Here is an 86280-nt window from a genome sequence, read left to right as displayed (position 1 = left end):
ACGTGTCAAGGTGGCGTTTCCTATCTTTATGGAAATTTTTATCATGGAATTCATCATAGAGATCATCCGGGAAGCTGGCGTCAAGCTGCCCAGGCCGGTCGGACAGGCGGTCAGCATCGTCGGCGGTATTGTGATTGGGCAGGCGGCTGTGAACGCCAACCTGGTCAGTCCCGTGACGCTTGTCATCGTCGCACTGACCGCGATCTCCTCCTTTACGTCGCCTGTGTATTATCTCGGCATCACACACCGGATTCTGCGTTTCTTTCTGCTGGTCTGCAGCAGTCTGCTGGGGACGTACGGATTCATCCTGGGCCTGCTCTTCATCCATGCCCATGTGGCCAGGCTGGTTTCGTTCGGGGTTCCCTATCTGTCGCCGTTTTCTCCGTTGCGTTTGCGCGACTGGACGGATATGCTGATTCGCATTCCGATGAAAAAGCTGCGTACGCGTCCAGCGTTTCTGAAAACGCGCAAGCCCAAGAAGGGAGAGGACACCCCGATGGTGCAGCGCGACCGGCGAAACACGTGAAGGCATCGTTGGCGACAAGGGAGTTGACAGGTGCGAAATCAAGCGCGTATCGTGATAAGATAAACGAAAAAAAGTCACGATCGTCGAGCAGAGCAACTGCGTATGCCGGGCAGTTGGTTCCATCGTGTAAAAACGGGAGAGGAGATACACTGTGGAGCACTACGCCAATCAGCCAAGTGGAGTTTTTCCGTCTGTCTGCTCACTGGATTGTCCGGATCAATGCGGTCTCCTTGTACACAAAAAAGATGGAAAGATTGTGAAAATCGAGGGCGATCCCAACCATCCCGTCACCCGGGGAGCTATCTGCAACAAGGTACGAAACATGACAGCGCGAATCTACGACCCCAAACGGCTCTCCTATCCGTTAAAGCGTGTGGGCGTAAAAGGGGAAGGCAAATTTGAACGAATCAGCTGGGACGAAGCGATTGAAACGATTGCTGCCCGCTGGAAGGAATTGATTCGCAGCGAGGGGCCGGAAAGCATCCTGCCGTACAGTTTCTACGGCAACATGGGCAGGCTCAGTGCGGAATCGATGGACCGCCGGTTTTTTCACCGCCTGGGCGCAAGCAGGCTGGAGCAAACGATTTGCAATGCAGCCGGAACAAAAGGGTACGAGTATACCATGGGCGGCAGCTTTGGGACGGACCCCGAGGATACGGTCCATGCCAAGCTGATCATCATGTGGGGGATTAATGCGGTCAGCACAAACATGCACCAGGTGGCGCTTGCCGAGAAAGCGCGCAAAAACGGAGCCCAGGTCGTCGTGATCGATGTGCACAAAAACCAGACCGGACGTTGGGCAGACTGGTTTATTCCGATCATGCCCGGGACGGACAGCGCACTTGCCCTTTGCATAATGCATGTGCTGTTTGCCGAAAACATGGTGGACGAAGATTTTCTCCGCCAGTATACCGTAGGGCATGAGGAGCTTCGGGAGCATGTAAAGCGGTACGAGCCCGCTGCCGTTTCCGCCATTACGGGTGTTCCCGTGGAGGATATTGTCCGGCTGGCCCGCATGTACGGTCAAGTGTCCCCATCTTTTATCCGCATCGGAAACGGGCTGCAGCATCATGACAATGGCGGCATGTGCGTGCGGACGATTGCCTGTCTACCCGCGCTTACCGGCCAATGGCTGAAAAAAGGGGGCGGAGCGATCAAGGGGAACGGAGAGTACCTGCGGTTCAACAAGCAGGCGCTGCAGCGTCCTGATTTGCGCGCCGATAATCAGGCGCGCCTGATCAACATGAATCAGCTGGGGGATGCCCTGCTTGAGCTAGACCCGCCGGTGCGTTCGCTGTTTGTGTACAGCAGCAACCCGGCTGTTGTGGCCCCGGAAGCCAACAAGGTGCGCCGCGGGCTGGCCCGCGACGATCTGTTTACCGTCGTGCACGACATGTTTTTGACGGAGACGGCCATGTATGCCGATCTCGTGCTTCCGGCGACATCTTCTTTTGAAAACACGGACTTTTACACCTCGTACTGGCATCACTACATTCAATTGCAGCGGCCAGTGATTCCGCCGTATGGAGAAAGCAGGTCCAATGTGGAAGTGTTCCGCCTGCTGGCGAAAGCGATGGGATTTGATGAACAGGCATTTCAGGACACGGAGGAGGAGCTGATCCGGCAGGCGCTTTCCAACCACCGGAACCCGTATCTGGAAGGCATCGACTATGAAACACTGGTGGAGAAGCAGTATGTCAAGGCAAATGTAAAACCCCTGTTTCCGGGACGCCTTCCTACACCCAGCGGGAAAATCGAGCTGTATTCGGAAAGGATGGAGCGGGAAGGATATCCGCCGCTGCCGACGTATGTGCCGCTTGCCGAAGCCGAAGACGGCGATTACCCGTATTGGTTTATTCCGGCGCCCAATCATAATTTCCTCAATTCGACTTTCTCCCATCAAGACAAGCACGTGCAGCTGGAAAAAATGCCTCGACTGCACATGAATGCTGCCGATGCGGCACGGGCCGGAATCAACAACGGGGATAAGGTGCGGGTCTGGAACGAACGTGGCGAGTGTGAACTGGTCGCCGCCATAGGCGAGAATGTGCTGCCCGGCGTAGTGGTAAGCCAGGGGCTCTGGGCGGATATGACAGGCACGAAACGGTTGGTGAATGCGCTCACGCCGGACCGTCTTGCGGACATGGGCGGCGGAGCCACCTTCTTTTCTGGACGCGTCAACGTGGCAAAAGCCTAGCTTGCGGCACAGTGAGAGCCACACCCACTTTGGCGGGATGTGGCTCATTCGTGTATGCTGCTTGCTGTCGGAACCATTACCTGATCACGGCAGCAGCAGCGAGGGCTGCATGCAGCTGGGGCACTTAATAACCCCTTCTCCAGGGACGTCGGCAGCATTCCGGGGGACAGCGTCTGCAAAAGTCCGGACAGAATCGCCGGCGCGGCGGACGATATTGCGATGGAGATTGGGCGGGCCAATACGATTGGTCCCACGATTCTGTCGACCAATAAGGCGATTGTGTGGACCATTGTTCGGACGATTGGTCATGCCATTGTCCAGGATAATTGTACATACACATCACCCTCTTTTCTATATTCTGGCATTACCATACCTGTATATTCGCGTGCCGACACGCTTGCATAGGCAAGCAACATTCACAGATGAAAATAGGGTTGCCACCCATCGGAAGATTTGATAGGTAAAAATGGAAAAAGAGAGGGCGGAATCACAGATATGGAAGCGAGTTTGTTGTCGGTGCTGGCAGTTGCGTTTGTATTGGGGATCAAACATGCGATTGAACCGGACCATGTGATCGCGGTATCCACGGTCGCCACGCAGACGAAGCGATTGGGGAATGCGTCGTTGGCCGGTTTGTTCTGGGGAATCGGACATACCGCCACGCTGTTTGTCGTCGGCATGGTATTTCTTCTGGTAAAGAACGGCATTCCCGAAAAAGTGGCCATGTCGTTGGAGTTCCTCGTCGGGATCATGCTTGTATACCTGGGCGTTACGAGTCTTCGTTCCCGTAAGAAACGGCACATCCAGGTGCATGAGCATGAACATGACGGGGAACTGCACAAAAATGCCTTCTCGCACGTACAGAGCGAGTCCCGCAAACACCTGCAACGGGTGTCGTACGGAAAATCCCTGCTGATCGGACTGGTGCATGGGTTGGCGGGCAGCGCTGCGCTCGTCCTGTGGACAATGGCTGCGGTGAAGAGTGTATGGGAAGGCGGCCTGTATATCCTGGTATTTGGGGCCGGCACGATTATCGGTATGCTCCTGACCACGACGATCATCGGGATTCCCTTCGTCATCAGCGCGAAAAACGCCGGAATAAGCCGCGTGCTGACACAATTGACCGGAGGGATCAGTGCCGTGTTTGGCCTGTATTACATGTACAACCTCGGCGTTGTAGAGGGGTTGTTCAGGATGTGGCTGCAATAGGGGCATTCGTATCGTGATGCAAAAGAAATTTTTGTCACCATGGGTACGCGTATAAGCATTTCCTACCTTTTGTACATAGAGTATGACGACTACATGTGCGAAAGGAGGAATTGCATATGGGTATCTTCCATCGTGATGGGTTTGCGCTGGCATTGGTATTGTTCATACTGCTGGTCATCGTCGGGTGTGATTGCGACTGTTAAAGACGGCGATGATTGCGCTGAGGTGCAAAGGGGCTCCCCCTTTGCTTTTTTTCACTTCTCGCAGTGTACGTGCCCATAGACGCTGAGTACACCGTCACGAAAAAGAGGTGATTGCATGCGCAAAATCAAACCAGACGGCGAATACCCTCAGGAATTTCACGATTGGCTCAGAGCCAACAAGGTGCCCAAGCGGGAGCGAAGGAACCCGGAAGCGCTGCAGAAGCACTTTCAGGAATGGAAGAAGATCAATGCGCCTCGCAGGCGATCCTTGTTTGCCTTTCCCAAACTCAACCTCGATTTGGGAACCATTGTCGATCAGGTGAGGACAGTCAGCGAACTGCTGCAGACGCTGCAACAGGCAGGCGAGTTGATTCGTCCTCAGAAAAAACATCACGATGATATGATGTAAAGGGGGCATACGTCCCTCTTTTTTGTTGACGAGAGGGTTTTCGAAGTCCCCCTGCATGCACACGGACATGAATTCACCCCGCAGGTTGTCTATACTGCGTCACAGCGGAATCGGCGGCGCATGTCCGCTTTTTCGTTGGAACATACTACGAAAAAAGCCGGAAAGGTAGAGGGAGAATGAAGCGAACATGCGTCGTGTTCACGGCGTTTCTGCTCCTGTATCCTGGGCATGCCATTGCTTTCAGTCAGGCAATTTCTCCCATCCATGTGATCATTGATGCGGGACACGGGGGGATTGACGGGGGAACCTCTTACGGAGGCCTGTACGAAAAGGACATCAATTTGGAAATTGCGCGACGAGTGTATCATCAATTGTCCGCCGAAGGGTATCAGGTGATCCTCAATCGCACCGGGGATTATGCGCTGAGTGATGAAAATCGGTGGTCCAAAACGTCATCCCGTCACAAGCGCGACTTGGCGCAGCGGCGGGGCCTGGCTGCCGCATTGGACCCGCAAATCATGGTCAGCCTGCATGTGAACTGGTCTACAAACCCAAACACGCGCGGGGGACTTGTGCTGTATCAGCAAAACCATCAAAGTTTCCTGCTTGCGGACATCTTGCAGCATCACTTAAACGAACTGTATGGCAAAAAGGATGAACCAAAAGCGGGAAAGACGTATTATTTGCTGCGCCACTCCATATGTCCGACTGTGATTGTGGAAATGGGATACATCAGCAATGCGCGGGATCGGGAGCAGATGACGCGTCCGGAAAAGCAGGCCGAACTGTCGAGAGCGATTTGTTCCGGCATTCGCGAATACTTCCTGCTGGTGGGCAGCATGCAGAAGGACGACCTCGAGAAAGCGTCGTGGACTCAATTTTGGAAAGATGTGTGGCAGAAGGGAAAGCAGTTGTGGGAAAAAATTCAGGCGATGTAGCGGCGGATCGCACAGCACCGCGGAACGTCAATCAGCAGAGGGAGAGCAGTTGCTCTCCCTTTCAGCGTGTAGACAAAGTCCGTGGCGCATGGGTGATCGGGCCCGCTCGCTCTCTTGACGACCAGCAAAGTAGTGGATATTGTTCGCTGCAAAACGCGACGCGGGCAGGGGACAAACATCTGGGCATTTCGACGAAGTGAGACTTGTGTCCCCTGTATTCCCCGCGTCTAGCGTTTTTCCGCTGTGCAGGTCGTCAAAGGAGCTCGCTTGGCCCATCACTCCATGCCGTGTACTTTTTCTCCACCTTCGGTTTGATTAATCTGCAGGCCTTTCGGCCTGACAACGATGAAAGATGGTTTTACATTCGGAACTTCGATCAAAAAAATACAGTTTGTCATCAGTCTGAAAAGGAGAGCAGCTGCTCTCCCTTTGTTCGTTCCCCAGGACGTCGCGTCAACCAATGGCTGGCAGAAGTGAATGCGGACTGCCCATCAGCGAATCGTGGAGGAATATGTACGGATGTGATCTGGATTTTGTCCATGCTGTTTTCTGTATATTGTCCATGTTCATCAACGTCTTTCGTCCTTAGAATTAGCAATGAGAATCATCCTCAATTACTAGAGGGGTTGCTGAAAGGAGATTTACTGTACATGAAAAAGGGATTAAAGCGTGCAGGGACGGGGTTCGTCGCCCTGCTCATGCTGTTGTTGGCGGCTTGCGGTTCTGCTGACAAGACTGCCACGACGAAAGTGAACAACAGCGCGGGTAATGTGGTGCCCGCCGGAAATACGGCTGAACAAACGACGAGAACAGTCCGCTATCTGGACAAGGATTACAGCGTCCCGGCCAAAGTGGAACGGATCGTCATCACCGGAAGCCTGGAAGCGATGGAGGACGCCGTCGTGCTTGGCGTGCAACCGGTCGGCGGTATTACCATCGGGGGAAAATTCCCGGACATATTCAAGGAGATTACCGGGTCGACGGTGTCGATCGGCGAGAAGACGCAGCCGAATTTTGAGACGATTCTCCAATTGAAGCCGGATGTCATCCTGGGCACCTCCAAGTTCAAGCCGGAAGTCATGGAAAAGCTGGTCAAAATTGCGCCGACGTTTCCGTACTCCCACATTTCCACCAACTGGGAGAACAATCTCCGCCTTCTCGCGGAGCTGACGGGCAAACAGGACCTGGCCGAACAGGCGCTTGAGAAATACAAGGCGGATGCGGAAGCGGCCAAGGCACAGCTGGGCGAGAAGCTGAAAGGCAAAAAGGTTGTAGTCATCCGCTACAGACAGGGCAACATCAACATCTACCCGGAGAATGTATACTTCAACGACACGCTGTACAAGGATTTGGGCCTGGAAGTGCCGGAACCGATCAAAGCGGCCAAGGCGCAGGAGACCATTTCCCTGGAAAGGTTCAGCGAAATGAACCCGGATTACGTGTTCGTACAGTTCTCCCTGGATGAAAACGCGCAGCATCCGAAAGCGCTGGAAGAGGTGCAGGCCAATCCGATCTGGCAGAGCATCAATGCAGTCAAAAACAACAGGGTGTACGTGAACGTCGTCGATCCGCTTGCCCAAGGCGGCACAGCGTGGAGCAAAATCAACTTTCTGAAAGCTGCCGTGGAGAAACTGTCCCAGTAATCTTGAACAAGGCGTGTAAACGGACATGAGACGAAACTTTCCACTGCCGGCCCTGATTTTGGGGCTGTCACCGATTGCGATTGCAATCGTCATCCTGACATCCATTCTCTACGGCGCACGGAATATAGAGGCACACGTGGTGTGGGAGGCGTTCGTTCATTTTGACGCCGGCAACGTGAATCATCAGATTGTCATGCACTCGCGGCTGCCGAGAGCAATCGGCGCCATCCTGATCGGCGCATTCCTCGCCATGTCAGGCGCACTCATGCAGGGGATGACAAGGAATTACCTGGCGTCCCCTTCCATTATGGGCGTGACGGACGGTTCGGCGTTCGTCATCACTCTTTGCATGATCCTGCTGCCGGACGCTACGTCCCTGGACATGATCGCGTTTTCGCTGATCGGCTCGGCACTGGGGACGGGGATGGTATTCGGCATGGCCTCCCTGGTGCCAAACGGGATGTCACCGGTGCGCATGGCGATTATCGGCACTGTCATCGGAACGTTTCTGAGCAGCACATCGGCGGCACTTGCGAGTTATTTTCAAGTCTCGCAAAACGTCAGCTTCTGGTACAACGCCCGGCTGCACCAGATCGACCCCGGCATGATCAAGGTGGCCGTGCCCTTTGCCATCGTCGGAATCGTGACGGCCCTGCTCATCTCCCGCTCGATTACCGTGCTTAGTCTGGGCGACGAAACGGCCATCGGCCTGGGACAGCGGACCACCTTGATCAAGGCGGTCGCTACCGCCGCCGTCGTCATCCTGACCGGCATTTCCGTCGCGTTGGCCGGAAAAATCGGATTTGTGGGACTCATCATTCCACACGTGGCCCGATTTCTGGTCGGATTGGACTATCGCTGGATCGTCCCGTGCTCCGGCGTGCTTGGCGCTGTCTTTTTGGGACTTGCCGATGTCCTGAGCCGATTCCTGAATGACCCGTTTGAGACGCCGGTCGGCGTTGTCTGTGCGCTCTTCGGCGTTCCTTTCTTCCTCTACCTGATCCGCACGAGAGGGGGGAAGAAACATGCGTAGGAGCATGGAACGGCGCTATTGGATGACGCTCGTCGCCGGCGCAGTCCTTTTGCTTGCCGTCGTCTATGTCAGCCTGACAAACGGCGTATTCAATCTGACCGTCACCGATGTGATCAAAACGTTGCTGCGCATCGATCCGGTGCACGAGCACGACATGGTCGTCTTCGAGTTTCGTCTGCCGCGCATTGTCATCGCCGCGTTTGTCGGCTTTGGTCTCGGGATCGCCGGAACCGTCGTTCAAGGGATTACGAAGAACGGGCTGGCCGATCCTGGCATTCTCGGCATCAATGCGGGAGCGGGATTTGCCGGCGTCCTGTTCATGCTTCTGTTTGAAGGAAAAATGATTGGAGCAAGCCTGCTTTCCATCATGGCGATGCCCATGTTTGGCCTGGCGGGCGGGTTGATGGCTGCCGGTTTCATCTACCTGTTCGCGTGGAGAAACGGCAGACTGGAACCGGGAACGCTGATCCTCGTCGGCATTGCCGTCGGTTCAGGGCTGTCCGCGGCGACGATTTATCTGTCGCTCAAGATGAATCCGCAGGATTACGAGATGGCGGCGGTGTGGTTGACAGGAAGCATCTGGAACGCCAACTGGAACTACGTGCTGTCCATGATTCCGTGGTTTCTTTTGCTCGTTCCGGTCGTTTTCCGCAAAGCGCCGATCCTGGACGTGCTTCAATTGGGAGAAGAGAGCGTGAAAGGTCTGGGCGTGCGAACGGAAAAAGAGAAAAGCGTGCTGTTGATCGCAAGCATCGGACTTGTCAGCGCGTGCGTTTCCGTATCCGGCAGTATCGGGTTTGTCGGACTGCTGTCTCCGCATATCGCCAAACGGCTGGTCGGCTTGCATCATCGGCGCGTGATGCCGATTAGCGGACTGGTCGGCATGCTGCTGGTCGTCATTTCCGATTTTATTGCCAAAACCGTCTTTTCCCCAGCCGAACTGCCGGTGGGAATCGTCATATCCATCGTGGGCGTGCCGTATTTCGTCTATTTGCTGTTCCGGGCAAAAATGTAGGAGGTAACCGCCGTGAAGGGCACAATCATCACTGATCATATCGGAGAGAGGGAACTTGCGATCTATCTGCCGCCCTCGTATCCGGACGGTGCTGCCTCGTTCCCGGTCGTCTACGTGCACGATGGCGGCGATTTGTTTGCAGAACAGGCGGATTCTTCTTTGCGTCCCGCTGCTTCTCTGCAGGAAATCGAGCGGAAGTTTGCCAGCGGAGAACTGGCCGAACTCATCATGGTCGGCATCGCACCGGTCGACCGGATTCATGAGTACACCCCCTGGTTTGCCAAGGCCTTGTCGGAGCGATTCGCTGACTTCGGCGGCAGAGGGGCGGAATACCTCGCGTTTATCGTCGAGCAGGTGAAACCGCATATCGACAGCAGGTACAAAACCAATCGCCGTCCCGATCAAACGGGAATCATCGGCAAATCGCTCGGGGGTCTCATCTCACTGTACGCCGCGTACCTGTACCCCGGTGTGTTCGGCAAAATTGGCTCCATTTCCGGTTCGTTCTGGTACGAAGGGTTTGCAGACTACATGCGCGAGCAAAAAATGGCGCAGACCGGGCTGAGACTCTATCTGGACGTAGGAAGTTTGGAAGGAGAAGGGAAGCAGACCGTGCAGCGGGAAATGGTCGCGCGCACAAAAGAAGCGTATGCCATACTGGCGGCCAGCGGGTTAAACGGGAAACAACTGCGGCTGCATGTGGAGGAGGGCGGACGGCACGAGCTTTCCTGCTTCCGCAGCCGATTCCCCCAAGCGCTGTCATGGCTGTTTCAGAAATAGAAGGGAGTGAGTGCTGTGTTCGTGGAAACCAAGAACCTGATCGTGAAAGAAGGCACCTCTGATCTGGTGGTCGAGCGGTTCAAAAGAGAAGGGGCCGTTGAAAAATCGGAAGGATTTATTGATCTGAGCGTGCTCGTCAAACGCAGCAAAAAAGGGGAAGAAGAAGTTATCATCATGATCCGCTGGGAATCCAGAGAGGCATGGAAAAAATGGGAGCTGAGCGAAGCCCATCTGGAAGGCCACAGGCAGGCGAGAGGCAAGCCGAAGCCGGATTATATCATCAGCTCCAGCCATCATCTTTACGATGTGAAAGCATTCAAGAGCGGCAGGAAACAGTCGGATCAACAGTGATAGGAAATATTTACCATACAGGATGCAGATGTTATCATAACATCATCTGCATCCTATTTTTTACAGATGAGGAGGGGAAAAATGAGACGCGTTCCGCTCGCAGTCATGCTGACCCTTGCCGCGATACTGCTTTCATCATGTGCGGATAACTCCCCATCGCCAGATACAGAAAATACAGCACATGAAGCGGCAAGCTGGCCGTACCCATTTGTGGTTGTCGAAAACCGTGTGTATGTCATTAAAAATGATGAAAACAACGACGAGCTGGTAGCAAAAGAAAAGATCGGGGAACAAATTGGAATCGTGCAGGAGAAATACGAATATCCACGGGATGTAGAACCATCTTCACTTATCATTCACTCAAATTATCTGGAGGAAGGGACAAAGCTGTTCACGATCAAGGACGTTGATCCGAGTGTTCAGATTGCCTTTGAAAAAAGTGAGGGGGTATTCGTCAAGGCCACGGAGAAAAGTGCTGTTCCAAAAACGAACGAATAGCTGGCATGGGCGCTGCTCGCTCTCTTTACGACCGGCAGAGCAGTGGATCGGGTCCGCTCCAAAACGCGGCCCGGGCAGGGGGCAAACATCAGGTTATCCAAGATGTGAGACGTGTGCCCCCTGTTTCCCCCGCGTCTGCGTCCTACGCTTTTTTCCGGAAGAGGCTGATCACCGAGATCAGCAGCGCCAACCCGGAGAGCACCAGCGGCAGCGTGCTGCCGGTCGAAGAAGAACTGTTCTGTGCCGCCGGAGCCGCAGCCTGACCAGCTTCGTTGTTCCCTGAGTTCCCTGCTGCTTTATGCTCATCGGCATGGTCATCGGCGGTTTGGGCCGCTTCCTTAACCGCGACGGTAGGGGCCGGCGTGTCAGACCCTGCGGCACCTGTCCACTCGACGACCGTGCCATCGGCGTACGTCTGAGTTGCATTCCATATCAGCGTGCCCGGTTCGGCGGGGTTTTTGGCGGAGAGGCCGAACTCCATGAATTCATGCGGCTTGATCCCGTCGGCGGTGGCTGTCCAGGTGATCGCCTTGAACCGGCCGTCCGCGTCTTTTTCCCATTCGTAGGTCCAGCCGGGGGCCGGCAGAACCGTACCCACTTTTACACCCGCCGGGAATTCCAGCCGCACCTTGATAGTATTGCTGTCCTTTTCCACCGGGACGCGAACGGTATAGCGTTCATACGAGTTCGCGTTCGTTTCCTTCGGCCAGACCGTGACGTGGGCGCTAGCCGTTCCCGCGAAGGTCAGAAGCGCTCCGGCGACAGCGAGCGAGCTTGCCCATTTGTTCCAGTTCATCTTCATCGTGTTTCTCCTCCTCCTGGTATAAACAGCGTGTCGGTGAATGCTGCATGTGTCCCATCGTGGAAGGCGGCGTCAATCCGATAGGTCCACGTTCCGTACATGGAAAACGGAATGTCCGCCTGATAACGCCCCGTACCTGTCCGCTCAGCAGGGATGGGCTGCCTGTTTATCTCCGCATCCGGCTTGGATACCTGCACCTGGACTTGCCGCGGCTCGGTCATCGGTGCGGGGAACTCGATGGTCATGATCTGCGTGCCGGGTGCCACTCGCGGGATCTTGACCACCACTTGCGCGTCAGCGGCAGGAAAGGTTTTGGCGTAGGACGTCACCGGCAGGGGATAGGCCGACTGGCTCATCCAGACGCCGGCCAGCAGGGCCAGTGCACCCGCCCGCCACTCCCAGCGCAGCAGCGCGGGCGACGTCAGGCGGCCGTGCTTTCGCCACCGCAGGGTCTGCGCGATCGCAAGCGCCAGCATCACGCCGGTCAGCGCCAGCTTGAGGCCAAGCAGCACGCTCCACGTCTGCCCCTTCCACAAGACTGCCCAATCCGTTTGCTGGACGGTCAAGGCAGCGCCGGAGAGCAGGGCAGTGGCGGACGCGAGCAGCGCCAGCCGAACAAAGAACCGGCGGAGCGCCCCCCACTCGATCGCGTCACCGCTTTTCCTCGCCCGGCGCATCGCCAGGACCAGGCCGGTCAGCGCCCCCAGCCAGAGCGCCAGGCCGAACAGATGCAGGATTCGGAACGAGGCGGCCAGCCACACCGGCTGAATGCCCCACGCGTGCCCGCCAAAGGCCAGCGCTCCCACGGCCAGTGCCCACATGACCAGGTACCAGCCTTCCACCATGCCCGGGACGGCGGCGAGCAGCATGCACACAAGCTGCGCCCCGACCATCACGAGGAAGGGGGATTGTCCGAGGAGCGCCCACTGTCCTTTTGCAAACACCGATGTCAGAGCGTTCCCCGGCAGGGACGCCAGGTAGAGAAGCCCTTCGGCAATCAATCCGACGACGATGACGATCCACACCGCCAGCCGCCTGCCTCCGGTTGCGCGCATGTCTGCTGGCCAGCCGCGTCGTCGGCCGAGCCAGGAGATCCAGTGAAGGCCGGCTGCGATCAACAGCGTTCCTTCCACGACGTAGCGGATCACCGCCAGAATGCGGTCGAGCAGGGCGGAAGTTCCATCCGATACGGGGGCGATGGTTCCGGACGCGGAACGCCCGACGGAGAACGTGAAAGACCCGTTGACCGGATGACCGTCTTCGGAGACGACGGACCAGACTGCGGTGTATGTGCCATCGGGCAGTTTCGGCGGTTCAGCCCGCATCCGGGCGGCGTTGCCCGCTGTCAGATGGGGGCCTGTCAGCGCAATCGAACGGCCGTGTTCATCGTACAGCTTGAGATCGATCAGCCCTTCTTCCAACGGCTCGCTGAACTCCAGCGCAATCTCCCCGGGGCTGGCTTGCACGACTTGTCCGTCTTGGGGGATGGTAGCCAAGAGACTGGCATGGGCAAACACAGGGGGAGAGCCCGCGCAAAGCAGCATCAACAGGATAAACCAGCACACAACCATTCGTTTCATGAGATTCACCTGACTTGAAAGTGTGGTCACACCTTTTTTACCCTACCAAGAAAACAGACAGAGGAGAATGGCTCACTCGGGCTATTATGCAGGCATGGAAAATGGCTTTTTCATGAACAAAACGTACAGGGACTGCATATGATTGACGCTGCCATGAGAGAGGGTGAGTTTCCCCAAAGCCGGCTTTGAATTCGCGCTGGTCCAGACTCGCTTTGTGCCAGCTACGACGCGGAAAATCAGTTGGAAGCCATAACGCTTGCGTCCGCCCTTGCAGCCGTCACGCAAAAAATCAAACTCATTGCCGCTGTGCTGCCCGGATTATGGCATCCGGGATGGTGGCTAAGATGATTTCCACGCTGGATCAGATCAGCCATGGTGGGCAGCGGTCAATGTGGTCAGCGGGTGGTTCAAAGGCGAATTCCACGCGTTCGGCGAACCGTGGCTGGATCACGATGAACGGTACAGGCGTTCGGAAGAATTCATCCGCGTTCTCAAACAGATGTGGTCCGAAGAAGAGACCGTGTTTTCGCGGCGATTTCTACCGGATTAACGGCGGTGCGCTTTGCCGGTCAGGCGTCGCCGGAACGGCAGGGGATGTGGGCGAATTTCGATTTTGTGAATCTTGTGCAGTACAATGATGGGTTCAAGACAGGACTCATCGGAACGGCGGAACAGGTGGCCGATCGGATCAGATGGGCGTCGATCTTTACAAAACCTCCTTTCTTTCGTCAAAGGATTCGATAGACGGGCTGTCGAAATGTTGATGCAGGAAACGCGGCGCAGCAAATGCAGCCCGGATTTTTATCACGACGGAGAAAGGGAGGAATCGGGGATGGGCTATGATCCTGTTTTTCTGGGAGAACGGCACGAAGTTCCTCTGCCTGTGCTGCTGGGAAAAACGGTGGAAGACGCGTTGGAAAACGGGAGGGTGTACGACTTTACCCACTTCTCCATTGTGATGAACAAACGGCGAAAGTTTGCGGTTTATTCTGCTGCATGCGTGGATAAAAGCCGATTCGTCAACATACCGCGCACCAACCGGTTGTGGCATCTGGATGACCGCATCGGGGCAATGAATCAGGTCGGGCCGGAATACTATGCGCAAAATGACTATGACAAGGGGCATCTGACGCGCAGAAGAGACGTATGCTGGGGAGAGCGGCACGAAGCGGAAAAAGCCAACCGGGACTCGTTCTGCTATGCCAATATCGTCCTGCAGCACCACAACTTCAACACGGGGGTGTGGAACTGTCTGGAGGATTGGATTCTGAACCGTATGGAAAGCGAGAAAAAATTAATCGTGTATACCGGGCCGATTTTCAGGGAGGACGACGAAGAGTACTGCGGCGTGCGGGGCCAACCGGGCTGCCAGGTGAAAATTCCCTTTGGCTTCTGGAAAAGCGTGTTTTTCGTGGATGGGCAGCACCGGTTGAAAAGTTTGTCGTTTCTCATTCGCCAAAGTCCGGAGCGGTTCAACGACGCCTGTGAGTATCGGCGACTGCAGACGTATCAGGTGCCGCTGACCACCATTACCAGAGAAACGGAGCTGCTGTTCAAACACACGCTCTATGAGGCAAATCCCCTGTACTTCTGGCCGTACCGTCTGGCTGCCGCCGGCTGCTTGGTCACACCGGAGAGACATCTGATTACCCAACCAGCCGACATCATTATGGATCGGAAGAAATCAGTGACGGATTGAATAAAACCGGTCGTTTGTGGACTGTCCCCTGCTCTCGCAGGGGACGGTTTTTTGTCTTCCCGCCAAGGTTATCATCGACACGGTACAGGACGTCAAGATGTCATCCGCTACAATTCCTCAAGGATGTCCGTTGCAATCAGCGAATACCCCGACGGCCGCTTGGCTGCTGCGCGGTCACCGGCGGACCCGTGGAGCCAGACGGCGAGACATGCTGCGTGGTCGGCGGGAAGTCCTTGGGCGAGCAATCCGCCAATCATTCCGGCCAGGACATCGCCGGCGCCGCCTGTCGCCATTCCGGGGTTGCCGGTCGGGTTTATGTACACGCTGCCGTCCGGTGCAGCGACTACCGTACCGGCTCCTTTCAGCACCAGCGTCAGTCGGTGGCGACGGGCATAGGAGCGGGCCAGCTCGATCCGGTTCTGCTGTACCTCGCTTGTCGTCACGTTGGCAAGTCGGGCCATCTCGCCGGGGTGAGGGGTCAGGATGGTGGGGGTTTCGCGCTTCGGCCAGGATGAGAGGTCAGCGTCAGCCAGAATGTTCAAGGCGTCGGCATCCAGGACCAGCGGACTGTTCGTCTCCTCCCACAGCATGCGCAGCCAGTCCGCATCGCCGGGAAAGCGTCCCAGCCCCGGGCCAATGACAGTGACGCAGCGGCTGCGGACCAGTGCGATCAGCTTTGCCCGGGCTTCCGGCAGATTCCACTTCCCGGGAAGCCCGGCCAGCATCACTTCGGGTACATGTCCGATCAGCGCGGGGAGGAGTGCGTCGGGCATTACCCAGGTCACCAGCCCGCTGCCTGCACGAAGCGCTGCTTTGCTGCAGAGCAGCCCGGCCCCGCTCATCTCTCGGCTGCCTGCCACGACAAGCACGTGTCCGTAGGTTCCCTTGTGGGTGTCGGCTTGACGCGGCAATCGCGGATCCAGCCGGAACCGTTCGCGAAACAATTGTTCGCCGAGCAGGAAGGTTTGGATGCCGAATGTGTCGGCAAGTGACGGCCAGATACCGATGGGGCGTACGACGACCTCTCCCGCCTTGTCCAGGCCGCCTGTCTGAACCAGCCCCCGTTTGAGAAAAGCGAGGGCCACCGTGCGCACTGCCCGAATGCAGGGATCGTGGGGCACGCCGGTATCCGCGTCCAGACCGCTGGGAATGTCGGCGGAAATGATCGGCAGCCCGCTCGCGTTCGCTTCCCGGATCAGATCCGCGTAGGGGCCGCGCGGCGCGCCTTTGCTGCCCGTCCCCAACAGCGCGTCGACGATTCCGTCAAATGAGCGCCAATCAACAGGGGAAGTGCCGTACACGATGGAGGGTATCCCCAATCGCCGCGCGATTTCCTGCTGCCGCGCGGCTTCCCCTGTCAACTGTTCCGGCGATTGTGCAAAAAGGAGGGTGACGTCTACGCCGTTTTCCATCAGATGCCGCGCCGCCACCAGTCCGTCACCGCCGTTGTTCCCTTTTCCGACGAGGATCGCCCAGCGGGGGGGTCGTTTCCCTTTGTCAATCCCGTGAGTGCGGGAATACTCCTGAACGTCGCGGGCGATGGCGCTGCCCGCGTTTTCCATCAGTACGGCGGCAGGAATGCCGATAACGTCGATTACATGCCGGTCCATCTTTTGCATCTCTTCGGCGGTTACCACATACATGGATCGCGGACTCCTTTCCCAAAACGACTTCGTGTGACCTCATCATACCACAGGGAAGGGGATTTGATGGTCGATTTTGCCTGTGCGGCGGGTTCTCCTGCAATCGGACGTCAAGGCAAGATTAAATCAAAGGAGTGTGGATCATCCCCGGCGGAAATAGCTGAAGAAAAGGAAAAAAATTCATTGACAGCACCGTGCGAGGCCGATAGTATAAGTATTAACAGAAAATAAAGAATAGACTGAACTGAGAACATGGTTTTATATGATAAAACATGACTGATTCCGCCGCCTGTGCATGGCAAATTTTTTTCTTTGAAAGAATGACAGCGCTTTCCATCGTGCACTGACGGGTGTTTGTGGACATGATGCTGTGCCTGTGTTGTGCCGTTATTGTAAAACATAGTTTTATATTATAAAACAATAAATCCATTCCTGAGGAGGTTGTCCTATGCCATTCCTGTCGCCAAAAGCAGAACACTCCCTACAGGCCAGGCACAATGTTCGCTGGACGGTCGTGGTGTGGTTGTTGATCGGCGGAATCATCAATTACCTGGACAGGGCCAACTTGTCCATCGCCGCGCCGGAAATGATGAAGGAACTGGGGCTGAGCAAAACCGATATCGGGCTTCTGGGAACGGTGTTTTCCTGGTCGTACGCGCTGATGCAGCTTCCTTCGGGATGGCTGGTTGACCGCTTTGGAGCCAAAAAGGTGTATTCCATCGCCGTGATCTGGTGGAGTCTCGCAACGATGATGACAGGTGCCGTGAGCAAACTGTCTTCCCTGATCGGTACCCGCCTGCTGCTCGGCATCGGAGAAGCTCCCTGTTTCCCGACGGCGGCCAAGATCACGTCGTACTGGTTTCCGAAAAAAGAACGCGGCCTGGCTACAGGGATTTGGGACTCCTCGTCCAAATGGGGTCCGGCGATTGCGCCGCCAATCCTCGTGTTCCTGCTGATCAGCTTCGGCTGGAGGGCGCTGTTTTACATCACAGGCTTGCTCGGCATCGTGTTTGTGATCTTCTTCCTCATCTTCTACAAAAATCCGGAGAACAGCCGCAAACTGTCCCCCGAAGAACGTGCCTATATTCAGTCCGACGGAGCCGGAACCGAGCAGGGCATTCAGCAGTCCGGCATCAAATGGCGCACCCTGTTTACATACCGAAGCGTATGGGGGATGATTCTCGGCTTTTTCTGCACCATCTGGATCTGGAACATCTTTCTCATTTTCCTCCCTCTCTATCTGGTAGAAGTTCACCACATCTCACTGACGGAGCTGGGGATATACGCCAGCATTCCATGGATCGGCGGAATCTTCGGCAATATCTTCGGCGGGTATCTGACGAAAAAACTGGCTGACAAGGGAATCGCCGAGCCGATGCACGCCAAACGGATGCTGATCGGCATTTGCGCCCTGGCTGCCGCCGCCGTCGTCGTGATCATTCCATTCGTGCACGGCATTGGGACAACGATTACGCTGATGACATTGGCTGTCTGCTTTATCTCGGCGATTACCGGCAGTGCGTGGGCGCTTGCCGGAGATATCGCTCCCCCGTCAATGGTGGCGTCGGTCGGTTCGATTCAAAACTTTGGCGGTTATTTTGGCGGCGCGTTCTCCCCGGTTGTTGCCGGAATGATCGTTGATACGACCGGTTCATATGCGCTCGCCTTTATATCGGGAGGCGTGATCGCCGGATGCGCAGCATTGTGTTACTGGTTGCTTGTCAAAAAACCGATTGGGGAAAAGCAGGCCTGATCGATCGTTTGCATACATCTGCATACATCGCGTGAGGAGGATGGATATGAAGCCGCATGTGTATGTAACTGTGCCGATTCCGGCGCAAGTGGAAGCGTATCTGGCGGAGCACTGCGAATACCGCAAGTGGGAGGGAGAGGCCCCGATTTCCCGCGAGGAGCTGCTGCGGGAGATTGCCGATGCGGAAGGGTTGCTGACAGTCGGCGGGCGGATCGACAGCGAACTGTTGGACCATGCGCCCAGGCTGAAAGTCGTCAGCAATATCTCCGTCGGCTACAACAATTTTGACCTGGCAGCGATGAAACGGCGCGGCGTGATGGGGACAAATACGCCGCATGTACTGGACGAGACGGTGGCAGATCTGGCGTTTGCGCTGATCCTGTCCGCTGCCCGCCGCATCCCCGAGCTGGACCGGCTCGTCAAGGACGGCAAATGGGAGAGGAAGCACGACGAGTGGCTCTTTGGGCTGGATGTGCACGGCAAAACGCTGGGCATCATCGGCCTGGGCCGGATCGGCGAAGCGATCGCCAGGCGGGCTGTACACGGCTTTCGCATGAATGTGCTGTACCACAATCGCCGCCGTAAACCGGAAGCGGAGCAAACGCTGGGGATCACCTACTGTTCCTTGGAAGACCTACTGCGGCAGTCCGATTTCGTCCTGCTGATGGTCCCGCTGACCGAGCAGACGAGGCGCATGATGGGCCGCGAACAGTTTGCGCTGATGAAACCGACCGCGATTTTCATCAACACGTCGCGCGGTGGGACGGTAGACGAGGCCGCCCTGATCGAAGCATTGCAGGAGAAACGGATCTGGGGTGCAGGACTCGACGTCTTTGAAGAAGAGCCGACGCCGCCTGACAATCCGCTGCTGCGCATGCCCAATGTCGTAACGCTGCCGCATATTGGCTCGGCTACACGCGAGACGCGGTTGGCCATGGCAAAGCTGGCGGCGCAAAATCTCGTTGCCGCACTGCTCGGGAAACGGCCGCCCAATCTCGTCACCGAATGAAGGTGTGGCTGCGAGCATGAAATAAAACTTGGTTTTGTCATATCAAACAAGCGATGCTAGGTGGGATGTCAAGTGAAAAAACGTCTGTTGACCCTGTCCATCGCGGCGGCGGTGCTGCTCTCCGGCTGCGGAGCGCAGCAAACGACAGGCAGCGGTTCGCCGGGGGCAGGGAGCGGTGCCAAGACGCACACGTTGAAAGTGGCCAACTACTTCGCGACCGACCATCCGCAGAACGTGGCCCTGCGCGAAAAGTTCAAACCGATGGTGGAAGAAATGTCGGGCGGCACGCTGAAGGTGCAAATCTTCGACAACAGCCAGCTGGGGGCGGAGAAGGAATTTTACGACGGGGTGCGCAACGGCACCATCGAAATGGGAATCCCGGGCTTGATCATGCAGGCGGACATTCCCAAGCTGGCTGTGGGTGAGTGGCCGTTTTTGTTCAAGGATTTTGCCCATGCCAAAGCCGTCTTTACCGGCCCGATCGGCGAAGAGCTGACAGAAGAACTGGAGAGCAAACACGGCGTGCATCCGCTGGCGTGGAGCGCCAACGGTTTTCGGATGTTCTCCAGCAACCGGCCGATCAGCAAGCTGGATGATTTCAAAGGACTGCGTCTGCGCATGCCCAACATCCCCAACTACATTCGGCTGGGCCAACTGCTGGGGGCCAATGTGACGCCGATGCCCATCTCCGAAGTGTTTACGGCGCTGGAACAACGTGTAGTAGACGGACAGGACAACCCGATCGCCACCCTGAGAGCCTCAGGCTGGTACGAAGTTCAGTCGGATGTGCTGGAGTCCCGCCACATGTTCAGCCCCAACCTGTACATCATCAACGCGAAATTGTGGAACGAGCTGACGCCCGAGCAGCGGCAGATCATCGAGCAGGCCGCAAAAGCGTCGGCCGACTACGAGTGGGAGCTGATGGAAAAGAGCTACGAAGCGGACAAAGCCTTTCTCCAGGAACACGGCATCCGCTTCACGACGCCCGACGATTCGTTCCGGCAGGCGATGGAAGCCGCGGCTCAGCCGCTCTATGACGAAATCTATCAGACGTATCCGTGGGCAAAGGAAATGGTAGAAAAAATCAAGGCTGCGGCCAAGTAGGGCGGGCAGGCTGACAAGAAAGGGGGAGATTTTGTGGAAAACGTCCTGCACTTCTTGAATCGGGTGCTGAATGGCGTCACTGCGGTTTCGCTGGCAGTGATGGCCATTCTCGTATTCGGCAACGTCGTGCTGCGGTATGTCTTTAATTCGGGCATTACCTGGTCCGAAGAAATGTCGCGCTTCCTGTTTGTCTGGATGACGTTTTTGGGGGCCATCAGTGCGTTGAAAGACAATGAACACTTAGGAGTAGACATATTCGTCAAGAAGCTGTCGCCCCGGATGAAAAAAGCGGTGTTTGTGCTGACCAACGGGATCCTGCTCTACGTGCTGTGGCTGGTATTGGACGGCAGTTGGAAAATGACGCTGATCAACATGGACAGTATGGCACCGGCGACGGGATTGCCGCTCGCGTGTGTGTACGGCATCGGGATTGTCACGAGCATCTCAATGGCGGCCATCATCGTGTGCAATCTGTACCGGGTGCTGTTTGGCAAGCGTTCCGTCGAAGAATTTATCCGCGCGCGGGAATCGGAAGAGGAGCTGTTGGTGTCGGGTCAACAGCAGGTGATGTCGGAGGTGTCTGGTAAATGACGCTGGGCGTGTTTCTCGGGTCACTGCTGGGAGTGATGGCACTGGGGATGCCGATTGCGTTTGCCCTGCTGTTCAGCGGCGTCGCCCTGATGATTTACCTCGACATCTTCGACAGCCAAATCATCGCGCAAAACCTGATCAACGGTGCGGACAACTTTCCGCTGATGGCGATTCCGTTTTTCATCCTCGCCGGAGAACTGATGAACGCCGGGGGCATCTCCAAGCGCATCATCCAGTTTGCGCTGGCGCTCGTCGGGCACATCCGCGGCGGATTGGGCTATGTGGCGATCCTGGCAAGCATCATGTTTGCCGGGCTGTCCGGGTCCGCCGTGGCTGACACGGCCGCACTCGGCGCGATCCTGATCCCGATGATGGTGCAGGCGGGGTACGACCGCAACCGCTCCACCGGGTTGATCGCCGCCGGCGGGATTATCGCCCCTGTCATCCCGCCCAGCATTCCGATGATCATCTTTGGCGTGACCAGCGGCCTCTCCATTACAAAACTGTTCATGGCGGGCATTGTGCCGGGACTGCTCATCGGGGTCGGCTTGATGATCACCTGGTGGGTGATCGCCAGAAATGGCCGGTTTGAGACATACCCGCGCCGGTCGCTAAGAGAAATCCTGGCCGCGGCCAAAGGGGCAATCTGGGCACTCCTGCTGCCGGTGATCATCGTCGGGGGGCTTCGCGGTGGTGTGTTTACACCGACGGAAGCCGCGGTTGTCGCCGCTTTTTACGCCCTGCTCGTCGGCTTGGTCTTTTACCGGGAGTTGAAGCTGTCCCAACTGTACGACATTCTGGTATCCGCCGCCAAGACGACCAGCGTCGTGATGTTTCTCGCCGCAGCGGCGATGGTGTCCGCCTGGTTGATCACGGTCGCCAATATCCCGGCAGCGCTGACCGACTTCCTGGGACCGCTGGTTGACAATCCGCTGCTCCTGCTGATTGTGATCAACGCGGTGGTTCTGCTGGTCGGCACAGCCATGGATCTGACCCCGACCATTTTGATTTTGACGCCGGTGCTGATGCCTGTGATCGAACAGGCCGGGATTGATCCGATCTACTTTGGCGTCCTGTTTATCCTGAACAGTTGCATCGGCCTGCTGACCCCTCCCGTCGGCACCGTGCTCAATGTCGCCTGCGGCGTCGGGAAGATCGGCATCGAAGACATCATGAAAGGCGTCTGGCCGTTTTTGCTGGTCGAGGTCATGATTCTCGTCCTGTTGATTCTGTTCCCTGCACTGGTGACGGTTCCATTAGAGTGGTTGACGTAAGGAGGAGCGAACATGCAAAAGTGGAAAGTCGTCGTGACCGATTGGGAGTACAGCGATTTGCGGTATGAAGAAAGCGTGCTGGACAGCGAGCGGTTCGAGCTGGTGCCGGCGCAATGCCGCACGGAGGAAGAGGTGATCGCGGCATGCCGCGATGCCGACGCGCTGATCAACCAGTACGCGCCGATTACGAGCAAGGTGATCGACAGCCTGCAGAAATGCCGGGTGATCACCCGGTACGGCGTAGGGGTCAATACGATTGATCTCGAGGCGGCGACAGACAGCGGGATTTGTGTCGCCAACGTGCCCGATTACTGCATGGACGAAGTGTCCGATCACGCCCTTGCCTTGCTGCTCGCCTGGACGCGCAAGGTGGTTGTCGCCAATTCGCATGTAAAAAGCGGCGTCTGGGATTACAAAGTGACGCAGCCGATCAACCGCCTGCGCGGCAAAGTGCTCGGCTTGATCGGGTTCGGAAAGATTCCGCAGGCGCTGGCGGAGAAAGTGAAGCCGCTCGGGCTGCGCGTGATCGCCCACGATCCGTATGTGCCGCAAACGCTGGCGCAGGCAAAGGGGGTGCAGCTCGTCTCCCTTGATGAGCTGTGCCGGCTGGCCGACTTCATCTCCGTCCATGCTCCGCTGACCAAAGAGACGAAAGGCATGGTGGGCAGCGAGCAGTTTGCCGCGATGAAACCGCACGCGGTCGTGATCAACACGTCGCGCGGGCCGGTCATTGACGAACGCGCGCTAATCGACGCCCTGCGCACAGGCCGGATTGCCGGAGCGGCACTTGACGTGGTCGAGCGGGAGCCGATCTCCCCGGACAATCCCCTGCTGACGATGGAACAGGTGATTCTCACCCCGCATGTCGCCTGGTATTCTGAGGAATCTGCCGCGGAAATGAGGACGAAGGCGGCGATGGGGGTCGTCGATGTTCTGCTGTATGGAAAATATCCGCAATACCTGGTCAACACGCAGGTAAAAGAGAAGGTCCGCTTGAACGAACACGGTCTGGCGAACCGCGATGCGGTTGAAGCGTAAGCGATGGATCAAATGGAAAGGGGAGAAATGGGCATGAAATCATGGATGAAACACGGGATTATCAGCTGTGTCGTGCCGGCGCTGCTGCTGTTGGCCGGGTGCGGCGGCGGCAGCACCGCCTCTTCTGGATCACCGGCGGCCGGCGGGATTCAGGAGCGGACGATCAAGGCGGGAATTGGATTGAACCAGGAACATCCCGAAGGAAAAGGATTGAAAAAATTCGCCGAGCTTGTCAGCCAGAAAAGCGGCGGAAAGCTGAAGGTGCAGCCCTTTTACGATGCCCAGCTCGGCGACGACAAAAAAATGACCGAGGCGCTGCAGGGCGGACTGCAGGAGATTACGATTCCATCCACGTCGCCGCTGGTAGGCATGATCAAGGAATTCGGGATTTTTGACTTTCCGTTTGTGTTTCAAGACGAAAAGGAAGCGGACGCGGTGCTGGACGGTCCGCTCGGCCAAAAACTGCTGGAGAAACTGCCGGAACACAACCTGATCGGCTTGGGCTATTGGGAAAACGGGTTTCGCCACCTGACCAACAGCAAGCATCCGGTAAGGATAGCAGAAGACTTCAAGGGTCTGAAGATTCGCACGATGCAAAACCAGGTTCACCTCGAAGCGTTCCAGGCGCTGGGCGCCAACCCCACCCCGATGGCGTTCTCGGAAGTATTCAGCGCACTGGAGAGCAAAACCGTGGACGGTCAGGAAAATCCGCTGGCGACCATCAAGACGAGCAAATACGACGAAGTGCAGCGGTACCTGAGCCTGACGAAGCACGTCTATACGCCGTTTGTTTTCCTGGTGAGCAAGAAGTTCTGGGATAAGCTGTCCCCGGAAGAGCAGCAGATTTTGAGGGAAGCGGCCGTCGAAGCCGGCACCTACCAGCGCGAGGTGAACCGGGAGGAAAACCGAAAAGCGTTGGAAGAGCTAAAGAATCTCGGGATGGAGGTCAATGAGGTGTCCGATGAAGAACGGGCCAACATGCAGGCGATCATCAAGCCGGTGATCGACAAGTTCGCCAAGGAATTTGGCGAGGATCTCGTCAAGGAGATGTACGACCAGGTGGAAAAGGCGAGACAGTAAAGGAGGAACGGCCATGGGCATCTTGGAAGAACTGCTCCGCGACATCCCCCTTCCCCGGATGGTCAAGGTTCGGCAGCACTTTCACGCGCCGGAGATTGACGATGTGGCGTCTGCGGTTCGCCGGGCGATCACGGAAGCGGGTGTGCTGCGGCGAATCGCGCCGGGGGATCGGGTGGCCATTGCCGTGGGCAGCAGAGGCGTGGCAGACATCCCCACGATCGTCAGGGAGGTGGTGAGGGCGATCGCGTCAGTCGGCGGGCAGCCGTTTCTCGTCCCGGCGATGGGCAGCCACGGGGGAGCGACGGCGGCAGGACAGCGGGAGGTATTGGAATCCCTCGGCGTCACGGAAGCATTTGTCGGGGCTCCGATCATCTCCAGCATGGATGTGGTGGAAGTAGGCAGACTGCCCAACGGCCTGCCGGTCTACACCGACAAGCATGCGTATCACGCGGACAAGATTGTGGTGATCAACCGGATCAAGCCGCACACGGCGTTTCGCGGTCCAGTGGAGAGCGGTTTGCTGAAAATGATCACGATTGGTCTTGGCAAGCAAAAGGGAGCGGAGGCCGCGCACGCCTACAGCTTCAAGTACATGGCCGAGCACGTGCTGGAGATGGCCAAAATGGTGATCGCCAAAGCGCCGATCGTCTTCGGCGTCGGCACGATTGAGAATGCCTATGACCGTCCGGCGAAAATCGTGGCCATCCCGGCGGAAAAGCTGGTGGATGAGGAACCAAAGCTGCTGCTGGAGGCAAAGGCGCTGATGCCGAAAATTGCCTTCTCGCCGCTGGATGTGCTGGTGGTAGACGAGATCGGCAAAGACATTTCCGGGGACGGAATGGACCCGAACATCACCGGCCGGTATGCCACGCCATATGCCAGCGGCGGCGTGGAGGCGGCACGCACGGTCGTGCTCCGTCTGACCGAAAAAACGCACGGCAACGCCAACGGAATCGGATTGGCCGACATCACCACGCGGGCCGTGTTTGAGGCGATCGATTGGGAAAAAGGGTACGCCAACGCCTTGACCAGCACCGTCGTCGGGACGGTCAAACTGCCGATGTTTCTCGATACCGGCGAGCTGGCAGTCAAAGCGGCGATCAAAACGTGCAACGCTTTTGACCTGACCCGTGTCCGGCTCGTCCGCATCAAAAACACGCTGCATTTACAGGACATCTGGATTTCCGAAAGTCTGATGCACGAGGCGGAGCAGCGGGACGATATCGAGGTCGTAAGCGAGCCGCTGCCGATGGACTTTTCGGCCGATTATCCGTGAAAGCAGGTGAACAGATTGAAGATCACGGCCTTCAAGCTGTATCGGGTGGAACCCCGATGGCTGTTTCTAAAGGTGGAAACCGACGAAGGCATCGTTGGCTGGGGAGAGCCAATTGTCGAAGGCAGGGCGGGTACGGTGGAAGCGTGCGTCCGCGAGCTGAGCGACTACCTGATCGGCCAATCGCCGCTGCGGATCGAAGACCATTGGCAGACGCTGTACCGGGGCGGCTTTTATCGCGGCGGTCCGATCCTGACCAGCGCCATCTCCGGGATCGAGCAGGCGCTGTGGGACATCGCCGGCAAGTACTACAACATGCCCGTCTATCAAATGCTCGGTGGAGCCGCGCGTGACAAGGTACGCGTCTACTCGTGGATCGGCGGAGACCGCCCCCGCGACGTGGCAGCGGCGGCAAAGGAAAAAGTGGAGGCGGGTTATACCGCAGTCAAGATGAACGCCACCGAGGAAATGAACTACATCGACTCGCATGCCAAGGTGGAGGCGGTGGTTGACCGCATCGCCGCTGTGCGGGAAGCAGTCGGTAAGGACGTGGGCATCGGCATTGACTTTCACGGCCGCGTCCACAAGGCGATGGCGAAAGTGCTGGCCAAGGAACTGGAGCCGTACCGTCCGATGTTTTTGGAGGAACCGGTGCTGCCCGAAAACAATGAAGCACTTCGCGAAATCGCCCGCCACACCACCATTCCGATCGCCACAGGCGAACGCCAATACACCCGCTGGGGATTCAAGCAGCTTCTCATGGACGGCTGCGTGGACATCATTCAACCCGATCTGTCCCACGCCGGCGGCATTCTTGAGGTGAAAAAGATCGCCGCGATGGCGGAAGCGTTTGACGTAGCCGTCGCGCCGCACTGCCCGCTCGGTCCCATCGCGCTGGCCTCTTCGCTGCAGGTGGACGCGTGTACCCCAAATGCCGTCATTCAGGAGCAAAGCCTGGGCATCCACTACAACCAAGGCAGCGATCTGCTCGATTATCTGCTCGATCCGAGCGTGTTTACGTACAAGGACGGCTATGTAGAAATTCCGCGCGGCCCCGGTTTGGGGATCGACATCAACGAAGAAAAGGTGGAAGAGGCGGCGCGCAGGGGGCACAACTGGAAAAACCCGGTGTGGCGTCATGAGGACGGCAGTGTGGCCGAATGGTAGAACGATTGGAAGGAGGATATTCCATGTCGCGTCGATTTCCGCCGATCAATAATCAAACCAACCCGTATCGGGACAATGTGCAAGGCAAAGCGAACGAGCCGATTTGCGTTGCGGGACTGCTCGACAGTTCAAAACAGATACTCGGTTCCGCCTACGACGGTCCGGCGCCGGACTGGACGTTGGAAGAAATCTACAACCGGCTGGAGGAAAACGCCCCCCGCATCGCGATTATCGGCGGTTCGCCCGATCACCCGGCTCATATCCTGGATCGGGTGACGATCGCCCGTGCCGCCATCCGCATCTGGCAGAATGGCGGCGTGCCGTTTGCCTTTTCCACGCCGGTGATGTGCGACGGCACCGCGCAGAGCAATCAAGGCATGAGCTATTCGCTGCAAAGCCGCAACGCGGTTGCCCAGATGGTGGTCAACCAGATCGAGGCGCACAGTTACCACGGGGCGTTCGTCATCCAGGGCTGTGATAAACAGCCGCTTGGCGTGGTCAGTGCGCTGGCCCATCTCGACCGGATTCGCCGGTACCGCGGCGAGGCGCCGTTCTTTGCCACTTTTGCTCCTGCCCACGTCCTGAAAGGGGGGACGATCCCGGCCGAGCTGTATGCCGAATTGGAGCAGGTGGCCGCGGCGGCGGAAGAGCGGGGAGCGTCCGACATCGCGCACGATTTGCGCGATGCGATGGCCTACATTTTGCAGTGTTCCTCCAACACCGCGTTTCAGGGCGTGCTGGAACGCGCGGTGGACAGGGGGATCATCAGCAAGGCGGCGCACAAGGAGTACGAAAAGCGGCTGGCTGTGGCCACGTGTGACGCAAACGGCGGGGTCTGCGCCTTCAACGGCACGGGCAACAGTTCCCGCCATCTTGTCGCCGGCCTGGGATTGGTTCATCCGGCCGTGGAGCTGTTGACTGCTCCGCCCAGTCAGGAGCAGGTGAACCAGGCCGTGGACAGCCTTGCCCTGATGATCAACGATCCGGTGTTTGGCGTGGCCAATGTGATGGCAGCCAACATCAAAAACGCGATCCGCATACACAGCGCGTCGGGCGGATCAACCAACCTGATGATGCACCTGGTAGCGGCCATGTTGTATGGCGGCTACAGGTTCAGCCTGTGGGATCTGGACCGGATTCACCACGAATACCCTGTTCCCGACCTGTTTGATTACAGTCTGACGCAGGGACGCGACATTTACGCGCTGGCGGTGCAGTGCTGCAGCGGCAGTATCCGCGGGATGGAGACGCTGTTTTACGAGCTGATGCAAAACGGCGTGCCGATGGATGTGGATGCGCCTACGGTGACGGGAACGACGTGGCGTGAACGGTTGGCTGACCAGGCGCGCCTGCCTGCAGACCGCGTCAAGGACAATCCGATCATTCTCTCCCGGCCGCGCCGGCCGTTCAGCGGGGTGGATGTGCTCACCGGCAACTTTTTTGAATCAGCCGTCGTGAAAATCAGCGGCATGACGACGGCCCAACTTGACGAGTTTGACAAGAAAGTGGCCTTTGTCCTCTATTACGAAAACGAGGATGACGCCAACCGCAATTTGCTGGATTCACATTTGCTGGATACGGTGAAGCGAATGAAATGCTTCGCGGAGGAAAACCTGCGGGCCGTGCTCCGCCACAATGCGCCTCACCGTCTGGAAGATTGGCAGACGCTCGACTACGATGCGCTGTTTGACCGAATGGTGGAGGATGGGGTGCTGAAAATCGCCGTCGTCATCTCCGGGCAGGGGCCGGTCGCGTTCGGGATGCCCGAGATGTTTACGCCGATGCAGCACATCAACGCCAACCGCAACCTGAAACGTCTGGCCACGCTGATCAGCGACGGACGCTATTCCGGCGTCACCTACGGAGCGGCGATCGGGCACATGACCCCGGAAGCCAGCCTGGGCGGAGGCATCCTGTACCTGGAGACGGGAGATCTCCTGTACCTGAATCTGCGTGAGCGGCAGATCCAGTTTGTCAATCAAGCCGCTTTTCGCAGCGGCAGACTCCAGTTTTCCTTTGAGCAGGTCAAAGCGGAGCGGGCGGCCCTGGCGGACAGGCGGCTTGCCACCATCCGGACGCGGCAAAGACAGGTGGCGGCCAGCAACCGCATGACGGGACACACCGATGCGGCACACGGCGTGGTTCCGCTCAGCGTATTCGAGGAAGCCGTGCTCGACTACACTACAGACGTCGTCTATGGATTGCAGAAGAGATCGTAGGGAAAGGGTGGAGACAGAGGTGAAACAAACTCGTGCGGTGTTTGAGAGATTGGGGTTTCCGGCAGGCGATTGTCACGATTTGCCCAGCTCAAAAAAAACATTTCCGGACGGAGCCCAGTATCGCGTGGAAATTCCCAGCGTGGAAGGGCTAGCCTCGTTTGAAGCGGTGCTGGAAGCGTGTGAAACGTACGGCGTGACGATTCACCGAATCTCACAGGGCAGCGGGATCATGCTCCTGACCGATCGCGAGCTTGAGCAGATGGCGGCGATTGGCCGTCGGGAGAAGCTGGAGGTGAGCCTGTTCGTCGGCCCGCGCGGCACCTGGGACATTACGCCGATGACCTGGGCCAGTGCAGGAAAAATTGCCGGACTGCGGGTGCAGGGTATGGATCAGCTGGCGTATGCGATCGAAGACATCAAGCGGGCCTGCCAGGCGGGCATCCGCAGCATTTTGGTGGCGGACGAGGGGCTCTTGTGGCTGGTCAACGAGTTCAAGAAACTGGGCGAGCTGCCCCCCGACCTGCTCGTAAAGATTTCCGTTCAGATGGGCCAGGCAAATCCCGTATCGATCCGGCTGATGGAACAAATCGGCGCCGGCACGTACAACGTGCCGACGGACCTTTCGCTGCCGCGCCTGGCGGCGATCCGGCAAGCAGTCGACATCCCGATTGACATTTACGTGGAAGCGCCGGACGACATGGGCGGGTTTATCCGCCACTACGACATCCCGGAAATCATCCGGGTGGCGGCTCCCGTCTACATCAAATTCGGCCTGCGCAACTCGCCAAACATCTACCCCTCCGGCAGCCATTTGGAACAGACGTCGATCAGTTTGTGCAGAGAGCGGGTACGCCGCGCCCGGATCGGTCTCGACATCATTCAACGGTACGCGCCCGATCTGAAGATTTCGGAAAAAGGTGCCGCCGGATTGGCCGTTCCTGCCCTGCCGATGAAAGGTGAACACGCATGGACGTAGTCACCTTTGGCGAGACGATGGTTCTGTTTACTCCGGTCTCGGCGGGACCGCTCCGCTCCGCAACCCACTTTGAAAAAACCATCGGCGGTGCCGAGTCCAACGTGGCAATCGCCCTCGCGCGGTTGGGCCATCACGTAAGCTGGGTGAGCCGACTCGGTGACGACGAGTTCGGCTTGTACATCCGCAATGTGATTCGCGGCGAGGGGGTCGATACGTCGCACGTCGTGTTTGACGCCGATCATCCCACGGCCGTCTTTTTCAAAGAGCGGCAAATTGCCCGCGAGTCCAACGTGTACTATTACCGCCGGGGATCGGCAGCCAGCTGCCTCCAGCCGGAGGACGTCCGCGAGGAGTTGATTGCCCGGGCGAAGTTTCTGCACGTCACCGGGATTACGCCGGCGCTCAGTCCATCGTGCCGGGATACCGTGTACATGGCGATTGAAAAAGCGAAACGGCATCGGGTAACCGTCGTATTCGACCCCAACATCCGGCTGAAGCTGTGGCCCGCTGACGAAGCGCGCAACGTGCTGATGGACATCGCCGGCCAATGCGACATCGTCCTGCCCGGATGGGAGGAAGGCCGGCTGCTGACGGGAGAAGACGCTCCCGAGCAAATCGCCGAACGATTGCGGAAAAACGGGGCAGCGGCCGTGGTGGTCAAGCTGGGCGAGCGCGGCGCTTACTATGCGACCGCAGACGAACGCGCGTACGTCGACGGATTTCCCGTCCCGCAGATCGTGGACCCGATTGGGGCCGGAGACGGTTTTGCCGCCGGTTTCCTGTCGGGATTGATCAGAGGCTGGTCGTACCGGGACGCCGTCAGGCTGGGTAACCGCGTCGGAGCTTATGCGCTGACGGTTGTCGGAGACGTCGAAGGATATCCGTACTGGTCGCAGATTGCGGATGAGAAGCCGCACATTCATCGCTGACCAGTAAACATACAAGGAGGGGAGAGAGCCAACCGTGCTGCCGAAAGTCAAGTTGCTGGAACGATTGGTGGAAAGCGGTGTGATCGCCGTGATCCGCCGGATTCCCGAAGACAGGATCGAACAAGTGGCGGACAGTTTGGTGCGGGGAGGCGTTACGGCCCTTGAGATTACGGTGGATTCAGAGAGTGCGTACGCTTCCATTGCCACGCTTAGCCGCCGTTATCAGGGACGTGCGATCATCGGAGCGGGAACAGTGATCGACAGCGAATCCGCCGTGATGGCGATCAAAAGCGGAGCCGATTTCATCTTCAGCCCCAGCCTGCATCAAGGCGTGATTCGTGCCGCCTTGCGTTACGGGAAGATCGCCGTACCGGGCGTGATGACGCCGACCGAAATGATTACGGCGGTGGAGTGGGGGGCCGATTTGGTCAAGCTATTCCCCGCGGCCGCGCTCGGGGTGCAGTATCTACAAGATGTCAAAGCGCCGTTTCCACACATTCCGATCATTCCTACCGGAGGCATTGACGAGCACAATGTCGCCGCGTTTATCGAGGCGGGAGCGGCAGCAGTCGGTATTGGCGGAAAACTGCTGGATCGCCGGGCGATTGCCGCCGGTGACTTTGCCGCCGTGGAACAAACGGCCCGAACAATTGTGGACGCCGTTCGCCGTGCCCGTGTTGATTGCGGAAAATCAGCGTAAAGAGTCTCGTTCATAGGTCCCGATTCTATGGTAATATATCTCCAACATCATTTCCGCAATCACATGGGTAAAGGGAGGATACAATGCCGATCATTCAAGCTGTGGAACGTGCTCTGAAAATACTCGACCTTTTTGATGAACAGGTAACCGAACTGAAAATCACCGAAATCAGCGAACGTATGCAGTTGCACAAGAGTACGGTTCATTCCCTGTTAAAGACGCTACAGGTACACGGCTACATTGACCAAAACCCGGAAAACGGCAAATATCGGTTGGGGATGAAGCTGTTTGAACGAGGGCATTATGTCATCCATGGTCTGGATATTCGGAAAATAGCGAAAAGATACCTCGTCGACTTGTCCATGAAGACCGGGCAAACAACGCATCTTGTCATCCTGGACGACAAAGAGGGCGTGTATATCGATAAGGTGGAAGGTCCGATGGCGACGATTTTGTACTCGCGCATCGGCAGGAGAATTCCCGTACATTCCAGCGCGGTGGGCAAGGTGCTGGTCGCCTTCTTGCCGGAGGAAGAACTTCGATACATCTTGGATGGATATCAGTACGTGCCGCAGACGCCAAACACGATCACCAATGAACAGGCGTTTCGGCAGGAACTGGAGAAGGTGCGGCAGGCTGGTTATGCAGTAGACAATCAGGAGAACGAGCCGGGCGTTCGCTGCATCGCTGTTCCCATCCGCAATCACAAGGGGCAGGTGGTGGCTGCTGTCAGCATCTCCACGCTGGTCTCCCGCGTAGATGACCACATGTTGATGGAGTTCCTCGGCATGTTGAAGCCGGCAGCAGAGGAAATGTCGCAGCAGATGGGGTACGGTATCGCCTCACAGCATTCGTAACAAATCGTCTCGCAACTTTCGTGACAAGGAAGTGCACCCGTGGGTGTCAGCATAATTTAAAACATAGTTTTACAATACAAAACAAATGGGAGGGTACCATATGCGGATTATTCGATTCTTGATGGGGGACTCTGTTCCGGTGCTTGCAGCTGTCCTCGATGATTCCCGGGTATATGTGCTGCCGCAGCGCGATTTTCTCGAGCTGGTGAGGGAGGCGGATGAGCGCGGGATCAGCCCGCTTGCCGTGGTGCAGGAAGCCATCGCCGATGCGCAGCCGATTCCGCAGCGAATGGAAGAACTGCCGCTCTTGGTGCCGGTGGAAGCGCCGGAGGTCTGGGCCTGCGGCGTGACGTACGAGCGAAGCCGGGATGCGAGAAACTACGAGGCTACCGGCGGAAAGCTGGACGTCACGACGTTTTACGACAAAGTATATGAGGCGAAACGGCCGGAGATCTTCTTTAAATCGACCGCAGCCCGAACGGTCGGCCCCAATCGGGAATTGTACCTGCGCAGTGACTCCAATTGGCAGATCCCGGAGCCGGAACTTGGCCTGGTTCTCGCCAGTGACGGCAGAATACTCGGATATACGGTCGGCAACGACATGAGCTGCCGTGACATCGAGGGAGAAAACCCGCTTTATCTGCCACAGGCGAAAGTGTGGCGGGGCTCCTGCTCAATTGGCCCGGCGATACGTCTGGCGGAAACGGTGGATGATCCGTACGCCTTCCAGATCACCTGCCGCATCAGCCGGAACGGAACCAAAGTGGTGGAAGGTACAGCAAGCACCGGACAGTTGAAACGGCGGTACGATGATCTGGTCGCGTATCTGCTGCGGGACAACCAGATTTTTGACGGCACCGTGTTGTTGACCGGCACGTGCATCGTCCCGCCGGATGAGTTCACGCTGGCCGACGGTGATCGGATCGAGATTGAGATATCCGGCATCGGCGTGCTGGTCAATCCCGTCAAGAGCCAGGCAGTGAAAAGTGTTACCGTGTAAAACCAGATTCAACCGACAAAAACGGAGCCGGTCATCCGGCTCCGTTCCAGACTGAAGACAAACTGTACTTTTTCATTGAGGTTCCGCAAGGAAACAATCTTTCCATCGTTGTCAGGCCGAAAGGCCTGCACATTGATCAACCGAAGGTGGAGATAAAGTACGGGCATGGAGTGATGGGCCAAGCGAGCTCCTTTGACGACCGACTTAGCGGAAAAACGAAGACGCGGGAATCAACAGGGGACACAAGTCTCACTTCATCGAAATACCCAGATGTTTGTCCCCTGCCCGCGTCTCGTTTTGGAGCGGACATCATTCGCTTCTGTGCTGGGCGTCAAGCGAGCGAGCGGGCCCGATCTCCCATGCGCCGCAGACTTTGTCTACACGCTGAAACGGAGCCGGTCATCCGGCTCCGTTCGTGACGCATCCCTACACTTTTCTGCTGTCGGCTACCCTCGCGTCTTTGTCTTGCTGTAACGTTTTCTTGTATTCGACGAGGCCAATCTCGCAGCCGGGGCCGATCGTTACGTTGTTTCCGCGCACGACGCTGGCCTTCGTGTACTCCAGATAGATGTCGTCGCCCTCGATCGTGCCGGCTGTAAGTGAACCGGCGGACGGAGAGAACAATGACTGAAACATTGCGCCAAGGCCCGACCCGAACCCTCTGCGGACACAGATCTGGTCGCCGCCGATTTCCTTGGCTGTGGAATCACCGTACAGGCGGACGTCGACCCTGCCCGCATTCAACAGCCCGCCGACGGTAAAGCTGCCGGTGGCCAAAAACCTCTCAGCCTGGCAGTCGCCTTTTGCCTTGAGCATCCCTTTGATTTCCAGTTCCTCTCCGCTGATATGGCCGTCTACTCGTAACTCTCCGCGAAGCAGGACTTCCTGCAGTTCGGCATTGCCGTGAATGTCCAGATTGCCGGTGATCTTTGCCTTTGCCGCCTGCATGTTTTGTGAAACGATGGCATCCCCGGTGATCTTCGCCGTTTCTGCTTTCAAGCTGCCATAAAACTCGCATCTCCCCATGCAGGTAAATGTGCGGCAGTCCACATCGCCGTCCACTCGGCCTTCTCCGCGCACTTTTACGTCATGGTAGACCCCGCCGGACGCGCTCACTGTACCGGTGATGGTCAAGTCTGATCTGATATTGCCTGGTTCCATTTGTATCCCTCCTTGACACAGCTTGCTTGACACAGCTTGGGCCGTGCGGTCATGGATGCCAGTGGTCAACGGACATGTCTCAGGTCTCCTTCGACGATTACACCTGTTGATGACGGGTCACCTTGGCCTCGGGAGACTGCTCGTATTTGTTGCGGTACTCGACCAGTTCGATGTCGCAGCCCGGACCGATCCGCACGTTGTTTCCGCGAACCACGCCGGCTTGCGTGTATTCCAGATAGATGTCATCACCCTCGATGCTGTCTGCGCTCAGTTTGGACGCAAACGGGGGAAAGAGAAACGCCAGAAATCTGGAAAGGTCGTTTGTCTCTCTGCGAACCGATATCGTTTTGCCGCCCATTTCCCGGATGCGGCTGTGTCCGTACAGCCTGACATCAATCGTTTCCGCGTTGACCAGTCCGTCGATGCGGATACCGCCCTTGATGGTGAGGGTTTCCACCTCGCAGTTTCCGGTGATGTTCGGCATTCCGCTCAGCTCCGCCCGCTCACCGACAATGTCGCCGCGGACGGTCGCCTTGCCGTTTATGACGACGTGCTCCGCCTTGAGAAAGCCGGCGATGGTGGCCAGCCCGTTTACTTCGATGCTGTCGTCAGCTGTTACGCTGCCGTTAATGTCTGCCTTGCCGTTGCAGAGAAACCTGACGCATGACAGATCGCCGTTTACCTTGCTCATTCCGTCGATTCTGACGTTGTTGAAAACCCCGCCCGACGCGCTTCCCATCCCGCTGATCAGCAGGTTGTGCCGCTTTTCCCTGTCCATAGGCGATTCCTCCCTTACGATAGTTTCAATTTCAGTGTTTCAATAACGTCGGCGATATTGAGCCGTTCCACGATGTTGACGCTCTGCTCGAAGTAGACGTCGCTCGGGCTTGAGACGAGCAGAAAAGCGGACACGCCCATTTTGCGAACGAAGATCAGTTCGCAATTTTTTCCTGCGAATTTGCCGTAGTGTCGGAGCAGCGTGCCGAGCAGGTTTTTGCCTTCGTCGAGGCTGATGACGCCCTGCTGGAGCAGCTTTTCCAGGATGAAGACAGCCAGGATGTAATCGAACGGAAACACCGGTGCATCCCCGAACTGTTCCGTAAACAAGTCCAGTGCCACTTTTGAAACAATGTTACGTTTCAGTAAGTCCTGTTTGCTCAAGGATATGTCCGCAGGCGCGGGCGAGAACATATCGGCCAGTTCGTCGAGCGACAAGTCGTCCTTCATGTTTTTGATCTTGTCAATGCGAGCGAGGATCATTTCGCGTGGAAAAAACGTCTCCTGACCGGTGAAGGTGGATTTGCGGATGAACCACTCTTCGGGAATGAGCTTTTTTCGCTTCCAGCGGTACAGTTGGCCGTATGAGATGCCTGTCAGTTCCAGCAGTTCCTTCTTGGAGATGAGATCCTGTTCCACAACGGGCCCCCCTTTCGCACAATTAGTGTAACATAACAATGTTACGTTGCAAAGACGGCAGCCGCCTGTTCGGGAAACAAGCAGGCGGAAATAAGCATATCACCTAACTGCGCTGCTGTGTCCCGATTTCATGATCGTGCTGTTATGAAATAAATATTGCAATAACTAAAATATGGTGCAATAATTATTTCATAAACGACGTGGGGGGAGTCACCATGAATCTTTCTTCCTTTCAGCAGCACTACCGTGAAAAACGTCCGAAATCAGCGGCGTTTTTTGAGCAGGCACAAATGTTGATTGCCGGTGGAGTGAACGGCAATCTGCGATACTATCAACCCTTTCCCATTACCTTTGCGCAGGCGCGTGATGCCTGGCTGTATGACCTGGACGGCCATGCGTACGTCGACTACTTGCTGTCTTATGGCGCTTTGCTTTTGGGGCATGGTCATCCGGTTGTGCAGAAGGCGATTCAACAAGTATGGGAACAGCAGGGGACCAGCAGTTTTGGTGCAACTCATCCGCTGGAGCTGGAAATGGCACAAGAACTGGCCGGTCTGTATCCCAGCTTTGAGGAAGTGCGGTTTACCAATTCCGGTTTGGAAGCGACGCTGTTTGCTCTGCGTCTGGCAATGGCTTACACGGGGAAAACGCATATCGCCAAATTTGAGGGCCATTATCACGGGGCGCACGATCATGTGCTGGTCAGCGTAAATCCGACCTTTGACCGCTTCGGGGATCAAACATCGCCGGCGTCCGTTCCGGAATCCCTGGGGACACCGGATTACTATCTGCAGCATACCGTCGTGCTTCCGTTCAACGATTGGGATGCTTGCGAAAAAATTATGACAGAGAAAAAGGATCAGCTCGCCGCTGTCATCGTGGAACCGATGCAATCCGGATATATCCCGGCCGACCGCCAGTTTATGAAAAATCTGCGGCAGCTGACTGACAACCTCGGAATTATCCTCATTTTTGATGAAGTCAAGACGGGATTTCGCGTTTCCTTGGGGGGCGCCCAGGATTACTATGGCGTAACGCCCGATTTAAGCGCATTGGGGAAAGTGGTGGGAGGAGGGTTCCCGATCGGCGTCGTCGGGGGAAAACGCCGCCTTCTCGAGATGTGTTCGCCTCTGCGCTCCCGCAATCGTCAGGAAGTCGTCTTTCACAGCGGCACCTTCAACGGAAATCCCATCTCCCTTGCGGCAGGCCTGGCTACGATTCGGTATTTGCAGGAGCCTGGCCGTTTTGCATCGCTGGTGCAGCGCACACATCAGCTGCGCGACGGAATTCACGAGCTTGCCCGGCGGTATGGCGTCCCCGTAAAAACAATGGGCGTCGGGACCATTTTCAACGTCCTGACTACGGAGGCTGAAGTACGGAATTATCGCGATCTGGGGGCGAACCGCCACGAGCTTCGCCTTGCGCTCGACTATCTGCTGATGGATCACGGTGTCTATTCAAAACCGCTCAATCGCTTTTCGCTCTCAGACGCGCACGGCCCGGCGGAGATTCAGGCGACGCTGGACGCGTTTGAAAAAAGTTTTGCCGCGCTGGGCCAACATGTGACCGCATAGTCGTATTCCGCTGCGTTGTCGCCGCTTCTATCCTTTCGTATACTTAACGGTATTGGATGTACGGGACAACGTATTGAGGTGATCACGATGGAATACGGACCTTCCATTCTCCAGAAGGTGTCACAGTTGTACGCACAGATGAGTCCCTCACAGCAGCGGATTGCCGACGTAATACTGCGGGACCCTGAATCGGCCGCCTTTTACAACGTCGCCGAAATGTCCCGCAAGGCCGGTGTCAGCGAATCGACCGTTACCCGCTTTGCCTCGTTTATCGGCTGTTCGGGCTATCCGGCCCTCTCGCGGGAACTGCAGGAACTGGTCCGATCAAAGTTGACCACCGGCGAGCGCTTCCAGCTCTCGCGCGTGGTGGAAAGCGCCGAGCAGCGAACAGTCCTGCAGTATTTCGAAGAGGATGTGCAAAACCTGACGCTGATGATGGAACGAATCGATTTGGAGGCGTTTGGAAGGATCGTCAAACGTCTCGTCGCGGCTCCGCGCATCGGAATCGTTTGTGCGCGAAGCACGCTGTCCATCGGGCTTTTCTTCGAGTTTTACCTGCGTTTTCTGAGCAAGGAGACCGTCTTGCTTACCGGAGAGCCGCGCACGGTTGATCAGCTGCAACGCTTTGGCGCAGACGATGTGATTGTGGGCATCGGCTTTGCGCGATACTCCCGTTTTACGGTCGACTGTCTGGCCTACGGGAAGAAAAAAGGGGTTCATGTCGCAGCCATTACTGACTATCCCTCTTCGCCGCTGGTTCGCCATGCCGACGAGGTGCTCTATACGCCGACAGGAATTGCTTCACACATGGATTCCCTGGTAGCGCCGCTTTCGGTCGTCACTGCCCTGCTGCGAGCGATGACCCAGGCGTCTGCCGAACAGGCCAAGGATGTCCTGCTGGAATTGGAAGAGGTTTGGAGGCACTTTGACAGTTACGTGGAACCCAGGAAATAGACATGTGCGTGACCCTATCAAACTGCACGTGCAAAACACCCTGCCGGCATCGGTAGGGTGTTTTTGCATAATGCAGGATTTTCTACACATACAAACGTTGTTCATGGGAAATGTATGGATATGAAACTGGGGGTTTATGGCGAACACGATGTCTGAGCGCTTACGAACAAGGAGGGATTCATTTGAATCACAGAGAGCATCAAGAAGAGAATCCGTTTTTCAATCTGGTCGAGAACAAGCTCGAGGAGCCCGGGAATGACCAACAGAAGAAGCAGCAGAACGACGAACGACAGCATGGGCAGCAGGACGTACAGCAGGCAATTGAGCAGAAGCGGCAGCAGATAGCGCCGCCAGCCGCGCCTTGTCAGCGGGAGGAGCAGCAGAATCAGGTGAACCATCAAAAAATCAATCAATTTATCCAGGAATCCAAACAAGAACTGCAAGAAGGAGCACTTGGCGATATCTGGCAACAGGAGCAACAGGAGCAACCGCAGCAACAACAAGAACAGCAACAACAGCAACCGCAACATCAACTGCAAGAATCGAAACCTGCATCCGGTATGCAGCAGGGGAGTGCCAGCCAAGGTGCTGTCGGCACGGTGTGAAAAAACGTTTGCAACCGAACAGCTGCCCCAACCGTAATAATAGTAGGAATACGAACTTGATTCATGGGGAGGCAATCACATGCTCATCTCAACCACCAACACCTTGCAGGGCAAAGAAGTTGTGGAGTATCTGGGCATTGTCAGCGGTGAAGTGATTATGGGGGCCAACGTGGTTCGCGATTTTCTGGCAGGGATCACTGACATCATCGGCGGCCGCAGCGGTGCCTATGAGAACAAGCTCGCCGAAGGCAGGGAACTGGCGATCCAGGAAATGAAGGAGAAAGCGAGAGCCCTGGGGGCAAATGCCGTCATCGGCGTGGATTTGGACTTCGAGACGCTGCGCGAAGGCATGATGATGGTAATCGCTACGGGAACAGCGGTACGGGTGAAGTGACAGTCGGGCATCTGCCCGGCTTTCTCTTTGATGCGATCGGGTAGGACAAAACAAGCGGAGCAAAAAATGCTTTACTCCGAATGGGAAGCAATACTATTCTAACAAGTGAACAAGTATTTTCTAAATTGTCAGCAAATAACATACGCTGCCGGCATCCCATTAGGGAGAACGGACTTCCGTAGACGCAGCAGCTCACCCTGCCAAAGAACCAGTAAAAAATAACTACTATAATACATGGCGGCGGCGAGGCCGTTCCCCCAAAACGCCGAAAGCGCGAGATACAAACCTTCATCTGCGGGCATTGCGACAATAATTCCCGCTCTGTCGACCATGGTAGAAAAAACTGGTCAAGACTTGGAGTCCTGCGATAAAATAAGACCTGCGAACTACTGTCTCCATAATGAGGGACCGCTCGTGTACCTTTTTGGCTGTTATCAAAAAGCTGGAAGACCACACCGTGCACGTTGACTTCTACCACCTGTCGAAGCAGCCTCAGCCGTGCGCCTGATGCTGAAGGCAAACGCCAGATTCGTGAAAAAAGACGGGATAATTTCGTCGCGGCCGCCTTCGACGAGGCGGGCGCAGAACCAGTTTGCGGATTGGACAAGCGCGGTGACAAATGCGTCGCGATCCGCACTGTCGATTGGGGCAGTTGCAGGGATGTCTGACAAGCCAGCGATCACGATGGGAGGATACCTGCATGAAAAGGACCTTGCGTGCGTATGTGTTTCCGGTACTGATGGCCGGTCTGTTGCTGGCCGGCTGCTCCGAGGGCGTCAAAGATGCGGAGTCCGACATGAAAAAGCAGTTGGACGCCGATCTGAGAGCCGTGGAAAAGGTAACCGTGCTCTCCACGGACGGTCAGGAAGTTCCTCTTGCTCTCGACGAATTTCTCAAGGAACTTCCCGAGCAGGGAAAAGACCTGCAGGTTTCCCCGCAGCCGCTGAAGCGGGACGAGATTCGCTATACGCTGGTGCTCTACCGGCAGAAGCTGGCCCCGTTGGTGGTGGAAGTGGGCAAGCAAGCAAGCCAGTACGGAGAGAATACATATCGCGGACCGGGTGCCGACCGCTTTTACCAGTGGATCCATCGGAAGGCGGGAAAAGGGCTGCTGCCGACAGCAGTCCAGACGGCGGTGGTCACTGCTGAAGACTTGGGTCAAACGGTTACGCTTGGCACAACCCAGGCGAAATTTCTCCAGGGGGTGCTTGCGGCTGCCACCCCGCTGAGCGACGAGAAGATCGATCAGTACCCGCTGTATCCCAATTACCTGCTGCGCATCGATGCAGGGGATCGTTCCCTGCACGTTTCCATGCTAACGCCGACGCTGGTGTCCATTCCGTTCGGCCGGGAAACGCATTACTACAGCATCCAGGGTTCGCTGTTTTCGCAGCTCACCCAATGGCTGCCGCCGCGGCGGACGGAGGGTGATGCGTTGGACAGGCTGTTTCAAGCGTCGAAAATCCGCATCGAGCCGTCCGGGGATGTAAGCGTGGCGTCTGTCGAGCAAAGCGCGACGGAAACGACGGTGGAGCAGGGGAAAGCACATCAGTGTGTCCGGCTGCTGAAAGGCGGCGTGGCGATTGCCGGTCAGCCAAAGTCGCCGGGCAATGAGCGCTATCGCCTGATCTTTTCCGTCGAACAGGGCGACGTGACCGTGCACGTCTACGATCGCCACATTCGCGTGAACGACACCTGGTATGTCCACGAGCATCTGGACGACAAGCTGCTGACCCTGTTTGGGGGAAAAAAGTAAGCGGAATTCTCATGAAATGTTCGACTTCTGGTCACGATAGTAGAGAACATGTCAATTCCACTACCACTTTTGCGATTTTTGTCGTAGAATAGTTACGTTGCACTGATAAAGGCAGTTTTGTGTCTGGCGGAACAAACTTTGGGCCGGTGCGAACCTGCCGATCTTTATTTGCCATTAGGAGGATGGAGAATGAACATTCACGAGTATCAAGGCAAAGAGATACTGAAGCAGTACGGTGTAAAGGTTCCCGAAGGACGCGTGGCGTTCACCGTGGATGAAGCGGTGGAAGCGGCCAAGGAACTGGGCACCCAGGTAGTCGTCGTGAAGGCGCAAATCCATGCCGGCGGACGCGGTAAGGCAGGCGGGGTAAAAGTGGCGAAAAGCCTCGACGAAGTCCGTACATATGCGCAAGAGCTGCTTGGCAAGGTTCTGGTTACTCACCAAACCGGTCCGGAAGGCAAAGAAGTAAAACGCCTCCTGATTGAGCAGGGCTGCGACATCAAGAAGGAATACTACGTCGGTCTTGTGGTTGACCGTTCGACTGGCCGTGTCGTTATGATGGCCTCCGAAGAGGGCGGTACTGAAATCGAAGAAGTGGCAGCACGCACCCCGGAAAAAATCTTCAAGGAAGTCATCGATCCGGTTACCGGCCTGACTCCATTCCAAGCGCGCAAGCTGGCGTTTGCGATCAATATTCCGAACGAATTGGTAAACAAAGCCGTCAAGTTCATGATGGGCCTGTACCAAGCATTTGTCGACAAAGATTGCTCCATCTGCGAAATCAACCCGCTCGTGGTTACCGGTGACGGCGAAGTCATGGCGCTTGACGCCAAGCTGAACTTCGACAGCAACGCCCTGTTCCGCCACCCTGAGATCGTGGAACTGCGCGACCTGGATGAAGAGGACGAAAAAGAGATCGAAGCATCCAAATTTGACCTCTCCTACATCGCCCTGGATGGCAACATCGGCTGCATGGTAAACGGTGCCGGCCTGGCCATGGCGACCATGGACATCATCAAATTCTACGGCGGCGAACCTGCCAACTTCCTCGATGTAGGCGGCGGCGCTACCGAAGAAAAAGTAACCGAAGCGTTCAAGATCATCCTGAAAGACCCGAAAGTAAAAGGGATCTTTGTCAACATATTCGGCGGCATCATGAGATGCGACGTTATCGCAAACGGCGTTGTTGCTGCTGCGAAACAAGTGAAACTGGATCGTCCGCTGGTTGTCCGTCTGGAAGGCACCAACGTGGACCTCGGCAAGAAAATCCTCAGCGAATCCGGGCTCAACATCGTTGCGGCTGACTCCATGGCGGATGGCGCTGAGAAGATCGTAGCGCTGGTTCAATAAGGCAGAGTCTCGGACGCACCGGAGAAAAGGCTTTTCGAGAAGTATCTATACGCGATGAAAAAGGTGGGACAATTACGCGATGAGTATTCTCGTGAACAAACATACAAAGGTAATCACCCAGAACATGACTGGTAAAACCGGTATGTTCCATACCAAAGGCGGTCTGGAGTACGGCACGCAAATGGTTGCAGGTGCAGTACCCGGCAAAGGCGGCACCGTAGTCGATTTCACGCTGGACAACGGCAGCACTGTATCGGTTCCGGTATTCAACACGGTAGCAGAAGCAAAAGAAGCGACCGGTGCCAACACATCGGTTATCTACGTTCCGCCGGCGTTTGCGGCTGACGCCATCATGGAAGCGGTTGATGCCGAACTGGATCTGGTCATCTGCATCACCGAAGGCATCCCGGTTCTCGACATGGTGAAAGTAAAACGCTACATGGAAGGCAAAAAGACCAAATTGATCGGCCCCAACTGCCCTGGTATCATCACGCCGGGTGAGTGCAAAATCGGCATCATGCCGGGCTACATTCACACCCCGGGTAAAGTGGGCATCGTATCCCGCTCCGGCACCCTGACCTACGAGGCGGTTCATCAAACCACGACCCGCGGTATCGGTCAGTCCACCGCAGTCGGTATCGGTGGTGACCCGGTAAAAGGCATGGAATTCATCGACGTGCTGAAACTGTTCAACGAAGACCCGGATACCGAAGCGGTTATCATGATCGGGGAAATCGGCGGTACGGCTGAGGAAGAAGCGGCTGAATGGATCGCTGCCAACATGAAGAAGCCGGTCGTAGGCTTTATCGGCGGTCAAACTGCTCCTCCGGGAAAACGTATGGGCCACGCTGGTGCAATCATCTCCGGCGGCAAAGGTACGGCAGCCGAGAAGATCGCCAAGCTGGAAGCGTGCGGCGTGCGCGTGGCAAAAACGCCGGCAGTCATCGGCGAAACGCTGGTGGAAGTGCTCAAAGAGCGCGGTCTGCTGGAAAAAGTAATGAACAAGTAATTCAATCTGGTCGCAGTTTGCGTGCCGAAAGAGGACAAGCATGGACGCTTGCCCTCTTTCTTTTTTTGTGCCCGCCGCTGTCTCCGTGTACAATAGCAGGCGAAACGTCGCGGCAGATGCCGCCGGACAACCACGCACAGATCGGAGGCGGTCGGGTGAAGGTCGGAAGTGATCGATTGGAAGAGCGGGATTGGCTGTATGCGATGATCAAGATGAACGGTCTGGGACGAAAAAAACTTTGGGAGCTGTACGGGCGCTGGGGATCATTCGCGCAAGCTGCCGTCAACTGGAAGAGCGTTTTGGAAGAGGGGAACGTACGGGTGAGAACTGTGCAGACCTGGACGGACGCGCTTGCGCCATCCGCTGTGCTGGCAGTGAAGCAGGAACGAATCCGCGCCGGCATCTCGTTCGTATGTTTCTGGGAAGAGGCATTTCCCCCGCTGCTCAGGAACATTCCAGACCCGCCATTAGCCTTGTTTTACAGAGGGGATGTGTCGCTGCTGAAGCAGCCTGCGATCGGTGTCGTGGGCGCCCGCAAGCCGACTGCATATGGACGGGCGGCGTGCCGCCACCTGGTCAAACAGTTGGCCCAAACAGGCATGGTAATCGTCTCCGGGCTGGCGTACGGAATTGACGCTGAAGCGCACAGGGCGGCACTTGACGCCGGAGCGCCTACTGTCGGGGTGATGGGCTGCGGAATCGACCAGGTGTATCCCGTGTTTCATCGGCGTCTCTACGCGGAGATTGGGTCAAGCGGCCTGCTTCTTTCGGAATATCCGCCGGGGACGCCCGCAAAGCCGGGCCTGTTTCCCGAGCGCAACCGGATCATCAGCGGGCTGAGTCTCGGCGTGCTGGTCGTCGAAGCGGCGGAACGCAGCGGATCGCTGATTACGGCCGATTGTGCGCTGGAGCAGGGGCGGGAAGTGTTTGCCGTCCCCGGGCCGATATTTTCCGAGGTGAGCGCGGGTCCGCATAACTTGCTGAAACAAGGTGCAAAGCTAGTAACGAATGCGGCCGACGTGCTGGATGAATTGGGGATATGGCCTAAGACGCCTGTTGCGGACGATCAGCCAGCCTGTGGAGATGGGGGCAGGCTGGGCGAAGCGGAGAGCAAAGTATACGCGCTGATCGGCTGCGAGCCCGTCCACGCTGACCAGCTGGCCGAAGCGCTCCCGCCGCGGGAACGGCAGCGGCTGCACCAGACCCTGCTTATGCTGGAAACAGGAGGATTCATTGTCAGCTTGCCCGGAGGCTATTTTGCCAGAAAGTGACCTCGTCCGATTTCCTCTAAGCAATATCAAGCCTTGCAGGTGTTTGACAAATCGGATGAGCATATTTAATAATAGGGGAGATTCCTTACAGAAAGGGGAGGAAATAAGTGGCTGACACGCTTGTGATTGTCGAATCCCCAGCAAAAGCAAAAACGATTGGAAAATATCTGGGAAGCAAATATATGGTGAAAGCGTCCATGGGCCATGTGCGCGACCTCCCAAAAAGCCAAATGGGTGTTGACGTATCGAAAGGATTTGAACCGAAATACATAACCATTCGCGGCAAGGGGGATGTGCTGAAAACCCTTAAGGACGCCGCCAAGAAAGTAAAAAAGGTATACCTGGCGGCGGACCCGGACCGCGAAGGGGAGGCGATTGCCTGGCACTTGGCGCAGTATCTCGGGTTGGACATGAGCCAGCCGCTGCGCGTGGTGTTCAACGAGATTACCAAAGACGCCATCAAGGAGGCGTTCAAACACCCCCGTCACATCAACATGGACCTGGTGAACGCCCAGCAGGCGCGGCGAATCCTGGACCGCCTGGTCGGTTACAACATCAGCCCGATCTTGTGGAAAAAGGTGCGCAAAGGGCTGAGTGCCGGGCGCGTTCAGACGGTGACGGTCAAGCTGATCATTGACCGCGAGCGGGAAATCCAGCGGTTTGTGCCGGAGGAGTACTGGACGATCAGCAGTACGCTCTTGAGCAACGGCAAGCCGTTTGAGGCCAAATTCTACGGATACGGCGACGAAAAAAGGGAGCTGAAGTCAGAGGCGGACGTCAATGCGGTGCTGGACCGCATTCAGGGACAGCCGTACGTGGTGCAGAAGGTGACCAAACGGGAGCGCAAGCGCAATCCCGCACCACCGTTTATCACCAGCTCGCTGCAGCAGGAAGCGGCACGCAAGCTGAACTTCCGGGCGGCCAAGACGATGCGGATTGCGCAGGAGCTCTATGAAGGGATTGATCTGGGCGGCAAGGAAGGAACGGTCGGTCTGATCACCTACATGCGTACCGACTCCACGCGCGTTTCCGTGACGGCCCAAGAGGAAGCCAAAGCCTACATCGTGGAACACTTCGGGGCTGATTACGTCCCGGCCGAGCCGCGTGCCCAGGTGAAAAAGGAAAATGCCCAGGATGCCCACGAAGCGATTCGCCCGACGTCGGTCATGCGCACGCCGGACCAGCTCAAGGATGTGCTGAGCCGCGACCAGCTTCGCCTGTACCGGCTGATCTGGGAGCGCTTCCTTGCCAGTCAGATGGCGTCTGCTGTGCTGGACACGATGAGCGTGGACATCGCGGCAGGTGAAGTGACGTTCCGGGCGACCGGTTCCAAGGTAAAGTTCCCCGGCTTCATGAAGGTATATATTGAAGGAAGCGACGACGGCAAGGAAGAGGAAACATTCCTGCCGCCGATTGAAGAGGGACAGACGCTGGAATTGAAGGAAATCGAACCGACCCAGCACTTTACGCAGCCGCCGCCCCGCTACACTGAGGCGCGGCTGGTCAAGACGCTGGAGGAACTGGGGATTGGACGCCCCTCCACTTATGCGCCGACATTGGACACGATCCAGAAACGGGGCTACGTGGCTCTGGAGGAGAAGCGGTTCGTCCCGACCGAACTGGGGGAGATCGTCATTTCCCTGATCGAAGAGTTCTTCCCCGAAATCCTGGATGTGGAGTTTACCGCCCACATGGAATCCGACCTGGACAACATCGAGGAAGGGATTGTCGATTGGGTGAAGGTGCTCGACGCCTTCTACCAGGATTTTTCCAAGCGGCTCGCCGTTGCCGAGGAGCAGATGGAACAAGTAGAGCTGAAGGACGAAGAATCCGACGAGACATGCGAACTGTGCGGTCGGGTGATGGTGTACAAACTGGGGCGTTTCGGGAAGTTTCTCGCCTGCTCCGGATTTCCCGAATGCCGCAACACCAAACCGATCGTCAAGGAACTCGGCATCCCCTGCCCGCAGTGTGAAACCGGATCGATCATTGAACGTAAATCTAAGAGGAACCGTATTTTTTACGGATGCAACCGTTATCCGGAATGCGATTTTGTTTCCTGGGACAAACCAATTGCGCGTCCTTGTCCGAAGTGCGGCGGGATGCTCGTCGAAAAGAAACGGAAAAAGCAGGGCGTCAGCATTGTCTGCACCAAATGCGATTACCAGGAAGAAGCCGATTCCTGAGGACGTGTGGAGGATACCAGCATGAATGAACAACCGTACGTAACCGTGGTGGGGGCCGGGTTGGCAGGCAGTGAAGCGGCCTGGCAGATCGCCCAATCCGGCGTCCGCGTCAAACTGTATGAAATGCGGCCGAAGACACAGACGCCCGCTCACCATACCGACAAATTTGCGGAGCTGGTCTGCAGCAATTCACTGCGGGCCAATTCGCTGACCAACGCGGTAGGGGTATTAAAGGAAGAAATGCGCCGCTTTGACTCGGTCATCATCGGCGCAGCGGACAAGTGCGCTGTTCCGGCCGGCGGTGCGCTGGCCGTGGATCGGCACGAGTTTGCCCAATATGTGACCGATGCCGTGCGCAACCACCCGCTGATCGAAGTGATCAACGAGGAAGTGACGGAGATTCCCGAGGGCATCGTGGTGATCGCCACCGGCCCGCTCACTTCGCCGGCGCTGTCGGAGAAGCTGAAGGAGTTGACTGGTGAAGAGTACCTGTACTTCTATGACGCGGCGGCGCCCATCATCGAAAAGGACTCCATCGACATGGACAAGGTGTTTGTCGCGTCGCGCTACGACAAGGGAGAAGCAGCCTACCTCAACTGCCCGATGACGGAAGAGGAGTTCAACCGCTTTTACGACGCGCTGATCACGGCGGAGGAAGCCCCGCTCAAGGAGTTTGAGAAGGAGATCTATTTCGAAGGCTGCATGCCGATTGAAGTGATGGCCAAACGGGGACGGCAGACGATGCTGTTCGGTCCGCTGAAACCGGTGGGCTTGATTGATCCGCGCACCGGCAAGCAGCCGTTTGCCGTCGTGCAGCTTCGCCAGGACAACGGAGCGGCCACCCTGTACAACATGGTCGGCTTCCAGACACATCTCAAGTGGCCGGAACAAAAACGGGTCTTTTCGCTCATCCCTGGCTTGGAAAACTGCGAAATCGTCCGCTACGGCGTGATGCATCGCAATACGTTCATCAATTCGCCCAGGCTGCTTCGTCCCACCTATCAGTACAAGGGGCGGGACACGCTGTTTTTCGCCGGACAGATGACCGGCGTGGAAGGATACGTGGAGTCGGCCGCATCGGGATTGCTGGCGGGCATAAACGCGGCCCGGCTGGCCAAGGGAGAGGAACTGCTTGTCCTTCCACCGGAGACGGTGATAGGCAGCATGGCGCGGTACATTACGACCGCAGACCCAAACAACTTTCAACCGATGAATGCCAACTTCGGGCTTGTTCCCGAGCTGCCGAAACGCATTCGCAACAAGCGGGAGAAGAACGAAAAACTCGCTGAGCGGGCGCTAGACACAATTCAGAATTTTACACAAAAAAGACACAAATTAAGTTGATATACGATTTTCGGCTGTGTTACTATATAGGTGCCTTTGAGGAGGGTGCATGCCAGATGGACAAATCGCAGCAGATATCCATAGACATTGAGCTGTTCACCCGTTACTTGCGCGTCGAAAAAAATGCCTCTCCTCATACGGTGAAGCAGTACGTGGCTGATATTAACGAATTCGTCGCCTTTATGGAACAGCACCAAATCCCCGTATTTGCTGCTGTTTCTTATTTACACGGCCGCTCTTTTCTCGCTCATTTGGCGAAAAGGGGGCTGTCACGGCGCAGTATCGCCCGCAAGCTGTCCAGTTTGCGCAGTCTGTACCGTTTTTTGCTGAGGGAAGGCCGGTTGGAGCAAAATCCGTTTCAACTGGTGTCCACGCCCAAGGTGGAAAAAAAGCTCCCTTCGTTCCTATATCCGCATGAACTGCAACCATTTTTTGACCTGCCTGACACACAGACCCCGCTCGGCATGCGCGATCGGCTCATTTTCGAGCTGCTGTATGCGAGCGGGATTCGCGTGTCCGAGCTGGTGACGCTGACGCTGGATGCGGTCCATGTCTCCAGGGGAATCGCCTTGGTGTACGGAAAAGGGGCCAAGGAGCGATATGTGCCGATCGGCAGTTATGCTTGTGACATTCTCCGGCAATACCTAGAATATGGAAGACCAAAACTGCTATCCGGTAACAGCGACCACGGCTATCTGCTGCTCAACTACAGGGGGGAACCGCTGTCCGACCGGAGCGTCCGCCGCATCGTCGACAAATACGTGGAGCAGCACGCCCTGAACCTGCGCGTGTCGCCGCATACGTTCCGCCACACCTTTGCCACCCATCTGCTGAACGCGGGAGCCGATCTGCGGACCGTTCAGGAGCTGTTGGGCCACGTCAACGTTTCGACGACGCAGGTGTATACGCATGTGACCAAGGAACGGCTGCGCCATGTCTATGACGCGGCCCATCCGCGTGCGACCGCGCGTCATTCCGGGTCCGCCGGAAGTACATAAGCGGGAGGAATCTGCAATGGAACAGTTTCATGCAACGACGATTTTTGCCATACATCACAACGGCGAAGCGGCCATGGCCGGCGACGGACAGGTCACGTTCGGCAACAGCATGGTGATGAAGCACGGGGCAAAAAAAGTGCGCCGACTGTACCGCGGTGAGGTGCTGGCGGGTTTTGCTGGGTCTGTCGCGGATGCGATCACCCTTTTTGAAAAGTTTGAAGGCAAACTGGAAGAGTTCCACGGCAACCTGCAGCGGGCGGCTGTGGAGTTGGCGAAAGAATGGCGCATGGATAAGATCCTGCGCCGCTTGGAAGCGATGATGATCGTGATGAACAAGGAGCATCTGCTGCTCATTTCCGGCAACGGCGAAATCATCGAACCGGATGACGGCATTCTCGCGATCGGCTCGGGAGGCAGTTTCGCATTGGCGGCTGGCAGGGCGCTGAAACGGTACGCGCCTCATCTGAGCGCCAAGGAGATTGCCGAAGCCGCGCTGCGGACGGCTGCTGAGATTTGCGTGTTCACCAACGACAATCTGGTCGTGGATGAGATGAAATGAAAGGAAGGGAGGACTCCCTGTGCTGAACCTTGAGCAGTTAACCCCGCGCAAGATTGTAGAACATCTGGACGTGTACATCGTCGGGCAGGCCCAGGCGAAAAAAGCCATCGCAGTGGCGCTTCGCAACCGGTACCGGCGCAGCCGGCTGCCGGAACATCTGAGGGATGAAGTGGTGCCGAAAAACATCCTGATGATCGGGCCGACCGGCGTGGGGAAAACGGAGATCGCCCGCCGGATCGCCAAATTGACGGGGGCTCCGTTTGTCAAAGTGGAGGCCACCAAATTTACAGAAGTGGGGTATGTGGGCCGCGACGTGGAGTCGATGGTTCGCGACCTCGTCGAGGCGGCCATCCGTACCGTCAAGCAGGAAAAAATGGAGGAAGTCCGGGAGAAGGCGGAGAAGCTGGCAAACGACGCCATCGTCAACATCCTCGTCCCTTCACGCAAACAGCAGCATTCGTTCAAAAACCCGCTGGAGATGCTGTTCGGCGGTCAGCAGCAGCAGACTCAAACGTCCGATGCGGAAGATGCGTCGCTGGAACAGCAGCGCCGGCAGGTGGCCTGGCAGCTCGCGAATGGTCATCTGGAGGACCAGATGATTGAAATCGACGTGGAAGATCAATCCCCGTCCATGTTTGACCTGTTTCAGGTTCCGGGTACGGAGCAAATGGGGATGCAGATGCAGGACATGTTGGGCAACCTGCTCCCCAAGAGGACGAAGAAGCGAAAATTGCGAATAAAAGATGCGCGAAAGGTATTAATTCAACAAGAAGCGCAAAAACTGGTGGATATGGACGAAGTCACGCAGGAGTCGATTTACCGCGCCGAAAACCACGGCATCATCTTTATTGACGAGATCGACAAAATCGCCGGAAAGGACGGTCGGGGTCCCGACGTCTCGCGGGAAGGCGTTCAGCGCGACATCCTGCCAATCGTGGAAGGTTCGACAGTGATGACCAAGTACGGGCCGGTCAAGACCGACCACATCCTGTTCATTGCTGCCGGCGCATTTCACATGGCCAAACCGTCCGATCTGATTCCGGAACTGCAGGGGCGTTTCCCCATCCGTGTGGAGCTGACCAGCTTGCGGGCGGAGGACTTTGTCCGGATTTTGACAGAGCCAAAAAATGCGCTCTTGAAGCAGTACAGCGCGCTGCTGGAGACGGAAGGGGTCCGGGTGGAATTTACCCCGGAGGCAATCCAGGAAATCGCCCGTCTGGCAGCCGAGGTGAACCAGTCTACCGACAACATCGGTGCGCGTCGTCTGCACACGATGCTGGAAAAACTGCTGGAAGACCTCTCCTTTGAGGCGCCTGACATTCATTTGGATGTGGTGCAAATCACGCCGGAGTACGTCCGTGACAAACTCGGATCGATTGCCGGCAACAAGGATTTAAGCCAGTACATTCTCTAAATCCGAACGATCACTATTATTGGGAGGAACGTAACAATGGATTTGTTATCAAAAACCAGAAGAATTAACCGCCTGCTGCAAAAATCGGCGGGTCATGCCGTCAACTTCAACGAGATGGCGCAAGTGCTGAGTGATGTCATTGAGGCCAACATTTTCGTCGTCAGCCGCAAAGGCAAACTGCTCGGCTTTTCGATTCACCAGGAAGTGGACAACGATCGCATCCGCAAAATGCTGGAAGAGCGCCGTTTCCCCGAAGAGTACAGCACCGGTCTTCTGAAAGTGGAAGAGACGTCTGCCAACCTGGACGTAGACAGCCCGTACACCATTTTCCCGGTTGAGATGAAAGAAGTATTCCGCTCCGGGTGGACCACCATCGTGCCAATCATCGGCGGTGGCGACCGGCTGGGTACGCTGATTCTCGGCCGCGTCAACAACCAGTTTGTCGACGATGACCTGATCCTGGCCGAAGTGGGCGCGACCGTGGTCGGCATGGAAATCCTGCGGGAACGCTCCGAAGCGATCGAGGAGGAAGCGCGCAGCAAAGCGGTTGTGCAGATGGCCATCGGCTCCCTTTCCTACAGCGAACTGGAAGCCGTGGAGCACATCTTTGAAGAGCTGGAAGGCAAGGAAGGCCTGCTGGTCGCATCCAAAATCGCTGACCGCGTGGGTATTACCCGTTCCGTCATTGTGAACGCCCTGCGCAAACTGGAAAGTGCAGGTGTGATTGAATCTCGTTCACTCGGGATGAAAGGTACCTTCATCAAGGTGCTGAACGAAAAACTGCTGCCGGAACTGGAAAAACTGAAAACTTCATGACTTTTGAAGCCCCTGGAGTCAGGAGATAATGTCTCCAGATGGTGACAATTCTGTGAAGGAAAGGTGTAGCGACAGTGAAAAGCTACACCTTTTTTCATGGGCAAATAGTCCTGATTATTGAGTGGGACTAACTGGTCTCACGAGCCTAAAATTGGCGAATCTCTGTAAAATTATTGAATTCTAGCAAGGATCGTACCAAAAACTTAGTAATATCAGGAAGGATAAGGGATTTAGTCCCATTGAATCATTTTGAGAAAAGTTGCCACAATAGGGCTTTTTTCGTTATACCAGTTTTGCTATGATGGAGTCGTATTCTTGTGTCGAATAAGCGAGAAATTCCGACATTTATGCGGAAAAAGAGCGGAATGAGGGGGTGGAAAGATGCTGGAAAGCGTTCATTTGCATGTCCTAGAGCGGTCGTTGGACACCGCCATGCTTCGACAACGAACCATCGCGAACAATATCGCGAATGTAGATACCCCTCAGTTCAAAAGCAAGCGTGTCGTCTTTGAGGAGTTATTGCAGCAGGAACTTGCGGGGACTGCGGGTCTACAGAAGTTGGAGGCGTACCGTACCAATGAGCGGCACATCCCATTTAACCGAACGGGGACACTGCCGATGCCGCAAATCTTTTCGAATGTCGGGAACATGATGCAACACAACGGCAACGATGTAGATCTGGAGTTTGAGATGAATGAGTTGGCCAAGAACCAGATCTGGTACAATGGTCTGACGCAGCTCACGGCAGGATACTTCCAGAAGCTGCGCAGCGTGCTCGAAGGTGGAGGGAGATAGTAGATGAGCCTGTTTCAGGGAATGGATACAAGCGCCTCTGCGCTGACAGCCAACCGCCTGCGGTTGGATACGATTGCGGCAAACATCGCCAACGCCAATACGACCCGCGCCACATTCGTGAACGGGGCCTGGCAGCCGTACAAACGCAAAATGGTGGAACTGTCGCCGGTAAACGGGCAGTCGTTTGACAACCTGCTTCAGGCGGCGATTGGTACGGTGACCGGCCAGACTGAACAAGGCGTACGTGTGACGGCAATCCGCGAAGACAATACGCCGTTCAAACGAATGTACGATCCGACGCATCCGGATGCTGACGCAGAAGGATACGTACTGCTGCCAAACGTCGACGTGATGAAGGAAATGGTGGACATGATCTCTGCTTCGCGTTCCTACGAAGCCAACGTCACTGTCCTGAACGCAGCCAAAAGCATGATGATGAAAGCACTGGAGATCAAGTAAGAGGGGGCGTAAGGAATGGACATTAGCGTGCTTTCCCGAGTGGACGCGATACAGCCAAAATCCGTGACGAAGTCGTATACGCCTGCCGAGGTCACGAAGTCCTTTTCAGCCTATCTCGCGGATGCGCTGGATCAGGTCAATCAGGCACAGGTGGAATCAGCCGTGCTGGCGGACCGGTTTGCAGCCGGACAAGTCCAGGACGTGCATCAGGTCATGATCGCCGGTCAGAAATCCACGATCATGCTGCAAATGGCCTTGCAGGTGCGCAACAAGGTGATTGAGTCCTACCAGGAAATCATGCGCATGCCTATTTAACGTCGTCGGTATTCTTGGTGAGGTGAACCATGAACGAACGTCTTTTACAGTATAAAGAGCAAGTCTTGACGAAATGGAATCAGCTTTCGCCCAAGCGAAGGTGGATGATTTCCGGGATCGTGCTGTTTTTGCTCATCTCGCTCGGCCTATACATATACATTGCCTCACAGCCGGTCTACACGCCCCTCTACAACCAGAGGCTGAGTGAACAGGAAATCGGATTGATCAAGCAGGAACTGGAAAGCAAGAATATTCCATACCGCATCACGAATAACGGGACGAACATCGAGGTTCCGCAAAAGCTGGCTCAAGATGTCATCGTCGATCTGGCCGCTCAAGGAATTCCCAGCCAGGCAGGCATCAACACGGAGATCTTCTCCAACACGCTGGGTGTTACGGACCGTCAGTTTGACGTGATGAAAAAAGAGGCGCTGCAGCAAGAACTGCGCAAGATGCTGGAACGGGTAAACGGTGTCCGAAGCGCTCAGGTGATGATCAACCTGCCGGAGGAAAGCATCTGGATCACGGAAAAGCCTGAATCAGCAACCGCCTCCGTCATCGTAGACGTGGAACCGGGTACCCGGTTGGACCAAAAGCAAATCAACGCGCTGTACCTGTTGGTATCCCGCAGCGTACCCAAACTGCCGCCGGATAACATCACGATTTCCGACCAGTACTCCAATCTGCTGGAGTGGAAGGAAGGCACCGAAACGGAAGGCTCGCTGACCAGCTTCGAGCAGCAGGAGAAAATCAGAGCCAACGTCGAGCGCGAGATTCAGCAAAACCTGTACCAACTCCTGGGCACGATGATGGGCAGGGATAAGGTCATCGTCCATACGTTTATCAAGATGAATTTCGACAAGGAAAACCGCGTGGAAAACCTGGTCGAAGCGCCGGATAAGGAAAACAACGAAGGACTTATCATCTCATCCCAAAAATCATCCAAAACGTTCTCCGGGCAGGGTGCTCCTCCTGGCGGAATAGCAGGAACTGGCGAAAATGCCGTCCCCGGTTATCCGGGAAGCTCGCCGCAGGGAAGCAACAGCCAGTACGAAGAACTGAGCGATACGATCAACCGCGAAGTAAACCGAATCACCCGCAACATCACGATGAGCCCGTACAAGATCGAGGACATCACGATCAACGTCGGCGTAGAGCCTCCGGAAGGCGGGCAGTTGGATGATCAGACCATCGAAAGCATCAAGCAGGTACTCCGCAACGTGGTGCGAGTCACGTTAAGCGACAGTGGCGTGCAGTTGACCCAGGAGGAACTGGACCAGCACATCTCTGTCTTGCCGCGTCAGTTCTCCGGCAAGGTGGCAGTTGACAGCTCCACCGACTTGACACCGTATTTGTACGGAGCAGGTGCAATCGCCCTGTTGGCTCTTGGTGCGGTCGCATTCCTTATCTATCGCCGCCGCCAAGCGAAGCTGCAAGAAGAAGAGGTTCCGGACCTGATGCCGCCGCAACCGATGGAGATTCCGGATTTGACCTACCAGGAAGACACGGATCAAGTGGTGGTGCGCAAGCAACTGGAAAAACTAGCGCGCAGCAAGCCGGACGAATTCGTTGTCTTGCTTCGCACGTGGTTAGCTGAAGACTAAGGAGTGAAAACAGTATGGCTCGCGGCGCCAAAGAGTTGACCGGACGACAGAAGGCAGCAATCCTCCTCATCTCGCTCGGGCCGGAAATCTCCGCCCAGGTGTTCAAGCACTTGCGCGAAGATGAGATTGAACAGCTTACGCTGGAAATTGCCAACGTCCGGAAGGTTGATTCCGATGAAAAAGACAAGATTCTTGCTGAGTTTCACCAGATAGCGGTCGCCAAGGAAGTCATTGCCCAAGGCGGAATCACATACGCAAAGGAAATTTTGCAAAAAGCGTTGGGCGAATCGAAAGCGATGGATATTATCAACCGTCTGACCGCCAATCTGCAGGTACGCCCGTTCGACTTTGCCCGCAAAGCGGACCCGGGCCAAATCCTGAACTTTATCCAGAACGAACATCCGCAAACAATTGCCCTGGTGCTCTCCTATCTGGAGCCGCCGCAGGCAGCGATGATTCTCTCCGCGCTGCCGCAGGACCGGCAGGCTGACGTGGCCAAGCGGATCGCGCTGATGGACAGCACGTCACCGGAGGTCATCGCCCAGGTGGAGCAGGTTCTGGAGCAAAAACTGTCCGCAACCGTCACCCAGGATTACACCCAGGCTGGCGGTATCGAAGCGATCGTCGCCGTTCTCAACGGCGTGGACCGCGCAACCGAGCGGACCATTTTGGACTCGCTGGAGATCCAGGACCCCGAACTGGCAGAAGAGATCAAGAAGCGCATGTTTGTCTTCGAAGACATCGCCACGTTGGACAACCGTTCCATCCAACGGGTTATCCGCGACGTGGAAAATACCGATCTTCAGCTCGCGCTCAAGGTGGCCAGCGAGGAAGTCCGCGAAGTCATCTTCCGGAACATGTCCAAACGGATGGCAGACACCTTCAAGGAAGAAATGGAGTTTATGGGTCCTGTTCGTCTGCGCGACGTCGAAGAAGCTCAATCCCGCATCGTCGCAATCATTCGCCGCTTAGAAGAGGCGGGTGAGATCATCATCGCCCGCGGTGGAGGGGATGATATCATTGTCTAGAATCATCAAGCTGTCCCACTACCAGGCTTCAGACGAATCGGTATTCCTTGAATTAAGGACTTCACCATTACAGACGGAGCAAACTTCCGAAAGGTTGCAAGAAAATCATCAATTGGTAAAAAATGCTGAGGAAGAAGCGAAAATTATCCTCCAGGATGCGGAAGAAACCGCGCAGGGCGTGCTTCGCGAGGCCATGGAGCAGGCCGAGGAAATCAAGCGGCAGGCGCTCGCGGAAGTGGAACGCTGGTGGGAGGAAAAACGGCGCGAAGCCGAAGCTCTGTTTCAGGAAACGCGGGAACAGGCGAGCCGGGAAGGATATGACGCCGGTTACGCAGATGGAAAGCGGCAGGCGTTGGAAGAAGAGACCGCTTGTGTGGAACAAGCCCGTTCCCTTCTGGAGCAGGCGTACGCCGAAAAGGAACGGATCATCGCCGAAGCGGAACCGTTCCTGGTAGAGCTAAGTGTGGACGTAGCACAAAAAGTGATTGGGACGGAGCTGCACAGCTCGCCGGAAATGGTTTTGGAGATGGTGAAAAAATTGTTGCGCCGCTCTCGGGTGCACGGCCACGTGGCCGTCTGCGTCAATCACCGCCACTACGCATTTGTCCAGGAGCAGCGCGCCCAACTGCTTGCCCTCCTGGACGGACAGGCGGAGCTCTCCATTTACCCGGATCACACCGTCCAGGACGACGGCTGCGTGATTCGGACGCCGCTGGGAAGTATCGATGCCCGAATTGATACGCAATTGCATGAAATCAAACAGTGTTTGCTGGACATCGCCAGGGGGAGTGAAGTGACATGACGATCCTCGACCTGGGGAAATACAGGCAGGCGCTGGAGGGTATCGACCCGGTGCGGGTCAACGGAAAGGTTACACAGGTGGTGGGTCTTACCATCGAGTCGCAGGGCCCGGAAGTGAAGCTGGGAGAAATCTGCCAGATCTTCCCGCAAAGCGGCGAGCCCATCATCGCGGAGGTAGTCGGCTTCCGGGACAACAAGGTGCTGCTGATGCCGCTTGGGGAGCTGACGTCCATCGGGCCGGGCAGTGACGTCGTAGCCACCGGCAGCGCGCTGTCCGTCAAGGTGGGGCCGGAAATCCTCGGCAAGGTGCTGGACGGATTGGGGCGCCCGCTGCAGGGAAGCATCCCGCCTGGCCTTGCCTCCTATCCGACCAACAATGCACCGCCCAATCCGCTGCTTAGGCCGCGCATCAGAGAACCGCTGAGCGTGGGCGTGCGGGCCATCGACGGGCTCTTGACGGTCGGAAAAGGACAGCGTGTGGGGATTTTCGCCGGTTCCGGCGTCGGAAAGAGCACGCTCCTGGGAATGATCGCCCGCAACACGACGGCGGACATCAACGTCATCGCCCTGATCGGGGAACGCGGCCGCGAGGTGATGGAGTTTATCGAGCGGGATCTCGGGGAAGAAGGACTAAAACGGTCGGTCGTCGTTGTCGCCACTTCCGACCAGCCCGCCATGATCCGGATCAAAGGGGCGATGATCGCCACCTCGATCGCCGAGTACTTTCGGGACCGCGGCCTGAACGTCATGTTGATGATGGATTCGGTTACCCGATTTGCCATGGCGCAGCGGGAAATCGGCCTGGCGATCGGCGAACCGCCGGCGACACGCGGTTACACCCCGTCCGTGTTTGCGCTGTTGCCCAAGCTGTTGGAGCGGGCCGGCACGGCGGACAAAGGAAGCATCACCGGTTTTTACACCGTTTTGGTTGATTCTGACGACATGAATGATCCGATCGCGGACGCGGTGCGCGGGATTTTGGACGGGCATATCGTCCTCGACCGAAAAATCGCGCAAAAGGGACACTTTCCGGCGATTGACGTGCTTGCCAGCGTCAGCCGGGTAATGAACGAGATCTGCACCGAACGTCATCTTGAAGCGGCCCGCCAGGTGAAGCGTCATCTCGCCACATTCCGGGAAGCGGAGGACCTGATCAACATCGGCGCCTACAAGCCGGGGACCAACCGGGAGATCGATGCGGCGATTCGCTACAAGGACATTATCCGCGATTTTACGGCGCAGGGAACGCACGAACCGTCCGATCTGGACACCACGATTCAGGCGTTAACCGCCCATTTCGGAGGGGTGAACTAGCGTGAACGTGTTCCGGTTTCAACTGCAAAAAGTGCTGGATGTAAAAGAAAAGGAAAAAGAGCAGGCCGAGTGGGCGTTTGGCAAGTCCGTGCAGCGAAAGAACGAAGAGGAGCTCAAGCTGTTTCGACTGACGGAGCGGCATGAGGCAGTGACGAACATGCTGCACGAGGCGCAAAGCCAAACCTGCAGCGCAGCCCAGTTGATCGAACTCAGCCAGTACCGTCAGGCCGTCGAACAGTCCATTGTCAACCAGCGCCGGACGCTGTACGGGTGTGAACAGGAAGTGGAGCGCTGCCAGCGCAGACTGGCGGAACGGATGCAGGAGACGCAACTGTGGCAGCGGCTGCGGGAAAAGGCGCTCGGGCAGTTTCTCTACGCGGAAAGACTCAAAGAGCAGAAAGAATTGGACGAGATTGGCACGCAGCTCTATCTTCGCAGGAGCAACTGAGGGAGGTTCACGATGGAAGAGATCCAAGAAGAACGGGAGTACAGCAGGTGGGAATGGTTTTTCTACATGATTGCAATCCCCGCTCTGTTTGCCACTCTCCTCGGAGGCGTGCTTCTCAGCCTGTTGGGATACAACGTGTTGGGCAGCGTGCTCAGTTGGGCCAACACGATTCCGATCGTGGAAAAAATCGTGCCTGACCAGTACGCGATGTCCGATGCAGAAGAGAAGTCAGTCGACATTGGCAAACAGGTGAGCAGCTTGCAGGAGGAGCAGGCGAAAAACAAGCAGACAATCGCCAACCTGCAGAGTGAAACGGCGAAAAAGGACGCCACCATTCAGGCGTTGGAAAAACAGGTGCTGGATCTGCAAAAGCTGCTTGAGGACAAGCGCACCAGCGAGGAAGAGCGGCAAAAGCAGTATCAGGACCTGGCCAAATTGTACGCGACGATGTCGCCGAAAAACGCAGCAGCCATCGTCGAAAACCTCAGCATGAGTGAAGCGGTTTCGGTCATGAGCAAGATGAAAGCGGAGCAGCAGGCGAACATACTGGCCAAGATGGACCCGAAAAAAGCGGCCGACATCTCGATTCAATTAAAGGATACGGTGGTAAACAAGGACGATGACATCGCCGCGCTGCAGGAACGGGTGCAAATCTTGACCAAGGCGCTGAGCGAGACGCGAAAGGATACGACCAGCATCGATTCGCTGATCCAGACCTTCTCGCAAATGCCGGCTGCGGATGCCGCTACCGTCATTCGTACGCTGATGGGTACCGACCGCAACCGGGCCATCTCGATTATGGCCGGCCTGTCTCATGACAAACGGGCGCAAATCCTGGCGGCAATCGCCCAGCAGGACAGCCAGCGGAAAGAAAACGTGGCTGCGCGCATCACGAGCGAGTTGCTTCGATAGGCGACGGGCCATACAAGCACCGCGTCTGTCGTTTTCATAAGCAACAATACAATCCGAGGAGGTGAATGAGATGAATGTAGCCAATGTGAAGGGAGCTCCGGCGGCGTCCGCCATCACAGTCGGCGTCTCTGCACAGCCGAATCCGGAGGGTGGAGATCTGTTTGCTGCACAGATTGGCAGCGTGCTGCAAAATGTGCAGGCGGGGGAACCGTCTCAGTCCCTGCCAGGCGAAGCAGGCGCCGAAGACATGGCGCTGCTGGCTGATCTGCTGGCACTGATCCAACAGCTTTTCCCGACGCTTCACATGCAGGATCCCGAAGAGGTTGCCGCTACGTTCACTCAGCGGGGCATCCCGCAGGCGACGGCAGAAAAACTGGCCGAAGCCATCGTATCGTTCGCACGTGCCGAAGGAGGCGCGAAGGTGATCGAATGGCAGCAGGTGGACAAGCAGGTGGAGGCTCTGCTGAAGCAGTTCGGCGAGGAGCTGCGGGCAGCAGCCGGCAAACAGGAAAGTGACACCAGAAAGCAGCCGCTTGTCCTGATCCATGGAAAAGGCGGCATCCGGAGCGCGGAACCATCTGTCGTTCCCATCCGGCACGCGGAAAAGGAACTCACCATGCAGTCCCTTCGCGTCACCCAGGCCCTGTCCAGCTACCAGGCGGAAGCCGCCGTGCAGGTGCGCAGCAGCAGCACACCCGTTCAGCAGACGCTGAATGTGCAGGCTTCGCCGCTGGCGGAATCGGAATCAGTCATCTTGCCTGAGCACGCGGTTGCTCTTCCGTTCCACCAAGTGGTGAATCACGGCAGAATTCCGCAGCAAACGGTGACAGCTCATCCCGTACACGCCCAGCAGTTTGCGCAGCAAGTCACGCAGCTGTTTGTCCAACAGATGAAAATCACCCAGGGGAACGGCGTGCACGAGGCCAAACTGATTCTCCACCCGCAGTCGCTGGGCCAAGTGGACGTGATCATCACCGCTCGTGACGGGGTGATTACGGCTCAGTTTTCCGCGGAAACGGCAGCCGGCAAGGAATTGCTGGACAACCAGCTTCCGCAGCTTCGCGCAGCGTTGACCCAACAAGGTCTGCAGGTGGATCGCCTGGAAGTCAATCAGCATCAGGCAAGTTCGTTTGCCTTCCAGCAGCAGCGGGAGCAGGCACGTCAGCAAGGCGATGGGCGCCAGCGACAGGAACAGCAGGAAGATCAGGTGGAATTTTCGCTGGAAGGACTGCTGGAGGATAGTGATTTTGCCGCGGTTGGGCGGGAATTGGGCCGTGCTGCCTTTACTGGCATTCGCTAGCCGGGCTAGCTGTTCGTGAAAGGGGGGACCGCCATGCACACGTTTTACGTGGGGCAGACCTACTTTCCCAACAAGCCAAAGCGACCAGCTGCTGTTAGCACGACCGGTGCGGAACCGGCAGGCAAATCGTTTCGCCACTACCTCGCCGAGTCTGTTGACAAAGCGAAAGGCCCCAAGCCCCTCACGTTCAGTCAGCACGCACTGATGCGTCTGCGCGAACGGGGGATTTCGCTCAACGAAGCCGAGCTGAACCGACTGCAGTCGGCTGTGCAAAAAGCGGCTGACAAAGGGGCGAAAGAATCGCTGATCTTGATGGACAACGTCGCCTACGTCGTCAGCATCATCAACCGAAAAGTGATTACCGCCGTCGACGACGTCAGCATGAAGGAAAACGTGTTTACCAACATCGACAGCGCGGTCTTTGCATGAATGGATCAGAGGGCTGGACCTCTCGGAGGAAGCCCGTCGGCTGCCGAATGACCGAGGCAGTCGCCAATAGACCCGATACCTGTTTGTGAAGGAGGAATTGTTAATGCTTCGTTCCATGTACTCCGGCATTTCCGGTCTGCGCGGTTTTCAAACCAAACTGGACGTAATCGGCAACAACATTGCCAACGTGAACACGGTAGGATTCAAGAAAGGCCGCGCGATGTTTCAGGACATTCTCAGCCAAAACATTGCCGGTGCGACTGCACCAACCGATGACGGCAAGGGCGGTTCCAACCCGATGCAAGTCGGACTGGGGACGCAGATCGGTTCCATTGACACGGTGTTTACGGCCGGCAGCCCGATGACCACCAACGTGATCACGGATTTGGCGATCGAAGGGGAAGCGTTTTTCATGGTTACGCCGGATGGCGGCGAGACGTACTACTACACCCGTGCCGGCAACTTTACCCGTGACGCGCTTGGTTATTTGGTAAACCCGCAAGGTTTGAAACTGGTAGACGTGAATGGCGAACCGATTCAAATCTCGCGGAACGATGGTATCGTTTCTTACTCCATCGGTAAAGACGGGGTCATCACCACGGTGGATGAGGCTGGAGAGCTGGATTCTTCCATCCAGATCGGGTTGATGACGTTTGACAACCCGGGCGGCCTGAAGAAAATTGGCAACTCCCTGTACGAATATACCGTCAACGCAGGGGCATACGGAGAAGATCCGACCACACCGATTGATGCGGCAACTGCCAAGGTGAACATCATCTCCGGTCAGTTGGAGATGTCCAATGTGGACCTGTCTGAAGAGTTTACCGAGATGATTGTCGCTCAGCGCGGGTTCCAGGCCAACTCCCGCATCATCACCACGTCCGACACCGTGCTGGAAGAACTGGTCAACCTGAAACGATAACGCCTAGCGGATGAATGAGGGGGAGGCGGTCATCCCGCCGCCCCCCATCCCGAAAGGAGCAGCCGATGATCAGACTGACGCGATTTAACGGCGAGGAGTTTTACCTCAACGCTACCCATGTCGAAATGGTGGAATCCACTCCCGACACGGTCATCACGCTGTTTAACGGCAAGAAATACATCGTCAGGGAAAGCGCTGAGGCAGTGGCTTCGCGGATAGTGGACTTTTACAGGCAGACGTTCCCGGCAAGCGCGGCGCCGCGCGTTCCGGACGATTTCATTGAATAGCGGGAGGCACGTGTGATGTTTCAAAACCGGTTGTTTAACATGGCACTTATCATCATCATCGCGATTTCGCTTCTGGGTGTCGTATCCTTCGTTCTCTGGCAGACGTACCTGTCCCCAGCAGCACAAACCGCAAGCCATGGTGAAGAAAAGGGGGTACGGGCTCTCACGGCTAAAGAACTGGAGGCATACTCCGTGGATACCGGAGAAATCACGACCAATCTGCTCTCCGACAACTACATTATTGTTCGCTTTACGATAACAGCGGACAGTTCAGATGCCAAGGAAGAACTGCAGCAGCGCCTGCCCCAGGTCAACCAGATCATCATCAAGACACTGGCCGGCCTGTCCCCCGAAGACATCAAAGGAACAGAAGGCGTCAACAAACTGGAAGCCAAGATCATGAACGAAATCAGTGCGCTCATGCAGGAAGGAAAAATCGTACAGGTGCTGACGACGAAGCGCGTCTTGTCGTAAGCCACGATGGATGTATACATAGCTGGGAGGTGACGACACATGGCCGAGGTTCTCTCACAAAGTGAGATTGACGCGTTGTTGGCCGCGCTCTCGTCGGGAGAGATGGATGCCAACGAGCTGAAAAAAGAAGAGTCTGAGCGAAAGGTAAAAGTATACGACTTTAAACGGGCCTTGCGTTTTTCCAAAGATCAGATCCGCGGCCTGACGCGCATTCACGAAAACTACGCGCGGCTGTTGACGACGTATTTTTCCGCTCAGCTTCGTACCTTCGTGCAAATTACGGTTGCCTCCGTCGACCAATTGCCGTATGACGAGTTTATTCGCTCCATTCCCAAAATGACCATCCTCAACATTTTTGAGGCGCCGCCATTGGAAGGGCGCATGGTATTGGAAGTGAATCCGAACATCGCATACACCATGCTGGATCGGCTTCTCGGCGGACAGGGAACGATTCCGGACAAGATGGGGGCGTTGACGGAAATTGAGACAACTGTCATGGAACGGGTGTTCAGCAAGGCGCTGGATACGTTTCATGAGGCATGGAAGCAGATCATCGAGCTTGATCCGTACATGGAAGGGCTGGAAATGAATCCGCAGTTCATGCAGATCGTTTCCCCCAATGAAATTGTTGCGGTCATCTCGTTCAGCACGAAGATCGGAGACACCACGGGCATGATCAACCTCTGCCTGCCCCATGTCGTGCTGGAGCCGATCATGCCGAAACTGTCCGGGCAGTATTGGTTTTCCAAGCAGAAGAAGAACAGGGACGAAGAAGAGCGGCTGCGCGTGGAGGAGCGGGTGAAGACGGCCAAGCTGCCGGTGATCGCCGAGCTGGGCACGGCCACCATCACGGTGGGCGAGTTCTTGCAGTTGCAGCCGGGTGATGTAATTCAGCTCGACCAGCTCATCGAGAACAAGCTGAAAATCCGGGTGGGCAATCGCCTGAAGTTCCTTGGACAACCCGGTACACATAAAGGGCGTGTAGCCGTGCAGATCGAAGAAGTCCTCGAGGAAGGGGAGGAGAACAATGACTAGAGACATGCTTTCGCAGGAAGAGATTGACGCGCTGCTCCGCGCGAACAATCTGGTTGAGGAGGAAGAGGAAGTAGAAGAAGTTTCGAGCGCTCCCAACGTCGCTGAATTCCTGTCCGAGTTTGAGCAGGACGCGCTCGGTGAAATCGGCAACATCTCCTTCGGAAGCGCTGCAACGGCTCTTTCCACGTTGTTGAACCAAAAAGTGGACATCACCACGCCGACGGTTTCGATGGTTCATGTCCACGACCTGGAGAAGGAATTTCCCATCCCGCACGTCGCCGTTCACGTCGAGTACACAGACGGCTTCAAGGGAATCAATCTGCTGGTGGTGCGGATGGAAGACGCTGCGGTGATCGCCGACCTGATGATGGGCGGTTCCGGCCGGCCAGAGTCGACTGAGTTGACAGAAATGCACATCAGCGCGGTGCAGGAAGCGATGAACCAGATGATGGGGTCAGCCGCCACGTCGATGTCCACCATCTTCAACCAGATGGTGAACATCTCGCCGCCCGGGATTGACATCATGGATTTGGCCAAGGGCAAGGACGGGCATAAATTCACCGAAGATGACACGCCGCTTGTCAAGGTGTCTTTCCGGCTGAAAGTAGGGGAACAAGGTGAGCTGATCGACTCCAACATCATGCAGCTGCTGCCGCTCTCCTTCGCTCGTGAAATGATCAACAGGCTGACCGGCGGTTCTGAAAGCGAGCTGGAAGCGGCCGCGGCTGCGACGGAAATGCCCGCACTGAGCTTGTCGGCTCCACAGCAGGAGGTACAACAGGACGCTCCCGCTGCAGAGCAGATGCCGCCGCAGCAACCGGTGCAACCCCCGCAAGCTCCTCCGGCCGGTTATGCGCCGATGGGATATCCGGGACAGCCCATGTACCCGAACGCTTACCCACAGGGAATGCCCGCAGGCTATCCGCCCTATCCGCCTCAGTATGCAGGGCAGCAAGTGTCGTCCGCCCCGCAGCATCTGGGTGGACAACCGAGCAACCAGGCCAATGTGAAACCGGCCCAATTTGCGCCGTTTGGAGGTGACCCGATGATTTCCGCTGACGGACAAAATCTGAATCTGTTGATGGACATTCCTCTGCAAGTGACCGTTGAACTGGGACGGACGAAAAAACTGATCAAGGAAATTCTCGACCTGTCCGCCGGCTCGATCATCCAACTGGACAAGCTGGCAGGCGAACACGTCGACATCCTGGTCAACAACAAGCTGATTGCCAAAGGGGAAGTCGTCGTGATTGACGAAAATTTTGGCGTGCGCGTAACAGACATCATCAGCCAGTGGGACCGCGTACAAAAATTACAATGAATCATCAAATCACCGGATAAAAAAGGAGGAGCTTACTTATGTCCAACAAAGTACTCGTTGTCGATGACGCAGCGTTCATGCGCATGATGATCAAGGAAATCCTGTCCAAAAACGGATACACCGTGGTAGGCGAAGCGAGCGACGGTGCGCAGGCGGTGGAGAAGTACAAAGAGCTGGGACCGGATCTGGTGACGATGGACATTACCATGCCGGAGATGGACGGCATCACTGCACTGAAGGAGATCAAGAAAATCGATCCGAACGCCCGTGTCATCATGTGCTCGGCAATGGGGCAGCAGGCGATGGTCATTGATGCGATTCAGGCGGGCGCCAAGGATTTTATCGTCAAGCCGTTCCAGGCTGATCGCGTGCTGGAAGCGATCAAGAAAACGCTGGGCTAATGATGAAGTTTTTCCGGAAACCAGGGGCGCGTCTCATCTGGGTGTATTGCATCATCGCTGCGATTGTCGCTTCCCTTCCGGCTTCCGCACTGGCGGAGGAAGACTCCGTAGCAGACGCCCTGCGCAAAGGAACACTCTCTCCCGGTGCGCCCGCCGGCGGCCCAGAGCCGGCGGCCATACCCGGCAGTGAGACAGGCAGCATGTGGGGCTATCTGTTTCAGGTGATCTTTTCACTCGGGGTGATCGTCGTCCTGATCTATCTGCTGCTTCGTTTTCTCGGCCGGCGGCAGATGGGACAGGCGCATGGTCCGATCAAAGTGATCAGTGCGGCTCCGCTGGGCAACGGCAAGACGATCCAACTGGTGATGATCGGGGAGTCGCTGTACCTGCTCGGCGTGGGAGAGAACGTTCAGCTGCTCAAGCAGATTCCACCAGGGGAAGAGGCAGACCTCATCCTGGCAGAAGCGGAGATCAAGCCGCCGCTTGCCGGTTTTTCGCTCGATTGGCTGCCGTTTGGCCGAAAGCGGCAGACAGAAGACGAAGAAATACACCTGTCGGATGCGGACGGGCGTACGTTTGCAGAACTGCTGCGCAAGCAGTGGAACGATCTCGACAAGCGGTCCGATCAGACGGGGACCTGGGTGGAGAAGCAAGGTCATGACAGAGGGGATCGAGGATGAAACAACTATTCCAGCTCCTGGTGATCGCTGCGGTGCTGCTGGCGATACCGGAATGGGCGGCGGCAGCGCCTGCCAATGTGCCGCTCGTACCTACCATCGATCTGAAGATTGGCGGAGGCAGCGGAACGCCGCAAGAAACCTCCTCGGCGGTACAGATTCTGCTGATATTGACGGTCTTGTCCGTAGCGCCTGCCATCCTGCTGTTGATGACCAGCTTCACGCGGATCGTGGTCGTGCTGTCCTTCGTCCGCAACGCGCTGGCTACGCAGCAGATGCCGCCCAATCAGGTGCTGATTTCGCTGGCGCTGTTCATGACGTTTTTCATCATGGCGCCCACGCTGGCAAAGGTAAACGAGACGGCGGTACAACCGTACATGCAGGGCAAAATGACCCAACAGCAAGCGCTGGAAGCGGCGGTCGTTCCGTTCAAGGAATTTATGGCCAAGCAGACGCGGGAAAAAGATTTGGCGCTCTTTTTGTCGTACACGAAAGCAGAAAGGCCCAAGACAATTCAGGACATTCCGCTGAGCGCGCTCGTGCCGGCGTATGCCATCAGCGAATTGAAGACCGCATTTCAAATCGGCTTCATGATTTTCATTCCGTTTCTCGTCATCGACATGATCATTTCCAGCATCCTGATGGGCATGGGGATGATGATGCTGCCCCCTGTGATGATTTCGCTGCCGTTCAAGATATTGCTGTTCATCATGGTGGACGGATGGTATTTGGTCGTGAAATCACTATTGGCCAGTTTCTGACATCCGGCCGACAAGCCAGCCTAGGAGGGAGAGCATGACACAAGAATTTTTGATGCAAATCGCCCAAAGCTCCGTATACACCATCCTGCTGGTGACGGCACCGGCGCTGGGCGTCGGCATGCTGGTCGGCTTGCTCGTCAGCATTTTTCAGGCAACCACACAAATTCAAGAACAGACGCTGGCATTCATCCCGAAAATTGTCGCCATCTTCGTCACGATTTTGGCCGTCGGGCCGTGGATGCTGCGGGTGATGCTGGAGTTCACGATGGGGATCTTCGGCAATCTGCACCGCTTTGTGGGATAGATAAAAATGATAGCTGCAATCATGCTTCATCTACCTGTTTTGCTGCTGGTGTTTGTCAGGATGACCGCGTTTTTCGTCTCGGCTCCGTTTTTCTCGGTGCGCGGCGTGCCCAATCCGTACAAGATCGGCCTGGCTTTTGTCCTGGCGCTGATCAGTTTCAGCTACGTGCCGGTCCAGGGGCAGATTCCGCTGGATCTCACCTTTGTGCTCTACGCGGTCAAGGAAGCGCTGGTCGGCCTGATTCTCGGCGTGATATGCGAGCTGATGTACGTCACCGTCCAGGTTGCCGGCGGATTGATGGACATGCAAATGGGGCTGGCGATGGCCAACGTGATCGACCCGCGCACCGGCGCCTACGTGCCGCTGACGGGCAACTTCAAGAACATCCTGGCGATGCTTTATTTGTTGAGCATCAACGGCCATCACGTGTTGATCCAAGGGATTCTTGCCAGCTATCAGGCGATTCCGCTTGACAAGATGTGGGCTGCGTTTGGCAGTGAGCAAGTGATGTGGATGGCCGTCAAGGTGTTTCGCGACATGTTTCTCAGTGCCTTTCTGATTGCAGCGCCGATCGTGGTCGCCATTTTTCTGGTCGATCTCTCTCTTGGAATTATCGCCAAATCGGTCCCGCAATTTAATATCTTTGTGGTGGGATTGCCCATCAAATTGCTCGCCAGCTTTCTGATGCTGATCGTGGTCATGCCCGCATTTTTGCTGACGTTGAACGGCTTGTTTGAAAAAATGTTTCGGGCGCTTGCGGAAATGATGAAGTGGCTCGGAGGCGCAGCATGAAACGACTTGCCTTTTTGTATCCGGTCGATCTGCAGTATTTCAACGGCGAAAAGACGGAAAAGGCGACACCGAAAAAGCGGCAGGACGCGAGAAAGAAAGGGCAGGTCGCCAAAAGCGCGGACTTGTCCCCGTCCGTCAGCCTGACCGCGACGTTTCTCATGCTGATTGTGCTGGGGTCGTCCATGTTTCACACGTTCCAGAATCTGCTGCGGGAGTCGCTCGTCACCTACACGAGCTGGCAGGTGAACGAGGAAAATCTGCGGGTCATTTTCTACCAGCTTGCCTTTGAAGCCGTGAAAATCGTCGGACCGGTTCTGGGCGTGGTGTTTACCGTCGCCGTTCTCGTCAATTACATGCAGGTGGGCTGGCTGTTTACCACCGAACCGCTGCGGATCAAGCTGGACAAGCTGAATCCCGTACAGGGGCTGAAACGGCTGTTCAGCCTGCGCTCCGTGGTGGAACTGTTCAAATCGCTGTTAAAAATCAGCGCGGGCATTCTCGTTGCGTTCATGATCTTGTGGGAGACCAAGGACGAGCTGGTTCAGCTCTCACTGAAGCCGCTGGGAGCGGCGCTCTCACTGACAGCTTCGGAAGCGACCAAACTTGGGCTGTACATCGGAATGACGCTGGTGGTCCTGGCTGTTCTGGACTACGCGTACCAGCGCTACGAACATGAAAAGAGCCTGCGCATGTCCAAACAGGACATCAAGGATGAATTCAAACAGGCGGAAGGGGACCCCTTGATCAAAGGGAAAATCCGCGAGCGTCAGCGCAGCATGGCCATTCGTCGGATGATGCAGGAGCTGCCGAAAGCGGACGTGGTCATCACCAACCCGACGCACTTCGCTGTTGCCATCCGGTACGACGCAAGCGAGATGAGCGCCCCCACAGTCATCGCCAAAGGGCAGGATTACCTTGCACTGAAAATCAAGGAAATCGCCCAAAAACATCGCATCATCACCATGGAAAACAAGCCCTTGGCCAGGGCTCTCTACAGTCAAGTCGAGATCGGCCAACAAATTCCCGAAGAGTTGTTCAAAGCGGTCGCGGAAGTTCTCGCGTACGTGTACAAGCTGCAAGGGAAAGTGAAATAAGCAAAAGAAAGGAGGATGCACGGTGGGATTCAGATTCAAAGAGCTGGGTACCGTTTTGTTCGTCATCAGCATTGTCGTCATGATGGTGATCCCACTGCCGTCTGAACTTTTGGATTTGCTCTTGATCCTGAACATCTCCCTTGCATTGACGATTCTGCTCGTCTCGATGTACACAAAGGAAGCCCTGCAATTTTCCATCTTTCCCACGGTGCTCCTGATCACCACGCTCTTCCGCCTGGCGCTGAATGTATCGACGACGCGGAACATTCTCTCGCACGCCGATGGCGGAAAGGTCATCGAAGCGTTCGGCAGTTTCGTCGTCGGCGGCAATCAGGTGGTGGGGTTTGTCGTCTTCCTGATTCTCGTCGTCATCCAGTTCATCGTGATCACCAAAGGCTCGGAGCGCGTGGCGGAAGTGGCCGCCCGCTTCACGCTGGACGCAATGCCGGGGAAACAGATGAGCATTGACGCCGACCTGAACGCCGGGATGATTACCGAGGCGGAAGCGCGCGCCCGCCGCAAAAAGATCGAGGACGAAGCTGACTTTTACGGCGCCATGGACGGTGCCAGCAAATTCGTCAAAGGGGACGCGATCGCCGGCATCATTATTTTCATCGTCAACATCATCGGCGGCTTCATCATCGGGATGGTTATTCACGATCTGAGTTTTGCCGAATCGGCTTCCCGATTCACCACCATGTCCGTCGGCGACGCGCTGGTCAGCCAGATTCCGGCTCTCCTGATTTCGACGGCGACGGGTATCATCGTCACTCGTGCCACTTCCGGCGACGGGCTGGGCGAAGATATCAGCAACCAGTTGTTCAGCTACCCCCGCCTGCTGTTGATCGTGGCTGGCGGCATCACCCTGTTAGGCCTGCTGACGCCAATCGGACTGCTGCCGGTGGTGCCCGTAGCGGGACTGCTCGGGTTCGCCGGATGGAAGATGAACAAGAAGCAGAAAGTGGAGCAGGAAGAGACGGCCCAACAGGAAGAGGAACAGCAGATCGAGGAAGTGCGCAGTCCCGAGAGTGTGGTCAACCTGCTGCAGGTGGACCCGATCGAGTTCGAGTTTGGTTACGGCCTGATTCCGCTTGCCGACGCCAAACAAGGCGGCGACCTGCTGGATCGCGTCATCATGATCCGCCGACAGATCGCGCTGGAACTGGGGATCGTCGTGCCGGTAATCCGCATTCGCGACAATATCCAACTGCGTCCCAACGAGTACATAATCAAAATCAAAGGAAACCAGGTCGCCAAGGGAGAGATCCTCTTGGATCACTATCTGGCGATGAGTCCCGGTTTCGAAGACGATGCGGTTGTCGGTATCGAAACGGTCGAACCGGCGTTTGGACTGCCTGCATTGTGGGTAACAGAAGAAAATAAGGAGATTGCCGAACTGTCCGGTTATACCGTGGTCGATCCGCCGTCCGTCGTCGCCACCCATCTGACGGAAGTGATCAAGCGGCACGCCCACGAACTGCTCGGCCGCCAGGAGACGCGCTCCCTCATCGACAATGTACGGGAGACGGCGCCTGTGCTGGTGGACGAACTGATTCCGGGCACGCTGTCGATCGGCGACGTGCAGAAAGTGCTGCAAAAACTGCTCCGGGAAAAGGTGTCGATTCGCAATCTGCCGGTCATTTTGGAAGCGCTGGCCGATCACGCGGTCTACACCAAAGATCCGGACGTGCTGACGGAGTACGTGCGCCAAGCGTTGTCCCGCCAACTTACGCTGCAATACACCGAGCCCGGACAGCCGCTGCGGGTGATCACTGCAGGCCCTGGACTGGAAAAGGCCATCTCCGAGCGAATCGAGCAGTCTGAGCAGGGAACCTACCTGGCCATGGACCCGGAGACGTCCCAGCGGATTTACCAGAGCATGTCGGCGGAAGTGAGCAAAATGGTCAATGCCGGCCAGCAGCCAATCATTCTCGCCTCTCCGGCGATTCGCATGTACCTGCGGCAGCTGATGGAGCGGATGATGCCGGATGTGCCTGTCTTGTCATACAGCGAGCTGGAGCCGCATGTTGAAGTGCAAAGCGTAGGGATGGTGAACCTGACGTGAGAGTGAAGCGCTACGTTGTCGATTCCATGCCGGACGCCCTGGAGAAAATCCGGATTGACCTGGGGAAGGACGCCATCATCCTCAACTCCAAGCCGATCCGAACTGGTGGACTGTTCGGATTGTTCACAAAGCAGCGGATCGAAGTGGTGGCCGCCGTTGATGACAAAGGGGCCGAGCGGGCAGCGAGCGCCTCTCCCGCCAGCCAGCCGGCCCCCTCTGCCTTGCCGCAGACAGGCAGCTACGCCGCCAAGCAGGCCTATCAAAAAGCGGCGACGGTGACTGCTGGACAGGCGACAGCAGAATCAGAGCCTCCCGGCACCGATACCCGGCTGACGCATGAAGCGACGGCTGACTCCGCTCGTCAGGCTGCCTCCCGTCCCGACCACTCGCAGGCAAAGCGAGCCCCTTCCATGGCAGCTGATGCCGACAGCAAGCAGTTGGCGGACGAAGTGCGGGATATGCGGCAGGTCTTTGACAAGCTGTTGGTCAACGGCCTCAGCAGCCAACTGCCGCCTGCAATCCAGGCGGTTCAGGCGCATCTCGTCAGGCAGGAGGTCGCAGAAGAGGTGACGGCGGACATCATCCGCCAGGTGCTCCTGCACGGTGAGCCGTCTGCTCAGTGGACGGAAGAAGAGGCGAAGCGAGCCGCTGCGCGGATTATCGCTGAACGGGTGGAACAGGCATCGCCTATGCCGTCACGAATCGAGTCTGGCGTCAGGTACGCTTTCTTTTTTGGGCCAACCGGGGTGGGAAAAACCACCACCATTGCCAAACTGGCGGCAGACAGCATGCTGAAAGACAAGCGGCGGATCGGATTCATCACGGCGGACACGTACCGAATTGCCGCCGTCGAGCAGTTGAAGACGTACGCCAACATCTTGAACGTGCCGCTTGAAGTGATCTTCTCGCCAAAAGAAATCGTCCAGGCGATGGAGCGGTTGAGCGGATGCGATCTGATTTTTGTCGATACGGCCGGCCGCAATTTCCGCAACGACGAATACGTGCAGGGAATTCGGGAGCTGTTGCGGCATGATGCGGACTGCCTCAATTTCCTGGTGCTCAGTCTGACCGCCAAGTACAGCGACATCAAGGCGATCATCCGCAACTTTGATGACGTGCCCGTTTCCAGGGTGATCTTTACGAAGGCGGATGAGACGGAAGCGTACGGGGCGATGTTGAATGTGGCATATGAGACCAGTCTTCCCTTCTCGTACATCACGACAGGTCAAAACGTCCCGGACGACATCGTGGCCGCCACCCCTGCATTGGTAGCCAACATGATCATGGGAGATTAACGCACATGCACGACCAAGCCGAACGACTGCGCGCACGCATGCAACAGAACAACGTCTCCCGGCAGACCCGGCTGATTACGGTCACCAGCGGCAAAGGGGGCGTCGGCAAGTCCAACTTCAGCCTCAACTTTGCCCTCGGCCTGCAAGAAAAGGGACACAAACCAATCCTGTTCGACCTCGATCTGGGATTGGCCAATCTGGATGTGCTGATGGGGATATCGCCCAAGCGGCATTTGCTGCATCTGCTGGAGCCGGACATGACCGTATGGGACATCATGGAAAGGGGACCGGGCGAGCTGGATTTTATCGCCGGCGGGTCCGGCTTTGCCAAGCTCTTGCAGTTGGACGACGCCAAACTTGACCTGCTGTTTGCCCGTCTGCAGCCGCTGCAGGGCTATGCGGACACGATCATCTTTGACACCGGTGCGGGCATCTCCAACGAATCGCTGCGGTTCATGCTGTCGTCCGACGAGGTGATTCTCGTTACGACACCGGAGCCGACGGCGATCACCGATGCCTACGCCGTGATCAAGATGCTTCACTTCTACAATCCCCGCACGACGATCCGGCTGGTGGTCAACCGCGTCACTTCCGCCCGGGAAGGGACGATGACCGCCCAAAAGCTGGTGATGGTGGCCAAACGGTTTCTCAACATGGACGTCCATCCGTTGGGATTTGTACTGGACGACCCTCACGTTTCCAAAGCGGTGAAACTGCAGCGGCCCTTTTTGCTTGCCTTTCCGCACGCGCAGGCGTCTAGGGATATCCGTCATCTTTCGGCCGTCTACCTGGGAAAAGAGGCGGGGGGAAGGCAGTCTCTTCCGGCTGGGATCGGAGGCTTTTTGCAGAAGCTGAGACGCTTTATTCGGTAGGCAACAGGAGAAGGAAGGAGCAGCAGCGGATGAACAAGATTCGAGTTCTCGTCACCGACGATTCTGCCTTTATGCGTAAAGTCATCACAGACATCTTACATAGCGATCCTGACATTGAAGTGGTTGACCGAGCCAAGAACGGACTCGAATGTCTTGAAAAAGTAAAGCAGCTCCATCCCGATGTCGTTACGCTCGACATTGAAATGCCGGTCATGAACGGGCTGGATGCGCTGGAGCGTCTGATGAACGAACACCCCGTCCCGGTCGTGATGCTCAGCAGTCTGACCAGGGAAGGGGCGGAAGCGACGATCCACGCGCTGGAACTGGGCGCGGTAGACTTCGTGACCAAACCGTCCGGTCCCATTTCGCTCGATCTGCACAAAGTGGCCGAACGGCTGATCGAAAGGGTGAAAGCGGCGGCACAGGTGAACGGGCGTCTGCGAAGACCGCTGGGCAGGCCCGGCACCACGTTCCCTATGCGCTCACCTTTGTTCAAGCAAAAGACAGCGTGGACGCTGCCAGCCCAACCGGGCACAGGCACACCGGGTCGTACGGCTTCGGGCACCAGCCATCCGGGAACGGCTGATTCCCGTGTTACGCCGCCGGCGGCTGCAATCCCGCGCCGAGCGTCAGCCGTCTCCAAGCTGGTTGTACTGGGGACGTCCACCGGGGGGCCAAAAGCGCTGCAAACGGTGTTGACCGCCCTCCCGTCCAACTTTCCGGCGCCGATTCTCATCGTCCAACACATGCCGGCCGGTTTTACCAAATCGCTCGCGCAGCGGCTGGATTCGCTTTGCGCCATCCATGTGACGGAAGCAACAGACGGAGAATGGATACAGCCAGGGACGGCGTATATCGCGCCAGGCGGCTTTCATCTGGAAGTGGTTCAGGTGAGCGGTGGGGGATTGAAAACACGACTGCAACAAGAAGAACCGCGGGGTGGACACCGTCCTTCCGTTGACGTTCTGTTTGAATCGGCCAGCCGATTGACAAATGTAGACAAATGGGCAATCATCATGACAGGCATGGGAAATGATGGGACAAAAGGCCTGGGCCGAATGAGAGAGGCGGGACGCGTGATCAGCATTGTCGAAGACGAGTCGACATGTGTCGTTTTCGGAATGCCGCGGGCTGCCATTCAGGCGGGCCTTGCCGACAACATCGTTCCTTTGGACCGGATAGCCGAAACGTTGTGTAAGCTGTTGCATTGATTATGGGAGGTGGATCACCCGTGGACATGAATCAATACCTGGACATGTTTATCGAAGAGTCAAAGGAACACCTGCAGGCGATCAACGCCAATTTGCTCCTGTTGGAGAATGATCCGGAGAACATCCAGATCGTCAACGAAATCTTCCGTTCCGCCCATACGCTGAAGGGAATGTCGGCCACCATGGGGTTTGAGGACATGGCAAGCCTCACGCATGAGACGGAAAACGTGTTGGACATGATCCGCAACCACAAGCTGACAATTACCAGCGATATCATGGACGTCATCTTTCAGAGCGTCGATTTGATCGAGAGCATGGTGATGAACATCATGGAAGGCGGCGACGGTTCCGCAGATGTTTCCACTCTGGTGAAAAAGCTGCGTGCCATCGTGGCGGGCGATTTTTCCGCTGTGGAGACGGCTGCGGTGGTGGAGGCTGCCCCCGCCGGAAATGAAGCTGCCGGATCAGAGAGGCAGTACGACCTGGACGAGTTTGCCCTCACCGTTTTGAAGCAGTCCAAGGACGTGGGCCACAATCTGTTCTGGATCAAGGTGACGCTTGACGAAGGATGCGTGCTGAAGGCGGCCCGCGCCTACATGGTGTTTGATCAGCTGGAGTCGATGGGCGACGTGATCAAGTCGACGCCGGCGGTGGAAGAGATTGAGAACGAACGGTTTGACCGCTCGTTTGAACTGGTGTACGTCACGATGCAGCCGGCCGACAAGATCCGCCAAACCATCACCAACATTTCAGAAATCAGCGATGTGGAGCTGGAGCCGCTGCAGTTGCAAGAACCGGCTGCCAAAGCCGAGCAGGAAGTAAAGCAGGCGAAAGAGCAGGCGGCAGCCAGTGCAGCGCCGGCGGTTGAGAAAAAACCGGACGCACCGGCAGGCGGTATGAAAAAGGTGTCCGCCGGGGGCAAGACGATTCGCGTGGATATCGAGCGGCTGGATGTGCTGATGAACCTGTTCAGCGAGCTGGTGATTGACAGGGGACGGCTGGAGCAGTTGGCACGCGAGATCGGCAAGAGCGAACTGCAGGAGACCGTCGAACACATGAGCCGCATCAGCGGCGACCTGCAGAACATCATTCTGACCATGCGTATGGTGCCGGTTGAGCAGGTCTTTAACCGCTTCCCGCGGATGGTGCGCGATTTGGCGAAAGAATTAAACAAAAAAGTAAATTTGGAAATTTATGGAGCGGAAACTGAGCTGGACCGCACCGTGATCGACGAGATCGGAGACCCGTTGGTGCACCTCCTGCGCAATTCGCTCGACCATGGCATCGAATCGCCGGAGGAACGGAAAAAGGCGGGCAAGCCGGAAGAGGGGACCATCTGCCTTCGCGCGTACCACAGCGGTAACCACGTCTTCATCGAGGTGAAGGACGACGGGGCCGGCATCAACAAGGAGAAGGTCCTGAAAAAAGCGATCGAGCGGGGCATCGTCAATCCCGCCAATGCCGACAGCATGACGGACAAGCAGATTTTCGAGCTGCTGTTTGCATCCGGTCTGAGCACGGCTGAGGTCATCTCTGACATCTCCGGCCGAGGAGTCGGCCTGGATGTAGTGAAGTCCAAAATTGAATCGCTGGGCGGCAGCGTCAGCGTTGACTCCGTCCGCGGCCAGGGCACCACGTTCCTCATCCAGCTTCCGCTCACCCTGTCCATTATCTCGGCGATGCTGGTACAGGTGCAAAACGAGAAGTACGCTGTTCCGCTCAGCTCGATCATCGAGACCGCTGTATTCCGCAAAGATGAGATCATGATGGCGCATCAGCAGCAGGTGATCGATTTCCGCGGCAGGGTGGTTCCCCTCGTCTCGCTGAAGGACATCTTCCAGGTGCCCGACGCAGGAGTGGGCAGTGAGGACGAAGTGGCCGTCGTAATCGTTCGCAAGGGAGAAAAAATGGCCGGCCTGGTGGTCGATTCCTTCATCGGTCAGCAGGAGATTGTGCTGAAATCACTGGGCAAATACCTGGTGAACGTCTTTGCCATCTCCGGTGCGACGATCCTCGGCGACGGACAGGTTGCACTGATTATCGATTGCAACGCACTGATCAAGTAAAGGGAGGCGCAGCCCATGCTGGAGCAAAAAGAAATCACAGGCGAAGTAAAAGTCATTGTTTTTCGGTTGAAAGACGAAGAGTACGGCGTTGAGGTGAACCAGGTCAAGTCGATTGAAAAATTGGAGCATATCACGCGAGTTCCGCGCACGCCCAAGTTTGTCAAAGGGGTCATCAACCTGCGCGGCGTGGTGACGCCGATCATTGACCTGCGCAGCCGTTTCGGCCTGGAGGAGACAGCCTACGGCGAATCGACCCGGATCATCATCGTAGGGGTGGGTGAGCTGGAAGTGGGGCTGATCGTCGACGCGGCCAACGACGTGATCGACATCCCGATCGATGCCATCGAGCCGCCGCCGGAAGTGGTCGGCGGCGTGGAAGCGGCATATCTGCGGGGTGTGGCCAAGCTGGAGAAACGCCTCCTGATCCTGCTCAACCTCGACAAGGTGTTGAGCAACGAAGAAATCAGGCAATTGGACGCGCTTGAGGGATAAGTGCGATGAATTACTTTGCCAAGTTTGGAGACTTTCAATTCGACGTGCTGCGCGAGGTGGGCAACATTGGCGCCGGCCATGCCGCTACGGCACTCTCCAAGCTCATACAAAAAGAAATTGACATGAATGTGCCGAAGGTCAGTGTGATCCCGTTTGATGAGGTGGCCGATTGTGTCGGCGGTTCCGAGGCGATTGTCGTGACGGTGTACCTTCGCGTGGAAGGGGATTGCCCCGGCAACATGTTCTTTATCCTGGACATGGAGTCCGCACGCAGCCTGCTGCGGCAGATGACAGGTGCGGATAAGGACGTGTACGAATGGACCGATTTCGAGTATTCCGCCCTGCACGAAATCGGCAATATCCTGACCGGGTCGTATCTGTCGTCGCTGGCCGACTTCACCAATCTGAGCATGCAGCCTTCCGTGCCGGCGCTGGCCATCGACATGGCCGGAGCGATCCTCAGCCACGGGTTGATCGAGCTCGGGCATACGGGTGACGTCGCCCTGACGATAGACACCGCCTTTTTTGAAGGAAACGATCGGGTGAAAGGCCACTTTTTTCTGATACCGGACCCGGATTCGTTGAAAACACTATTTGATTCATTAGGAGTTCCGTTCGATGGAGATCATTAGAATCGGCATGGCAGACTTGGGCGTGGCAAAATCTCCGGACCGGTTGCGCACGACTGGATTGGGATCGTGCGTCGGAGTTGTGCTGTATGACGTCGTGCACAAGGTGGGCGGAATGGCCCATGTGATGCTGCCTGAATCGTCTTTGGGAAAAGGCGGGCAGATCACGGTGGGGAAATACGCGGATACGGCGATTCCCCGATTGATTCAGGAGATGGAGCGGGCAGGCGCGTCGGTCCGCCACATGGTGGCCAAGATGGCGGGCGGCGCGCAGATGTTCGCGGCTTTGGGCAACTGCGATACGATGCGGATTGGTCCGCGCAACGTAGAGGCCTGCAAGAAGGCGCTCCAATCCGCGCAGATCAGGATTGTGGCTGAGGATACTGGCGGCAATTGCGGAAGGACGATCGAATTCGACACGTCTACGGGCATTCTCCAGATTCGGACCGTAAATCAAGGTGTGAAGGAAGTATAGGTATGTGGGGAACCATTTGGCTGAACACAGGAATCGGTTTGCTCGGCTTCGTCATGACGCTGGCCACGGCGTTGGGAGGAAACACCTGGCTTGTCTCGCTGGAGCGGGCCTTTATGGCTTTCATTCTCTTTTTTCTCGTGGCGTTTCCCCTGCGCTGGCTGCTGGCAAGGGTCATGGATACATCGGAGGCCGCCACGGGCAAGGCTGCAGCGGAAGAAACGGATGCCTCACCGGAGAGCGGGGAACAGCGGACCGCTTTGGACGATGAACCGTTTACGCCGCTGAACACAAACCAGATCGACCGAATTGCACCAGTTCAAGATCCCGCTGTCGTTGCGGATGTTGTCAGGCGGTTAACTGATGAGTAAAGGTTGGTGACTGATTCGTGGCACGGCTTACCAATCAGGAGAAGGCAAGACAGTTCGATAAATGGGTGATGTGGAAGCAGGAAGGCAGTCGCGAGGCGGAGGAGGACCTGGTGAACCAGTACCTCCCGCTCGTCGACAAGGTTGCCAGTCGTTTGGCTGGCAACCTGCCGGCCAATGTGGACAAGGACGATCTGATCAGTTACGGCCGCTTTGGCCTGCTGGATGCGCTGGCCAAGTTTGACCATACGCGCGGTCTGCAATTTGAGACCTACGCGATGTGGCGCATTCGCGGCGCAATGATTGATGGACTGCGGGAAAACGACTGGATTCCGCGGACAATTCGGGACAAGGCCAAGAAGATCGAAGAGGCCTATTCCTACCTGGAACAGGAGAAGCTCCGCACGCCCACTGAAGGGGAAGTGTCCCAGTATCTGGGCATCTCCGAGAAGGAACTGCGCCAGGTTCACTACGAGACCTCGCTGGCATCGATGATCTCCATTGATGAAGCGGTCGGCGAAGAAGACGAACAAAAGACCGCACGTCATTCCTATATCATCGATGAAGTGACGCCCAGTCCGGAATACGTGGCGGAAACCGCCGGGTTGAAGGAGGTTTTGGTCGGCGTCATCGACAAGCTGCCGGAAAAAGAACGGTTGGTCGTCTCGCTGTTCTACTTTGAAGAACTGTCTTTGTCAGAGATTGCCGAAGTGATGAATCTCTCTCCGTCCCGCATCTCGCAGCTTCATTCCAAAGCGATTTCCCGCATGCGCTCAGCTCTGTCGCGATGGAAATCGCAGTTGATGTAGGACTGGACAGGAGTGGGGATTGCAGAAAGAGAGCAATCCATGGTTTTGAGGGGGCAATAAAGATGGAAGAGACAGGGAACATCAGACTGGAAGTGAACATCTCTCCCGACAAGCTGGAGGCAAGGGTCACGTTGGTCGTCCCCGACGAGGGGCGGGGTGGCCCTATCCTCATTACGGAAAAAGACGTGCGTGATGCCCTGCACGCGAAAAATGTGACATACGGCGTATTAGACAGCGTCATCAGCGAACTGGTCGGCAATCCTGACAAATTCGCCAATGTTCCGGTCACCGTCGCCCGCGGCACACCGCCGGTTCCCGGGCTCGACGGAAAAATCGAGTATCCATTTCTGACGCTGCTGCATGGCGACAAACGGCCCAAAGAGTTGGATGACGGGCGAGTGGATTACTACAGCATCACCAATATTCCCAACGTGGCCAAAGGACAGTTGCTGGCTGCCAAGACGCCGCCAACACCTGGGACGCCGGGTACGGCCGTGACAGGCGAGCCCATTGCGCCGAAGGACGGCAGGGAAGTCATGATCAAGCCGGGAAAAAACGTGGTGATGAATCAGGAACGGACGCTGCTCTACGCCGCCATCGACGGCCAGGTGTCGTTTACGGAGAACGACAAGGTGAATGTCTTTCCCGTGTTTGAAGTGAACGGAGATGTAGACTTTCGCGTCGGCAACATCGACTTCGTGGGAACGGTGGTCATTCGCGGGAACGTCCCGACCGGGTTCAGGGTAAAGGCGTCCGGCGATATCCGCGTGTTCGGCAGCGTGGAGGGAGCTGAGCTGGAGGCAGGGGGCTCGATCGAAATTCGCAACGGCATCGTCGCTCAGGACAAGGGACATGTGGTGGCCGGCTACAATGTAAAGACATCCTATATCCAGAACGCGAACGTCACCGCCGGCAATCAGGTGCTGGTGTCGCAGAGCATCATGTTTTCCCAGGTCCGGGCCGGAAAGCAGATCATCTGCAACGGAACCAAGGGGTTTATCATCGGCGGCCTGCTGCAGGCGGGGGAAAAGATCGCGGCTCGCGTCATCGGCAATGCAAGCGCGACCCCGACCATACTGGAAGTGGGCGTCAAACCGGAGCTCAGAAAGGAACTGTCTTCGATCACCAAGGAACTGCAAAACGTGTACGAAAATTTACGCAAAACGGATCAGGGGCTGGGCGTCCTCAATCAAATGCTGCAGGCCGCCGGCGAACTGCCTCCGGAAAAACGAACGATGCAGATCAAGCTGACCAATACGCGTCTCGTGCTGGAGAAAGAGGTAAAGAAACTGGAGGCGCGAAAAAAAGAACTGGAACAGGAATTGGAAGGGGACGCGCCGGCTGCCGTGGAAGTGTACAACCTGATGTATCCCGGTATCAAGCTGGTGTTTGGCAAACTGGTGCGCTTCATCAAACAGGAGTTCTCCCGTACCCGGTTTATCGCGCTGGAGGGGGAAATCACCACTTCCCATCTCATCTGACGCAGCATGATGGGAAACGGGTTGAAGGAGTTGAGTCCGGATGAGTTTGAAAGCGGTTGAATGGCAGGTGTCAGTGCCGCGGAGCCCGGAGATCGGCCGCATTCAGGAACATGATCAGCAGAGGACCGTGCACCAGCAGCAGTGGCAGACGGATGACCGAAAACTGACGGATCAGCAGATGCGCCAGCGCCCCACTGACGTCAACGAGACGGAAAAAAACATGATTCGGGAACGAGAGCAACAGCAAAAGCGAAAAAAGCAAGCCGATTCCGGCGCGGAACTAAACGAAGCGAAGGATGGGACGGATCAGGGCAGTACGTCGGACGGCGTGCTGATGCGTGATCCGCTGCGCGGAAGGTTTATCGACATCTCATTGTAAACATCCGAGACAAGATGGGAGCACAGGTGACTTCAATGGATCTTCCTTATTATATTCTGATGGGTGCAGGAGCGCTGATTATGGCAGCGGCGTTCCTGAGCAAACGGAAACAGACGGCCGCCTCTGTTGAAACCGCGCCGAACGAGGCGTGGGACAAGGCTGACATGGAAAAAAGCCTGCAGCGGTTTCTGAACCAAATCAGGCACGAACAGAAAGCGACGGAAGGCAGATGGACGCAAGCACATGCGGAACTCGCGAAAGAGGTGGCGGAACTGAAGCAGCACTTGGCCCGTATGGAAAGCGAATGGTCCGCATGGAGCGCTGCGGGACAAGCAGCTGATGCAGAGGCTCCGCGTACAAGTGAAGCGGTAGCAGCCGATGTGTTTGCTCTTCAGGAGCGCTATCGGCGCGTTTTTGAACTGCGGCAGGAGGGATTGTCCTCCGATGAAATCGCCAAAAGGCTGGGAGCCGGGCAGGGCGAGATCGAATTGATTCTCTCGCTGGCCGGTTCTCATGAGCGAGGGAAGGCCGATGAGTAAGCGTGAATGGTTGTTTGGGTTTGGCGCCGGCCTGTTTGTGGCATCGGCCGTTCTGGGAGCGGTGCAACATGCTGCTCCTGCCTCTTCTGCTTCGCTGACCAAGGAACAGGTAAAGCAGGCGGCTGAGGCTTTGCAGATGGTGATCCTGTCCAAAGCCGAGTACGACCGCTTGCGACAGGAGCAGAACGTCTCGCTTCCGTCTGCGGCGTCGCCGAAGCAGCCGCAGACACCCTCTGTAACGGCACCGACACAGCCCAAAACGCAATCGCCTCGACCACCTGAGGACAACAGCGGGCCGCAGCCGCCGTCCACACCCGCCCCGGCTGCTGCCGGTGATTCGTCCAAACCGGGCGGGAACACCGCCAATTCCACTCCGTCGGCACCGAAGCCGCCTGCAGCGACCGTCACGGTTCAGGTCCCGTACAGGGCCACCGCCGAAGGTGTCGCCCGCTCGATGGTGGAAGCGGGTGTTCTCAAGGCCGACAACACACTGGTGGAGACGCTGCGCGCACAGAACAAACTGAACCGGATTCGCGTCGGGACCTATCAGATCCCGGTAGGTGCAAGCGAAGCGGAGATCGTCCGGATTATCACTACACCGCCTGCGAAGTAAGGCGGTGTTTTTTTGGGGGACAGGCCGCCGTCTGCCATCCCGTTTGCGCGCGGCCCGGGCCGGTGCCCGGCGGGCGAATGACGCCTCGAACAGGAGAGGAACAATTTTGCAAAAAACAAAGGAATCGTTTGTTGCATTTGAAAGTGCCATATGATATATTCATTAACGGTGTTGAATTCGCACGTCCACCAATTCCGACAACGGTGCTGCCAATCGGCAGTCTTGTCCGGAAGATGCGGTGAGGCGGAGGTAGGCATCGCTAAAAACCAATCTGAAGGAGGTGTGAAATATGGCAGTTATTTCGATGAAACAGCTGCTCGAGGCTGGTGTTCACTTCGGTCACCAAACTCGTCGCTGGAATCCGAAAATGGCTCGCTATATCTTCACCGAACGCAATGGTATCTACATTATCGACCTGCAAAAAACCGTTAAGAAAGTAGAGGAAGCGTACAACTTCGTGCGTGAACTCGCTGCAAACGGCGGCAAAATGCTCTTCGTGGGCACGAAGAAGCAAGCGCAGGAATCCGTGAAAGAAGAAGCGGAACGCACTGGTCACTACTACATCAACCAACGTTGGTTGGGCGGCACGCTGACCAACTTCGCTACCATCAAAAAACGTACAGCTCGTCTGGCTGAGCTGAACCGCATGGAAGAAGACGGCACCTTCGACGTACTGCCGAAGAAAGAAGTTATCGTGCTGCGCAAGGAAAAAGAGCGCCTGGAGAAATTCCTCGGCGGTATCGCGAACATGGAAGAACTGCCGGACGCCCTGTTCGTCATCGACCCGCGCAAAGAGCGCATCGCTGTAGCGGAAGCTCGCAAGCTGGGCATCCCGATCGTGGCGATTGTCGATACCAACTGCGATCCGGACGAAATCGACTACGTCATTCCGGGTAACGACGACGCGATCCGCGCCGTGAAACTGCTCACCTCCAAAATGGCTGACGCTCTGCTGGAAGGCAGCCAAGGCGGAGAACAACAAACCACAACAACTGCGTAAGCAAGTGTTAAGAGGGTGGACTGAGGGTTTCAGAACCCCGTCCACCCTTTATTCACCACTATATACTTAGCTCGTCATTTTTCAAGGAGGTTCAACTCATGGCAATCAGTGCACAAGCGGTGAAAGAACTGCGCGAACGCACCGGCGCAGGCATGATGGACTGCAAACGCGCCCTGGAAGAAACCAACGGCGACATGGAAAAGGCGATTGACCTGCTGCGTGAGCGCGGCATCGCCAAAGCAGCGAAAAAAGCGGGCCGCATCGCTGCGGAAGGGCTTACCTCCTACGCGATTGAGGGCAACGTGGCTGCGATCGTGGAAGTTAACTGCGAGACCGACTTCGTGGCGAAAAACCCTGAGTTCCAAACGCTGGTAAAAGACATTGCCGAGCACGTTGTAACACAACGTCCGGCCAGCGTGGAAGCTGCTCTGGAACAGCCGTTTAAAGGCAATGGCGATAAACTCTCCCAAGTGATCAGCGAGAAGATCGCCACCATCGGTGAAAACATCACCTTCCGCCGCTTCTCCATTCTGGAGAAATCCGACAACGGCGTGTTCGGCGCATACCTGCACATGGGCGGTAAAATCGGTGTTCTGGTAGCGCTGGAAGGCACCAAGGACGAAGTGTTGGCAAAAGATCTGGGCATGCACGCTGCTGCATCCAACCCGCGTTATGCCAACCGTGAAGAGGTATCTCAAGAAGAGATCGAACGCGAGCGCGAAGTATTGAAGAACCAGGCACTGGCTGAAGGCAAACCGGCCAACATTGTGGAGAAAATGGTGGAAGGCCGCCTCGGCAAGTTCTTCGAAGAGTTCGTCATGGTTGAACAACCATTCGTGAAAGATCCGGACAAGAAAGTATCCGCTCTCTTGAAAGAGGCAGGCGCTACGCTGAAGGCATTTGTCCGCTTCCAAGTAGGCGAAGGCATCGAGAAAAAACAGGAAGACTTCGCTGCGGAAGTAATGGCGCAAGTGAATAAACAGTAACAATCGAAATAGGGAACACCTGTGTGTTCCCTATTTTGTAAGAGGTTTGGCAAAAGAGAGTTTCACGCGATCTTGTGTGAAACTCTCATCCGCGTAAAAAGAACCAGCCGCCGGCAGGTGCCGGAAGGAATCCGGTGCCGGACAGAGAATGAATCATGAATGGAGGCCGTTTCACATGCCACTTCCTGCCTATAAACGGGTTGTGTTAAAGTTGAGTGGGGAAGCTCTGGCGGGAGAATTAGGGTACGGGATCGACCCGAAAGTGATTTTCTCCATCGCTAATCAGATCAAGGAAATTGTAGAATTGGGTGTACAAGTCGCAGTCGTTGTCGGTGGAGGCAATATCTGGCGCGGACTTTCCGGCAGCTCCAAAGGCATGGATCGGGCCACTGCCGATTACATGGGCATGCTGGCAACGGTCATGAACTCGCTCGCCCTGCAGGATGGATTGGAAAAAGTGAACGTCCCGACTCGCGTACAAACGTCGATTGAAATGAGACAGGTGGCAGAACCGTACATACGCCGCCGGGCGATCCGCCATCTGGAGAAAAAACGGGTCGTGATTTTTGCGGCAGGCACGGGCAATCCGTATTTCTCCACGGATACAACGGCAGCCCTGCGTGCAGCGGAAATCGAGGCCGAAGTGATTTTGATGGCGAAAAACAAGGTGGACGGCGTCTACTCCGCCGACCCCAGCATCGATCCTGCAGCGGTCAAGTATGATGAACTGACGTTCCTCGAGGTGCTCAACAAGGGATTGGGCGTCATGGATTCGACGGCGTCCAGCCTGTGCATGGACAACAACATTCCGTTGATTGTCTTCAACATTTCCGAAGAAGGCAACATTCGCCGTGCCGTAATGGGCGAAAAGATCGGTACACTGGTGAAGGGGGAATCATAATGCCGCAAACCGTGCTGAAAGACATGGAAGAACGCATGAACAAAGCGATTGCCACGCTGAAGAAAGACCTTGCCAGCCTGCGTGCCGGCCGTGCCAATCCGGCGATGCTGGACAAGATCACTGTGGATTACTACGGCACACCGACGCCGATCAGCCAGCTGGCCAACATCAGCGTACCGGAGCCGCGCATGCTGACGATCCAGCCGTGGGACAAATCGGCCCTGAAAGAAATCGATCGCGCAATTCAGCAGTCTGATCTGGGGCTGACGCCTTCCAATGACGGGACCATCATCCGGATCGTCATCCCGCCGCTGACGGAAGAGCGC

At 56.5% G+C, this 86280-nt stretch carries 88 protein-coding genes and 1 pseudogene (1 of these 89 cut by a window edge); 83 read left to right on the top strand and 6 right to left on the bottom strand.

Annotation, left to right across the window (positions count from 1 at the left end; translation table 11 throughout):
• The 12 genes from KDN35_RS07840 to KDN35_RS07785 form a co-directional block, all read left to right on the top strand.
• The coding region (locus tag KDN35_RS07840; RefSeq protein WP_212132485.1) for a spore germination protein at positions 1-526 on the top strand (526 nt) is incomplete at its 5' end.
• A 151-nt stretch (positions 527-677) separates the two neighbouring features.
• On the top strand, positions 678-2723 hold the full coding sequence (locus KDN35_RS07835; RefSeq protein WP_171564592.1) for a molybdopterin-containing oxidoreductase family protein: 2046 nt from the start codon (positions 678-680) through the stop codon (positions 2721-2723).
• Positions 2724-3218: 495 nt separating this feature from the next.
• Positions 3219-3932 carry an urease accessory protein UreH domain-containing protein gene (locus KDN35_RS07830; RefSeq protein WP_171564593.1) on the top strand — a complete coding sequence of 238 codons (714 nt, stop codon included), beginning with the start codon at positions 3219-3221 and terminating at the stop codon, positions 3930-3932.
• Positions 3933-4048: 116 nt separating this feature from the next.
• Complete coding sequence (locus KDN35_RS07825; protein ID WP_171564742.1) at positions 4049-4135, top strand: YjcZ family sporulation protein; 87 nt, start codon at positions 4049-4051, stop codon at positions 4133-4135.
• A 115-nt stretch (positions 4136-4250) separates the two neighbouring features.
• Entirely contained in the window at positions 4251-4544 is a 294-nt protein-coding gene (locus KDN35_RS07820) for a hypothetical protein (protein ID WP_212132484.1), read from the top strand.
• Positions 4545-4720: 176 nt separating this feature from the next.
• Entirely contained in the window at positions 4721-5482 is a 762-nt protein-coding gene (locus KDN35_RS07815; RefSeq protein ID WP_171564595.1) for an N-acetylmuramoyl-L-alanine amidase family protein, read from the top strand.
• Positions 5483-6132: 650 nt separating this feature from the next.
• The gene (locus KDN35_RS07810) at positions 6133-7125 is read left to right on the top strand and encodes an iron-hydroxamate ABC transporter substrate-binding protein (RefSeq protein WP_212132483.1); all 993 of its coding nucleotides are present in this window, start codon (positions 6133-6135) and stop codon (positions 7123-7125) included.
• Between the two features lie 25 nt (positions 7126-7150).
• Positions 7151-8158, top strand: a complete 1008-nt coding sequence (locus KDN35_RS07805) for a FecCD family ABC transporter permease (protein WP_212132482.1) — start codon at positions 7151-7153, stop codon at positions 8156-8158.
• Between the two features lie 4 nt (positions 8159-8162).
• Positions 8163-9173 carry a FecCD family ABC transporter permease gene (locus KDN35_RS07800; protein ID WP_212132489.1) on the top strand — a complete coding sequence of 337 codons (1011 nt, stop codon included), beginning with the start codon at positions 8163-8165 and terminating at the stop codon, positions 9171-9173.
• Positions 9174-9185: 12 nt separating this feature from the next.
• Positions 9186-9953: an alpha/beta hydrolase gene (locus KDN35_RS07795; RefSeq protein ID WP_171564599.1), complete on the top strand. Its 768-nt coding sequence runs from the start codon at positions 9186-9188 to the stop codon at positions 9951-9953.
• A gap of 15 nt (positions 9954-9968) precedes the next feature.
• On the top strand, positions 9969-10304 hold the full coding sequence (locus KDN35_RS07790) for an antibiotic biosynthesis monooxygenase family protein (RefSeq protein WP_171564600.1): 336 nt from the start codon (positions 9969-9971) through the stop codon (positions 10302-10304).
• An 81-nt stretch (positions 10305-10385) separates the two neighbouring features.
• A complete protein-coding gene (locus KDN35_RS07785) occupies positions 10386-10802 on the top strand; it encodes a hypothetical protein (protein ID WP_171564601.1) in 417 nt (138 codons plus the stop codon).
• 142 nt (positions 10803-10944) lie between these two features.
• Here the strand turns inward: KDN35_RS07785 and KDN35_RS07780 are convergent, their stop codons facing one another.
• Complete coding sequence (locus tag KDN35_RS07780; RefSeq protein ID WP_171564743.1) at positions 10945-11598, bottom strand: YcnI family copper-binding membrane protein; 654 nt, start codon at positions 11596-11598, stop codon at positions 10945-10947.
• Positions 11599-11600: 2 nt separating this feature from the next.
• Positions 11601-13184, bottom strand: a complete 1584-nt coding sequence (locus KDN35_RS07775) for a copper resistance CopC/CopD family protein (RefSeq protein WP_212132481.1) — start codon at positions 13182-13184, stop codon at positions 11601-11603.
• A 175-nt stretch (positions 13185-13359) separates the two neighbouring features.
• Between KDN35_RS07775 and KDN35_RS07770 the strand changes: the two are divergent.
• Both KDN35_RS07770 and KDN35_RS07765 read left to right on the top strand, forming a co-directional pair.
• Positions 13360-13874: pseudogene (locus KDN35_RS07770) on the top strand (LLM class flavin-dependent oxidoreductase); the annotation flags it as partial.
• Positions 13875-14016: 142 nt separating this feature from the next.
• Entirely contained in the window at positions 14017-14883 is an 867-nt protein-coding gene (locus tag KDN35_RS07765; protein ID WP_212132480.1) for a DNA/RNA non-specific endonuclease, read from the top strand.
• Between the two features lie 107 nt (positions 14884-14990).
• Here the strand turns inward: KDN35_RS07765 and KDN35_RS07760 are convergent, their stop codons facing one another.
• Positions 14991-16526 carry an NAD(P)H-hydrate dehydratase gene (locus KDN35_RS07760; RefSeq protein WP_171564604.1) on the bottom strand — a complete coding sequence of 512 codons (1536 nt, stop codon included), beginning with the start codon at positions 16524-16526 and terminating at the stop codon, positions 14991-14993.
• 448 nt (positions 16527-16974) lie between these two features.
• Here KDN35_RS07760 and KDN35_RS07755 point away from each other — a divergent pair, with 448 nt between their 5' ends.
• From KDN35_RS07755 to KDN35_RS07685, 15 genes are all read left to right on the top strand, one after another.
• Positions 16975-18279: an MFS transporter gene (locus KDN35_RS07755; RefSeq protein ID WP_171564605.1), complete on the top strand. Its 1305-nt coding sequence runs from the start codon at positions 16975-16977 to the stop codon at positions 18277-18279.
• Positions 18280-18325: 46 nt separating this feature from the next.
• On the top strand, positions 18326-19288 hold the full coding sequence (locus KDN35_RS07750; RefSeq protein ID WP_171564606.1) for a 2-hydroxyacid dehydrogenase: 963 nt from the start codon (positions 18326-18328) through the stop codon (positions 19286-19288).
• 72 nt (positions 19289-19360) lie between these two features.
• A complete protein-coding gene (locus KDN35_RS07745; RefSeq protein ID WP_171564607.1) occupies positions 19361-20392 on the top strand; it encodes a TRAP transporter substrate-binding protein in 1032 nt (343 codons plus the stop codon).
• A 99-nt stretch (positions 20393-20491) separates the two neighbouring features.
• Positions 20492-20983, top strand: coding sequence for a TRAP transporter small permease (locus tag KDN35_RS07740; protein ID WP_171564744.1), 492 nt, complete (start codon positions 20492-20494; stop codon positions 20981-20983).
• Positions 20980-22257 (top strand): TRAP transporter large permease, encoded by a 1278-nt coding sequence (locus tag KDN35_RS07735; RefSeq protein ID WP_212132479.1) that lies wholly within the window; start codon positions 20980-20982, stop codon positions 22255-22257. Before KDN35_RS07740 ends, KDN35_RS07735 begins: the two co-directional genes overlap by 4 nt.
• 12 nt (positions 22258-22269) lie before the next feature.
• A complete protein-coding gene (locus tag KDN35_RS07730) occupies positions 22270-23295 on the top strand; it encodes a C-terminal binding protein (protein ID WP_171564609.1) in 1026 nt (341 codons plus the stop codon).
• A 27-nt stretch (positions 23296-23322) separates the two neighbouring features.
• Positions 23323-24375, top strand: a complete 1053-nt coding sequence (locus tag KDN35_RS07725) for a TRAP transporter substrate-binding protein (protein WP_171564745.1) — start codon at positions 23323-23325, stop codon at positions 24373-24375.
• Positions 24376-24388: 13 nt separating this feature from the next.
• Complete coding sequence (locus KDN35_RS07720; protein ID WP_212132478.1) at positions 24389-25651, top strand: nickel pincer cofactor-dependent isomerase, group 22; 1263 nt, start codon at positions 24389-24391, stop codon at positions 25649-25651.
• A 15-nt stretch (positions 25652-25666) separates the two neighbouring features.
• Positions 25667-26815: a galactonate dehydratase gene (gene dgoD, locus KDN35_RS07715; RefSeq protein WP_171564611.1), complete on the top strand. Its 1149-nt coding sequence runs from the start codon at positions 25667-25669 to the stop codon at positions 26813-26815.
• A 23-nt stretch (positions 26816-26838) separates the two neighbouring features.
• Positions 26839-29034, top strand: a complete 2196-nt coding sequence (locus tag KDN35_RS07710; RefSeq protein ID WP_212132477.1) for a dihydroxy-acid dehydratase domain-containing protein — start codon at positions 26839-26841, stop codon at positions 29032-29034.
• 19 nt (positions 29035-29053) lie between these two features.
• Complete coding sequence (locus KDN35_RS07705; protein ID WP_212132476.1) at positions 29054-30010, top strand: U32 family peptidase; 957 nt, start codon at positions 29054-29056, stop codon at positions 30008-30010.
• The gene (locus KDN35_RS07700) at positions 30001-30939 is read left to right on the top strand and encodes a sugar kinase (protein WP_171564614.1); all 939 of its coding nucleotides are present in this window, start codon (positions 30001-30003) and stop codon (positions 30937-30939) included. The genes KDN35_RS07705 and KDN35_RS07700 overlap by 10 nt, the downstream gene beginning before the upstream one ends.
• 34 nt (positions 30940-30973) lie before the next feature.
• A complete protein-coding gene (locus KDN35_RS07695; protein WP_212132475.1) occupies positions 30974-31639 on the top strand; it encodes a bifunctional 4-hydroxy-2-oxoglutarate aldolase/2-dehydro-3-deoxy-phosphogluconate aldolase in 666 nt (221 codons plus the stop codon).
• A gap of 83 nt (positions 31640-31722) precedes the next feature.
• Positions 31723-32496 (top strand): IclR family transcriptional regulator, encoded by a 774-nt coding sequence (locus KDN35_RS07690; protein WP_171564616.1) that lies wholly within the window; start codon positions 31723-31725, stop codon positions 32494-32496.
• A 100-nt stretch (positions 32497-32596) separates the two neighbouring features.
• Entirely contained in the window at positions 32597-33496 is a 900-nt protein-coding gene (locus tag KDN35_RS07685; RefSeq protein ID WP_171564617.1) for a fumarylacetoacetate hydrolase family protein, read from the top strand.
• Positions 33497-33922: 426 nt separating this feature from the next.
• Here the strand turns inward: KDN35_RS07685 and KDN35_RS07680 are convergent, their stop codons facing one another.
• The 3 genes from KDN35_RS07680 to KDN35_RS07670 all read right to left on the bottom strand — a co-directional run bounded on the left by KDN35_RS07680 (position 33923) and on the right by KDN35_RS07670 (position 36073).
• Positions 33923-34657 (bottom strand): polymer-forming cytoskeletal protein, encoded by a 735-nt coding sequence (locus KDN35_RS07680; RefSeq protein ID WP_171564618.1) that lies wholly within the window; start codon positions 34655-34657, stop codon positions 33923-33925.
• A gap of 97 nt (positions 34658-34754) precedes the next feature.
• Complete coding sequence (locus KDN35_RS07675; RefSeq protein WP_171564619.1) at positions 34755-35435, bottom strand: polymer-forming cytoskeletal protein; 681 nt, start codon at positions 35433-35435, stop codon at positions 34755-34757.
• A gap of 14 nt (positions 35436-35449) precedes the next feature.
• Positions 35450-36073, bottom strand: coding sequence for a YhbD family protein (locus KDN35_RS07670; RefSeq protein WP_212132474.1), 624 nt, complete (start codon positions 36071-36073; stop codon positions 35450-35452).
• A gap of 215 nt (positions 36074-36288) precedes the next feature.
• Between KDN35_RS07670 and KDN35_RS07665 the strand changes: the two genes are divergently transcribed.
• The 54 genes from KDN35_RS07665 to frr all read left to right on the top strand — a co-directional run.
• Positions 36289-37647 (top strand): aspartate aminotransferase family protein, encoded by a 1359-nt coding sequence (locus KDN35_RS07665; RefSeq protein ID WP_171564621.1) that lies wholly within the window; start codon positions 36289-36291, stop codon positions 37645-37647.
• A gap of 87 nt (positions 37648-37734) precedes the next feature.
• The gene (locus tag KDN35_RS07660; RefSeq protein WP_171564622.1) at positions 37735-38601 is read left to right on the top strand and encodes a MurR/RpiR family transcriptional regulator; all 867 of its coding nucleotides are present in this window, start codon (positions 37735-37737) and stop codon (positions 38599-38601) included.
• 182 nt (positions 38602-38783) lie between these two features.
• The gene (locus KDN35_RS07655) at positions 38784-39206 is read left to right on the top strand and encodes a hypothetical protein (protein ID WP_171564623.1); all 423 of its coding nucleotides are present in this window, start codon (positions 38784-38786) and stop codon (positions 39204-39206) included.
• A gap of 79 nt (positions 39207-39285) precedes the next feature.
• Positions 39286-39600, top strand: a complete 315-nt coding sequence (locus KDN35_RS07650) for a YbjQ family protein (RefSeq protein ID WP_171564624.1) — start codon at positions 39286-39288, stop codon at positions 39598-39600.
• A 700-nt stretch (positions 39601-40300) separates the two neighbouring features.
• Positions 40301-41356, top strand: coding sequence for a hypothetical protein (locus KDN35_RS07645; RefSeq protein ID WP_171564625.1), 1056 nt, complete (start codon positions 40301-40303; stop codon positions 41354-41356).
• A gap of 189 nt (positions 41357-41545) precedes the next feature.
• The gene (gene sucC / locus KDN35_RS07640; RefSeq protein ID WP_212132473.1) at positions 41546-42706 is read left to right on the top strand and encodes an ADP-forming succinate--CoA ligase subunit beta; all 1161 of its coding nucleotides are present in this window, start codon (positions 41546-41548) and stop codon (positions 42704-42706) included.
• A gap of 79 nt (positions 42707-42785) precedes the next feature.
• Entirely contained in the window at positions 42786-43715 is a 930-nt protein-coding gene (sucD, locus tag KDN35_RS07635) for a succinate--CoA ligase subunit alpha (RefSeq protein ID WP_029098935.1), read from the top strand.
• Between the two features lie 155 nt (positions 43716-43870).
• Complete coding sequence (gene dprA, locus KDN35_RS07630) at positions 43871-44986, top strand: DNA-processing protein DprA (protein ID WP_349290961.1); 1116 nt, start codon at positions 43871-43873, stop codon at positions 44984-44986.
• A gap of 107 nt (positions 44987-45093) precedes the next feature.
• Positions 45094-47172, top strand: coding sequence for a type I DNA topoisomerase (gene topA / locus KDN35_RS07625; RefSeq protein WP_212132471.1), 2079 nt, complete (start codon positions 45094-45096; stop codon positions 47170-47172).
• A 21-nt stretch (positions 47173-47193) separates the two neighbouring features.
• Positions 47194-48516: an FADH(2)-oxidizing methylenetetrahydrofolate--tRNA-(uracil(54)-C(5))-methyltransferase TrmFO gene (trmFO, locus tag KDN35_RS07620; RefSeq protein ID WP_171564629.1), complete on the top strand. Its 1323-nt coding sequence runs from the start codon at positions 47194-47196 to the stop codon at positions 48514-48516.
• A 56-nt stretch (positions 48517-48572) separates the two neighbouring features.
• Positions 48573-49514 carry a tyrosine recombinase XerC gene (gene xerC / locus KDN35_RS07615; RefSeq protein ID WP_171564630.1) on the top strand — a complete coding sequence of 314 codons (942 nt, stop codon included), beginning with the start codon at positions 48573-48575 and terminating at the stop codon, positions 49512-49514.
• Positions 49515-49530: 16 nt separating this feature from the next.
• Entirely contained in the window at positions 49531-50073 is a 543-nt protein-coding gene (gene hslV / locus KDN35_RS07610) for an ATP-dependent protease subunit HslV (protein ID WP_212132470.1), read from the top strand.
• 19 nt (positions 50074-50092) lie between these two features.
• Positions 50093-51487: an ATP-dependent protease ATPase subunit HslU gene (hslU, locus tag KDN35_RS07605; protein ID WP_304415445.1), complete on the top strand. Its 1395-nt coding sequence runs from the start codon at positions 50093-50095 to the stop codon at positions 51485-51487.
• Positions 51488-51523: 36 nt separating this feature from the next.
• A complete protein-coding gene (codY, locus tag KDN35_RS07600; protein WP_171564632.1) occupies positions 51524-52303 on the top strand; it encodes a GTP-sensing pleiotropic transcriptional regulator CodY in 780 nt (259 codons plus the stop codon).
• Between the two features lie 381 nt (positions 52304-52684).
• Complete coding sequence (flgB, locus tag KDN35_RS07595) at positions 52685-53098, top strand: flagellar basal body rod protein FlgB (RefSeq protein WP_212132469.1); 414 nt, start codon at positions 52685-52687, stop codon at positions 53096-53098.
• Between the two features lie 3 nt (positions 53099-53101).
• On the top strand, positions 53102-53557 hold the full coding sequence (gene flgC, locus KDN35_RS07590) for a flagellar basal body rod protein FlgC (RefSeq protein WP_171564634.1): 456 nt from the start codon (positions 53102-53104) through the stop codon (positions 53555-53557).
• 15 nt (positions 53558-53572) lie between these two features.
• A complete protein-coding gene (gene fliE, locus KDN35_RS07585) occupies positions 53573-53872 on the top strand; it encodes a flagellar hook-basal body complex protein FliE (RefSeq protein ID WP_171564635.1) in 300 nt (99 codons plus the stop codon).
• A gap of 29 nt (positions 53873-53901) precedes the next feature.
• Positions 53902-55476, top strand: coding sequence for a flagellar basal-body MS-ring/collar protein FliF (fliF, locus tag KDN35_RS07580; protein WP_212132468.1), 1575 nt, complete (start codon positions 53902-53904; stop codon positions 55474-55476).
• Between the two features lie 14 nt (positions 55477-55490).
• Entirely contained in the window at positions 55491-56504 is a 1014-nt protein-coding gene (gene fliG, locus KDN35_RS07575; protein WP_212132467.1) for a flagellar motor switch protein FliG, read from the top strand.
• The gene (gene fliH / locus KDN35_RS07570; RefSeq protein ID WP_212132466.1) at positions 56488-57306 is read left to right on the top strand and encodes a flagellar assembly protein FliH; all 819 of its coding nucleotides are present in this window, start codon (positions 56488-56490) and stop codon (positions 57304-57306) included. The genes fliG and fliH overlap by 17 nt, the downstream gene beginning before the upstream one ends.
• Positions 57303-58619, top strand: coding sequence for a flagellar protein export ATPase FliI (fliI, locus tag KDN35_RS07565; RefSeq protein ID WP_212132465.1), 1317 nt, complete (start codon positions 57303-57305; stop codon positions 58617-58619). The genes fliH and fliI overlap by 4 nt, the downstream gene beginning before the upstream one ends.
• A 1-nt stretch (position 58620) precedes the next feature.
• On the top strand, positions 58621-59067 hold the full coding sequence (gene fliJ, locus KDN35_RS07560) for a flagellar export protein FliJ (RefSeq protein ID WP_212132464.1): 447 nt from the start codon (positions 58621-58623) through the stop codon (positions 59065-59067).
• 12 nt (positions 59068-59079) lie between these two features.
• Positions 59080-59979: a MotE family protein gene (locus tag KDN35_RS07555; protein WP_171564641.1), complete on the top strand. Its 900-nt coding sequence runs from the start codon at positions 59080-59082 to the stop codon at positions 59977-59979.
• Between the two features lie 70 nt (positions 59980-60049).
• Complete coding sequence (locus tag KDN35_RS07550; RefSeq protein ID WP_171564642.1) at positions 60050-61279, top strand: flagellar hook-length control protein FliK; 1230 nt, start codon at positions 60050-60052, stop codon at positions 61277-61279.
• Positions 61280-61312: 33 nt separating this feature from the next.
• Positions 61313-61708: a TIGR02530 family flagellar biosynthesis protein gene (locus tag KDN35_RS07545; protein WP_171564643.1), complete on the top strand. Its 396-nt coding sequence runs from the start codon at positions 61313-61315 to the stop codon at positions 61706-61708.
• 103 nt (positions 61709-61811) lie between these two features.
• Positions 61812-62630, top strand: coding sequence for a flagellar basal body rod protein FlgG (gene flgG, locus KDN35_RS07540; protein WP_171564644.1), 819 nt, complete (start codon positions 61812-61814; stop codon positions 62628-62630).
• Positions 62631-62695: 65 nt separating this feature from the next.
• Complete coding sequence (locus tag KDN35_RS07535) at positions 62696-62917, top strand: flagellar FlbD family protein (RefSeq protein ID WP_171564645.1); 222 nt, start codon at positions 62696-62698, stop codon at positions 62915-62917.
• A gap of 15 nt (positions 62918-62932) precedes the next feature.
• Positions 62933-63391: a flagellar basal body-associated FliL family protein gene (locus tag KDN35_RS07530; RefSeq protein ID WP_171564646.1), complete on the top strand. Its 459-nt coding sequence runs from the start codon at positions 62933-62935 to the stop codon at positions 63389-63391.
• Positions 63392-63430: 39 nt separating this feature from the next.
• Entirely contained in the window at positions 63431-64426 is a 996-nt protein-coding gene (gene fliM / locus KDN35_RS07525) for a flagellar motor switch protein FliM (RefSeq protein WP_171564647.1), read from the top strand.
• Positions 64419-65747 (top strand): flagellar motor switch phosphatase FliY, encoded by a 1329-nt coding sequence (gene fliY, locus KDN35_RS07520; protein WP_212132463.1) that lies wholly within the window; start codon positions 64419-64421, stop codon positions 65745-65747. The genes fliM and fliY overlap by 8 nt, the downstream gene beginning before the upstream one ends.
• A 38-nt stretch (positions 65748-65785) precedes the next feature.
• Entirely contained in the window at positions 65786-66148 is a 363-nt protein-coding gene (locus tag KDN35_RS07515) for a response regulator (protein ID WP_029098958.1), read from the top strand.
• 41 nt (positions 66149-66189) lie between these two features.
• A complete protein-coding gene (locus KDN35_RS07510; protein WP_230077022.1) occupies positions 66190-66828 on the top strand; it encodes a flagellar biosynthetic protein FliO in 639 nt (212 codons plus the stop codon).
• Positions 66825-67586, top strand: coding sequence for a flagellar type III secretion system pore protein FliP (gene fliP, locus KDN35_RS07505; RefSeq protein WP_171564650.1), 762 nt, complete (start codon positions 66825-66827; stop codon positions 67584-67586). The genes KDN35_RS07510 and fliP overlap by 4 nt, the downstream gene beginning before the upstream one ends.
• A 34-nt stretch (positions 67587-67620) precedes the next feature.
• Positions 67621-67890, top strand: coding sequence for a flagellar biosynthesis protein FliQ (gene fliQ, locus KDN35_RS07500; protein ID WP_029098961.1), 270 nt, complete (start codon positions 67621-67623; stop codon positions 67888-67890).
• Positions 67891-67911: 21 nt separating this feature from the next.
• On the top strand, positions 67912-68682 hold the full coding sequence (gene fliR / locus KDN35_RS07495; RefSeq protein ID WP_249178973.1) for a flagellar biosynthetic protein FliR: 771 nt from the start codon (positions 67912-67914) through the stop codon (positions 68680-68682).
• Complete coding sequence (gene flhB / locus KDN35_RS07490) at positions 68679-69776, top strand: flagellar biosynthesis protein FlhB (RefSeq protein WP_212132462.1); 1098 nt, start codon at positions 68679-68681, stop codon at positions 69774-69776. Before fliR ends, flhB begins: the two co-directional genes overlap by 4 nt.
• Positions 69777-69798: 22 nt before the next feature.
• Positions 69799-71841 (top strand): flagellar biosynthesis protein FlhA, encoded by a 2043-nt coding sequence (gene flhA / locus KDN35_RS07485; RefSeq protein WP_171564652.1) that lies wholly within the window; start codon positions 69799-69801, stop codon positions 71839-71841.
• Positions 71842-71843: 2 nt separating this feature from the next.
• The gene (flhF, locus tag KDN35_RS07480) at positions 71844-73136 is read left to right on the top strand and encodes a flagellar biosynthesis GTPase FlhF (protein ID WP_349290960.1); all 1293 of its coding nucleotides are present in this window, start codon (positions 71844-71846) and stop codon (positions 73134-73136) included.
• A gap of 5 nt (positions 73137-73141) precedes the next feature.
• Complete coding sequence (locus KDN35_RS07475) at positions 73142-74008, top strand: MinD/ParA family protein (protein WP_171564654.1); 867 nt, start codon at positions 73142-73144, stop codon at positions 74006-74008.
• 29 nt (positions 74009-74037) lie between these two features.
• Positions 74038-75219: a protein-glutamate methylesterase/protein-glutamine glutaminase gene (locus KDN35_RS07470; RefSeq protein ID WP_212132460.1), complete on the top strand. Its 1182-nt coding sequence runs from the start codon at positions 74038-74040 to the stop codon at positions 75217-75219.
• 20 nt (positions 75220-75239) lie between these two features.
• A complete protein-coding gene (locus tag KDN35_RS07465; RefSeq protein ID WP_171564656.1) occupies positions 75240-77285 on the top strand; it encodes a chemotaxis protein CheA in 2046 nt (681 codons plus the stop codon).
• 15 nt (positions 77286-77300) lie between these two features.
• Entirely contained in the window at positions 77301-77777 is a 477-nt protein-coding gene (locus KDN35_RS07460; RefSeq protein ID WP_212132459.1) for a chemotaxis protein CheW, read from the top strand.
• Between the two features lie 5 nt (positions 77778-77782).
• The gene (locus KDN35_RS07455; RefSeq protein ID WP_171564658.1) at positions 77783-78409 is read left to right on the top strand and encodes a chemotaxis protein CheC; all 627 of its coding nucleotides are present in this window, start codon (positions 77783-77785) and stop codon (positions 78407-78409) included.
• Positions 78396-78881, top strand: coding sequence for a chemotaxis protein CheD (locus KDN35_RS07450; RefSeq protein WP_171564659.1), 486 nt, complete (start codon positions 78396-78398; stop codon positions 78879-78881). Before KDN35_RS07455 ends, KDN35_RS07450 begins: the two co-directional genes overlap by 14 nt.
• A 2-nt stretch (positions 78882-78883) precedes the next feature.
• Complete coding sequence (locus tag KDN35_RS07445) at positions 78884-79249, top strand: hypothetical protein (RefSeq protein WP_171564660.1); 366 nt, start codon at positions 78884-78886, stop codon at positions 79247-79249.
• A gap of 17 nt (positions 79250-79266) precedes the next feature.
• Entirely contained in the window at positions 79267-80055 is a 789-nt protein-coding gene (locus KDN35_RS07440; protein ID WP_171564661.1) for a FliA/WhiG family RNA polymerase sigma factor, read from the top strand.
• 62 nt (positions 80056-80117) lie between these two features.
• Positions 80118-81536: a DUF342 domain-containing protein gene (locus tag KDN35_RS07435; protein ID WP_171564662.1), complete on the top strand. Its 1419-nt coding sequence runs from the start codon at positions 80118-80120 to the stop codon at positions 81534-81536.
• 40 nt (positions 81537-81576) lie between these two features.
• On the top strand, positions 81577-81915 hold the full coding sequence (locus tag KDN35_RS07430) for a hypothetical protein (protein WP_212132458.1): 339 nt from the start codon (positions 81577-81579) through the stop codon (positions 81913-81915).
• Positions 81916-81995: 80 nt separating this feature from the next.
• The gene (locus KDN35_RS07425) at positions 81996-82454 is read left to right on the top strand and encodes a DUF6115 domain-containing protein (protein ID WP_171564664.1); all 459 of its coding nucleotides are present in this window, start codon (positions 81996-81998) and stop codon (positions 82452-82454) included.
• Positions 82447-83067, top strand: coding sequence for a DNA polymerase III subunit gamma/tau (locus KDN35_RS07420; protein WP_212132457.1), 621 nt, complete (start codon positions 82447-82449; stop codon positions 83065-83067). The genes KDN35_RS07425 and KDN35_RS07420 overlap by 8 nt, the downstream gene beginning before the upstream one ends.
• A gap of 289 nt (positions 83068-83356) precedes the next feature.
• The gene (rpsB, locus tag KDN35_RS07415; protein ID WP_029098978.1) at positions 83357-84067 is read left to right on the top strand and encodes a 30S ribosomal protein S2; all 711 of its coding nucleotides are present in this window, start codon (positions 83357-83359) and stop codon (positions 84065-84067) included.
• Between the two features lie 98 nt (positions 84068-84165).
• Entirely contained in the window at positions 84166-85053 is an 888-nt protein-coding gene (gene tsf, locus KDN35_RS07410) for a translation elongation factor Ts (RefSeq protein WP_171564666.1), read from the top strand.
• Between the two features lie 175 nt (positions 85054-85228).
• The gene (gene pyrH, locus KDN35_RS07405) at positions 85229-85954 is read left to right on the top strand and encodes a UMP kinase (protein ID WP_171564667.1); all 726 of its coding nucleotides are present in this window, start codon (positions 85229-85231) and stop codon (positions 85952-85954) included.
• Positions 85954-86280 carry the 5' portion of a ribosome recycling factor gene (frr, locus tag KDN35_RS07400; protein ID WP_171564668.1) on the top strand. The gene runs 231 nt beyond the window's last position, so the window shows 327 of its 558 coding nt (coding positions 1-327); it begins with the start codon at positions 85954-85956; the stop codon falls past the right edge of the window. Before pyrH ends, frr begins: the two co-directional genes overlap by 1 nt.

The sequence above is a fragment of the Brevibacillus sp. NL20B1 genome (assembly GCF_018195675.1).
GTDB classification, from domain to species: Bacteria; Bacillota; Bacilli; order Brevibacillales; family Brevibacillaceae; genus Brevibacillus; species Brevibacillus aydinogluensis.
This window is presented reverse-complemented; position numbering and strand designations above follow the sequence as displayed.

Coding starts and splice junctions, on each gene's coding strand:
- KDN35_RS07830 (WP_171564593.1), top strand. CDS start 3,219: ATGGAAGCGAGTTTGTTGTCGGTGCTGGCAGTTGCGTTTGTATTGGGG.
- KDN35_RS07825 (WP_171564742.1), top strand. CDS start 4,049: ATGGGTATCTTCCATCGTGATGGGTTTGCGCTGGCATTGGTATTGTTC.
- KDN35_RS07820 (WP_212132484.1), top strand. CDS start 4,251: ATGCGCAAAATCAAACCAGACGGCGAATACCCTCAGGAATTTCACGAT.
- KDN35_RS07815 (WP_171564595.1), top strand. CDS start 4,721: ATGAAGCGAACATGCGTCGTGTTCACGGCGTTTCTGCTCCTGTATCCT.
- KDN35_RS07810 (WP_212132483.1), top strand. CDS start 6,133: ATGAAAAAGGGATTAAAGCGTGCAGGGACGGGGTTCGTCGCCCTGCTC.
- KDN35_RS07805 (WP_212132482.1), top strand. CDS start 7,151: ATGAGACGAAACTTTCCACTGCCGGCCCTGATTTTGGGGCTGTCACCG.
- KDN35_RS07800 (WP_212132489.1), top strand. CDS start 8,163: ATGGAACGGCGCTATTGGATGACGCTCGTCGCCGGCGCAGTCCTTTTG.
- KDN35_RS07785 (WP_171564601.1), top strand. CDS start 10,386: ATGAGACGCGTTCCGCTCGCAGTCATGCTGACCCTTGCCGCGATACTG.
- KDN35_RS07780 (WP_171564743.1), bottom strand. CDS start 11,598: ATGAACTGGAACAAATGGGCAAGCTCGCTCGCTGTCGCCGGAGCGCTT.
- KDN35_RS07775 (WP_212132481.1), bottom strand. CDS start 13,184: ATGAAACGAATGGTTGTGTGCTGGTTTATCCTGTTGATGCTGCTTTGC.
- KDN35_RS07765 (WP_212132480.1), top strand. CDS start 14,017: ATGGGCTATGATCCTGTTTTTCTGGGAGAACGGCACGAAGTTCCTCTG.
- KDN35_RS07760 (WP_171564604.1), bottom strand. CDS start 16,526: ATGTATGTGGTAACCGCCGAAGAGATGCAAAAGATGGACCGGCATGTA.
- KDN35_RS07755 (WP_171564605.1), top strand. CDS start 16,975: ATGCCATTCCTGTCGCCAAAAGCAGAACACTCCCTACAGGCCAGGCAC.
- KDN35_RS07750 (WP_171564606.1), top strand. CDS start 18,326: ATGAAGCCGCATGTGTATGTAACTGTGCCGATTCCGGCGCAAGTGGAA.
- KDN35_RS07740 (WP_171564744.1), top strand. CDS start 20,492: ATGGCCATTCTCGTATTCGGCAACGTCGTGCTGCGGTATGTCTTTAAT.
- KDN35_RS07735 (WP_212132479.1), top strand. CDS start 20,980: ATGACGCTGGGCGTGTTTCTCGGGTCACTGCTGGGAGTGATGGCACTG.
- KDN35_RS07730 (WP_171564609.1), top strand. CDS start 22,270: ATGCAAAAGTGGAAAGTCGTCGTGACCGATTGGGAGTACAGCGATTTG.
- KDN35_RS07725 (WP_171564745.1), top strand. CDS start 23,323: ATGGGCATGAAATCATGGATGAAACACGGGATTATCAGCTGTGTCGTG.
- KDN35_RS07720 (WP_212132478.1), top strand. CDS start 24,389: ATGGGCATCTTGGAAGAACTGCTCCGCGACATCCCCCTTCCCCGGATG.
- KDN35_RS07710 (WP_212132477.1), top strand. CDS start 26,839: ATGTCGCGTCGATTTCCGCCGATCAATAATCAAACCAACCCGTATCGG.
- KDN35_RS07700 (WP_171564614.1), top strand. CDS start 30,001: ATGGACGTAGTCACCTTTGGCGAGACGATGGTTCTGTTTACTCCGGTC.
- KDN35_RS07690 (WP_171564616.1), top strand. CDS start 31,723: ATGCCGATCATTCAAGCTGTGGAACGTGCTCTGAAAATACTCGACCTT.
- KDN35_RS07685 (WP_171564617.1), top strand. CDS start 32,597: ATGCGGATTATTCGATTCTTGATGGGGGACTCTGTTCCGGTGCTTGCA.
- KDN35_RS07680 (WP_171564618.1), bottom strand. CDS start 34,657: ATGGAACCAGGCAATATCAGATCAGACTTGACCATCACCGGTACAGTG.
- KDN35_RS07675 (WP_171564619.1), bottom strand. CDS start 35,435: ATGGACAGGGAAAAGCGGCACAACCTGCTGATCAGCGGGATGGGAAGC.
- KDN35_RS07665 (WP_171564621.1), top strand. CDS start 36,289: ATGAATCTTTCTTCCTTTCAGCAGCACTACCGTGAAAAACGTCCGAAA.
- KDN35_RS07660 (WP_171564622.1), top strand. CDS start 37,735: ATGGAATACGGACCTTCCATTCTCCAGAAGGTGTCACAGTTGTACGCA.
- KDN35_RS07650 (WP_171564624.1), top strand. CDS start 39,286: ATGCTCATCTCAACCACCAACACCTTGCAGGGCAAAGAAGTTGTGGAG.
- KDN35_RS07645 (WP_171564625.1), top strand. CDS start 40,301: ATGAAAAGGACCTTGCGTGCGTATGTGTTTCCGGTACTGATGGCCGGT.
- sucC (WP_212132473.1), top strand. CDS start 41,546: ATGAACATTCACGAGTATCAAGGCAAAGAGATACTGAAGCAGTACGGT.
- sucD (WP_029098935.1), top strand. CDS start 42,786: ATGAGTATTCTCGTGAACAAACATACAAAGGTAATCACCCAGAACATG.
- trmFO (WP_171564629.1), top strand. CDS start 47,194: ATGAATGAACAACCGTACGTAACCGTGGTGGGGGCCGGGTTGGCAGGC.
- xerC (WP_171564630.1), top strand. CDS start 48,573: ATGGACAAATCGCAGCAGATATCCATAGACATTGAGCTGTTCACCCGT.
- hslV (WP_212132470.1), top strand. CDS start 49,531: ATGGAACAGTTTCATGCAACGACGATTTTTGCCATACATCACAACGGC.
- codY (WP_171564632.1), top strand. CDS start 51,524: ATGGATTTGTTATCAAAAACCAGAAGAATTAACCGCCTGCTGCAAAAA.
- flgB (WP_212132469.1), top strand. CDS start 52,685: ATGCTGGAAAGCGTTCATTTGCATGTCCTAGAGCGGTCGTTGGACACC.
- flgC (WP_171564634.1), top strand. CDS start 53,102: ATGAGCCTGTTTCAGGGAATGGATACAAGCGCCTCTGCGCTGACAGCC.
- fliE (WP_171564635.1), top strand. CDS start 53,573: ATGGACATTAGCGTGCTTTCCCGAGTGGACGCGATACAGCCAAAATCC.
- fliF (WP_212132468.1), top strand. CDS start 53,902: ATGAACGAACGTCTTTTACAGTATAAAGAGCAAGTCTTGACGAAATGG.
- fliG (WP_212132467.1), top strand. CDS start 55,491: ATGGCTCGCGGCGCCAAAGAGTTGACCGGACGACAGAAGGCAGCAATC.
- fliH (WP_212132466.1), top strand. CDS start 56,488: ATGATATCATTGTCTAGAATCATCAAGCTGTCCCACTACCAGGCTTCA.
- fliI (WP_212132465.1), top strand. CDS start 57,303: ATGACGATCCTCGACCTGGGGAAATACAGGCAGGCGCTGGAGGGTATC.
- KDN35_RS07555 (WP_171564641.1), top strand. CDS start 59,080: ATGGAAGAGATCCAAGAAGAACGGGAGTACAGCAGGTGGGAATGGTTT.
- KDN35_RS07550 (WP_171564642.1), top strand. CDS start 60,050: ATGAATGTAGCCAATGTGAAGGGAGCTCCGGCGGCGTCCGCCATCACA.
- KDN35_RS07545 (WP_171564643.1), top strand. CDS start 61,313: ATGCACACGTTTTACGTGGGGCAGACCTACTTTCCCAACAAGCCAAAG.
- flgG (WP_171564644.1), top strand. CDS start 61,812: ATGCTTCGTTCCATGTACTCCGGCATTTCCGGTCTGCGCGGTTTTCAA.
- KDN35_RS07535 (WP_171564645.1), top strand. CDS start 62,696: ATGATCAGACTGACGCGATTTAACGGCGAGGAGTTTTACCTCAACGCT.
- KDN35_RS07530 (WP_171564646.1), top strand. CDS start 62,933: ATGTTTCAAAACCGGTTGTTTAACATGGCACTTATCATCATCATCGCG.
- fliM (WP_171564647.1), top strand. CDS start 63,431: ATGGCCGAGGTTCTCTCACAAAGTGAGATTGACGCGTTGTTGGCCGCG.
- fliY (WP_212132463.1), top strand. CDS start 64,419: ATGACTAGAGACATGCTTTCGCAGGAAGAGATTGACGCGCTGCTCCGC.
- KDN35_RS07515 (WP_029098958.1), top strand. CDS start 65,786: ATGTCCAACAAAGTACTCGTTGTCGATGACGCAGCGTTCATGCGCATG.
- fliP (WP_171564650.1), top strand. CDS start 66,825: ATGAAACAACTATTCCAGCTCCTGGTGATCGCTGCGGTGCTGCTGGCG.
- fliQ (WP_029098961.1), top strand. CDS start 67,621: ATGACACAAGAATTTTTGATGCAAATCGCCCAAAGCTCCGTATACACC.
- fliR (WP_249178973.1), top strand. CDS start 67,912: ATGCTTCATCTACCTGTTTTGCTGCTGGTGTTTGTCAGGATGACCGCG.
- flhB (WP_212132462.1), top strand. CDS start 68,679: ATGAAACGACTTGCCTTTTTGTATCCGGTCGATCTGCAGTATTTCAAC.
- KDN35_RS07475 (WP_171564654.1), top strand. CDS start 73,142: ATGCACGACCAAGCCGAACGACTGCGCGCACGCATGCAACAGAACAAC.
- KDN35_RS07470 (WP_212132460.1), top strand. CDS start 74,038: ATGAACAAGATTCGAGTTCTCGTCACCGACGATTCTGCCTTTATGCGT.
- KDN35_RS07460 (WP_212132459.1), top strand. CDS start 77,301: ATGCTGGAGCAAAAAGAAATCACAGGCGAAGTAAAAGTCATTGTTTTT.
- KDN35_RS07455 (WP_171564658.1), top strand. CDS start 77,783: ATGAATTACTTTGCCAAGTTTGGAGACTTTCAATTCGACGTGCTGCGC.
- KDN35_RS07450 (WP_171564659.1), top strand. CDS start 78,396: ATGGAGATCATTAGAATCGGCATGGCAGACTTGGGCGTGGCAAAATCT.
- KDN35_RS07445 (WP_171564660.1), top strand. CDS start 78,884: ATGTGGGGAACCATTTGGCTGAACACAGGAATCGGTTTGCTCGGCTTC.
- KDN35_RS07435 (WP_171564662.1), top strand. CDS start 80,118: ATGGAAGAGACAGGGAACATCAGACTGGAAGTGAACATCTCTCCCGAC.
- KDN35_RS07430 (WP_212132458.1), top strand. CDS start 81,577: ATGAGTTTGAAAGCGGTTGAATGGCAGGTGTCAGTGCCGCGGAGCCCG.
- KDN35_RS07425 (WP_171564664.1), top strand. CDS start 81,996: ATGGCAGCGGCGTTCCTGAGCAAACGGAAACAGACGGCCGCCTCTGTT.
- KDN35_RS07420 (WP_212132457.1), top strand. CDS start 82,447: ATGAGTAAGCGTGAATGGTTGTTTGGGTTTGGCGCCGGCCTGTTTGTG.
- rpsB (WP_029098978.1), top strand. CDS start 83,357: ATGGCAGTTATTTCGATGAAACAGCTGCTCGAGGCTGGTGTTCACTTC.
- tsf (WP_171564666.1), top strand. CDS start 84,166: ATGGCAATCAGTGCACAAGCGGTGAAAGAACTGCGCGAACGCACCGGC.
- pyrH (WP_171564667.1), top strand. CDS start 85,229: ATGCCACTTCCTGCCTATAAACGGGTTGTGTTAAAGTTGAGTGGGGAA.